The sequence below is a fragment of the Prevotella sp. P6B4 genome (assembly GCF_000619985.1).
Taxonomy (GTDB): domain Bacteria; phylum Bacteroidota; class Bacteroidia; order Bacteroidales; family Bacteroidaceae; genus Prevotella.
This window is the reverse complement of the sequence record NZ_JHVE01000003.1, coordinates 57,672-173,014: the sequence shown is the minus strand read 5'-3', so window position 1 is coordinate 173,014 and position 115,343 is coordinate 57,672. Positions and strand designations below refer to the sequence as shown.

Below are 115,343 nucleotides of genomic sequence, written 5' to 3'. Positions count from 1 at the left end.
TTCGAGCTCCAGTCGCACTGGAAGAGGGTGAGTTCCTTGCCATAGATGCCACGCAGACAGTCGCGTATCTCGCTCACATAGGGTTTGTCCTCGCCATACGAGCCGTACTCGTTCTCCACCTGCACCATGATGATCGGGCCACCCTTCTGGATGGTCAGTGGTGCCAGCTGCTCGCCCACCTTCTGCTCGAACAGCTTCACACGCTCCATAAAATAAGGATCGCGCTCGCGCAGGCGGATGTCCTTCTTTTTCAACAGCCACCAGGGCAGTCCGCCCATCTCCCACTCGGCACATACGTAGGGTCCGGGACGCACAATGACGTACATACCGTTCTTCTGCGCCAGGCGACAGAACTCTGCCACATCGTTGTTGCCGCTGAAGTCGAACTGTCCCTCACGCTGCTCGTGGATGTTCCAGAACACGTAGATGCAGAGGGTGTTCATGCCGAGCGCCTTGCACATCTTGATGCGATGCTCCCAGTACGGACGCGGGATGCGGGGATAGTGTACCTCGGCCGCCTTGACCACGAATGGCTCACCGTTCAGGAGGAATGTCTTGTTGCCAACGGTGAAGTCGCCGGCATGCATCAGCATCGGAATCGTCAGTAACAATGCTGTAATTAGTAGTCTCACCTTTTTCATTTTGTATCTTTTACTTTGTTTTTTTGCGCAAAGATACAAAATTTCGGGCACGAATGATGTGAATTCCGCAATTATTTCATAATTTTGCGGAAAATTATCAATATCATATGAAAAGAATTACATTACTGCTATTAGCAATCGTCGTTGCCGGGATGGCAAAGGCTGAAGATGGGCACCAGCTGTGGCTGAGAAACAAAGTGGTAGGCAAGGCCGTGGTGAAGGGTCCGAAGTGCCAGGCAGCCGAGGAGCTGACCCGGTATGCCAATCACGACATGGAACTGTGCCTCGACCCGAAGATGGACGAGGATGCCTATCGCGTCAGCGGTCATACCATCACAGCGAAGAATGCCACAGGACTGCTCTACGGTGCCTATGCCGTGCTGCAGCAGCAGGCTGGCGGCGCTGCCGTTCGTGAAGGCGTCACCGAGAAACCATTCTACCGTCTGCGCATTCTGAACCACTGGGACAATCTGGATGGCAGCATCGAGCGCGGCTATGCCGGACTGAGCATCTTCTGGAAGAATCCTGCGCAGCCCATCGACCGCGAGCTGGTGAAGGAATACGCCCGTGCCAATGCATCGATCGGCATCAACGGCACTGTGCTCAACAATGTGAATGCCTCGCCCAAGATGCTCACAACCACCTATATTAATAAGGTAAAGGAGATAGCCGACATTCTGCGCCCCTACGGCATCAAGGTCTATCTGTCGGTGAACTTCGCCTCGCCCATGAATGTAGCCGTGAAAGGCGTGAACAAGGGCAAGGTACTGAAGACTGCCGACCCGCTGAACCCACAGGTGAAGGCGTGGTGGAAGGCCAAGGCCAAGGAGATATACCAGCTGATTCCCGACTTCGGCGGCTTCTTAGTGAAGGCCAATTCGGAGGGACAGCCCGGTCCGTTCGACTACAAGCGCACCCATGCCGACGGTGCTAATATGCTGGCTACCGCTGTAAAGCCTTTTGGTGGTATCATCATGTGGCGCTCGTTCGTGTATGGCGCTGCCCATAGCGGCGAGGACCGTGTGAAGCAGGCAGTGAGCGAATTCAAGAACCTCGACGGCAAGTTTGCCGACAACGTCATCCTGCAGTCGAAGAACGGTCCGCTCGACTTCCAGCCCCGCGAGCCCTACGCCCCCATCTTCGATAACATCCATCATACCAAGCAGATGGCCGAGCTGCAGATCACACAGGAATACCTGGGTCAGAGCCGCCATCTGGTGTATCTCGCCCCCATGTGGCGCGAGTTCTTCGGCTTCGTGGCTCCCGAGAAGCTGGTGGGTATCGCAGGTGTGGCTAACATAGGTTTGGATCGTAACTGGTGCGGTCACCACTTCTCGCAGGCCAACTGGTATGCCTTCGGCCGACTGGCTTGGAACCCCAACCTGACGAGCGAGCAGATAGCCCGCGAGTGGTTAGGACTGACCTTCGATGCTGCCGACAACCAGGCACTCGAGTCGGTGATGCTGCGCTCGCGCGAGGCGTGCGTGGATTATATGATGCCCATCGGTTTGCACCATATCTTCACATTCGATCACCACTACGGCCCAGGTCCGTCGGAATTCCAGCCCAATGCGCCCATCGAGTGGTGCCCCGTGTACTATCACAAGGCCAATACCGACTCGATAGGTTTCGACCGCACCCATACGGGCTCGAACGCCACGGCACAGTATCGCGAGCCTTACTGCCAGCTGTACGACGACGTGAACACCTGCCCCGAGCGCTACCTGCTGTGGTTCCACCGCGTGCCATGGAGCTTCCGCCTGAAGAGCGGTCGCACGGTGATTGAGGAGATGGACTACCGCTATGCGCGCGGCGTGAGCGAGGTAGAGGACTTTATCCGTGTATGGCAGGCGCAGAAGGGCTGCATCGACCAGCAGCGCTGGCAGGAGGTTGACCTCCGTCTGCAGCACCAACTGGAGAACGCCAAGGAGTGGCAACGCGTGTGCATGAACTACTTCAGCGGATTTACCAAACAAGCGAAATGACGCACTGGTGCACTGACGCACAACGAGAAACAACGATCCCTCGCCATCACGGCGGGGGATCATTGTTTTCAGAGCATCACCGTACCGGTTTTGCGATACACGGCGCGACCCTGACTGTTACTACGCCCGTCGCTCACCTTCTCGATAAGGTGGTCGCTCTGCAGGCGGCTCATGCGACTACGGGCGGCATTCTCATTCTGTAGCTCAAAGCAACGCATCACATCGTCGGCGGTAAACTCGTCGGGCAGGCGGTTGAAGGACTCGATGGTACGCCCACGGCGCTGGATATTGACACTGGCATCGCGCTGTTTGTTATCGAAATAGCTCTCGGCCATGCGTCCGAAATAGTGGCGCTGACAAGCGTACTGGATGTTGACAATAAGCTCGGCCAACCGCCAGTCGATGTCGTCGGTATTGAAGGTGCCGCACCAGAATTCGCCTTCTTGATGGAGCTCGCCCCAGTGACGCATCACGATGAATGGGGCGGCGAAATTCAAGCCGTGGTAAGCGCAGCGCTTCAGTAGCATCTCGTCGGCGCGCGACTGGTTGTCGGCAGCGTCGGCCATGCGGCGGGCCGTCCAGTCGTATAGCTCGTCCACCAGCCGCTGCACAGAGAGTTCGCCCTTGGTGCGGTCCAGTTTCTTCGCCCACTCCTTCAGTCGCTCGTCACTGTCGTAGTCGATGGTCGATTCGCGTGTCAGCATCTGGAAATTGGTGGCTGGCAGGGGGATGCAGGTGAGTCGGGTGGCAAGACCGGAGCCGAAGTTCTGTTCATTCACCTTCTTCTTCAGGGCGATGGGTGTGCCAGTGTAGATGAAGTTCCAGGTGACGAAGAAATCCTGCAGTACGGAGTCGTTGTTAGAGTACGCCTGACCGTCTTCCTCGTTGTGGAAAGCCTTGAGTTCGAGCGACATCTTGTCGATCCACGAGCCGCCGCGCTGCACACTGACGGTGTTGTCGAGCTCGGTGTCGAAAGTGAGCATATGGAGCTGCATGGGACGGCCGTCGACCTCCTCCACCGAGTTGACCATGTCTTGGATAAACTGGGCGTTCGAGGTGCGTGCGGGGTGGATGCGCACAACAACCTTGGGTTTCTTGGGTTTCTCCTTGTTGGCACCCTTGGTGCGCATCTGTTCACGATAGGCGTTGATGGCGTCCTTACCCGTCTGGTCGGCAGCGATGATGGGTGCTGCCAGCAGCTTGTAGAGGCGGGTTGCGAAGGATTTTCCGCTGGCAGGGTCGCCAATGATAAATGTAGAATTGTTCAATCGGCGCAGCTCTTCAGGTCGGTGGTAGAAACGGTAGGTACAGCGGGTCATCAGCGTCATCATCAGTCCACCGGCCACAAACAGGGCGGCGGGATACTGGTTGCGCTTCAGTCCCTTGCACACATCCTTCAGGGCTGGATAGTATACGCTCAGCGCCTCAATCTCCTCGCCCCACGCCCAGAGTTGCCGGGCCATGTTGTCGTCCTCCAGTTGCGAGGTAGCAGCCACTGCCTCGCGGAGTTTCTTGGGCATGTACTCATGATACTTGAAGTCCATCACCGAGCGCACCGTACCAGCCACATCTTCGCCTTCTTTCGCCAGGTCCTGCACCCATGGCAGCGTCATCACCACCTCGGTGATCTTGGTGGGATTCTTACCAATCACATAGCGGAGATGACTGGCCAGGTCGACCAAGGTGTTGTGACGGTTGTTTGCCAGGTTTACGCCTTGCATCCACTTGTCGATAATCTCGCTCACAGGCATGCCGTTGAATTCTTCTTGCAGCGGACTACAGGACTTAAGGACTTTTTCAGTAGCAGAATCAGTCCTGATTTCCGTTGCAGAATGATCTCTCGTAGCCTGGCTATGACCGCCGCGATATAGAGCAGTATATCGCTCAGCAAATGCCTGGTTCTCATAAGTAAACAGTTCTTTGTCGATGTAGAGGATGTCGCACTCCTTGCAGATGAAGCTCATGCGCGAAGCGTCCTTGCAACTCTCATCCACCTCCACGCCCAGTAGCTGTGCCATCTGGTGCTGGTTGTCGATAAGGTTGCCCCAATCGGTACGGGCCTTAAACACAATCTTCACGCCCTTACCACTGGGCGTGATGTAGATAAGCACAATGCCTAATGCCTTCAGGTCGAGACCCTTATCAATCCAGCCCTGATACAAGGTGAGCGGGTGGTCGACGTGATCCACGTCCATCACCACCAGGCCCGTGAGTTGGGTGGCAGCCTGCTTGCGCCATGCCCCTGCCCTGCCCGCCTTCGAGGTGGTTGGGCTGAAGGTGGCCTGGAAGATAAACGCCGGCAACTTACGCTTGAGCGAGGCGTCGCCCGACTGGCGAAAGCGATCGATGATGTCGTGCCACTGCTGCGCCCTGACGAGCGCATAGAACTGCGCTTCGTCAACGGGCAATGTAGGATTACTAAAATTACTCTGATAACAAAACATACGGTTAAACTACTCGAAAAATCTGTTGGCTTCCCATTCGCGGCGGCGCTCCAGCCCCGCCAGCTTTCTGCCGCCGGCATACACCCAGCGCTTGAACTCACGACGGATCTGCGCGCGGCTCCTGCCCTGGCGGATCAGCTTGAGCAGCGTGGAGCTCTGCAAACGACCGATGCCCAGGTTGAAGACAAACGATACAAGCGCATCGAACTGCCCCTGAGTGCGCGCCACGCGCAGGCGGCGCACCTGAGCCTCAACGGCACCGAGGTCCTTACTGAGCAGCTCGGTGGCCCAATATTCACTGATGCGGTCGCCCTCGCTGATATCGGGGCCCGTATGACCGTAGCCAATGGTGAGTACACCCGCGCTGTCGCGGTAGGCCTGCAGCCGCAAGCCCTCAAACGTTTTCAACTGACTGATTAAAATTTCACTCGATTCCATAGTTTTTCTTCTCGTTTCTGAATTTCACTCGTTTCAAAATATTAAAGGTGTCGGCCATCTCGTAGTGAGGGCAGACAAAACGCTGCTCCACCTGCTGATGCGAGAGGCGGCACTGGCGCGTGCCATCGATCAGGATCTCCCTGTGGCGGCATGAGGCACAGATGCGGTTGATAACTGCTTTCATGTGGCGGGATCAGAAGTTTGGATAACCCAGCTTGGCATTGAGGAAGTGCAGGCCGGCAATGGTCCACGTCATATAGTGGCGAATCTTCTTCCGGCCCTTCAGACTGTAGCTCACGTGGGTGCGCATGGCGGTGTAACCGCGGCCCTCCAGGCTCTCGGCCAGATTCCATCGCCCGTGGGCACGGTACTGGATGCCCATGTCGACGAGCACAGCGTTGAAGTCGATTGTGGTCATGTTGAAGGTCTTCGCCACCTGCGTGGCAGTGAGCGTGTCCTCGGCCTCCTCGTTGAGCAATCGTAGTCCGTGGCCTACAATCTCATCCGCCATTGCTATGATCTTCTTCGGCGGCAATGCGGGCAGGTTCGTGTCCTGTACGGCGGGGGAGTTCTGTGCGGCGGCATCCAGTCGCTCGTGCTCCAGCTGTTCCCAGCGCAGCACCAGTCGGGCACGTGCCTCGTCGTTGAACTTGGTGGCAATATAGAGTGTCTCTATCTTGGTGAGCTGGTAGCAAGGGCGAAGCTCGCCCTTCTTGTCGCGATACTCAACCAATCCAAATTTGGTTCCGTTCACTTTCACCCAGGCGGGCTCCATGTTTCGGATGCTACGCATCACGTGCGTGTGCAACTTACCGGTTACTTCAGCTATTTCCAGCGAAGTCATCATGTGTTGGGGATTGTGGCACTGCTCGTTGCCCTGGCAACGGCGGCCGTTATTGTTGATCATACTGATCATGATTGATGTTTGTTCCATATAAATAATAATGTTTAAATGATTAATACTGTTTTTTCTTGTGTAGTCTCACTGGTTGGTGGTCGCCCGGGCCTTCCCGTGCGGTGTGTGGTCGGTTTTCATCATGTCAAAGAGCGCGTGCCAATCAACGATCGACGCTGCAAAAGTACGCACCTTTTCCCCACCCGCCAATCTTTGAAAAAACGTTCTCCCAAATCTTCTCCCAGAATCGTTCATTTTCTCCCATAATTAACATCAAACATTTCAGTCAGACTCCAGAATACTAAACAAAAAAGCCCCCGGATGGAGGCTTTAGAGTGTTTTGGCGGCTTAAGGTTAATCCATGCGCGCGCAAAGATAATGCAGTAGTGCCAGTTCACGGCGCGAGGCACCGTTTTCCTCCCAGCGGTGGATAGGCTTATGCATGTAGGGATGATGGTTGAAAGTACGGTGGATGGTGCCTTGCGGACAGGGATAGTTGAACACGGGTGGCTTGGCCATAGGGGCTATCATGCGTTCAAAATCGCTTACGCTACCCTGATAGTCTGCCATGTCGCGCGCTACCGCATAGACTACCGCCCACGACGTCGACGCCCAGAACAGAGGCGATGCATCAGTTGCTGCCTGCATCAGTTGCTGCAATGGCGAATAGTGTTGCTGCTCTTCCAGCAATTGCCGCAATATCGCCAGGCATTCCTCCTCGCGCTTGCGAGCCCAAAGATTAAATACTCGGTGAATCAGGTTCACCATGTCGGGAGCGATCTCCATTTCTCCGAAGTTCTTCTCTTTCTTTTCCATTTTAATTTTTAATTAATAGTTGAGTGAATTTGTATTGCTACGGCTGCAAAATAAAAAAGAGGCTGTCCCATAAGTCGGGACACCCCCTCATTTCTTAACAACTTTTAAATCCTCTGGTGCATATTTTACATATTTTTACACCAGTTTTGCTACTAACCGCCTTAAAACCCCATGCAGGAGGTGGCTCCCAGTGCAGTCAGGATGGCAGTTGCGATTGATGCAATCAGCTGCACGATAAACTTAATGCTTTCTTTCTTGTTCATAGTTTTAGTCATTAAAAAGTTCAAAGTTAATACTTCGTATTGAGCCCTCTCACACTCGGCATAGCTCAAGCAAGCTTGGCTCTGCTCTCGCTTAATCGAGGCCTTCAAAGTTCAAAGTTCAAAGTTCAAAGTAGTTGGGGCTTTTGCCCCAAGCGCTAATCTTCGGTGCTGCCGTCGGGGTTGGGCTCACTGCCTCCGCCGTTACCGCCGGTGCTACCGCCCGAATTGCCGCCGGTGCTGCCACTGTCACCACCAGTGTTGCCGCCCGAATTGCCGCCGCTCTGGGTAGGCTCGTCGTCGCTCTTGGTCAGCGTCTCCACGTTGATAAACTCGGCCTGCTTCAGGAATTCGCGACTTGAGATGTTCATCTCCTGCTCCTGCTCGGGCATGAAGCGGATGTGCAGCGCCTTCAGGTGGGTAGATACGTTGAACTTGTCCTTGCTCACTGCGCCACCCTTCTGATTCTCGATGGTGCAGTAGAAGGTGCCCAGACCATCGATCTTCACCTTTTTCGAGTCGAGTAGCATCTCGATGAGACATGAGCGGAACTTCTCCAGCACGCCAAACACCACATCCTGAGTGTACACACTGCCATGCTCGCTGATGTGCTTAGCCAGCTTACGGGTGTTCAGGGTCTCCAGGCTCTTCACATAGCCGAACCACTTACCGAAAGCAGCCGAGGTCTCGGCCTTGTTCTGCTTTACTTCGTACAAAATCTTTGCCATACTTTCTTTACTCTGTTCTCGTAGTATTGATAAACTTGATTAACTGTGTGTGTTATTGACAATGCAAAGATACGAAAAATCGCCGAGGCGCACAAGTGTTTTTGCAATTATTATGGCCTTTTTTTCGTTGCCGTAATACACCACCGTGGTGTCCGTAATACATGGAGCCCGTAGCCGTAATCCCCGTCGGGGCACACCGCCCCGTCAGTACGAAGTGCACCAGTGCACCAGTGCAACATGAACAATCACACTGCTGCCTAACCTATATATATTTTTTATATATATTATAATATATATAAAATTAAAATAGCATATTATGATTCACCATCATCATCCAACACACTCAACGGTGCACTGCCGCACTGGTGCACACTCGCAAGCTTTTCCCGCTTGCGCAGTTAGCCAGAATGTGAAGGATGGATTAAAGCAACAAAATTTGAATTGGGCAAGATTTTATAAAACAAGACTTCAAAAAGATACTGTTTTAATGTAACTATCTGTATATTAGAGGGCTAATTCTTTAATTTATTATTTCTGCTTTTTTTTCATTGGAATTATGTAACTTTGCACAAAATAACGTGTAATCGCACAGCAACAAAAGACGTGTAATCACACGCCACAAAAAGACGTGTAACTCCACGGCAACAAATAACGTGTAACAAAACAAATTTCCCTAAAAAACTTATCGAAATCTTGCATATTCAGAAAAAAGCATTATATTTGCACCCGAAATGAAGAAGATTCTCGGATAAGTCGTCCGAAATTAAACGATAACAGAACCCGTCGGCATCCCGTAGATCTGCTGGCGGGTCACCTTTTTATATATCGTGACAAGAAAAAAACGCTCACCAGTAAATTCCTGTGTTTATCCGTATATCATTGACAGCCTATAGAGAAAGAGCACTGAAACGGAAACGGTTCAACCCTGCCTGAGATTTAATTATGTCGAATTCGGCACAATTAAAATTCGGATTCATCAACCGCTCCCATATTCCAAGGAACTCAATGGTATTGCGGTTGCGCAGCCAGTTTGCACTCTATCAAAGCATACGCAAGGAAATCTTGTTTTTTGAGGTATTTCATTCGGTGTTTTTGAGGTTTTTTAATCTGTTTATTTGATACTGCTTGACATCCGCACTGTCGGTCAACACTGCTTCACAGACAAGATGAAGCGGTTTAATCCAGCGGCATTTTTAAAAAGAAACGTCCCACCCTGGTCCGCTGGTCTTGCGACGAGAAGCGTGGTGGGATTATAGTTTCTGGAGCCAGACTATGATGGTGGCGAGGGCCTCCTCGGAGATGGTCTCCTCTATCTGGTAGTACTCGTCGGGGCGACCGGTGGTGCAGCGCTGGAACAGGTGGTTATGCCCTTCGAGCGCCACAATCTGCGTACGCTTGTTCCTGGGCAACAGGCGGCGCAGCACGGGCAGGTTCATTTCGGCAGGCACCTGACAGTCCTTTGTGCCATTCATCGCCAGCACAGGGCACTTGGTGTTGGTGATATTCTCTGTGGGGTCGTAGTCCATAAAGTAAGTCAGCCACGCGTTTGTCTTCACCATGCTGCGCAGCTGCTCCATGGTGATGCCCTTGGCTAAGGGACTGCCGCTGTTCTGGGTCTGATACAGCATGATGCTATCGCCCTTGACGGCAGGACCTGCCAGCGACACGATGAAGTCCAACTTCTTCTGCGCAGCCAACATAAAAGCTATCAGTCCGCCCTCGCTGTGGCCCAGCAGTCCCACTTTCTTGAATCGCTTCTGAGCACGCAGCCACGCGATACCTGCAGCGGCATCCTCAGCCAGATCGGCCGATGTAGCGTTCTTCATATCGCCACCTACCGACTGGCCTACACCACGATCATCGTAGCGCAGCGTGGCAATGCCAGCGCGCGCCAAGCGGTCGGCTATCACTGCAAAGGGTTTGTGGGCAAATATCTCTTCATCGCGATTCTCAGGGCCGCTGCCTGTCACCATCAGCAGCACATACTTTGAACCACCAGCGGGTATGGTTAGCGTACCAGCGAGTGTGGCACCAGCCTTGGCGTTCTGGAACGTCACTTCCTCTGTCTCGTAGGGATATGGTGGTTGTGGGGTTTGTGGGCGCTTCAATTCGACTTTCTCGCTTGGCTTAAGGCTCAATGGCAGCATAAAGCCCCTCTGAGTGAAGGTTCCTTTCAACTCACCATTCTGCAATTTGGCAGCATAAGATGCATTAAGCGAAGCAATGCTTACGTTGACAGAATCAGCAGAAACAAAGTGGGTTGTGGCTGCTATGCCATAAGCACCTTGGTCTGGACTATCGAGTGTGCATTTGCCATCGTCGCTCAAATTCAGCACTACCTTAATCTTCTGAAAACCAGCATTCAGCTCGCCACTCCAAGTGCCATTGATGTTTTGAGCTTGGACGGTTAGGCTCATGCAAGCTAAAGCAATAGTGAATAACAACTTCTTCATACGCCTCTCACAATATAAATCATTATCAAAATGCCAACAGTAACCAAAGCGAAGGTAAGCAGTCTTTTCTTGTTTTCATTTTTAAACATATTGAAATGGTATAACTTATATACCCACGATGGTACCATCATAAATATGCCAATGGCCGACATATAGATAAACACATTTTTGTGCAAGAAATCTAAAAATGGAAAGTGTATTAGCATCTTGCCAACAATGCCTATGCCTAATATTACACAGCCTACGTAATACAGATATGCAACAAACTTTCTAAGTATCATCTTGCTCTTTGAATAAGGTAAATATTTTCTCATAAATTACCTCGCTTTAAAAATAAGTACACAGAACACGATGATCACGGCGAACATCAGCCCCACCACGGCGAGGATGGGCACAGCCGAGGGACTGACAGCCACCAGCGAGGTGTAGGCAATGACGGCAGTGAGGGCCAGCATGACCAGACTGAGCACACGTATCATACGGATGGCCAGTGCGTATTGGCGCGGTGTCTGAATCTTGACGGGGATGTTGATGGTGTGGGGAAAGTAGGCGGTACCCAACAGGATGACACCAGCAACCGACGTGAAGATAGCGGCAAACAGGATGCTGTACTTCGAGTCGTAGCTGGCGGCACGGCCCAGGTCGTCGAAGTGGGTCGGCACCACATCGGGCGCTTTCTGCAGGGCAATGATGATAAACACCCACACAGCTATCAGCAGCACCAGGAACACCAGCTCAAAGATGGTCCCCTCGAGTGTGCGATTTACTTTAATCTTCTCTGGTTTCATTGTTTTCTTTCTTTTTCTTTGGTAGACGCTTGGCTTTGCGCAGGGCCTCTGTGATGATCCACTGCAGCTGGCCATTGGTGCTACGGAACTCGTCCGCAGCCCAGGCCTCTATCGCGTCCATCGTGTCGGCATCAACACGCAGGATAAAACTCTTAGTGGATTTCTTATCAGCCATAAATGTTCAATGATCAATGATTTAAAGTGCCGGTATTTACAACTGGCTGAGCATTATCGTCGCCACAGAGCACTACCAGCAGATTGCTCACCATGGCAGCCTTCTTGTCGTCGTCGAGCTCTACAATCTCCTCGCTTGAGAGTTTATCGAGCGCCATCTTTACCATTGACACGGCACCCTCCACGATCTTCTCGCGGGCAGTGATGATGGCGCTGGCTTGCTGGCGACGCAGCATGACAGCAGCAATCTCAGGAGCGTAGGCCAGATAGTTGATACGCGCCTCAACCACCTCGATACCAGCCAGTGCCAGGCGCTCGTCGAGCTTCTGTTCCAGCTGCTCGTTAATCTCGTCGGCACTCGAGCGCAGGGTGGGCTCACCTGTCTTGGTGTCCTCATCGTCGTAAGCATACTGACCAGCCACCTGGCGAAGGGCTGCATCGCTCTGCACACGTACAAAGTTCTCGAGTGCGTTCATCAGTCCCTTGGTGTCGCTGCCAACGGCGTTGGGGTTCGAAGCCATGGTCTGTGTATCAACCTCGAACAGGGCCTTGTAGGTATCCTTCAGTTTCCACACCAGCACTAGACCAATCATCACTGGGTTACCTGTCTTATCGTTCACCTTGATAGGTTCAGCGTCTAGGTTGCGCGCACGCAGACTCACCTTCTTGGTGCCATAGAATGGGTTGATCCAGAAGAAACCGGTCTGTGCGAAGGTACCAGCATACTTACCAAACCAGGTGGTAACGCGCGCCTCGTTGGGTTCCAACTGCATGTGGCCGCACCACATGATGATATTCACGATGATCATCACGCCGCAATAAGCAAGCAACCAGCCGCCCTGCGAACCACCGGTAGCGTCGAGCATAATGATGCTCTCAACGATACCTACAATCGTCAGAACCAATACAGCAAGGTTTACAAACAACATCAGGAATCCGTTCATGACCGATCCTCTGAACTCAAACTCTTTTGTCTCCATAACATTTATAATTTTCAGTGGTTACTAAATTGATATCATTTTGATATCGCAAAGATATGAACTTTAACCGAACCAACAATGGATTCGTTGAAATAATTAGCAAGATTTAACATTGTAGTGAAAAAAAAATGATTATCTTTGCACCCATGAATATCAAGGAAATAGAGAACAAGCGCATTGCCGTACTGCTTTCGGGCGGCGTGGACAGTAGCGTAGTGGTGCACGAGTTTGCCCAGCTGGGCCTGCATCCCGACTGTTTTTACATCAAGATCGGGCCCGAGGAACAGGAGGAGTGGGACTGCTCATCAGAGGAGGACCTGGAGATGGCTACCGCCGTATCGCACAAGTACGGCTGCAAGCTGGAGGTGATCGACTGCCACAAGGAGTACTGGGATCAGGTGACGAAGTACACCATGGACAAGGTGCGCGCCGGACTGACACCCAACCCCGACGTGATGTGCAACCGACTGATCAAGTTCGGCGCATTCGACGAGAAGCGAGGCCACGACTACGACCTCATTGCCACCGGCCACTACGCCATGACCGAGACCGACGAGAATGGCGACAAATGGCTCTGCACCAGTCCCGACCCGGTGAAGGACCAGACCGACTTCCTGGCTCAGATAGCCGACTGGCAGCTGAAGAAAGCCCTCTTCCCCATCGGCCACTACGTGAAGGACGAGGTGCGCGTCATCGCCGAGCGCGAGCACTTGGTAAATGCCAAGCGCAAGGACTCGCAGGGCATCTGTTTCCTCGGCAAGATCAACTACAACGACTACATACGCCGCTACTTAGGCGAGCAGCCGGGCGACGTGATTGAACTGGAGACAGGCCGCCGCATCGGCGAGCACAAGGGACTGTGGTTCCATACCATCGGCCAGCGCAAAGGCATGGGCTTCGGCGGTGGTCCATGGTTCGTAGTGAAGAAGGACGTGGCTAATAATATATTATATGTATCGCACGGCTACGACCCCGAGACGGCCTACAAGCAGGATTTCCCCGTACACGGATTCCACTTCCTCACCCGCGAGCTGCAGCCCACCGAGGTGACATTCAAGATCCGCCACACACCCGAATACCATCCTGCCACACTCGAAAGGACCGCTGCGGGCGAGTTTATCGTCCACTCACAGCACAAGATCCACGGCGTGGCGCCAGGGCAGTTCTGCGTGGTCTACGACAAGGACCATCACCGCTGCTTAGGTTCCGGCGAAATCACCATCTGAAAACAATAAATCCCTCGCTCTGGTGGAGCGGGGGATTATTTTTTTCGTATTGCACAGTGCATCAGTGCACCAGTGCGTCAAAATGCTTACAGATGCTTCTTCGAATACAGGGCATCCCACCAGGTGGGGTCGTCCTTCAGCCACTTCTGGAACCAGGCCATCTGCGTGGCCAGCCACTTCTCCTTCTTCGCGTAGTCCAGAATGTGGTGGTTCTCACCCGTCACCTCTACCAGCGCCACCTCGCGGCCCAGCAGCTTCAACGCAGTGAACATCTGCAGGCTCTCAATCAGCGGCACATTGGTGTCGGCATTGCCATGGAGCAGCAGCAGCGGCGTGTGGATCTTGTCGGCATTGAACAGCGGACTCTGATCGACATACAACTGGCGGTGGCTCCAGGGATAGCTGTTGGCCATCGACACCTCGCTGTAGTTGTAGCCCCAGTAGCCCTCACCCCAGTAGCTGGTGTGGTTGGCAATACCGGCATGGCTCACGGCAGCGGCAAAGATATCGGTCTGGGTCTGCAGGTACTGGGTCATGAAACCGCCGTACGAGGCACCCATGCAACCAATCTTCTCCTTATTAATAAAGGGATGCGCCTCACAAATCTTCTTCGTACCCTCGATGATGTCCTCGGCAGGACCGCGACCAGCGGTGTTCACGTGACGCGATGCCCACTCCTGACCGAATCCGGTAGCGCCGCTGGGCTGCAGGATATAGGCCACATAGCCCAACGAGTTCCAGTACTGAGGTGCGTAAGGCGACTCGAAATAGCGTGACACTGGCGAGCAGCCGCCGTAGTAGTACACTATCATCGGGTACTTCTTGCTGGCATCGAAATCCTTCGGCAGATACAGACGTCCGTACACCTTATCGCCCCTTGAATTGATGAAGTTCCAGTCCTGACAGGTACCTATCTCGGCATCGCCCAGCGCCTCTTTGCCATCGAACATTGTGCGCTGACCATTGAACGTTGATTTCTTTGAGTTAACGGTTGCTACATAGGCCGAAGCAGGCTCCATGGTCTTGTACGACAGGTAGGCGAGCACGGGTGCCTGCGAAGCCATATCGAAACGGTAGGCATAGTCGCCCTGGATGGGCAGCTGGGTAATCTTTCCGGTTTTGGGATTCAGCGTAAAGATATTGACATAATCCTTATCCTCGGCCGAGAAATAGACCTGTCCGTCGGCCCACGACCAGTCGACGCTCTCAACGCTGGGGTTGAAGTCCTTGGTGAGGGGTGTCACCTGCTTCGAGGCGATATCGAAGAGGAAGAGTTCGTTCTCGGTCATGCTGGGCGTCAGGCTGGCGGGCAGCACACAGCCGATGCGGTTGAACGCCTCGGGATTGCCAGTGAACAGTATCTGCTTGCCATCGGGCGAGAACGAACCGCTGCCCAGGAACTCGGCACCGCTCAGCAGGGTGTCCACCTGTAGCGTGCGGGCGTCCATCACATACACGTCGGAAACCGTGGTGGGGCGCTTGGTCAGGCGCGAGCGGTTGCTGATAATCAGCAGCTTGCTGCCGTCCTGCGAGATATCAGAGAGGTATTCACCCTTGTTGCCGAAGGTGATGCGCTGGCTGATGCCGGTCTTCACGTCGTACTTCACCAGATAGCTACGCTTGCGCCAGCCGGGCTGACGGTCGTCCATCTCGAGCACCTCGAACACATCCTGATCCTCCTTCGGACCCTCGGCCTCCTTGGTAATAATCAGATAGTCCTCGGTGGGCGCTACAGTATAGCCACCCTCGGGCACATCGTAGGCATAACGGCTACGCACACCGGTGCGGGGCTCCACACGATACAGCACACGCTTGTCGCCCTCCTTCTCCTCCTCCAGCCACGCACAGCTCTTGGGCATCCAGCGGGGATTGCGCGAGGGCTGCGAAATCAGCTTGCCCGTCTTGGCATCGCGCAGTTCGTAGTTCCAACGGCTATTGCCGCCGCGGTCGGTAGTCTGATACGACACGCATACCAGCTGACCATCGGCCGACACGTTGATGCCGCGCACACGCTTACCGTCGGTTAGGTCGTGCACCATGTAGGGGTGCTGCTTCTCCAGCGTATAGGCCACAGCCTTGTTGGCATCAATCACCACCTGGATAGAGTCGGTATCCTTGGGCTCGGCCAGATACTGCACAGTAAAGGTGTGGTGCTCGGGCGCCAGTTTCAGCTCGCCACCAGCCTCCACGCCATCGATATACAACTTGGCATGCTTGGGGCCCTTCACTTCGACCTTACCCTTGATAAAGTCGGCATTGTTCACATAGAACGAGAGCACACCCACGCTCTTGCTGTCGGGCAGCGAGGGCAGCACGCCACCCGCAAACTTACCCGTAGGCTGCGAGGTGAGCGCAATGGCACCCAGCTGCGAGTTGGGGTCGAATTTCTTACCCTGCACATCAACCGTATCGATGGCAAACGGCGTGGCAATGGCGTAGGGACCAGCCACATTAAATTCAGAGACAGCGGTCTTAACCTGCGCCATCGACGACAGCGCACAATTAGCCGCGAACAGTACGAATAATACTTTCTTCATAATTAAAGTTTAAAGTTCAAAGTTCAATACGCCTCGCGATACTTACTCTCGTCCTTATCGTTCAGCATAGAGAGGTACGACTGGTAACGGCTCTCGGCAATGTAATGCTCATCGAGCGCCTTGAGCACCGCACAACCGGGCTCGTGGGTATGGGTACAGTTGGAGAACCGGCAGTCCTGCGAGAAATGGAATATCTCCTTGAAATAGCTGGTCAGCTCCTCGGGCTCCATGTCGAACGTACCGAAGCCCTTGATACCCGGAGTATCGATAAGCCACGACTTGACAGCCGCCAGTTCGCACCCATCAGCCGCCCCACCGCCATCGAGCGGCAGCGGTATCATCTCCGAGAAGGTGGTGGTGTGCTGCCCCGTGTTGTGGGCATCGCTGATCTCGGCCGTACGCTGACTGGCCCCCGGCACCAGGCGGTTGATGAGCGTTGATTTTCCAACACCGCTGTTACCGCTCAGCAACGTAATCCTATCCTTCAGCATGGGCAACAACTCCTCTACCCCATCGCCTGTGCCAGCCGATATCTGGCGGCACTCGTAACCGATGGTCTGATACAGATTCACCATCGCCTCCTGATAGCGGCGCATGTCCTCATCGAGCAGGTCGGTCTTGTTGAACACCAGTACCACCGGCACACGGTAAGCCTCGGCCGAAGCAAGGAAACGGTCGATGAACGTGGTGGAGGTCTGCGGGTTGACCACTGTTACCACCAGCATGGCCTGATCTACATTCGCCGCCAGGATATGACTCTGCTTCGAGAGGTTGATGCTCTTACGGATAATATAGTTACGACGGTCTTCAATCTCGGTGATGAAAGCCGTTCCCTCCTGGTTGGGCACTATCTGCACACGGTCGCCCACAGCCACCGGATTAGTGCTGCGGATACCCTTCAACCGGAAGTTACCCTTGATCTTACAATCAATCAGCTGGCCATCGTCGGTTAAGACGGTGTACCAGCTGCCTGTATTCTTTATAACAAGTCCTTTCAATTGTCAATACCAATTGTCAGTTATCAATTAAACGGTCATGATTTCCTTGTTCTTAGCCGTAATCAGCTCGTCGATCTTCTTGATAAACTTGTCGTGCAACTTCTGGAGCTCGTTCTCTGCATCCTTCTCCAAGTCCTCCGACAAACCATCCTTGATGGCCTTCTTCAGCTTATCCTTGACATCGCCACGCACGTTACGCACCTCTACCTTGGCCTTCTCAGCAATCTTGTTGCACTGCTTGGTCAGGTCGCGACGGCGCTCCTCTGTAGGAACTGGAATGTTCAAACGGATAATCTCACCGTTGTTCTCGGGGGTGATACCTACATCGCTATCCATGATAGCCTTCTCAATGTTACGTATCTCCTTGCGATCCCAAGGCTTGATAGCGATGGTACGAGGATCGGGCACACTCACATTGGCCACCTGATTCAGGGGCACCTTGCTGCCATAAACTTCTACACGAACACCGTCGAGAATGGCCACATTGGCACGGCCGGCACGAATACGGTTCAGCTCGTCCTCAAGGTACATAGCCGCCATCTCCATGCGCTCTTCGCTCTTACTTAAAATTTCTTTTACGTCAACCATATTTATGTACTTTTAGTCATTTTCTGATGACAAAAGTAAGGTTTTTCCGCGAAACTTCCAAACAAAAGCGTTTTTTTCGTTTAAAAATTTTGTTATTTACACAAAAACCGCTATCTTTGCGGGTGTTTACTACCATACTTAGAGACAATTTAATGTATTTAGAATTTGAACATACTTATATCTATCTGACTGCGGCATTCCTGATGACCGTCACCGCTATGATAGTGTATAACCGTATCATCTACTATCGCGAAAGAAAAACAATCAGGCAAATGCGACGGCTGAACTCGCAGCTGCTCCTCATCATGGACGCCAACAAAACACAAGCCTGGACCTACAACGCCAAGAAAAACAAATTCAAAGTCATTTCGAAGAAAGACCTCACGGAGACCGTCCTTACCCCCTACGAGTTCTCGCAGAAGTTCGACCGCGAGGACTTCAAGTTGATGACGGATGCCATCAAAGCCATGCTGGGCCGCCAAGAACTGAGCGACGCCATGACCGTGAAGAGTGCACCCGACAGCGACGGCGCCGTGACCGAATATGAGACAACACTCTCCGTGCTGCGGCGCGACAAGCACGACATGCCCGAGGAAATACTGGGCACACAGCGCGACGTGACCGAAGAACGCCGGCGCGCCAAGGAGAACAAGAACCTCATGCTGAGATACCACAACGTGTTCAACTCGTCGCTGGTCGACATGATCTACTACGACGCCAACGGCTATCTGGCCGACCTCAACGAGACTGCCTGCAAGACTTTCGGCGTGAAAGAGCCCAAATCCCTGTTGAAACGCAAGATGAAGATGACCGACATCCCCTCGTACCGCGAGATGGACGTGCGCACATTGGAGCATACCCAACTGTCATCGATCACCGACATTGCCAAGGTGAAATCGATGGACGAGCGCGTGCCGGAAATCACCGTCAGAAGCAAGATGTACTACGAGGTGATGTTAGGCCCCATCCGCAGCCAGAACACCCTGTTGGGCGTCATCGCCGCCGGGCGCGACATCACAGAGATGGTAGAATCAACCCACCGACAGAAGGAGACTGCCCGGCTCATCGAGCAGCGCACCAGGGATATACAGCAGTACATCAGAGACATCAACTACTCGCTGCTCATCAGCGAGTCGCGACTGGTGAACTACTACCCCGACACTCACGAAATGGAGATACTGAGCAACCTCAGCAAAGCCGGGCGACGCATAGCACAGCTGCACGCTGTGGCACTCATACACGAGACTGACCAACAAAAAGCCAAGGATCTGATCAAGCACATGGACAAGCGCCGACTGGGTACCATCTCCGTCACCCTCTGCACCAACCTGCGCGACTATCAGAGGCGCAACATGTATCTGAACTTCAAAATGATGCCCATCACCGACCAGGACGGACGGGTGACCCACTACTTCGGACTGTTGCGCAACGACACCGAGATGGCCTACACCGAGAAAAAACTACAAGAGGAGACCGCCAAGGCTCAGGAGGAGGAACAGCTGAAGAACACCTTCCTGCAGAACATGAGTTACGAGCTGCGCGTACCCCTGCATGCCGTCATCGGATTTGCCGGACTGTTCAAAGCTGAGCACAGCCTGGAAGACGAGCCGGTGTTTGCCGCAGAAATCAAGAAGAACACCGACGTACTGCTGAACCTCATCAACGATATCCTGTTCATATCGCGACTCGACGCACACATGATAGAATACAACAACGAGGTATTTGACATTGCCAGCAAGTTCTCCACTTGGTGCGAAGCAGGCTGGAACAGACTGAAGCAGCCCGTAGACCGGAACATTGAAAGCACCTACAACTCGCTGCTGGTGAAGGTTGACCCGCATCATCTCGGCATCGCCGTCGAGAAACTGTGCGCCTACTCAGCACTCACCACCACCGAGGGACACGTGAAAGCCCGCTACGAATACCTGCACGGCGAACTGCTCATCATCGTAGAGGATACGGGTACGGGCATGGATGTCAACGAGGCAGCACAGATATTCGACCGCTTTGTGAGCGAGAAAAAACGCAAACGCATAGGCACTGGTCTCGACCTGCCTATCGTCAAGGAAATGATAGAGCAGATGGGAGGCGCCATCGATGTGATGTCGGAGCCCAAGAAAGGGAGCACCTACCTGGTGAGCATCCCCTGCGAGTTAGTAAGTTTCGTAAAAAAGTCATAGTATGCAGCTACTCATCGTCATATTAACCCTGATAGTCCTGATCACCGGCATGATCCTGAACCGCATCACGCTCTTCAGCATCCGTAGGAATACCGAGCGAGCCAAGGATATGGCCGTCATCATGCAGCATACACTCAACGAGAATAACTACGTCATCAAACTCAGTATGCAGCAGCGACATGCCATGAACCTCTACGGCAACTTCCTGCCGCCAGAGGGTATGAACTACGACCTGAGCATAGACTTTATCCACCCCGACGACAGGCATCTGTACATGGAGTTCATGAGCCAGCTGGTGAAGGGTGCCAAATCATCGGAATGCATGTTCCGATGGGATAAGAGCCTCGACAAGCACGAACACAACTGGATGTATATCCGTGACATCGGCATCGTGGAGTTCGACGAGGCCGACGGCAAAACACCACGCAACTTCTACTGTACCCTCTACGATGAAACCGACAAGATGCTGCTGGAACAAGAGGAGCACGAGCTGACCGACCGCTATCGCAAGCTGTTCGAACAAAGTATCGTGGGACAGGGATTCTACGACAAGAAAGGCTGTCTGCTCACCGCCAACCAGAAGATGCGCGAGATACTGCACTTCCAGGGCGAACACGACCCCTTCTACTTCGACTACACCCTGTTCGACCTGCCCACCTTCCGGAATATCCTCTACGACAAAGCGCCCGAGGATATCTACATGTGCACCAAGAGTATGATCTACGAGCGCAACGTGAACTGCTACACAGAGCTGCGCGTACACCCCATCTACAACGAAAACAAGGAGCTGGAGATGTACACACTCTATATCAGAGATGTAAGCCAGGAGCGCGAACTCTACCTGCAACAGAAGAAGAACGAGGAGCAGATACAGCGTACCAACAACGAGATAGCGAAGTATGAGAACGAGCTGAAATACCTGCTAGAGAGCGTGGACATGCGATTCTTCCGCACCTCGTTCGCCAAACGCGAGGTGACACTCCACAAGGAGATGAGCGTGCCCGAGAAAACCATGGGATTCGACGAACTGATAGCGCACTTCGTGGCAGGAGGCTTCGCCGAGGCCCTAAAGGATCCATACGAGAGATTGAAAGTGCCACAGTCGAAACTCTGTCAGACACATTCCCTGTTCCACAATAGCGACGAACTGGAGTGGAACTTCATCGACAGCATTCCCTACTACGACCAGGACGGCAACCTGGTGGGCACCTACGGCGTGGTACGCGACGTGACCAAACTGATACAAAAGCAGGAACTGCTGAAACAGGAGACCGAACGCGCCAACCAGGCGGGTATGCGCAAGAGTTCCTTCCTCGCCAGCATGAGCCACGAGATACGCACACCGCTCAACGCCATCGTGGGATTCTCCGACGTGCTCGCCACCATGAGCACACCCGAGGAGCGCGACCATATCATCGAGGTGATTTCCAACAACTGCGACATGCTACTCCGCCTGCTGAACGATATCCTCGCCCTGTCGTCGGTCGACAGCGGCGATCTGCTCATCCGTCCTGCAAAAACCGACTTTGCCAAGGTGTTCGACAACGTGACCGACTCACTGGCCGACAAGGTGGAGAAGAATCCGAAGATAGAATTTATCGTAGACAATCCATACACATCGTTCATCACCACCCTCGACAGCGGGCGCGTGCAGCAGGTCATCACCAACTTCGTGACCAATGCCATCAAGTACACCCACGAGGGACACATCAAGATAGGATATATGAAGCAGACCCGCCACAAGCAGGAGGGCCTGTACATCTACTGTCAGGACACAGGCGACGGCATAGCCAAGGAGCACCAGGCAATGGTGTTCGACCGCTTTGTGAAACTGAACGATTTTATCCAGGGTACTGGTCTGGGACTGAACATCTGCAAGGTCATCGCCGACAACTGCGGCGGAGAGATCGGCGTCAACTCCGAAGGTAAAGGCCAAGGATCAACCTTCTGGTTCTGGATACCATGTCAAGAAGAAACTACCATGTAATTATGAAGAAATACAGCATATTAGCACTGCTTGTGGCTTGCCACCTCACGGCCGGCACCGCCCACGCTCAACAACAAGACAGCATCATCGTCTATAACGACGAACGACCGTTGGTGTACGAGGACGCCTGGGACTTGTGGCCCTACGTATTCCTGAATGAAAACGGCGAACCCGACGGCTATAACGTCGACCTGCTGAAGTTGATATTCAAAGAACTCAACATCCCCTACGTAATCCGTCTGCGCCCTACCCTCGAAGCCCAGCAGGACCTGAAGGAACACAAATCGGACCTGATGCTACGCATGGATGCCGACTTTGCCCGCAACAACTCATCGTACGGTAAGACCATCGTACAGATATTCACCCATAGCATCGTCAAGCCCAAGGACATGCCCATACATATCCAAACAGGAAAAGACCTGGTTGACTACTCCGTGATAGTACACGAGGGCAGTTTCAGCCACCACAAACTGGAAGAAAACGCCTGGAGCAAGGAGATTATCCCCTACGACGACATGAAGGAGGCCATCAAGAAAGTGAGCTCGGACAACAAGGGACTCGTCTTATGGAACTCGATGTCGCTCAAATGGCTCATGACGAAGTACCACACCGACAATCTGGAACTCCTACCTTTCGAGTTCCCCTACGGCGAGTACAAGTTCTTTTCCAACGACCATCACCTGCTTAACCAACTCGACAGCGTATACTCCAGGCTGCGCGCCAACGACCGACTGACAGAGATACAGAACAAGTGGTTCTATCCCGAACGCAAAGAATCGGGAATCCCCGCGTGGATATGGGACCTGATACGTTTTGTAGCCATCATGTCGGTGGGCGTACTCATCTACTACCTGTTCTTCAAATTCCGCGAGCGCCAGATGACCCGCAAAATCAACGATGAGAACGAACGCCTGTCGCTAATCATCCGCACCAGTAATGTACAGTTCTGTACCTATGATGTAGCCAAGCAGATATTCACCATAATGGACTCGGCAGGCTATCCCGAGAGGAGCTACTCGCTCCTGGAATTCTCGCATCGTTTCGACCCTGTCGATTTCAACATGCTGACCGACGGTCTGCAAACGGTGATCGACGAGAAAGAGCCAACGGTAACCCTGCAACTGAAGGAGTACGACAACGACCTGATTAACAGCAGTAGCTATTCCGCTAACTTGTCGGTACTTCGCCGCGACAAGAACAAGAAACCCAGCGTCATCATCTGCTCGAAGAGCGACAACTCGCAGGAACGTCAGCGTCAGGAGCTCATCAAGGAATCGATGCTGCGCTACCAGTCGCTCTTCACATCGGCCATGGTCGACATGGTGTACTACGATGCCGACGGCTATATCGTCGATATCAATGCCAAAGCCATGGCAAGCCTGAACCTCGACATAGAAACCATCAAGAAACAGCGCATCTCACTGAAAGATGTACTGGGATTCGATCATCTCGACCTCGACCACTTCGATTATTTCTACAGCACCCAGCTGTTCACATCACCCGACGACAACCGCGTACTCAACAAACTGCTGAAGCGCGAAAAACTATACTACGAGCTGCAAGTGATGCCCATCCACGATAAAGACGGTAACCGCATCGGCTTCTTCGGCTCCGGACGCAACGTCACCGAGGTGGCCCACTCGTACAACCAACTGCAGGAAAACACGAAGGAACTGCAGGAGGCACAGAACAAGATCACCAGCTACATACATAACATCGACTACGTGCTGTCGGTGGGAGGCGTTAGTCTGGCCAAATACCACCTCGACACCCACACGCTCACCATCTACAGCGAAATCAATAAGGAGAAATACGCGCTGACACAGACCAGAGCACTGGCATTCGTCGATGCCGCAAATGAAAATCAGGCCCTGCGCATACTCAACAAGATGGACAACCGACAGGATGGTAACCTGCTTGCGGAAGTCAAGACCCGCATCAAGCGTAAAGACCATATACCTCTGCACCTGCAGATTAACTTCATCCCCACCTACAAGGATGATGAGATTGTGGAGTACTTCGGACTGATACGTGACATCAGCGATATCAAGGCCGTAGAAGAGGAACTGGCAGAGGAGTCGATTAAAGCACAGGAGGTAGAAACGGTGAAGAACGCCTTCCTCCACAACATGAGCCACGAAATCCGTACGCCACTCAACACCGTAGTAGGATTCTCGGAACTCTTCGAGATGGATCATAGCCCGGAAGACGAGGCTGTGTTCATCGAGGAAATCAAGAGCAACTCGGCCTCGCTGCTCAAGCTCATCAACGATATTCTGTTCCTGTCGCGACTCGATGCCGGCATGATCACCATATCGCCGCACCCCGTCGACTTTGCCAGCGTCTTCGATGGCAGATGCGCATCGGTATGGGACAACAACAAACAGCCTGGTGTGGAATATCACATCCAGAACCCGTACAAACGACTGGTACTCGAAATCGATGAGCCCAACATATCGCTCATCATCAACAAGATACTGACCAACGCCATCCAGTATACCACCTCGGGCAGCGTGTTGGCACGCTACGAGTACATTGCCGACCGCCTGCTCATATCAGTAGAGGATACCGGCTGCGGTATCAAGCAGGAAAATCTGCCAACCATCTTCGACCGATTCGTGACCGGTGCCAACAACGGCGCAGGACTGGGACTCAGTATCTGCCACGAACTGGTAGAACACATGGGCGGTAAGATTGAAATCTCATCGACCGAAGGCAAAGGCACCACCGTATGGTTCTCAGTACCTTGCAAGATGATTGAAACGGAACGTAAATAAAATTGTATGACAGACATGATGAACAATAAGATATTGACACTCGCCATCATTGGCATGATAGCCTTGAGCCACGCACTGCCTGCCAGGGCCGGCTACATCCGTGAATATTCCGAGGAAAAACCTCTCATCATTATGAGCGACTGGGAATTTCCGCCTTATGAGTTCAGAAACGACATGGGCGAACCCGACGGTTACAATGTGGAGGTGCTCACCACGATACTCAACAAGTTAGGCATTCCTCATCAGTTTGTGATGAAGGAATGGTACCTGTGTACCGAAGCATTCGAACGCCACGAGGCCGACCTCATCCACGCCCTGAAGTACAGGTACGACAAGGCACCTTTCGAGTACACGCGCAACATGATTACCTATTATAATGTCAGAGCCGTCAGACTCAGGACCACCCGGCCACTGAAACGACTCAGTCAGCTGACCGACAAAGACACCCTGACACTGAAGAAGAACGACTATGTAGCACTGAAGATTGCAGAACGGAAAAACAATGTTTTCAAGATAGAATACCACTCGCCAAGAGAGGCACTGATAGGTATCCGAAACGGAAAAATCAAGTATTATCTGTGGGGCGAGCGCCCACTACAGATGAAAGTCAAGGAACTGGGCATCGACGCCATCGAGTTCGACGAGACGGATATCCCGGCAGGCGAACTCCGTATCATCGGCTACGACAAAGAACTGATAGAAGCCATTGACGATCAGTTTGCACGCATGGAACAATCGGGCGACATCCAGAAGATACGCGACAAGTGGTTTCACCCGGAGCGCGTACACAACGATGCCTCGCCCATGGCGCTCATCCTACTCATTGCCATCATCGTCATCGTTGTCGTCGCGCTGATGTTCAGCCGCATGATGCGTATCAAGGTTAAGAAAGCCGTCGTCAAATCGCTCGACATGAATCAGATGATGATCGAGGCCTTGAAATCGGGCAACTACTACGTCATCGAGTACGACCTCAAGACACAGATGATGCGCAACAGCTACGGCGACATGCTGCCTCCAGAGGGCATCACCCACGAGGAGTTCATGAAACGTCTGCCCGATGCCGAGAAAAAGAACTTCATAGACGCCATGGACCTCATGGCGAAAGGGCACAAGGACCTGGGCTATCTGAAACGCCGTTACAACAAGGGCACCCTTGAGAATCCTGATTGGCACTTCATCGAGGGCCATGCCGTAGTGCAGTACGAGGACGACAAGCCACGCTATGTGCTCACCTCGTTCAGAGACTACACCCATGAGATCATGGAAGAGCGCATGAACGAAGACATCGCCAGCAAATACATGAACATGTTCAACAACGGACTGATTGCCATGTCGTTCTACGACAAGAACGGCACCCTGATCGACGTGAACCGACGTATGTCTGAACTCTGCGAGTTCGACAAGGAGGGCGAGCAGTTCTTCCGAAAGACGAACCTGTTTGACGTGCCCTTGATCAAAGGCCAGTACCATCGTGGCGACAAAGAGCACTTCCATGTGTGCCAGCGGATGTTCTACCCGGAGATAGGGGTCTATAAATTCATCGAGCTAAGGGTGCGCCCCGCCTTCGACGAGAATGGCGAGATGCAGTTCTATATCGTGACCGCCCGCGACCTGACGGCCGAACGCCACCTGTGGCTCGAACAGCACAAGCACGACGTGGAGATCCGCAAAGCCACTAACAACATTAAATTCTACGAGCATCAACTTGGTTACCTGCTTGATACCTGTAAGATGTTTGTATGGACATTCGACATCAAAGAGGGGCTCATCCACTTCAGCTATAGTGGTCGCAAGACCGACTACACCAAGACATTAGAAGAATTCTATGGAGGCGTTACTGAGGAATTCAGTGAAAAAGCACTCAAGGACGCTATGGAGACTATTGCTCAGGCAAAACCATACAATCAGATTATCCACTTCAAGTACACGGTAATCAACCCCAATCCAGTATGGTATGCCATCAGCGGTGTTCCCAGTTTTGATGAGAACGGACGTGTGTATCAATATTTTGGCGTGGCTCGTAACATCGACACCTTGATGGAGGCTCAGCAGAAACTGAAGGACGAGACCCGGCGTGCAGAAGAGTCGGGTAAGATGAAAGCAGCCTTCCTGGCCAACATGACACACGAGATACGTACTCCACTGAATGCCATCGTAGGTTTCAGCGATCTGCTGCCCGTGGTAGAGGAGCGTAACGAGCGCATGGAGTTCATCCGCATTATCCGCAATAACTGCGACATGCTGATGCGACTCATCAATGATATCCTTGAGGCATCAAACGTCGGACAGGCATTAGCCATCAAACCCGAGGCTGTCGACTTCGCCAAGGTGTTCGACGACATCTGTCAGACACTGGCGCAGCGCGTGGACGAGGCTGGCGTGGAGTTTATCAAAGACAATCCTTACGACACCTTCCCGGCTACCCTCGACAAGGGACGTATCCAACAGGTGCTCACCAACTTCACCACCAATGCCATCAAGTACACCCATCAGGGACATATCAAGGTGGGCTATCGCGAACAGGATGGCGGTATCTACTTCTACTGCGAAGACACTGGTGCCGGTATCCCCAAGGATAAGCAGGACGCCGTATTCGAGCGTTTCGTCAAGCTGAACGACTTTGTGCAGGGAACAGGACTTGGCCTCAGTATCTGTAAGGCCATCGCTGAGCGCAGTAATGGAAAGATCGGTGTCAGCTCTGAAGGCGAAGGCCACGGCTCAACCTTCTGGATGTGGACGCCCAGGAACATTACCCCTCCCACCGATTAAAAACAAAAAACCCTCGCAACTGCGAGGGCTTTTTATTTGAATGATACGGGTTAGAAGAACAACAGGCGCTCCAGCCAGTAAACCACAATACCTGCCAGATAGCCCGCAAAAGCCACCCAGGTAATCTTCTTCATATACCAGCCAAAGGTAATCTTCTCCAAGCCCATCACTACCACGCCAGCAGCCGAGCCGATAATCAGCATCGAACCACCCACACCAGCACAGTAGGCCAGCAACTGCCAGAAGATACCATCGACAGCCATATCGCCGGCAGCAGCCACGGGATACATACCCATGCAACCGGCAACCAGAGGCACATTGTCGACAATCGATGACAGCACACCGATAATACCCGTTACAAGGAAATGGTTACCTTCGAAAGTTGTATCGAGCCAACCGCCCAACAGAGCCAACACTCCAATCTCCTGCAGCACAGCTACAGCCATCAGGATGCCCAAGAAGAACATAATGGTAGAGAGGTCAATCCTCGACAGCAGGTCGCTCACACGCTTTGCCATAGTGTCGTCCTCCGATGTATTGTAGTGGAATATCTCTGTTACCGTCCAGAGTAAACCCAGCACGAGGAGGATACCCATAAACGGAGGCAGATGAGTAATAGTCTTGAAAATGGGCACGAAGCACAAGCCGCCAACACCCAACCAGAAGATAATGTCGCGCTGCGACTGGGTGAACATACTGACATCGGCTTTAGGCAGATTCTGCTCCTTATCGAACTTGCCCTTGAGCTGATACTGCAGAATAAAGGCAGGCACCAGCATTGAAACAAGTGAAGGGATGAAGATTTCGGTCAGCACACCCTGCGTAGTGATCACACCCTTGATCCAAAGCATGATGGTAGTCACATCACCTATTGGCGAGAATGCGCCACCAGAGTTGGCCGAAATAACTACCAGTGCAGCATAAATCAGACGGTCGCCACGACTCTGTACTAACTTGCGCAGCACCATGATCATCACAATCGAGGTAGTCAGATTGTCGAGAATAGCCGACAGGAAGAAGGTCATAAAGGCCATTCGCCACATCAGTTTACGCTTAGAACGCGTCTTCAGCGTATCTCTCACAAAGTTGAAACCGCCGTTGCTATCCACAATCTCTACGATGGTCATGGCACCCATCAGGAAGAACAACGTGCCAGCGGCATCGCCCAAATGATGCTCAATAACCTCTGGGATATGATGAAACACATCACCACCCAAAATAGAGGGATAATACTGCATGGGATCAAGCATGAGCAGCGTCCAGCACAGCACACACATCAGCAGCGCGATAGCCGCCTTATTCACTTTTGTCAAGCCCTCGAGTGCTATACAAAGATAGCCGATACAGAACACTGTGACAATCAGAATTGTTAATGTAGACATTTGATTTTGATACTTTTGTTATTAATTGTTGAATTTTGCCTGCAAAGGTACGAATAAGAAAGTAGAAAACCAAATAAAAGTAGAAAAGTTTGCTGCTTAGCAAAAAAGTTTGTATATTTGCAGTCCATATGAACAACGAACTAAATAAAGAAGTTAAATGGAGTGAAAACGTGGTACTGGCAGATGCTGACTACGTTGACTCCGTGGCGTTTAATCTCATTGTAAACTTCGAGCGCATGATTGGCCGACGCATTCCGCAGGCCGATATCGCCAAATGGCTGGACTGCATTGCTCTCGATGGAGGCATCAGAGATGGCGAAAACGAAATACAGGTCATTCTGATTCACCAGAAGGACAAACAGCAGATGGACAATTTTGTGCCAGGCAACTACCAGAACGACCTGAGTTCCAAGGCCTTCAAGGACCATCTGGGCGAGTTCACCATCAATGCCTATCACACGGAAGGATTTGCCAAGACTGGCGATTTCTTCAATGAGGTGCTGGAACTTGTGTGTGCTCAAAAGGACATCAAGCGTCTGATGGTGATTCCCAATGCCGAAGATACTCCTATATATAATAAGGTACGCGAGACACTTCGCAAGGCCGACAACGATGATAAGCGCATCACCGTCTTCACCATGCAACCAACTGTCGGAGGCAATTTCCGACAGGAAATACTGGGCTACTCGCTAATGGCAGCATTAGGCATCAAGGCCGATGAGATAAAGGATTAAGGATTAAAATTTAAATAATATAGACTATGGCAAAAGTATTAATGATTGGCGCAGGTGGCGTGGCCACCGTTGCAGCGTTTAAGATCGCTCAGAATGCTGACGTGTTTACAGAGTTTATGATTGCTAGTCGCCGTAAGGCTAAGTGTGATAAGATTGTGGCCGACATCCACAAGGCAGGATATAATATGGACATCAAAACCGCTCAGGTGGATGCCGACGATGTAGAGCAGCTCAAGGCACTCTTCAACGACTTCAAGCCAGAGCTGGTCATCAACCTGGCCCTGCCCTATCAGGACCTGACCATCATGGATGCCTGCTTGGCATGCGGTTGCAACTATCTGGACACAGCCAACTACGAGCCCAAGGACGAGGCTCATTTTGAGTACTCATGGCAGTGGGCTTATCGCGAGCGCTTTGAGAAGGCTGGACTGACAGCCATTTTGGGTTGTGGTTTCGACCCAGGTGTAACTTCTATCTACACCGCTTATGCTGCCAAGCACCACTTCAAGGAGATTCAGTATCTGGATATTGTTGACTGTAACGCTGGCGACCATCACAAGGCTTTCGCTACCAACTTCAACCCAGAGATCAACATCCGCGAGATCACCCAGAAGGGACTGTATTGGGAAGACGGCAAGTGGGTTGAGACCGAGCCTCTGGAGATTCACAAGGACCTTACTTATCCAGAGATTGGCCCTCGCGACAGCTATCTGCTGCACCACGAGGAAATCGAGAGTCTGGTTATCAACTACCCCACCATCAAGCGTGCCCGTTTCTGGATGACCTTTGGTCAGCAGTACCTGAAGCACCTCGAAGTGATTCAGAACATCGGCATGAGCCGTATCGACGAGGTAGAGTACGAAGCACCATTGGCCGATGGTACTGGTACTGCCAAGGTAAAGATTGTACCTCTGCAGTTCCTCAAGGCTGTGCTGCCTAACCCACAAGATCTGGGCGAGAACTACGAGGGTCAGACTTCTATTGGCTGCCGCATCCGTGGTATCGGCAACGATGGCAAGGAGCACACCTACTATGTTTACAACAACTGCTCACACCGTGCTGCCTACGAGGAGACTGGCATGCAGGGCGTATCATATACCACTGGTGTACCGGCCATGATAGGTGCCATGATGTTCTGCAAGGGACTCTGGAACACTCCTGGCGTTCACAACGTCGAGGAGTTCGATCCCGATCCATTTATGGAGCAGCTCAACAAGCAAGGCCTGCCTTGGCACGAGATTCACGACGGAGATCTTGAACTCTAATCAATAAACCTACAATTACGATTAAAAACTATGGCAAAAGAAAAAGAAGAGGCCTTGACGCCTCAGCAGGAAAAAATGAAGGCGCTTCAGGCTGCTATGTCGAAAATTGAGAAAGACTATGGCAAAGGCTCGATTATGCGCATGGGTGATGAACAGGTAGAGAATGTGGAAGTGATTCCCACCGGTTCTATCAGTCTTAACGCAGCACTTGGCGTAGGCGGCTATCCTAAAGGGCGCATCATCGAGATTTATGGTCCAGAATCGTCAGGTAAGACAACACTGGCCATTCACGCTATCGCTGAAGCTCAGAAAGCTGGCGGCATTGCGGCATTCATCGATGCCGAGCATGCATTCGACCGTTTCTATGCAGCCAACTTGGGTGTAGACATAGATAACCTCTACATCTCACAACCCGACAATGGTGAGCAGGCACTCGAGATTGCTGATCAGCTGATTCGCTCAAGCGCTATCGACATCATCGTCATCGACTCTGTGGCAGCCTTGACTCCAAAGAAAGAAATCGAGGGTGACATGGGTGACTCTGCTGTAGGACTGCAGGCCCGCCTGATGAGTCAGGCGCTCCGTAAGCTCACCGCTACCATCTCGAAGACCAACACCACTTGTATCTTCATCAACCAGTTGCGTGAGAAGATTGGCGTAATGTTCGGCAACCCAGAGACCACTACTGGTGGTAATGCCCTGAAGTTCTATGCTTCAGTACGTATCGACATCCGCAAGTCACAAACCTTGAAGGATGGCGACACCCCTATTGGCAATCAGGTCAAAGTGAAGATTGTCAAGAACAAGGTAGCTCCTCCATTCCGCAAGGCCGAATTCGAAATCATGTTCGGAGAGGGAATCTCAAAGATTGGTGAGATTGTCGACTTGGGTGTTGAGTACGACATCATCAAGAAGAGCGGCTCATGGTTCAGCTATGGCGAATCGAAACTGGCTCAGGGGCGCGATGCCGTCAAAGCCGTACTCAAGGACAACCCAGAACTCTGCGACGAACTCGAAGCAAAAATCATGGAAGCAATCTCTGACAAGTAATGAATCCATATCCCTGCCACCTGGTAAGGTATCAGCAATAAGAAATCCCAGCCAATTCGGCTGGGATTCTTATTTGGTCTTATCAATACTCTTTATAGTGGAGTACCCTTTCCGTTCATCCAACTATTATTCGATTTCTTAACAGCAGGCTTTTTCACTGGCGTCTTCTTTGCAGCTGCAGTCTTCTTATTCAACGCAGGATTAACCTTGGGACCATAAGGGCCATCGGCTACCAACGTACGTTTAACAATGCCCGAACCATCAAACTCCACATATAAAAGCTTGTTGTTTGAACGCCCGTAAACCCAATAGTAAACACCTGATTTGGCATACTCTACATAGTCGGCTTCGCCTGCAGCCATCTCCACCTCATCTCCAGTCATACCAATACCTACGTGACCTTGACGGATCATAGCACGTGTAGCTTCACTGGTAACAACCTTCTTACCAGGACCAGGAGCGAAGATAGTACCAAAGAATGTGTTTTCTTCTGTGGCTTTATACTGATCCAGAACAGCTTCTGCGTAGAAGAAATTACCCGTCGTGGTATTTCTAAGCTTAACGGTAGAGAAGTCATCGTTCTTATGGGGAGAGATGGAAACGATATTATACTCAGCCAAACGAGGAATCTTTTGCTGCTTGCTCGACACCTCATTCAGCATGTGCATGGATATCTTGGTATGAACCACCTTACCGATAAACTGTTTATAGTTCTTGCTGCTGATAGACATGATATCATCCTGCAACTCAAACGAATTCTTGAACAGATAACGGGCCTCGTCAGCCACAAACTCATCGTCACGCATACCGCAGTTCGTCTTCGACATCGCAACATTCTGATAGAACTGATTGCCATTCTTGTCCTCTACGATAATCTTCACGGGATACTTACGCGAGCCTACACCAACAGCCACTACTTTCACCTCCATATCCTGATCGACTTGAACCTCCTGGAAGCCTTCACCATCGTACTCGGTATCAATACGATAGAACTTGGTTTTGGTATATAGGGTTTTGTCCATCAGCTTTTCCCTGGCAATATCCACATCACCCAGATAAGCCAATGTGGGAACCCCCATCTTCTGGAAGCAATAGTCCTCAAAAGAACCATATCCTATCTCAAAATAGTAGGCCTTGTTATCATCTTGGCAGAGGAAGTTCACGTGGGCGTGACCATCCTGACTCTCCGTATGACCTTTATAAATCATAACCTTATACTTCAGTGTCATACTGCTCACTTCTCTGCCAGAAGCGGCGTCGGTAAAAGTCTTCACCACCAGGTCGTATTTCTCAGGCATCACCATAAACTTCATACCCTCAACCCAATCACATAGGCTGTGGTACTTAAAGTTCTGACTAATAAAGTCTCTTGATGATTCCTCATCCTCCTCCTGAGCTTCAGCTATCACATCTGCCATATGGGTCTCTGCACTCTTCTTTGCACCCTTTGTCTTCACAATATAAGGGTTAGTCTGAGCCGAGGCTGCCAGAAAGGCAACTGATAGGCAGGCCGTAAAAATCGTTCTTTTCATCACTACCGATAGTTTTATAACGTTATTCTGCCTGCAAAGATAGGTTATTTCGGATGAATATCCAAATATTTTATGCCAAAATGACGTAATAAAAACCTTTTTTTACTGAAAAAGACAATTTGGCACATGCTTTGCAATCCGATTTGTGTCAAATTGAGTATAAATTAAAAAAAGATAAGAATTATGGGAAAGATTATTGGAATTGACTTAGGAACTACCAACAGCTGTGTTGCCGTATTCGAAGGTAACGAGCCAGTAGTAATCGCCAACAGCGAGGGTAAGCGTACAACACCTTCTGTAGTTGGTTTTGTTGACAACGGTGAGCGTAAGATTGGTGATCCTGCTAAGCGTCAGGCCATCACAAATCCAAAGAACACTGTTTACTCTATCAAACGTTTCATGGGTGAGAACTGGCAGCAGACTGAGAAAGAGATTTCTCGCGTACCATATACTGTTGTTAACGAGGGTGGCTATCCACGTGTAGACATCAACGGTCGCAAGTACACTCCTCAGGAGATTTCTGCTATGGTTCTGCAGAAGATGAAGAAGACTGCCGAGGACTATCTCGGTCAGGAGGTTACAGAAGCCGTCATCACCGTTCCTGCTTACTTCTCTGACTCTCAGCGTCAGGCCACTAAGGAGGCTGGCCAAATTGCTGGTCTCGAGGTTAAGCGTATCGTTAACGAGCCTACAGCTGCTGCCTTGGCATATGGCGTTGACAAGGCTAACAAGGATATGAAGATTGCCGTATTCGACCTGGGTGGTGGTACATTCGATATCTCTATTCTGGAGTTCGGTGGCGGTGTGTTTGAGGTACTCTCTACCAATGGTGATACTCACCTGGGTGGTGACGACTTCGACCAGGTAATCATCGACTGGCTGGTACAGGAGTTCAAGAACGACGAGGGCGCCGACCTGACTGCCGATCCTATGGCTATGCAGCGCTTGAAGGAGGCTGCTGAGAAGGCAAAGATTGAGCTGTCTTCTTCTACCTCTACAGAGATTAACCTGCCATACATCATGCCTGTAGGCGGTGTACCTAAGCACTTGGTAAAGACCCTGACTCGTGCTAAGTTCGAGCAGTTGGCTCACGACCTGATCCAGGCTTGTCTGGCACCATGTCAGAAGGCTATGGCCGATGCTAAACTGAATACAGCTGATATCGACGAGGTTATCCTCGTAGGTGGTTCAAGCCGTATCCCAGCCGTTCAGACTCTGGTTAAGAACTACTTCGGTAAGGAGCCTTCAAAGGGTGTTAACCCCGACGAGGTTGTAGCCGTAGGTGCTTCAATCCAGGGTGCTATCCTGAACAAGGAAGGTGGCGTAGGCGACATCGTACTGCTCGACGTTACTCCTCTTACACTGGGTATCGAGACCATGGGTGGTGTAATGACCAAGCTGATCGAGGCTAACACCACTATCCCATGCAAGAAGAGCGAGACATTCTCTACTGCAGCTGATAACCAGACCGAGGTAACTATCCACGTTCTGCAGGGTGAGCGTCCAATGGCTTCACAGAACAAGTCAATCGGTCAGTTCAACCTCACAGGTATCGCTCCTGCACGTCGTGGTATTCCTCAGATCGAGGTAACCTTCGATATCGATGCCAACGGTATCCTCAAGGTATCTGCCAAGGATAAGGCTACAGGTAAGGAGCAGGCCATCCGCATCGAGGCTTCATCTGGTCTGTCACAGGACGAGATCAACCGCATGAAGGCCGAGGCTGAGCAGAATGCAGAGAACGATAAGAAGGAGCGCGAGCGCATTGACAAGCTGAACCAGGCCGACTCTATGATCTTCCAGACAGAGAACCAGCTGAAGGAGCTTGGCGATAAGATCCCAGCACAGCACAAGCCAGCTATCGAGCAGGCTCTGCAGCAGCTTAAGGATGCCCACAAGGCAGGCGACGTAGCTGCTATCGACACAGCTATCGCAGCCCTGAACACTGCTTGGCAGACTGCTTCGCAGCAGATGTACCAGCAGAGCGGTGCAGCCGGTCAGCCTGGTGGCGATCAGTTCCAGGGCGGTCAGCAGCAGGCTCAGCAGGAGGGTCCAAAGGCAGAGGACATCCAGGATGCCGACTTTGAGGAGGTGAAGTAAGTCATCGATTTACTTACAATATAACTAAGAGGTGCAGACGTAGAATCTGTACCTCTTTTTATTTTACAAATTTAACATTCTCCGTCCGCGAATTTATGTTCGCCGAATTTTATACTAAAAAAGGCTGAATTAATTCAAATCATAAAACGAGCCAATTCAAACGATGATTTGAATTAATTCAGCTTTTTTCTATACCTTTTATAAAGAAAAACGAGTTTCATCTACAACATTATGAAAAAATGTGTAACTTTGCAAACAAAATATGCATATGAAAAAGAAAACGATTCTTTATTATTTATTATGAATAGAACCATCACAAAAGCCAACCCTCAGCAGGTTGAAGATATCATGAAGGTCATTGCTGCAGCCAAGCAGATTATGCGCCAATCGGGCAACATGCACCAATGGGCCGACAGCTACCCGTCTGCCGACGTGATCCTACACGACATAGAGGCAGGTGGCGGTTATGTAGTAGAAGACGATGGCACCATTGTGGCCTATTTTGCCTTTCTACCCAGTCCAGAGCCAACTTATGCCAAAATCTACGAGGGTAACTGGACTGACGATACGCCACCTTATCACGTAGTGCATCGCATTGCCAGCTATCCCGAGGCGCATGGCATCTTCAAGAGCATCATGGACTTCTGTTTTGACCACGACAGCAACATCCGTATCGACACCCATCGCGACAATAAGATCATGCAGCACGTCATCCTCAAGCAAGGGTTTACCTACTGCGGCATCATCTACCTGCTCTCTGGCGACGAACGTCTGGCATATCAGAAAATCATTTTATAAGAGAGAGACAGTCCGACTGATGTTAGCCTTGGCGACATCGGGCTTCAACGCTTCTGAAAGGGGAAGCGTTGGGGGATTGATGCAGGCTACTTGCGAGAATCCTGCATCGAGCAGCACGTCGGCATTGGCAATACGCCCCGCTATCAAAGCGACGGGCACATGATGGCGTCGAGCTGCCTGAAGAATACCAAACGGCAGTTTGCCCATCAGCGTCTGATGGTCGGCAGAGCCCTCGCCTGTGATAACGAGAGAGGCATCCGTCAGGATATCATCAAAGCCTACATGCTCTAAAAGCAGGTCAATACCAGAACGACAGTCGGCATTCAGATACTGTAGGAAGGCATAACCAAGTCCGCCAGCAGCACCTGCACCAGGCGCATTCTGACGATCATAGCCGAAATGACGGGCAGAGGCTTCGGCAAAGCGTTTGGCACGGGCATCAAGCTCAAGAACCATCTGGGAAGAAGCCCCCTTTTGTGGTGCAAAAACGTGGGCTGCCCCATGCTCACCACAGAGAGGATTGGTAACATCGGTAGCAATCGTGAAACGGACAGCATCGAGCTCACGGACATCATCCCAGGACTTGCCTTTGGCAAAACTATCAATGATGGCACGAATCATGCCGATGCCACAATCGCTGGTGGCACTTCCACCAAGTCCGACGATGATGTGCCGACAGCCATGTCGTACGGCATCTACCACCAACTGGCCAGTGCCATAGGTAGTTGCAACCATAGGATTGCGCTCTTCGGCAGATACAAGCGTGAGTCCGCTGGCCTGCGCCATCTCGATAACGGCAGTCGAACCATGAATCAGATAGCGGCTCATGACACGTCGCATCATCGGATCGCGGACAGGCACTTCGACCATCTCACCCCCCAGCGCACTCTGAAAGGCAGCCAAAAAGCCTTCGCCCCCATCGCTCACAGGTATCTGAATCACCTCAGCATCAGCCATTTTCATGAGGATGCCATCTGTAGCAGCCTGATTAGCCTCGACTGAGGTCAGACAGCCTTTGAACGAATCTATCGCCACAACAAACTTCTTCATACGTCTGCAAAGATACAAATTTCCATAAAACAAATAGGTTTTTTGAGATATAATTTGTATCTTTGCCAACAAAAAAAAAGAAAGAAGTATGGACGCAAAACGAATTTTAGATTATCTGAAGCAGTTGATGGTAAATAACAACCGCGAATGGTATTGGAAGCATAAGGCGGAGTACGATGCAGTAAGAGCGGATTTTGAGGCAGGCATCGCACAAGCAATTGGTCGTATTGCAGAGTTCGACCCATCGATAGCGCATCTCACAGTAAAAGATTGCACTTACCGCTTTAATCGCGATACACGTTTCTCACCAGACAAGTCGCCCTACAAGAACCACTTTGGCGGCTATATTGCAGCCCATGGCAAAAAGGCACTACACGGAGGCTACTACCTACACCTAGAGCCTGGTCATTGCATGGTGGCGTGCGGTAACTACTGGTTGCCTACCAATATACTGACATCATGTCGCAACGAGATGATGGGCAACACAGCCGAATGGCTGAAGTGTGTAGAGAGCAAGGAGTTTAAGAAATACTTTGGCAGCCCTGTAGCCAGTAGTTTCTCGGCCCCGACGGATGTATCAAGTTGGGACCAGCCCCAAGGATTCGGGTTGGAAAAACTGAAGAAATGCCCAGTAGGATTTCCCAAGGATTGGCCTCATGTAGAGTACCTACGCATGAAGGACTACTGCTGCTGGCATCAGGTATCGGAGGATTTCTATGAAGGCGAAAAATGGCTCGACGAGATTGAACGCATGTTCAAAGCCGCCAAGCCAATGATGGATTTTATGAACTCAGTAATCGACGACTACGAGTAGTCTTTACTCGTAATGACGGATACGGACATCGATGCCGGTCCCCTCAAGCTGGGTAACGATGGTGCTGACGTCAGTCTGCCCATAGTGATAAGGGAACAGAACCTTGGGCTTGATGATTTTAGCAGCACGCACCAGTTGGTCGGGTGTCATCGTGTACGGCTGGTTGCAAGGCAGGAATGCGATATCAATATCCTTTATCTGCGACATCTCGGGGATATCCTCGGTATCGCCAGCAATATAAATACGCAATCCATCGATGGTGAGGATATAACCATTGTCGCGCCCCTTAGGGTGGAACTGTTCGCGACCTGCTGTGGTGTTATAGGCTGGTACAGCCTCTACGCTGATATCGGGCAACTGTAGTTTATCGCCATTTACCATCACCTTACCAGAACCATACATATCGGCACAGCGCTTATTCATCACCAGCTGCGTTTTGGAAGCTGAAAGCATTTTGAGTGCATTGGCATCGTAATGATCGCCATGCTCGTGAGTCACGAAGATATAATCGGCCTTAGGCATAGGCGAATAATCAATCTGACGGTTACCCAACTTAGATACAGGATCAATCTGTATCTCAAAACCATCATACTGGATACGGATGCACGAATGCATCAGTGCATGGAACTTAACCGTTTTGCCACTCTTGGTGGTAAACACATCGACCTCATAGGTCTGCTGGCCACAGGCTGTGTTGAGACCCAATATGGCCAGCATGCTCAAAAAGAGTTTCTTCATACCTTATTATATATATAGACAGGGACAAAAATACGATAATTATACGAAAGTGCCAAACCATTTATATAAAATCTCTATTTTTGGAGCGAGTTTCTTGGTCGATTCAAAAAAATGACTTAACTTTGTGCCCGTAAAGTACATAAACAACAACAATGAATAGACAATGATTTGGAATGAAACAATGGAGTGCATGGATCGCGAACAGCTTCGCGAAATCCAGAGCCAACGCTTAGTAAAGATGGCAGAGTATGTGTATTACAACACCCCCTTCTACCGCAAGAAGTTTCAGGAGATGGGGTTGGAACCCGGTGACATCAAAAGCATCGACGACATCACCAAGCTGCCCTTTACCAACAAGCTCGACCTCCGCGACAATTATCCTTTCGGACTGGCCGCCGTGCCCATGAGTCAGATTGTCAGAATCCACGCCTCATCGGGAACCACCGGCAAACCAGTAGTAGTACTTTACACCCGCAAAGACCTCGCCATGTGGAGCGAAGCCATCAGCCGTGCCTTTACCGCCTACGGTGCTGGTAAGGACGACATTTTCCAAGTGGCTTACGGCTACGGTCTGTTTACAGGAGGTCTTGGCGCTCACGATGGAGCCACCAACATCGGCGCATCTGTTATCCCCATCTCTTCTGGAAACACCCAGAAGCAGATGACACTAATGCACGACTTTGGCACCACCATCCTATGCTGCACCCCCAGCTACGCCATGTTCTTAGGCGAGGCCATGAAAGAATGCCAGTGGAGCCGCGACGAGTTCAAACTGAAGGTTGGCGTTTTCGGCGCTGAGCCCTGGACTGAGAAGATGCGCAAGAAGCTGGAAGAGAGCCTGGGCATCAAGGCCTACGATATCTACGGACTGAGCGAAATAGCTGGTCCTGGTGTGGGCTACGAGTGCGAACACCAATGCGGTACGCACCTGAACGAAGACTTGTTCTATCCAGAGATCCTGGATCCCAAAACTGGTGAACCACTGCCAGAGGGACAGTTTGGCGAATTGACCTTTACCCATCTGACTAAAGAAGGTATGCCCCTGTTGCGCTACCGCACCCACGATCTGACAGCTCTGCATTACGACAAATGTAAGTGCGGACGAACCTTGGTACGCATGGATCGTATCCTGGGCCGTTGCGACGATATGCTCATCATCCGTGGTGTGAACGTATTCCCATCTCAGATTGAGGATGTCATCCTGAAGTTGCCTGAGTACGAGCCTCACTTCCTGCTGACCGTAGACCGTGTGAACAACACTGACACCTCGGAACTGAAAGTAGAGGTAAAGGAGGAGTACTTTACCGACGATATGGCCACAATGGTCGGCCTGCAGAAGAAGCTGGAAAGCGAACTGCGTAGTGTAATAGGACTGGGCTTCAAGGTGAAGCTGGTTGAACCTAAGGGTATTGAGCGCTCGGAAGGCAAGGCTAAACGTGTGATCGACAAACGTAACATCTAAAAATACAATCGTAATTATGAAGACTAAGCAACTTTCCATTTTCCTTGAGAACAAGTCAGGCCGCCTGACTGAAGTGACCGAAGTTCTTGGTGCTGCAGGCATCAACCTCTCGGCCATGAGTATTGCCGATAATAGTGACTTTGGCATCCTGCGCTGCATCGTTTCTGATCCTGACAAGGCCTATCAGGTACTGAAAGAAGCGCACTTTGCCGTGAAGATTACTGATGTGATTGGATTTGTATGCCCCAACACCAGCGGCTCGCTCGCCATTGTGCTGAAGCACTTGTCTGAGAACGATATATTTATCGAATACATGTACTCGTTTGCCAATGGCGATGTGGCCACAGTGGTTATCCGTCCCACCGATTTGGATGCCTGCGAGAAGATACTTTCAGACAAAAAAGTGGAATTAATGGCTGCAAATGACCTCTATCAACTATAAAATCACAAGAAACTGCAAGATTTTCGCCTGAAAATTTTGCAGTTTCAATTTTTATTCGTACCTTTGCACCCGCAAATAAGACATGAGGGCGTTTAGCTCAGCTGGTTTAGAGCATCTGCCTTACAAGCAGAGGGTCGGCGGTTCGAATCCGTCAACGCCCACAACACAAAAAGTCCGCTTCCGCAGCCGATGAGGTTGCGGTTTTGGGTTAGAAGGGATAGAGAAAGAAAGATAATTATCGATAATTTACAGGAATATTTAAAACAATGGATTTAAGTTTATTGACAGCCATCTCGCCTATTGATGGCCGTTACAGAAGTAAGACCGAACCTCTGGCAGAATACTTTTCAGAGTATGCGCTGATTCGTTACAGGGTACGCGTAGAAATAGAGTATTTCATTGCCTTATGTGAATTACCATTGCCTCAACTTCAGGGTATCAACCATTCACTATTCGATCAGCTTCGCGACATCTACAAGAAGTTCTCACCCGCTGACGCACAGCGTGTGAAGGACATTGAGTCAATCACCAATCATGATGTGAAAGCTGTTGAGTACTTCATCAAGGAGCAGCTCGACGCTATGGGTGGATTCGAGAACTACAAGGAGTTCATCCACTTCGGACTCACATCTCAGGACATCAACAACACCAGTGTACCTCTTTCTATTAAGGAGGCGTTGGAGCAGGTTTACTATCCTATGGTAGAGGAGCTCATTGAGCAGTTGCACGATTATGCTGAACAGTGGAAGAACATCCCCATGTTGGCCAAGACTCACGGACAGCCCGCATCGCCTACCCGTCTGGGTAAGGAGGTGATGGTTTACGTATACCGCTTGGAAGAGCAGCTTCGCGGACTGAAGGAGACACCTATCACCGCTAAGTTCGGAGGTGCTACTGGTAACTACAATGCTCACCACGTGGCTTATCCACAGTACGACTGGCGCGAGTTTGGCAACAGCTTTGTCAGCGAGAAGTTAGGCTTGGAGCGCGAGCAGTACACTACCCAGATCTCAAACTATGACTGGTTGGGCGCCATCTTCGATGCCATGCGCCGTATCAACACCATCGTTATCGACCTGGATCGCGACTTCTGGATGTATATCTCTATGGACTACTTCAAGCAGAAGATTAAGAAAGGTGAGGTTGGTTCGAGTGCTATGCCTCACAAGGTAAACCCCATCGACTACGAAAACTCTGAGGGTAACTTAGGTATTGCCAACGCTATCCTGCAGTTCCTGGCAGCAAAACTGCCCGTAAGCCGTTTGCAGCGCGACCTGACTGACTCTACCGTTCTGCGTAACGTAGGGGTACCCATGGGGCACGCCGTTATTGCATTCCAAAGTACACTGAAGGGACTGCGCAAGCTGATTCTTAACGAGGAGAAGCTGCAGGAGGATCTCGACAACACTTGGGCTGTAGTAGCCGAGGCTATCCAGACCATTCTGCGTCGTGAAGCCTACCCTAACCCATACGAAACACTGAAGGCCCTGACCCGCACCAACGAGAAGTTGACTGGCGAGAAGATCAAGGACTTCATCGAAACACTCGAGGTGAGTGAGGAAGTTAAGGAAGAACTACGTGTTATTACCCCATCAACCTACACAGGCATTTAATTTACACATATTATATTTATTAAGTAATCACAATTATAAAAAATACAACTTATGGATTTCGAAAACAACGAGAAGAAGCAGGAAGAGACCAAGCAGGATGGCGCTCAGAGAGAGTATCGTCCTGGTCGTTCACCACGTCCACGCATTCACGCAACAGCTGTGCGCCCAGGAAGCTATGAGCGCCCCAGCTATCGCAATAACAACGATGAAGGCGAGTTCCGTCCAGAGGGATTCGGCGCTGGTTTGCAGAGCAATGCTCCTCAGCGTCCTCAGGGGGGCTATCGTCCACGTAACAACTACAACAACGAGGGTGGCTACGGCCAGCAGCGTCAGGGAGGTTATGGTCAGCGTCAGCAAGGTGGTTATGGTCGTCCTCAGCAGGGTGGCTACGGTCGTCCTCAGCAGGGTGGCTACGGTCAGCGTCAGCAGGGTGGCTACGGTCGTCCTCAGCAGGGTAGCTACGGTCGTCCTCAGCAAGGTGGCTATGGTCAGCAGGGCGGTTATGGTCAGCAGCGCCAGCAGGGTGGTTACGGTCGTCCTCAGCAGGGTGGCTACGGTCGTCCTCAACAGGGTGGCTATGGCAAGCCCTACGGAGCAGCTCCTTATAAGAAGGCTCCCCGCCAGCGCACAGCCGACTACGATCCAAATGCAAAGTATTCAATGAAGAAGCGCATTGAGTACAAGGAGATTAACTACGATCCCAACGAGCCACTGCGCTTGAACAAGTTCTTGGCCAATGCAGGTGTTTGCAGCCGTCGCGAGGCCGATGAGTTCATCCAGGCTGGTGTAGTAACCGTTAATGGCGAGGTAGTAACCGAGCTGGGTACCAAGATCCTGCGTACCGATATGGTGAAGTTCCACGATCAGCCTGTAACCATCGAGAAGAAGGTTTACGTGCTGCTCAACAAGCCAAAGGACTACGTAACAACCAGCGACGATCCACAGCAGCGTAAGACTGTGATGGATCTGGTGAAGAACGCTTGCTCAGAGCGTATCTACCCCGTAGGCCGTCTGGACCGCAACACCACCGGTGTGCTGTTGCTCACCAACGATGGCGACTTGGCTTCGAAGCTCACACATCCTAAGTACCTCAAGAAGAAGATTTATCACGTTTACCTCGATAAGAACGTTACCGCTCACGATCTGCAGCAGATTGCCGAAGGCATCCAGCTGGAGGATGGCGAGATCAAGGCCGACGACGTTCAGTATGCACATCCTACCGACAAGAAGCAAGTTGGCATCGAGATTCACTCAGGTAAGAACCGTATCGTTCGCCGTATCTTCGAGAGTCTGGGCTACCGCGTTCAGAAACTCGACCGCGTACAGTTCGCTGGTCTGACCAAGAAGAACCTGAAGCGTGGCGACTGGCGCTACTTGACCGAGGAGGAAGTTGACCGCCTGCGCATGGGTGCTTACGAGTAATTGATAGTTGAAAATTGACAATTCATAATGAAACGTACTAAGATTATCGATGTGCTGAAGAGCACAGAATATGGCAAGGAGGTTTGCGTAAAGGGTTGGGTGCGCACGCATCGTAGCTCTAAGGCAGTCGACTTCATTGCCCTCAACGACGGTTCAACCATCAAGAATGTGCAGATCGTTGTTGATCCTACTAAGTTCGACGAGCAGGTATTGAAGGATATCACCACAGGTGCCTGCATCAGTGCCGAGGGTTTACTGGTTGAGAGTCAGGGTGCTGGTCAGAGCAGTGAAATTCAGGCTACCAAGCTTGAGGTTTATGGTCTGTGCGGCAACGACTACCCCATGCAGAAGAAGGGCCAGAGTTTCGAAGTGATGCGTAAGAACGCTCACATGCGTCTGCGTACCAACACATTCGGAGCTGTGATGCGCATTCGCCACAACATGGCGATGGCCATCCACACTTACTTCCACGAGCATGGATTCTTCTACTTCCACACCCCACTGATCACCGCATCAGACTGTGAGGGAGCCGGTAATATGTTCCAGGTAACCACCAAGAACCTGTATGACCTGAAGAAAGACGAGAACGGCAAGATTATCTATGATGATGACTTCTTCGGCGAGCAGACATCGCTCACCGTATCTGGTCAGCTAGAAGGTGAGCTGGGTGCCACAGCCCTGGGTTCTATCTACACCTTCGGTCCTACCTTCCGTGCCGAGAACAGTAACACCCCCCGCCACCTGGCTGAGTTCTGGATGGTGGAGCCCGAGGTGGCCTTCCTGGATCAGGAAGAGCTGATGGATCTGGAAGAGGACTTCATCAAGTACTGCGTACGTTGGGCTCTCGACAACTGTAAGGATGATCTGGAGTTCCTCAACAAGATGATCGACAAGACCTTGATCGAGCGTCTGGAGGGTGTTCTCAAGGAGACCTTCGTTCGTCTGCCTTACACCGAGGGTATCAATATCCTGCAGGAGGCTATCAAGAATGGTAAGAACTTCGAGTTCCCCTGCAACTGGGGCGACGACCTGGCCAGCGAGCACGAGCGCTACCTCGTTGAGGAGCATTTCAAGAAGCCAGTTATCATGACCGACTACCCACGTGCATTCAAGTCGTTCTATATGAAGCAGAACCAGGACACTGCCGATGGCGGTTCAGTAGGTTACAAGGGCGCTGTTGCCCCAGGTCCTACCATGCAGGGTACCGATGTACTCTTCCCACAGATCGGTGAGATTATCGGCGGATCTGTTCGTGAGGAAAGCTACGATAAATTAATGGGCGAGATTAATCGCCGCGAGATGGACCAGACCCACCTCTGGTGGTATATCGACACCCGCAAGTGGGGCTCATGCCCACACGCAGGCTTCGGTCTTGGTTTCGAGCGTCTCATCCTGTTCGTAACAGGTATGCAGAACATTCGCGACGTGATTCCGTTCCCACGTACTCCGAAATCAGCAGAGTTCTAAATCATACGAACCGCCATCACTCCACTCCGAGTGATGGCGGTTTTCTTTCTCCTATACACAAATTGAAACAAAAAAAGTAGTGAGGAACTTCTATGAGTCCCTCACCAACTTCTAATTAAACAAACTATCAATGTGTTATTCGATGGTAATCTTCTTTAAACGATAGCCATAGCCCACAACAAGCATACCTCCACGCTCATCTACCAGCGCCTTGACAGCATCTGTATAGGTGAAATCATAAGGATTGGGAGTATCAGCAGTCAGATCGAACTGAGCTACAATCTGATCCTCAGCATTATCGCCCCACCATGGTGTGGTGATACGCATAGCGTGATAGCCCTCAGGCATATCAATCATTTCGTAGTACACGTGAACCGTAGAACCAACAGCCACATCTGCCAGAGCGTCGGCAGTGACTGTAGCATTGCTATCACCCCAGTTGACGTCTACACTTCCCTCCCAAACTGTAGTCTCAGCAGGTGCAACGGCCTCAACTGCAACTACCTTAGTGAGCTTATAACCATATCCTACAATGAGCATACCGCCACGCTCGTCAACGATAGCCTTGTTAGCCTCGCTGTAGGTGAACTCAAATGGATTAGGAGTTTCGGTAGTCAGATCGAACTGAGCTACAATCTGGTCCTCAGCATTATCGCCCCACCATGGTGTGGTGATACGCATAGAATGGTATAATTCTGGCATATCAATCAACTCATAGTAAACACGGATGGTGGTACCAACAGGTACATCAGCCAGAGCATCGGCAGAAACCGTAGCATTGCTGTCACCCCAGTTTACTTCAGTAGCACCTTCCCAGAGCACGGTTTCTTTCACACCTGGATCAACATACTCGTCGTTGCTGACAGTGAACACGCCACAACCGTAGCGCATGCCATCTGCCTCAATGCTTACCATATACTGACCTTCGGCCATCGTAGGCACATCGAATGTAACCATACCATTAGCAAACGATACATTACTTGCCTCCTGCTTACCCACGAACACCTTGGTAACATTGGTAACATTGGTACACTGAATAGTCTTGGTGCTACCAACCGTCAACCAGCGCGACTTACCATCGGTAGCCAACTCGGGATCGCCTTCAGCAGGACGAACCACCAACATGCAGGTACGAGAGGTAGAGAGCCCCTTAGTGGTGGTAGCCACAATCTTCACAACGTGGTCGCCAGCCACCACTGGCATGTCTATATTCAGACCCTCAGCCACCTGCTCATCATCGATGAACCAGGTAACGGTGGTGTACTTAACAGGCGTTACAATAACCTCATACGTGAAGTTGGTTGTACGTTCTATGTTCATCAGGGTAGCGGGCTCGCCGTTCTTACCCTCTGGGATATCGGTGTTCAGGATGCGTGGTGCATCGTCCTCGCCAGCTGTGAAGAAAGGCTCCTCAGTCGAAGAGCAGGCAGTAGTTGCTGCCAAGCCGCAACTTACAAAGAACAGTGCGATATATTTTGATATATTCTTGGTACTCATAATTCTTTTTACTTAAAATTGATTCTTTACTGACTTACTTCACATTGATGTCTGACACATCCCACCAGAGACGCTTGTGCCAGTCGTCGCTACCACCTAAGCGATCTATAGCAGCCTTATAGTTGGCACTGTTGTACTGGTTCTCCAAAATAGGATAGCGCAAGCGTGTAGGTGTCTGCAGATTATTGTCATCATAGGTAAAATCGCTCTCAAACTTAGCCAGCTTCGTACGATCCTGCAGTACTGGATAATCAGAACGACGCAGGTTAGCCCAAGCCTCAGATGGATTCATCATGTGCAGAATCCAAGCCTGAGTATTGATGGCCTCCTTCGCATTGTTTTCGAGAACGCCAGCATTGATAAGACCATCAACAAATGTAGTGATCTCTGCATCCGAAATCTTATCGGCAGCCTGCAGATAGTGATCGTTCATCCACTTGATAGAGGCCTTGACACCAGCCATGAAATGCTCCTCAATCGAACCACTGACGTTCCATCCCTTGAGCTTAGCCTCAGCCAGCAGGAATTCCACCTCTGCATAATTGATGAGTGCACCTGGACGATCGGGCATCTCGAAATCGATGCTCAAGAAGGGACGCATCATACGTGCAGGGAAGTTACTGCCATCGAAGCCAGCTTCAGGGTAGAGACTAATCATGCGATCTAAAGTAGGAATCTCGGTAACAGCAGGTGCATTAACCCAGTTGTTCCACCAGGCAGCACCTGGGTCACAAGGATGTTCTACATCGCCAGCACGATTCAGATAATCAATTACTTCATCAGTGACGTCGATATTCCACTCACGGTCGGGTTTAATCTCACTACGCTTAGTGTTAATGTAATGACGACAAATGCGGTAAAGACGCGGGTCGTTGTTATCCTGTAAAATATTGAAGAATGTGGAGCTTACAAATGTAGGTGATGTAGGGTCCTGGCCGTAAAGGATCTCACCCAGTGCATTCACACGGAAGTCGAGATCGCGTGAGCCATCGTACAGGGTGAACTTACCATCGGTATAGATTACGTAGGCATCGTCGGCAGAACTGGCGATATAACCACCTGCTGCGTTAAGAGCCTTCTCGAACTCCTCCTGAGCCTTGGTAGGATTAACCTCACTGATACGCATGGCATAGCGCATACGCAGGGTATTGGCATATTTGCGCCAAGCAGCAGCATCGCCAGACATACTGGTCACATCGCCGCCAATATGGTCAGAACCTGTACCCAACTGGTCAACACACTCAGCCAGCTCTTTGAAGAAGAAATCATAAATCTCCTCCTGTTTATCGTACTTAGGATATGCGATACCTGAAATGAAACCAAGTCCAGCCTCAGAGCAAGGCAGATCGCCATAGATATCGGTCAGCATAGCCATCAGATAAACACGGTGAATGCGCAGGGCGGCATTGGTGTTGGGTTTATCCTCTGAATTGGCAATAGCATCAACGATATTCTTGATAGATACACCATACAACTGATCCCATACAAGGCGCATCTGATCGTCCTGAGCATGAACACTACCACCATAGTTTGACACGTTCCAACCACCAGCAAAGTGCTGGGTGAAACCTGTGATATAACTACGATAAGTATCCATCATGCCAAAGTCGCCATAGGTCTGCAACAGAGCTGTAGTCAGCTGGGCGCTTGGCTCTATCGACGAACCTTTCGAGTCGTCGGTATTCAGCTTTTCCATATAACTATCACTACAAGCAGCTGTTGACAAAAGGCCACAGCCTACAATACATGCAGCGAGCGTTTTCTTAAATAATCTTGTAATCATAATGACTTCCTCCAAATTAGAATTTGACGTTAACATTGAAACCGTAGCTGCGGCGTGAGGGCAGCGAACCATACTCCAGACCAAGACCAGAGGTGTTGTAACCAGAGTCAGGATCGATATTAGGAATATTCTTCCAGACAATAAATGGGTTACGAGCTACAAACGATACGCTGAGTCCCTTAACCGACTTGCCCAACCACTTCTCTGGGAAGGTATAGCCGAAGGTAATCTCACGGCACTTCACATACGAGTTGTCATAGATAAACATTGAAGGCGCATTGTCAGCAGCACTCTTCCAGTACGACTCGGGGTTAACGGCAATGTCGTTCTGACGATAGGTTCCATCACCATTATCGATAACGCCAGGCACAATCAGGCCTTCGCACAAACCAGCGTCACGCCAGTCTTCGATGGTCATGTTAGCAGCCTTGCGGTTCTCCTCAGAACGATACCACTCTTCACGTCCTGCCAAGGTCTCACTGGCTTTACCTGTAGCATAAGCCGAACGCATAGACATTGAGAAGAGATCGGCACCAACCTTCACGTCGAAGCCAGCCGACAGGCGGAAGTTCTTATAAGTAAAGGTAGAGTAGAAACCACCAGTCCAATCCCATGAAGCATTACCAAGAGTATGAGTTTTGTCATCAACATATGGCAGACCACTCTCAGGGTTGATAATCAGCTGACCGTCGGAAGTACGCTTAAAGTCCTTACCGATAATGCTACCGTAGTTCTTATTTACCTCAGCACCTACGCTGACACCACACCAAGTTGCCTTCTCGAGCTCGAAGTAGTCCATACCGTCAACCAGCGACTTCACCTTGTTTGTATTCTTAGAGAAGTTAACACCAGCATCCCATGCAAACTGGCCCAGCTGCAACACGCGACCGTTCAATGCAACCTCGATACCCTTATTCTGGATTTCACCCGCATTAACCAGACTGTAGTTATAACCAGAGGTTGATGAAGAAGCCAGAGCAATGATCTGATCCTTTGACAACTGGTTGTAATAAGTTACATCCAGACCAAGACGACCATGGAAGAACTTCATCTCCAGACCAAGTTCGAACGAATTAGTACGAGTTGGCTTCAGGTCCTTGTTAGGCTGAGTAGTGTTGTTGATCATACCAATCACGAAACCACCATAAGAGTACTTAGCTGTAGAGTAGTTAAGTGACAACTGATAGGGATCGGTATCACTACCCACCTGGGCCCATGAAGCACGGATCTTACCATAGTTTATCAGGTTCTTGTTCTTGATAAACTCAGAGAACACGATACTACCCGAGAACGATGGATATACATATATATTATGATCAATAGGCAGTGTTGACGACTTGTCGCCGCGAACAGTAGCCTCCAGATAGTATGTATGCTGATAACCAACACTGGCAGAACCGAATAAAGAGTTGATCTGCTTCTTATATGTATTCTGCTGAATACTCTGCTCAGCGTAGTTCATAATGGCAACAATATCCTTCATCTGCTGGTCCATACCAGTAAAGATGTCGGTCTTGTTGTCAACCTTGAAGATGTTACCACCCAAGGTAGCATTGATATCAAAGTTGCCGAATGAGTTATTATAGAGTGCCAACAACTCAGCATTCAGTGTACGATTGGTGTACTTCTGGTTCTGGAGCTGTCCTGCCATCTTACCAGGTGTTGTCATAGAAATAAAGTCCTCGAACGCCATAAAGTTCATATCGGTACCGATTGTACCCTGCAACTTCAGGTGATCGGAAATGTTCCAGATAGCCTTACCTGTCAGACGGAACACGTCCTTAGCGGTGGTATTCTCATTCTTGTAAAGATCCCAGTAAGGGTTCTTGTTGTACTGGTCGTTACCATTCCAGTTAGCATATTCGCCTTCAGATGTCTGATAGTTCTTCAGCCAAGCCTGATTATATGTACTTGCCAGTGTCATGAGGTTCTTACCAACATTGCTCTGCGAGTCGCCCAGAGCAGGACGGTTCTTCACATTCTCACGTGTATAGTTAGCAGTGAAGTCCAAATCAACAGGACCTGCCGATGTATTGACACGGAGGTTGAAGTTGTCACGGTTCATGTGCGTATTGGGCAGGATATCCTTGTTACGCATATCAGTAACAGAGAAACGAACGCCAGTCTTACCAGAGTTAACCGACAGAATGGCAGTATTCTGAGTGGTGAGACCTGTGCGGAAGAAATCACTGGTATTATTAGGATACATGAGGAACGGACGCTTCTCGTGATCGAAATATTCTACCAGGAAGTCATCGGCCTTGGCACCCCAGCTTGAGTTAGTACCTGTTGTGGCAGTGCGACTGTAAGCGCCACCGTAACCCATACCATAAACCTGCTGGATATTATCCCACTTAGCCAACTGCTTATCGATAGTGAGTGAACCGTTGTACTCAACGCTTATCTTATCCTTCTCAGCCTTCTTAGTGGTAATCAGAATAACACCATGTGAGGCACGGCTACCATAGAGAGCTGAGGCGGCAGGACCTTTGAGCACGGTCATGTTTTCAATATCATCAGGATTGATAGCCGAGATACCATCACCCAGATCGTATCCACCCTCAGTGCCTGCGCTGCCGAAGTTGGTATTGTCCAAGGGTACACCATCAATCACGTAAAGAGGCTGGTTGTTACCACTGATCTCGGTGTTACCACGCAACAGAACGCGTGTAGAACCCGAAGCGCCACCAGCTGTATTCTGAACGACAAGACCAGCAACCTTACCAGAGAGCGAGTTGATGACATTGGTTTCCTTAGCCTTGGTCAGCTCTTCGCCCTTAACCTCGGCAACACCATAACCCAGCGCTTTGCGCTCGCGCTTGATGCCAAGAGCTGTCACAACAACCTCGTTAAGCACAGTCTTGTCCTCTTCCATCACAATTCTCATGCCCGGCTGGGCTTTTACCTTCAGAGTAGTGTAACCCACGTAACTAACCTCCAAGAGGTCGCCGCGCTTACACTTCAGAGAGAAATGACCATCGATGTCGGTCACTGTCGCATTGTTTGTTCCAGCCACTTTGACGGTTGCTCCAATCATTGGGCCCTCGGCATCCACAACAGTACCAGTAATTACCTGGTCGTTGGGAGCAGCTGCCAGTTCTGCACGATTAGCCGTATCAGCCAGAGCCGAAACAGGCGACATCATCATGCTAGCACCAAGCAGACAAAGAAACATTCTTCTTTTGTTCATTTTGATTTTTGTTTTGAGTTAATATGATATTATTTCTTACCTTCCATGATACCTTTCAGTGTCCAATCGGCCTTAACCTTCATACCCTTATGACGGTCGAAAATACCGAAATGCTCTGCACCGCTACCAAAGCTATTATTATCCCAAACGAAAGTTGAGAAACCACGTTTACGAGCTTCACTCACAAAGAATCGGCAGTAATAGGTCATATTCTCGTGAATCAAGTCTGTCTGTCCACTCTTCTGACGATCGGTAACACCCCACTCGCCTACAACGATGCCAAGTCCCTTGTTACCCCATGTCTCAACCACACGGTCAAAAAAGTCGCTCATGGTCTTTTCATCATTTGGCGAAATCTCACCTTTTTCTTTATAGGATGTACCCCAGAAGTTATACTTGCACTCGCCTGCATAATCCCATGGCGTATAGTAATGGAACTCTACACTCATATAGTCTAGACCATTGCCTTCGGCATCGGTTGGAATGATAAAGTCGCCATTATTAATACCAAAATCGGGATTGCACACGTAAGTCTGCACAATGAGATGACGCTTGGCGTTATTACCACCGGTAGCACGCACCACATCGATGAACGTCTGGTTGTAGGAATTCTGCACAGCCAGGTTCTCGGCTTCGGGCTTCCCCCAATTATCCTTAATATGTACCTCGTTGGTACCAGCAAATGCCACACGATAATCGTACTTAGCAAACTCGCTGGCAATGTTCAACCACAGTAATGCCAGTTTCTGATTATTCTCTTCTTTATATTGGTTGGTAGGACGTCCCTCTAACCACTTCTCATGATGAGTATTGATAATAACCTTCAAATCGTTAGCCAGGCACCAGTCTACCACTTCCTTGACACGTGTCAACCAAGCCTTGTCGATACTCATGGCAGCAGCATTCGTAATGTGACACTGCCAACGAATGGGGATACGTACTGCATCAAATCCGGCTTCCTTTACAGCTTTGATGGTTTTCTTGGTGACAACGGGATTGCCCCATGACGTTTCGGCTTTGATACTGTTATCGGCCATACCAATAAACATCGACTCGGCATCTTGTCCAGAAGCAGAACATTCCAATTGGTTGCCCAGATTCCATCCAACAACGCCCTCATTCCATTCCTTGGCCGTAGGTTGAGCTCCAACGGCAACAGGAATCAGCATACCTGCAACAAACAGGCCACGCCATGCGTTCATACCTTTTCTCTTCATTCTATTGATTGTATTATGGTTTTAATCGGCAGCAAAGGTACTACTTATATAAATATGTGTGGTTTGACAACATACAGAAAAGGTTTGAATACTCGCAATTGTCAGTATTCAAACCTTTTCTGATAATGTAAGGTAGGCGCTTATTTACTGATATTTCGAAGGCGAAACCCCAAAATATTTCTTGAATACGGTACTGAAATACTTTGGATTTTCAAAGCCAGCCAGTCCTGACACCTCAGTAACACTACGCCCACTGCGCAGCAATGCAGCAGCACGTTCCAAGCGGATAATACGGATGAAGTCCTGCGGTGATTTACCTGTATACGACTTCAGTTTCACATAAAATAATGTACGGCTCATGGCCATCTCACGGCAAAGGCAATCGATAGAGAACGTCGAATCGCTCAGATTTTCCACAATCAAACGGGTAGCCTTATCAACAAACTCTCTACCGCTATCACTCCCTTCTGCCGCCGTCTCAGGTTGCTCTGCAGATTGTTCCGGCACAGAAGAAGTAGTAGTAGCCGAAGTAGGCATCTGATGCATCAGCTGCAGATAATCAATCGACAGGCGCATATATTTCTCCTGCAGGTGGTACACACTCCACGCGCCATAGAAAACCAACAACAGCAAAGCGATGTAGATACACCACATCCACCAGCTGTTCCACCATGGCTGTCCTATAACAATAGTGAGGTCCTGGGAATCAATAACGGCACCACAAGTACTACTGATACATTGTATGGTAAGCCTATGCTTACCTGGCTCCATGCTCACAAAACGAATGTACTGCTGATCAGTGGGCTGGCTCCACTCGCCATTGTCGATTCTGTAGCGATAGCTAATATCGTAATGGTAGCGCATATTCACACTCTCGAACAGGAGATCGAAAGTACGTTCATTATACGATAACTCTAATCGGTCTTTCCCATGCACCACAGCCAGATCAATGTGACTCAGATCATTTCCCTCATCCCTGTAATTAACACCAAGAATGATAAGGTTTGCTGTGTAATTGAGAGGTTGTACACTCTCAGGATGCACAATCACAGCACCTGTCGTAGTACCAAATATAATATCACCATCCGGCAGATTCTGTGCAGCCCCTCGAGAATACTCACGGTTCAAGCCATAGCAATAATTGACATTGACAACGTGAAGAGGATCATCAGCCTTGGCATAAGCAAGACCTTCGTCGGTAGCTATCCATATACGTCCATCCTTGCCCTTAACCAGACTCCTGACATAGTTTGAAGGCAACCCATTATCAACAGTCAACTGTCTACTTTGGCGTTTGGTCATATGGTACACATAGACGCCACCACCATCAGTAGCAATCCATAGCTCTGAACCCGAAGCCAGAAGATGCGCCACAAAGGGATTCACATCAGTTACGCCAGCGGGTGCATAATCCAGTTCTTTGACCTCATCGCTACCCGGCGTTACGAGTTTAAGACCAAAGGCTGTACCCACAGCTATCTGACCTGACGCCAACTGCGTAATGGCTTGCACGTCATGAATCGGATAATATTGGATATGACCATCACTCGATTTCCGGAAAAGATCACCATTCAGGCTACCCATCCATACGCCACCACTTTTATCATAATATACGGCATACACATGGTTATCCTCGAGCTCACTATTATCAACCGTGTAGATATGGCGCAACCGGCTCTGTTCATCTATCTCATAAATGCCCTTACCATAGGTTGACACAAAAACCGATCCATCGGGACACTTGAAGGCACTGGTGACAACCGTTCCCTGATAACTATGCTGCCACTGCCCAGTCATAGCATTATATATACTGATTCCATTATCAGTACCCAGCATAACCATATTTCCTGATAGCGGCATCACAGCATTTACATGATCGTTCGCCAATGACTGAAGATTGTTTACCGTATGACGGAAAATAGCTGTCGTACTGCCGATGGGGCGTGCAATATCGATTCCGCCAGAATAGGTACCTATCACAATGTTTTTCCATGAGTCGACAACCATGCTGTAAACACCATTGCCATGGAGCACACCGTGTTCTGTCTCATTGGCGTCAAACAGCAGGGAACAAGTACCACGACCATCGCGCGGCACCTGCCACACACCTTCGCCATCAGAACCAACAAGCATCGTATCATCATCGTACGGACAGATACTGCGAATAGGATTACCATGCGGTGTACTTCCTTTCAGACCAAAGAACTGGTCGGTTGCTATACTGCCATGATGTCCGAATGTCACAATATGCAGACCATTCTCATAGCCACCCAACCAGAGTTTACCTGAGAGTTCATCATAATAAGCGCTCTCGGTATTATAGGAGAGTAGCCGTTGGCCTTTTCCATTGTAGACGCCTTCGCGAGCACAAAACAGGAATCCACTCTTTACCCTGACAATCTGGTTAACATAGGCGCCTTTCACTATCTGCCTCAAGGAATTGTTAGTCCAAATATAGACACCATCGTGCAAAGCCAGATAAATAGAGGTTCCAGATACATAGATGTCGTTGAGAGCCACCTCGTAACCTAAATGCTTTGAAACCTGAGCTATCTGCTCAAACCTATCATAATCGGCATTGAACCTGAATAAAGAGCCTCGATTATCAAATGCGTAAACGCCTGTCGAGTCAGACTTAACATGTATAACCCTACCTCCCAAGTGATTGAAGGGAACACGATCATCAAGTCTGTAGATCCTGACCTTAGAACCATTGAATCTGCCGACACCTTTAAGCGATGACCACCAGATAGCTCCTGACGTTGACTGACAAACAGAGAAGATACGCTGATTATCAAGACCTTCTGCCTTTCCTAAATGCGAAAAAGTAAAATCAGCAGTATGCAACGCCATACTGGCAGTAGAATCTACCACCATCAAACACACCAAAAATACAATCTTCAGAAGGTATATTGGTAATCTGTCAAATGCGTCAACCTTTCTCAAATTCATTTGTTCAGGTAAATGCCATCATCTTTAATGATTATCAACCTCCTCTTATACAGATCGCCGATAGCTTTCTTATAGGCCTTCTTCGACACCTGGAAGCGATCATAGATTAGTTCTGCAGGTGATTTATCGCCCAAATTACAGAATCCATCGTTCTCGTAGAGGTAACGAAGTAATGTCTCAGCGAAATCAAGCGTCTGTTGACGACCTGTTTGCTGGAGTACAATATCGATCTTACCATCCTGGCGCACATGGTCAACGTATGCTTTAAGTTTCATGCCGCTATGCAATGGTTGGAAAATCTGATTCTCAAAAACCAAGCCTTGGAACTTATTATTCACAATAACCTTGAACCCCAGGTCGGTCTTCTGCCAAACAAGGATATCCACCTCAGCACCATGCTGCAGCGAAGGCAAATCGGTAACAACAGGTGTAGTGAGATATTTTTCAACCTTAGCAGTAGCCATCAGTCGATAGCTGTCCTCGTCAAGTTTAATATAGACAATATGTCGCTGACCTTGCTCCATACGTTTTTTCTGTTCACGGAAGGGACAGAAAATGTCCTTCATCAGCCCCCAGTTCAAAAAAGCGCCGAACTGGTTGACCCACGCCACCTCAAGACTCACGAATTCGCCAACCTTGGCATAGGGCTTCTCCGTAGTAGCCACAGGACGTTCTTCCTGATCGAGATAAATAAATACAGTAATCTCGTCACCAATCTTCATATCTTTTGTGACATAACGCTGAGGCAGAAGAATTTCGCCTTCTTCGCCGCCATCAAGATAAAGTCCGAAGTCAACCGACTTCACTATTTTCAAAGTGTTGTAGTCTCCGAGGGTAAGCATATTTGTCCGTCTTTTAAATGAATGGTACGATCGGTAATAGAAGCCAGTTGCTCATCGTGAGTCACAATGACGAAGGTCTGTCCGAACTGATTACGAAGGTCGAAGAACAACTGGTGGAGTTCCGCCTTGTTCTTAGTGTCGAGAGAGCCAGAAGGTTCATCAGCCAGAATCACAGCGGGATTATTGACTAAGGCACGTGCTACAGCCACACGCTGTTTCTCACCTCCAGAAAGTTCATTAGGCTTATGAGTGGCACGATCGGCCAACCCCATAAACTCGAGCAACTCCTTGGCACGCTGACGCGCTTTGCTCTGTGAAGTGCCTGCAATATAAGCAGGAATCATGATATTCTCTATAGCGGTAAACTCAGGCAACAGCTGGTGGAACTGAAATACAAAGCCCAGATGGCGGTTACGAAAATCAGACAGCTGTTTAGATGAGAGTTGAGTGGTTTCAATGCCGTCAACAATCACACGGCCGGTATCAGGCCGATCAAGGGTGCCTATAATCTGCAATAAGGTGGTCTTACCAGCGCCACTGGGCCCCACGATACTCACTACCTCACCCTTATCTATATGGAGGTCGATACCTTTCAGTACCTGTAATGAGCCAAAACTCTTGGTTATATTACTTATTTCTATCATTTTCTTGATGATTTCTTCTTATTTATTAGCAAAGCGTTTCTTTTCAATCCAACGCAAGATGGTATCATAGATACTCTTCTCCTCATGGTGCTGAGCCTCAGTGAAGCTCATACGCTCTTCCTTCGTATTACCATACTGGTCAGGGAAGATAATCATGAGATTCTTTCCTGAGAAATATTTCTGTAACTCGTCAGGCAGTCGCTCCAATGCCGTCTTATACGATATGGTACCCTTTCGGGCTGTAACAACCACAAACAGGTGGTCGTCAGCGATGTCGGCAGCCAACTGAGGCAGCTCATTCCAATGGGCCATATAAGTATATTCGGTACGCACGTTGGGGTGACGGTTATTGATATACTCACGGATGAGTGACAGCGACTCATGGCGACCATGAAACTGGATGCGACAATCCAACTGACCAGCCAGACGACTCAATCGTTCCAACCAACGCAGGAATCCAGGTTCGAACTCGGCACGCGACGGCACTGCCACACGAATACGGCGCAACGTGGTCATTGGCTGTACGAAACGTGTCAGGATAATCTGACGGTTCAAGCCATTATACAGACTCTGGATGAAATTACCCCAGAAACGTGGACTGATGTCAGTATGTATGTGCATACCCATGACAATCTCTGAGCAGGCAAACTCGCGAAAAGCATGCTTGATACCATTAGCGATGTTGGTAGCCAAACGCACCTGCGTCTGCACTCTCACCTCGCTGGCACTAGCTGTTTGCTGTAGTTTCTCCAGAAGTCTGAGTCCCTGCTCACGAGCAACATTACTTTTCTCATCATCATAAACCACATTGAGTGCAACCAGATCGCGGTTCAAACGCTGATTGCGCATGAACATCGATAGATACAACAGATGTGGCGCAATCTCTGGATACTTCACACAAAGCAGAATCTTCTCATCATCATCCTTAGGCATATCGCCCTGCAGATGAGCTTTTTCCTGAATGATAATCTTTTTCGCAGCATGCTCAGTCATCATGGTACTGATAATACATGTAAACAGAATCATCATGATAATACCATTCAGCATATCGTCACTCACTAAGTATTCACCAGGAGCCACCTCCAGTCTAATACCCACCATCACCATAGCGATGGCACCTGCCGCATGCGCAGAGGTCAATCCGAACATCATATGACCATCAGCTTTCGACAGACGGAACAGCAGACTGGAAACATAAGCAGCTACAGCCTTTCCAAAGGTACCAAAGAACACGATAAGCAACACTATCCATACCATCTGTACGCTGGAGAAGAGTGTGCCTAAATTAATCAACATGCCAACACCTATCAGGAAATAAGGGATGAATAGAGCGTTACCAATAAACTCAATACGGTTCATGAGTGGCGACACACGCGGTATATACCTATTCAATATAAGTCCCGAATAGAACGCGCCAAAAACGCCCTCGATGCCTATCAAGGAAGATAAGGCTGCACTCAAGAACATCACAGCCATGACAAAGGTGTACTGCATCACGGCATCGCTGTATCGACGGAGGAAATAACGTGTCAACTTGGGTATCAGTATCACACTGCCCACACAGAAGGCAGCAAACTTAATCACAAAAAGCACCCAGAACAGCCAGTTGCTATCCTTGGAGAATGAGCCCGAGATGGCAGCCAACATCACCAGTGCCAGGAACAAGGCAATCATCGAAGAGCCTACGCTAAGTGCCACGCTCTGGTGCTTATGTAGACCATAACGGCCTACTATCGGATAGGCTATCAGCGTGTTCGATGCCATGATACAGCCCAGCAGGAATGAAGCTGCCGATGAATAGCCGAGAATGGCAACCGACATGACATAGGTGAGTATCAGCGGCACCAGACAGGTGAGAAGGCCGAAAAGCAGGAACCGGCGCGAGTGTTTCTTCACGCCTTCCATATCCATCTCCAGTCCGGCCAGGAACATGATGTAGTAAAGTCCTACCCTGCCAAAGAGTTCAAAAGAGTTGTCACGTTCCAGGACATTAAACCCATATTGTCCGATGGCGATGCCCGCCAATACCATACCGATGATATGCGGAATACGCAGTTTACTCATCACGATAGGAGCAAACAGGATAATCATCAGCACCACAAAAAAGACTAAAGTCGGGTCTGTAATCGGCAAATATGATAATAATAATGTCATTTTGGCTACAAAGGTAGGCATTTTTTTGGTAAAATGAAAAAAAAAACATAATTTTGCGGCCAAATTGTAACCATTTAAAGGATTAAGCAAGATGAAAGTAGCAATTGTAGGTGCGAGTGGAGCCGTAGGACAAGAGTTTCTGCGCATCCTCGCTGAGAGAAATTTCCCAATGGACGAACTGGTACTGTTTGGCTCAGAGCGCAGTGCTGGAACGAAGTACAATTTTAAAGGTAAGGAGATTGAGGTCAAACTGCTTCAACACAACGACGACTTTAAGGATGTCGACATCGCCTTCACTTCAGCAGGTGCAGGCACATCGAAGGAGTTTGCCGAGACTATCACAAAGTATGGTGCAGTAATGATTGACAACTCGAGTGCATTCCGTATGGACGACGATGTACCCTTGGTAGTGCCCGAGTGCAACGCCGAGGATGCCCTGAACCGTCCTCGTGGTATCATTGCTAACCCAAACTGCACTACCATCATGATGGTAGTTGTTCTCCAGCCTCTGGAAAAGCTCTCTCATATAAAACGCATCCATGTTGCTTCATATCAGAGTGCTTCAGGTGCCGGTGCCGCAGCCATGGCAGAACTGCAACAGCAGTATAAGGAGATGGTAGAGGATGGTGAGGTAAAAACCGTAAAGAAGTTTGCCCACCAGTTGGCTTATAACGTTATCCCTCAGATTGACGTATTCCAGCCCAACGGCTACACCAAGGAGGAGATGAAGATGTTTAACGAGACACGTAAGATTATGCATACCGATGCCAAGTGCTCGGCCATGTGCGTACGTGTTAGCTCACTGCGCTCTCACTCAGAAAGTGTTTGGATTGAAACCGAGCGTCCCATCAGCGTAGAGGAGGCTCAGAAGGCTATCGCCGCTGCTCCTGGCTGTACACTGAAGGACGATCCCGCCACACTCACCTACCCCATGCCTTTGGAGACTGCAGGCAAGGACGATGTTTACGTAGGTCGTGTACGTAAGGATATCAGCGACGAAAACGGTCTGACCTTCTGGCTCAGTGGTGACCAGATTCGCAAGGGCGCTGCCCTGAACGCCGTTCAGATTGCTGAGTACTTAGTAAAAGTAGGTAATGTTAAGTAAGACAATATTCAGGGTAGCCATTTGGGCTGCCCTGATATTTTCATTAACCGCATGCGGTGCTGGTGACGACGATGGTCGCCGCTTGGGTGAAACGATTGTCGGTACTTGGCAACGAGGTTGGAACCAAGGCGACGTTGTAATTGAAGGTGATACCGATCTTAAGCCAGAAAACTTCTTGTACGATCTGTTCGTATTCCGTAGTGACGGCACATATAACGGCATGGTGCGTAAAGGCACTTTTTCATCCTACGACACCGATGGCGATATCATCTACGAAGGCGACTATCAATGCGACAATCATAATCTGAAACTACAATACACCGACGAAGGTGGCACGCATCGCACCATTCTTGCCCAGGTGATAACATTCAATGAAACAACAATGCAGATTCGTTACGAGGAAGAACAACATCACATCACCGTTACTTTCATCATCCGAAAACAAAGCAATGAAAGTACTGGCTATTCATCGTCTTCAACCACATCCGAGTAGTAGAAGTCCTGATAGTATTCTATTTCACCATAGGCAGAAAAATAGCCCAAACAGCCTCCTGTGAAGTTATCAACGGGATTGGTATTGGTGTTTGTCATCTGTTGCATGGAATACAAGTAGTCATAGGCACGCTGGTCTATGGCGCGAATTACCACTCGCAGTTTATCTCCATCCTGTAACACATCACTATCGTGATCACCATCCCGGAAAAAGGTAAACAACTGTTGAAGTTCCTTATTCGGATTTTTCTCATCCTTCATCACAGCCCAACGATAGCCTATCCCGTTACGATAGATATGCATAAAGTACCAGTTACTCTCATTGGGTAAATCTTGCAACCGCAGGTCACCAAACAGATAGCGTTCTGTCAACATCTTCTTCCAAACCAGTCTGAACGCATTCATCTTGGGAGTACGCTGCATGGTCGAGGTCGAAATATAGTGTTGTCCATCCACTTCCACATCCAATTGGTACTGAGTACCAACGATTCCCTTCAGTTTTGATCTATAGTAACCATCACGCGAAAATGGGATAATGGCCATCGTACCATCACTACCCGTCAACTTCACCACAGCGTTATTCACCTCGCTACTGATAGCGTTATTGCTCATGGCATTAGTCTTGCTTACACGAATTTCGGTACCTGAGGCGCTAAGATGTCCTTCTATCACAAGGCGCGATTCTGCTTCGTGATAATCAATCACTATCTCCTTCTCACAGGACAAGAAAACACCGCAGCATATGATGATAAATAGTAAACGACGCATATCTTAGAATTTGATATTAAACGAAACAGACGGCATGATACCGAACAACGAATACTGCTTAGCTTTGGTGCCTGCACCATACTCGCCATCCTCGAAATTAATCAAGAAGGGGTTATAGCGGTTATACAGATTGTAAATACCAAACACCAGCTGGTGGGTACGATTACGATAGTGCTTGCTCCACACTGCACTCACGTCAAGATGGTGTGAGGCAGGTGCCCGATAGCCATTGCGCTCGGTATAGTAGTAAACCCAGTTATCCTCAATCATATACTTACCACTGGGAGCCGTAAAAGCCTGTCCGCTGTTGAATACCCACGAAGCGCTGAACAACCAGCGTTTGTTAAGTCGGTACATAGCCACCACATTGATATCATGACGACGATCGTTATTTGCATCGTACCAACGTCCCTGATTGATACCATCAATTTTAGTTTTCGACCATGATAGTGTGTAGCCAATCCATCCCGTCAATTTGCCGTTATTCTTACGGGCACTGAATTCCAGACCATAACCTTTGCCCTTGCCAGCCAGCATCAGGCGCTCAATTTCTATCTCACTGGCAAATGATTTTCCATCACGATAATCCAATACATGATTAATCTGACGATAGTAACCTTCTATCGAAAAGTCAAAATCCTGATTGGGAGTCATCATAAAGAAACCACCACTCAACTGATCTGCCACCTCTGGTTCTACAATATTACTGCTCATGGCATAGCGATCGAACGGCGTCGATGTACTCTGATTGCGCAGGGCATGCACATTCTGCGAGGTACGGGTATATCCCAGTTTCACAGAGGTTATGGGTGAAAGGTGATAGTTCAGGGATAGGCGTGGCTCAAGTGTTGTGTGAGTCTTAACTATCTGGTTCTTACCATAGTTATAATACCAGCCTATGGTACCATCTTGTTCTATGTCGTAATACAGTGAACCGCCAAGTGACGAGAACATACTGAGTCTGAGGCCAGCCGAGACATCGAGTTTTTTTGTGATGGGGGCAGCTATATTTAGCCAGACAGCATTATCCCAGGCCCGACGCTGCTCTTTCTCATGCAACGACACTTGCTTCCATTCGGCCGATTTTACATTCAACAAAGCTGTCTGAAATCCCAAATCCAGTGCATATTTATCAAAATCCACATGAAAATCCTGTCGAAAACCTGCCTGACGGATATGACCGGAGAACCAGATGTTTACACCTATAAAATCTATACCATTATCTGTTTGATATCCACTATAATAAACAGTAGACTGTGCATAGGAATTCCCAGCAAAATGATGTAACCATTTTAAACTGGTCGACAAGTTCCTCCAACGGATATCTACCATATCCTCCAGAGCAGTACGGTCATTACCTGTAAAGAAACTAAGAAACAGTTGGTTTTTGTCGTTAATCGTCCAATCAGCCTTGGCATTAATATCATAGAAATACAAGGTATTATCTTTGAAATCAGGAGATAGTTTCAGAAACATATCCAAATACGAACGTCGTGCCGTCACTAAAAACGAGGCCTTATTCTTCACGATAGGACCTTCCAGCGTCCCCTTTGCCGATAACAGACCTATGCTGGCACCGCCATGCAATTCATTTTTGTTTCCTGTCTTCCCGATAATATCAAGCACAGCCGACGAGGCACCTCCATAGGACGCTGGTAACAGTCCCTTATAAAGCGTAGCTGATACCAAAGCATCACTATTAAAGGCAGAAAACAGACCAGCCAGATGTCCCACATTATAGACAGGAGCCATATCAACCAATATCTGGTTCTGAGCAGAAGTACCACCACGCACCTGAAAACTACTCGAAGCATCGCTTTCACTCTTCACGCCTGTCAGCAACTGCATGGATCGTATAATATCCTGTTCACCAAAAATCTGTGGTGAGGCGGTCAGATCTTTTAGTTGCACTTGTTCTGTGCCCGTTTGTATCTGGTTCAGGCGTTGACGTGCAGAATTAGATTTCACCACCACCTCCTCCAACTGTTCCTGTCGCAAGGTGTCTACAGGTTCAGTCGTGCATGAAATAAGCGCCGATAGTAGTAATGTTGATAAAAACATGATGCAAAAATAATAGTTTTTTTTGGAAACTCCAAAAAAATACCTATCTTTGCCCCCGATAATGACAAAAAACTCAAGATTATGAAAAAATTACTTGTTGCCGCAATGGCAATCGTAGCACTTTGTGCTTGTGGAAACGGAGAGAAACAATCTCTCAACTATCGTGGCCTGTCGATGGGTATGCCATTCAAAACATTCTGCGATTCTCTGACTGCCCGTGGTTTTGCAATTGACTCAGCCCATTCCGACTCCGACTTCACCAGAGTGTCGATGTATAATCCCAACCTTAACTATCGCCTGATGTTGGCTCAGAAGAACGACACACTGAAAGCACTTCAGGAGAACTACTACATCTCGACCAATGACAGTACCCGCAAGATGTGGCAACAGTTGCATGACGAATTCGAGAAACAGATTGGCGCCTGGCCTAACATGCTAAAAGACGGAAAGGATCACCGCATAGCAAAATTCGAGGATAAAGGCGGTTTCATCACCCTTACCCTCGAAAATACATATAAACCTACACTCAGTGTACTTTATCAGTTAAAATAGCATGATGGTATAGAGGTAAACAACTGCTGCTGGGATTGCCAGCAACGAGGAATCGAAACGATCCAACATACCACCATGTCCTGGCAGGATATTACCACTATCCTTGATGCCTAAGGTGCGTTTGAAGAGGCTCTCTACCAGATCGCCCCAGGTACCGAACACCACAACCGTCAGTCCAAGACCAGCCCACTCGATGGCTGTCAATCCCAACTGATTCAACTGATACTTATCAGTGAGATAACCTACCAGTACGGCAACGGCCATCACCAAGATACCACCGCCGATACTGCCTTCCCAACTCTTTCCCGGCGAAATGCGGGGGAAGAGTTTATGTTTGCCTAATAGCGAACCACACAGATACGCTCCTGTATCATTCAACCACAGAAACACGAACACCGATAACGGCAGTATAGCATCATAAGCCACAAAACCCTGCAGGGTAGAATGGAATGCCAATGTATTGAGCAAGGAGAATGGCAAAGCAATATAGAGCTGTGCCATCATCGTATAGGCCCAGTTGTGAATAGGATCCTCGTTCTTTAGATACAACTCAGCCACCATCAGATAGATGATTGATACGAGATACGGAATAAATACTGCCGACGGCGTGAGTTCGCTGGTAAAACCCGCCATAGCAAAAAAGAAATACACGCCTGCTACAGTTGAGATCAAGCGGTTCACCATAACCTTCTCGCGATCATTCACCAGTCCAGTAAACTCCCAAATTGTCAGACCTGTAATCAGCGCGAATAGTAGTACCATAGCCTGAGGCCGCAGGAAACTGCACACCAGCACCGCAACGAACAGCACTCCAGTGATGGTTCTTACAACAAAATTACGCATCCTTATCCTCCTTTTCTTCGGTTTTGTTCTCTAATGCTTTCTGCTCAGCAGCCTTAGCTTCCGCCTCCAGCTCCTTAGCTCGCTCTTCGGCCATACGCTCAGCATCAGCCTTCATCTGAGCCTCAAGCAGTTCCTCAGCACGACTTGTCCATGGGCGCTTGCCAAATATCTTCTCAACATCTTCAGCAAAAATTACCTCACGGTCAATCAGCAACTGTGCTAACTGGGCGTGGCCCTCCTTATGCTCAGTCAATATCTGCTTAGCACGCGTGTACTGCTCATTAATCATACGCAGCACCTCATCGTCCATAATCTTAGCGGTTGTCTCCGAATAAGGTTTCTGGAACTGGTACTCAGCATTATTATAGTAGCAAACATTGGGCAACTTGTCACTCATACCGGCATAAGCAATCATGCCATAAGCCTGTTTGGTGGTACGCTCCAGATCGTTCATGGCACCTGTAGAGATATGTCCCACAAACAGTTCTTCGGCTGCACGACCACCTAACAGCGAGCACATCTCATCAAGCATAGCCTCCTTAGTCTGCAGCACACGTTCCTCTGGCAGATACCAAGCAGCACCTAAGGCCTGTCCACGTGGTACGATAGATACCTTCACCAATGGGTTGGCAAATTCGGTAAACCAAGAGATTGTGGCATGACCTGCCTCATGGATAGCAATCGATCGTTTCTCGGCCTGCGTCATTACTTTCGTTTTCTTCTCCAGTCCACCAATAATACGGTCAACGGCATCCAGGAAGTCCTGCTTCGTTACCGTCTGACTATTGTGACGGGCAGCAATCAGAGCCGCCTCATTACATACGTTAGCGATATCAGCACCCGAGAAGCCAGGAGTCTGACGAGCCAGGAAGTCGATATCCACACTCTCATCAATCTTCACGGGTTTCAGATGCACCTTGAATACTTCCTTACGCTCGTTCAGGTCGGGCAGGTCCACATGAATCTGACGGTCAAAACGACCAGCACGCAGCAAAGCCGAGTCGAGCATGTCAGCACGGTTGGTAGCAGCCAATATAATCACACCGCTGTTGGTACCAAAACCATCCATCTCAGTCAGCAGAGCATTCAATGTATTCTCGCGCTCATCATTGCCACCCATGGATGGGTTTTTAGAACGGGCACGACCTACGGCGTCAATCTCATCAATAAAAATGATACATGGACTCTTCTGCTTGGCCTGCTGGAAAAGGTCACGCACACGTGATGCACCTACACCCACAAACATCTCAACGAAGTCCGAACCACTCATCGAGAAGAAGGGAACACCAGCCTCACCGGCAACCGCCTTAGCCAACAGGGTCTTACCGGTTCCTGGAGGACCTACCAGCAGAGCTCCCTTGGGTATCTTACCACCCAAGTCGGTATATTTCTGAGGATTCTTCAAGAAATCAACAATCTCCTGTATCTCCTGCTTAGCGCCAGCCTGTCCGGCTACATCTTTAAACGTAATGCCCAACTCGCCACCCTTTTCATACATTTTGGCTTTGCTCTTGCCAACGTTAAAGATGCCGCCTCCAACACCGCCGCCTCCGCCGCCCATGCGGCGCATCAGGAATATCCACACAACCACGATAAACAGGATGGACAGCAGATTCGGGAAGATAAGCGAGAAGAAGTCGTTATCGTGTTTATTGTCAAAAGCCAAGTCGCCACTAAACACCTTGTCCTCCTTGGCCTTAGCAATAAACTGCTCCACTTGGTCAACACTACCGAATTCAACTTCCAGATAGGGATCCACCCCAGTCTGCTTGGTACTCTGTTTAAACACATCGCGAATGTGCTCAGGCTTCACATACATACGCAAAATGCTTTGTGGTTTATTCACCACAATCTTCTTGGCATAGCCACGTTCTACCATCATCTTGAATTCGCTGTATGTGGCCGTTTTGGCTACGCTACTGTTTTCTGCACCACCATTAGTAAAGTAAAGCAGTGCCAAGGCCGCAATTGCAATGAGGTATATCCAGCTCATATTGAACTTGGGCATATTCATCTTTGGGCCACGATCCTTATTGGGTTTCTGATTATTATCCATATACCTTATTATATATAGTTAGTCAAGATCAGGGATTCTAGTCAGCGGGGCATCCTCCCACAAATGCTCCAGATCATAATAGTCACGCACATCAGGCAAGAATATATGTACCAATACGTCCGTATAGTCCATAGCAACCCACTGAGCATTCTCTAATCCTACCACATGAGCAGGTTTCTCACCCAATTTCTCACGTACCATATCGCCTATCGATTCAGCGATGGCCTCTACCTGTGTTGGCGAATTACCAGTGCAGATAACGAAGTACTGGCAGATAGTTCCCTCTATTTTTGTCAGGTCGGCTACAACAATGTTGCAACCTTTTTTTTCCTGAATTGATTCTTTAATTGTTTCTACAAGTTGTATCATTAATAAAATATCTGTTATTTTGTTCGCAAAGGTAGTGCAAATTGGGCAAAAAACAAAGAAAAAGTGAAAAATTTGCGGTTTTTTATAATTTTTCCCCAAAAAATTTTGGTAGTTCAAGAAAAAGTAGTACCTTTGCACCCGCAAAACAGAGCAAGAGAGTTCTCAAGCAAAAACATTTTGGGGTATGGTGTAATGGTAACACTGCAGATTCTGGTCCTGCCTTTCCTGGTTCGAGTCCGGGTACCCCAACTAAAAAACGCTAAGCATTAAGCTTAGCGTTTTTTGTTAATACTCTATTTTATCCGTTTTCGAAGTCCATAGACGGAAAGTGTGCAGGGCCTCATCACGCAAGAGAGGTGTGATGGGAACAGTACGTTTATCCATCGGACGCTCCAGTTCTTCGTAGATGAAGTCGTCGGCGAACTGGATATCACGGGCATCCTTACGGGTATTACCATAGAAGATGCGACCGATACGAGCCCAGTAGATTGCGCCCAAACACATGGGGCATGGCTCGCACGAGGTATAGATGGTACATCCCGACAAGTCGAACGTACGAAGTTTACGACAAGCCTCACGGATGGTATTCACCTCTGCGTGAGCCGTAGGATCATTATCAATGGTGACACTGTTGCTACTACCGGCTACAATCTCGCCATCCCGCACGATGACGGCACCAAAGGGACCACCGCCTCGCTCAACACTTTCGTTGGCGAGGCGGATGGCTTCTCTCATAAACTTTTTATCTTGTTCTGTTATCATCCGCACTATTGTTTATTTTCCGCATCAATAGCCTTGATTTTCTCACGAATCAGGTTCATATCATCTTTCAACTTCTGGACCTTGCGGTTCATCTCGTCAATAAGACTGTTACCCTTCTTTGAGCTGGCATTCAGGAAGCCAAGGTTATTTTCATAGGTTTGAATCTCCGACTTCAGGTTCTCATACTGGCGGAACAGACGTGTGCGCTCATTATCGAGGGCATTCTCACCACGTTCAGCCACCTGCTTCAGATTCTGCTTAAAGTTGCTCAGTTTTCGCTTAGCCACACTGATGTTCAGATCCTTATAGAGCTTATCAAGCACAGCATGGAACTCCTTATAGAGCTTATCCTTTTCTTTATAAGGTACGTGACCAACGGCGTTGTATTCCTCAACAAGTTTCTGTACTTTCTCAGCAACGTCCTCACCAGCCTCAGCAGCAAGTGCCTTCAACTGCTCTATGATGCTCTGCTTCTTCTCCAAGTTCTCGCGCTCCTCGCCGCGCTGACCAGCACCTGCGGCATTACGTGCTTCGAAGAAAGTATTGCAGACTCCCAGAAACTCCTCCCACAGCTGGTCACCCAACTTCTTGGGCACCATACCAATGGTTTTCCACTCTTTCTGCAGGGCAATAAACTTATCGCTGGTAGATTTCCAGTCAGTAGAATCCTGCAGCGACTTTGCTTTCTCGATCAGTGCACGTTTCTTATCGGCATTCTCCTTGAAAGTATCCTTCAGTCCTTTGAAATAAGCAGCCTTACGACCGAAGAAATCATCGCAAGCAGCACGGAAACGCTCAAAGATCTTGACATTCATCTTCTGAGGAGCAAAACCAATGGTCTTCCACTCTGTCTGGATATCAATAATCTGCTTCGTATGCTTTTCCCAGTCACCGCTACCCTTGTTTTCCTCTGCTGCAATGGCCTCAACCTTCTCGCAGAGCACAGTCTTACGGGCCAGATTGTCTTCTTCCTTGGCACGAACACTCTCAAAATGCTGCTGATGGCGCTTATTGATGACACTTGAAGCTGCCTTGAAACGATTCCAGATCTCCTCACGCTGCTCTTTGGCAACAGGACCAATCTCACGATATTCCTGATGCAACTTCTGCAACTGATGGAATGCACTGATTACATCTTCCTCGTCAGCCAGTTTCTCGGCGGCCTCACAGAGAGCGGTCTTCAGTCCAAGATTCTTCTTAAAATCATATTCACGAGCTTCGCTGTTCAAACGAAGCATATCATAGAACTGTTCTACGTAAAGCTGATAATTGCGCCACAGTTCGTTGGCCTTATCAGCAGGTACATTCTTTATTTCGCGCCACTGATCCTGTAGCGTTTTGAACTCCTTGTAGTTCTTGTTAGCCTCATCGGGAGTAGTCACCATAGCCTTGATGCGATCGATGATAGCCAACTTCTTGGCGAGATTATCCTGCTTCTCTGCCTCCAGCTCCTTAAACACCTTTGCGCGACGCTCCTTGATGATGCCCATCTCAGCCTTGAACGACTCTTCATCAGGATCAGGCGTGTACTGATACTGCTCAGGATCGCCACCTGCATCGAGATACTCCTTCAACTTGGCTTCACGCTCAGCTACATGCAGCTTATAGAACGAAGTCTTCAGATATTCCACTTCATCCTTTTGTGGTGTTTCCTCACCATGAGCAATGTCCTGCAGACGATGCAATACATCAGCCTTTGTCTCATAGACGGGACGCACAGGCTCTTCGGCAACAGATTCAGAGCTTTCGATTGTTTCTACTTGAGAGGTAACCTCCTCGTTAACTACTTCTTCGTTTTTACCCAGTTCGAGGGCATTCTCTTGAGAGTCCATCATTTAATACTTTTTAGTTACTGAATAAATGATGCTTAGCATCATCACACATTTGGTGCCAAAATTAAGCATTATTATTTAAATAACCTAATTTTTTGGCGTTTTTTTGCTGTTTTAGGGCTTAAACCAGTCGTTTATGCCTGAAAACGCCCCATGCAACGGCCGAAACGGCCACTGAAATGATGACTGCCAAGATAAATCCCCAAGGCTTCGACTCCATGCCATTTACAAGGTTCATGCCAAACATGGAGGTGACAAGCGTAGGAATCATCATAAGGATAGTAACCGTGGTAAGCGTACGCATCACTGTATTCATATTGTTATTGATGATACTCTGATAGGTATCCATGGTCGACTCAAGAATGTTTGAGTAGATCATCGTGGTTTCGCGCGCCTGTGTCATCTCAATGTTTACGTCCTCTATCAAATCAGCATCGAGTTCGTCGATCTGTAACTTGAACTTCAGTTTCGACAACAAAGTCTCGTTACCACGGATGGAGGTTTGGAAATACGTCAGCGAATCCTGGAGACGGCTCAGTCCAATCAGACTTTCGTTGTTCACCTCCTTGTCGAGGTTACGCTTTGCCTTGTCGACCAGCATAGAGATTTGCTTAAGTCGCTTCAGATACCATACGGCACTCGACAGGAACAGACGGAATATCATATCTACATGGTCAGTGAAGCCCTCACCACGCTTCTGCTGGAAGCTCACAAAATCAATCATCACATTGGTTTCGTAGAAACACACGGTGATGGTAACATCGCGTTTGTGAATGATTCCAAGGGGCACAGTGGTATATGGTGTCCTTGAGCGAACCTCCTTCACATAAGGAATACGGAGGATGATAAGCATCCAGCCATCATCGTATTCGTAACGGGCACGCTCATCGGTATCGCTGATATCCGACATGAAGTAGTCGGGGATATTAAATTTCTCTTCTAGTTCGCGCTGGTCATCTTCGGTGGGACATGTCACCTGTATCCAGCAATTGGGCTGCCACTCCTGGAGCTGGCTCAGCCCGCCTTGGGTATTCCAGAATGTCTTCATCTTGCTAATCCTTAAAGAGTTTAGCGGCAAGAGGATTAGCGGTCTTGCCTGCCATCCTCCAGCCTAACAGTTGTTACTATTCGCCGGGTAATCGTCCATAATTTGTATATATTTGATTTATCGGTTGCAAAGTTAATTAAAAAACACGGACCTGCCAAGCAAAATCCGTGTTTTTTAATTATTTTTTATTTCTCAGGAATCACTTCGAGGGTGCGCTTCAGGAGTGTCCAGAAAGGCTCAACGGTAGCAATGAGTGCACGCTCTGTTGTAGTATGAGGTGATTTCATTGTAGGACCGAAGCTAACCACATCCAGGTGTGGATACTTTCCAAGGATGATTGAACACTCCAGTCCGGCATGATCCACCTGGATGATACCCTCCTGACCGAACAGAGCCTTATACTCCTTACAGAGCAGATTCAGGATCTCACTCTCCGGGTTGGGATCCCAGCCGCCATAGCTGCCAGCAGTCTCCACCTTCATGCCAGCCATATTGAAGCAGCTCTCCAGTGTCTTCACGATGTAATCCTTCATATCCTCGCGACTTGAACGAGCCAGAATCTTCAGCGAAGCCTTACCCTCGCCGATGTTGATGATAGCAAGGTTCGACGATGTTTCAACGACTGTAGGATAGCTTGGAATCATACGAATGACACCGTCGTGACAGCCATAGATTGCATTAATCAGATTGTCCTGAATCTCAACGGGTACCTCCATCTTCGGTGTTTCCACCTCCTCGCAGAGTACCTCGATGCCACTCTCAATACCTTTGTATTCATCCTGGAAATCGTCCTGCCAGTCAGCGGCAAGTTCCTTCAGTGCTGCAACGTTCTCTTTAGGCAAGGTGAGTACAGCCTCAGCCTTGAAAGGAATGGCATTACGCATGTTTCCACCCTGCCAACCAGCCAGACGAGCCTCGCACTCCTCGATGGCCTCGCGAACCAGGCGAACCAACAGTTTGTTGGCATTGCCACGTCCCTCATGAATCTCCAGTCCAGAGTGTCCACCGCGCAGTCCTTTCACCGTTACCTTGACAGCCGCATCATCAGCATCGGTCTCCACTTCTTTATAATCGAGTGTAGCAGTTACGTCGATACCACCGGCACTACCAATCACAAATTTACCCCAACATTCTGAGTCGAGGTTCAGCAGAATATCACCGTTCAACTCACCAGCGGGCAAAGCATTGGCACCAAACATACCCGTTTCCTCGTCGGCCGTAATCAGAGCTTCAATCGGTCCATGTTTCAGAGTTTTATCCTCCATCACGGCCATGATGGCAGCTACACCAAGACCATTATCAGCACCTAAGGTAGTACCCTTAGCTTTCACCCACTCGCCATCAATCCATGGCTGGATGGGGTCGGTCTCAAAATTATGGGTACTCTCGGGTGTTTTCTGAGGCACCATATCCATGTGGGCCTGCAGGATGACACCTTTCTTATGCTCCATGCCAGGAGTAGCGGGTTTACGCATCACAATATTGTCGGCAGGGTCCTTAAAGGCCTCTACCCCCGCCTGCTTAGCGAAATCAAGCAGGAACTGCTGTACTTTCTCCAGATGTCCAGAAGGACGGGGAACCTGAGTCAGTGCATAGAAATTCTTCCAGATGCACGTTGGGTTGAGATTTTTAATTTCACTCATAGTTATATCTTTTTAGGGTTTAAACGTTTTGTAAACAACAAGGCAGCCCAAGCGTAAATGCCCAAGACGATGACCAGCATGGTCTGGACGGTATGTACAATCAGGACGAACCACAAGGCCTGTTCGTCAGCTACACCATAAAGGATAAGCATGGTCTTGATGGCGAAATGCCAAGGTCCCGCCCCATTAGGGGTAGGCACGATTACAGCGAAATTAGCCACCACAAAGGATACCAGAGCACACCCCAGTCCTAAGTTCTCAGTAAAGTCGAAACAGAAGAACGTGAGATAATAGTGCAGGAAGTACATCACCCAGATGCCGATAGAAAAAAACAGATAGAGTGGCAGGTTCTTCACCCTTTTCAAGGAGAGTACACCCTCCCAGATACCACCTAACGTCATTTTCACCTTATTATATATAGAGAAATTCTTCAGCAGCAGATGTAGCAATATCAGCACAGCCACACCACAAATAGCCGTTACCAGCCAACCTGTCAGTGAGAAACCATTCAGGATACGATCCATCGAAGTACCTGTTTTACGGAAGAACGTACCAAACACGCTCATCTCAAGCAATAGGATGATACCTGAATAGAGCATTACAATCAGTGTATCGACAGCGCGCTCGGTGACCACAGTGCCTAAGGCTTTCGAGAACGAAACGCCATCATAACGCTTTAATATCGCACAACGCGAGAACTCTCCGATGCGCGGAATCACCAGACTGGCAGCATACGATATGAATACCGCATAGATACAAGTGGTATGGCGCGCCTTGACCTTCTGCCCATCAGCAGCCTTTTCTGTGGTACTGGGACTCAAGTCATCGATAGGATCCAAGGTCTGTTTCCAACGCCAGCCTCGGAACATCTGGGCCAGGATACCAAAGGGAAACGAAAGAAGCATCCACGTCCAATTCATCTCCTCTGTCAGCACACGGCTAATCGATGAAAAATCCTCGCCCCGATACATCCACCACAGGATAGCGCCACCCAATACAAAAGGCAGCACCACCTTAGCTATGCTACTGATGATGTTTTTTAATTCCATGACTGCAAAAGTACAAATTAAAATTGATACGTGTCAACGAAACCCCATTTTTTTGGTCTTTTTCCCATAAAAACTTGGCTGTGTGCGCAAACAGCCGTACCTTTGCAGCGGTTTTAAGGATAACATATAAAGAATTAGAGAAAGGAAATTAATTATGGTAACATTAGAGACAAGTTTTTTACTGATGACCATGGCTGCCTTTGCATTAGCAGTATCACTGGTAGTAACCGTTGCTGTTAACATCGACAACAATAAGTAATCAAACACACGTAAAAGGTAGTCGCAGATTTAATCAATCTGCGATTTTTTTGTGTCAGATTTAGAAAAATCACGATTTATTTTGTTTTTCTCTCGTTTATTCGTATCTTTGTCGCCATGAAGCAAGTAAGACCCAAGAAAAACCTCGGTCAGCATTTCCTGACCGACTTGAATATCGCCAAGCGCATTGCCGACACCGTTGATGCCTGTCCCGACATCCCTGTTCTCGAAGTCGGCCCTGGCATGGGTGTGATGACGCAGTATCTGGTTGAAAAGCCTCGTCCCTTCAAGGTGGTCGAGATTGACCGTGAGAGTGTTGCCTATCTACAGGAACATTTCCCACGCCTCAACGACAACATCATTGGTGGCGACTTTCTACGCATGGACCTGCACGAGGTGTTCGACGGGCAGCAGTTTGTGCTCACCGGCAACTACCCTTACGACATTTCTTCACAGATATTCTTCAAGATGCTCGACAACAAGGACCTCATACCCTGCTGTACAGGTATGATTCAGCACGAGGTAGCTGTCCGTATGGCATCGCAACCCGGCAACAAGCAGTACGGCATTCTGTCGGTACTCATTCAGGCATGGTATAACGTAGAATACCTGTTCACCGTAGAGCCAGGCGTGTTCAATCCACCGCCCAAGGTACAAAGTGCCGTGATCCGCATGACGCGTAACGAGGTGACCGACCTGGGGTGCGACGAGCAGTTATTCCGTCGCGTGGTCAAAGCCACCTTCAACCAGCGTCGTAAGATGCTACGCGTATCACTACGCCAGATTTTCGACGCCAACCACCCAGCCCCTGCAGGTTTCTTCGACGACGAGATGATGACGCGCCGCCCTGAGCAGCTCTCCATCCCCGAGTTTATCGAACTCACTAACAAGGTTGCCACTGCTATTACACAGTAGCAACCTTGTATCTTAATAACGTTTCAATTAGCGTATAGATGCACAAAGGATTAGAACCTATAGCGCAAACCGGCACAGAGTATGCCTTTCTCGCCCGCACCAGCCTCAACAAATCCGCGGACATTGCCGCCAAACTCGATACCCAGGGCTGTAGCCTGAAACATGAATGTGGTGAGTGTCTCATCCTTGGCATTCGGATCTTGAGCCTTAGCTTCGCCCTCGACAGAGACTGAAGCAAACATCACACCGGCAGAGAGAGCCGAATACATGCCAAACGCCTTTTTACGCAACCAGTTGAACTTTACCGAAGGCATCACTGTGATGAACGTCTCATTCAAATCCTTCGTTTTGGTTTCATTGTCCACAGCATCACAACCTGCAAATACTGCCACACCACCTACAGCCACAACCGGCGAGATATGGTAATAGTACTCGACACCGACAGGACCCCACCATGAACTCTGGTCGCCAGCAGCGGCAGCGAACCCACTTGTAACGTACGAGACAACATTTGAGGCCGACTCAATACCGTGAAACACACCGATTTCATTTTTCTTGTCCTGAGCATCAGCGCTCATCGTAGCCATCATGACAGCTACCACCATTAAAAAGAACTTTTTCATGACTGTATCTGTTTAATAAACATATTTTTCTTCATAGACCATTGCGAATATGACAGTTCGCCATGCTAAGTACTCATATCGTGCACTAACATTCCCACAACAATAACAAACAACACTATTGCTATGGCTAACAGCATTATCAGAACTATTTCCATACTCTCAACATTTATTGTATCACTTGTTATACCTTCTATTACTACGGGGTTCGTCGAGTGTCATCAACTGTATAGCCATGACAAGTACCACTAAGGTGAAGAACACCAATATCATCAGAGTTGTTTCCATATCTTAGAAATATATTATTACTAACAGAGTTTTTTTCATCGTTTATATTGTTTATAAGTTATTACCATTGTGGTTCATATCGAGGACCCACAATCTTACAATCATTGCTAACACCACAATGGCAAAGCCCATCAGAATCAACAGATTTGTTTCCATATGCAATTACGAGTTTCACATTTCCGGGTGCAAAGATAAAACAAAAAGTCTGTGCCCACAAGAGCACAGACAAATGGTCGGACGCTTTCAGACAAATCGTCGGATAAAACGACGAATTATCGGACCAAACGACATGACGTCGGATGGTTCTACGGGTTGTAATTCGTTTGTTTATAGGTTGTTGGCGTCATGCCATACTTAGCGCGGAAGTTGCGGGTGAAGGTGTCGGCACTGGTAAATCCGCTGGCCTGACTCACTTGTTCAACGTTCAGTTCGGGCTGACTGTTCATCAAACTTACAGCATAATCAAGACGCAGTTCACGGACGTATGCCGGCAACGACACACTATCGCTCCCCTGCGAGAAGGCAGCTCCGATACGTTCCTTCGACAACCCGGTACGATCGATGAGCGACTGGCGTCCGAACTCTGGCTGCAGGAACAGCTTTTCATTCTCAATCAGATCGCGCAGACACAGAAACAGTTGTTCATCGGTAAGTGTGGTAAAATCAGAGATGCAGAGTCCCGCTCCAATAGTGGTTGTATCAGCCTGTTCTGCCGGATCAGCAATTCGACTGTTTTGAGCAGGAGGATCAGACACCTCAGCTTCCTGCTCCTTCCTCTCCTGCTGAGCCTGTTTCAAAGCCCTGTACTTCTCCTTATACTCTACTGCCTCAGTAATCTGACGGGCCAGAATACGGTTGCGACGCTTGGTGATGCGCCACTGCAGAAAGGCATAAAGCCCTAAGGCCAGAATAAGCAACGACGCAGTAGTGACAGCCATACTGATAGTTGTGACGAAACGGTTCTGGGCACGCTGCTCTGCTATCTGGCGCTCCTTTCCCTGGGTGTCATAGATGGTAGCGAGCTCAGCCGATTCACTACGCTTCTGATGTACGAGGGCAGAATCGTAAACCTCGGATATCTGCATAGCCACTCGGAGGGCAGAGTCACGACGTCCGGCGTGGTAGTTAGCACGTAACTTGGGCAAGAGGTTATTACCGATAGTTTCCAGATCGTACTCATAGCCCCAATCCCTGATAAACTGATCTAAATGCATATAGTTATCAGCTGCCTCGGAATAGCGACGGGCTGCCACCAGATAATCGCAACCATTAATGCGACCTTCGATACTCTGTCCGAAGTCGGTACTAGAATAGGCGGCATAATTGTGGTAGGCATCGGCTATCTGACCACGCATCTGGCACACCTCTGCACGATGGAGTAATACCAAGGCACGCAGCGTCTTCACCTCTTTTTCAATCGGCTTAGGCTGCTTCTCATAGAGAGTAACCAGCGAGTCCATACGGTCGACCCACACACCAGCCTCATCAAGTTTATGATGGAGATGTGTAACAGCAATATTCTCAAGGGTTTGTATGCTGGCAGCTATTCCACGGTTCGTTGAGTCGTTAGGCGTTTGCAATACCCACTTGTACGCCTCGGCATAGCTTTTAGCAGCCTCATCATGACGCTCAAGCATCATCTGCGTGTCGCCAAGACTCAGGTAGAGTGTCTGTAATTCGGATGGACGATTAGAACCGTCCACACTCTTCAACTTGTCGATAAGGCGGAGAGCTGTACGCATGGCGTTGTCGTAATCGCGATCGGTAGTCAGCATGATGACGAGGTTAGTTCCGGCGTGGATATACTCCCAGAAGTCCTCGGCAGGAGGATTCTCGATCGCAACGACGCGACGGAAACACTCGATGCACTTATCCATCTGTCCCATCTGGAAATAGGCTACGCCACGATAGCCTTCGGCGCGTATCGGCGAGAGTTCACCAATAGCTGCCAGACTATCTGTAACAGCAAGGAAATGCTTAAAGTCGCCGGAAAACCTGGCAGCCAGTGCAATACTATCGCCATGTGTGCGAATCATCTTTTCTGGAATGCGGCCCTGTTTCTCACTGCGCTTACTGCCACAAGCTGCGAGCATAGTAAGAAGAGTAACTACACCTATTATATATATATACTTAATATTTCTCATCATCTATAGTTTTACGGGTGCAAAGGTACACAATATTTTAAAAACCTTAAAATAAATCCAAGTTTTATTGCACTTTTTACCCATGTTTTCTTGACGTAGACGACAAAAATGCCTACGAATCGTCCGACAACCTGTCGTTTTATCCGACCGATTGTCTGCTTTATCCGACGATTTGTCTGAAACCGCCCGACCATTTGTCTAAGCTCTTGTGGGAACGGATTTTTTGCTATACCTTTGCACTCGGAAAGTTGAAACGTCCTTTCTTTATCAATAAAATATAACCTAATAATCAATTATCCTTTTGACAATGTCGCAGTTGTTATATGGAACGAAAAAACGCCAACTGCAGACGCGAGCCCCAGACCAACGTCAGACGCCATTTGCTGACAAAGGCCTGGGGCTAATCGTTACATTAAATATAGAACTCCGATGGATCAACAAGACCAGCACGGATGGCATACTTAATAACCTCGTGAGCCGTATTAACCCCTAACTTTCGGAAGATATTCTTACGATGGGTGGTAATGGTATGGATGCTTGAGAATCGTTCCTCGGCAATCTCTTTGGTTGTTTTACCCTGGGCGATGGCTTTTACAATCTCGGATTCGGTTGCTGTCAGAATATCGGGTTTCTCTTCTTCATTCTGCTGAGTGATGATAACTTCGAGTGCGCGCTGACTGATAAAACGCTCATGACGACTAATGGCATGCAAGGCATCACGCAGATCCTTCATCGGACCATCCTTGAACACTATGCTGAACTGATGCGAGGAATAGATGACGCGACGCAGGAACTGTGGCGTCAGCTCATCACTGATCAGGAGCCACTGTGAGAGAGCGAACCTCTCGCTGACAATCAGCAACTGGTCCTCATCGGCAAAATCAAACAACGTGTAGTCAAGTATCACCACGGCATGCTCATGCTCCTTTAACTGAGCTATCAGACTAGTTTTGTCTGACGCCCGAAATATCTGGTTCGCCTCATCCTTACGCAGCAGGCTGTCGATAGCGAACCTTGTTATCTCTTGATTATCTGCTATAATATACTTTGCCATAACTGTTCTGATTTTGAGTGCAAAGGTACAAAGAATAGATAATACATCCAAATATCTATCGATATTTAGAGAATATATCTTTGATCGGAGAAATATTAGATTGTTTTTTTAATTTCAGAGCATAATAATCGGGGTAGTAGAATAATATTCTATATGCACACAAAAGGCACCACTTTGCAACCGAGTTGCATTCTTATTGTAATACCTTTGCAGCCGAAATTAAACTAAAAGTATGATTAATAAGATAATATACTATTCCATCAGTCACAAGTTTATTGTGCTACTACTATTGGTGATTATTATTGGTGGCGGCCTTTACAGTATGAACACGATCAATGTTGACTCGACACCTGATATCACAGATAATCAGGTACAAGTGATTACGTCGTCACCAAATCTTTCAACGCTCGATATCGAGCAGTTTATTACTTATCCCGTAGAACTGGCTATGTCGAATCTACCAGGTGTTGAAGATATCCGTTCTGTATCACGTTTCGGTCTGTCGGTTGTTACAGTGGTGTTCAAGGAGGATATGGGAACTTACCTGCCTCGGCAGTTGGTAAAGGAAAAACTGGACGAGGTGGAGGAACAGATTCCGGAAGGCTTTGGTAAGCCGGAAATGGGTCCTATCACTACGGGGCTTGGCGAAATTTACCAGTACACGTTACAACCTAAGAATCCTTCGAAATACACACCTCAGGAGCTACGCACCATGCAGGATTGGGTAGTAAAGCGTCAGCTATCGATGATTCCTGGTGTAGTAGATGTCAACTCATTTGGCGGCAGTATCAAACAATATGAAATTGCACTCAGTTCGGAGCAGCTATTCTCGCGACATGTGACCATGCAGGAGGTCTTCAATGCCCTTTGCAAAAACAATGTGAATACAGGTGGTGCCTATATCGAGAAGAACCACATGGCAAGCTTTATCCGAGGCGAGGGATTAGTCAAGTCTGTTGATGACATCAAGGCTATTGTAGTGAAGAACGAGGGCGGCGTACCCGTACTCATCAGTGATGTAGCAGAGGATGTGCGCTTTGGTCATCAGGTACGTTACGGAGCCTTTACCCAGAACGGCCACGAAGCAGTGGGTGGTATGATACTGATGTTAAAGGGAGCAAACGCCGACAAGGTGGTAACCGCCGTCAAAGAGCGTATACAGGAAGTACAGAAAAGCATCCCTGCCGATATCGAAATCAAGCCATTCCTCGACCGCAGCAATCTCATAGAACGTACCACCAGCACCATTGCCCGCAACCTGATTGAGGGAGCTTTGATAGTCATCTTCGTACTGGTGCTACTCCTGGGAAGTGTACGTGGCGGCATTATCGCAGCATCGGTCATCCCGTTGGCTTTGCTCTTTGCCTTCATCATGATGAGATTATTCAATGTATCAGCAAATCTGATGAGCCTTGGTGCTATCGACTTTGGAATCATTGTAGATGGTGCAGTCATCATAGTCGAAGGCATCGTACACAAGGTGGAGCGCCTGATTTACGACAAGCGTACAGGACAAACGGCAACAGATATGGATCGTATCAGTTACGAGAGTGCTTCAACGATGATGGATTCAGCCTTCTTCGGACAGCTAATTATCCTGATAGTGTTCACACCCATTCTCTTTCTCTCTGGTGTCAGCGGGAAAATGTTCCAACCCATGGCCTATACCTTTGCCTTTGCGGTATTGGGCGCTCTCATTCTCTGTCTGGTTTACGTTCCCGTAGTTTCTGATTTATTACTGCGTCCAATAAAGAATCCCCATAGTAGGATAGCAAAATATGAATCAGCATTAGAAAGATGGAGTGGAAAAATGATGCAGGCTATACAGTCAGGCTACCAACCGCTACTGACCTACTCACTAACACATAAACGTTGGATTGTTGCGATGGCAGTTGTTTTGTTCATCATTACAGGCATCATCTTCAGCCGGATGGGTGGCGAGTTTATACCCGAACTTGATGAAGGCGATATTGCTATGCAGACATTCCTACGTCCAGGCAGTTCGCTGGATGAGACCATCAAACGCGAGGAGGAAGTTGAACGTCTGCTACTGAAAAACTTTCCTGAAATCAAGACTGTTTGTGCTCGCATCGGTGTAGCCGATATACCAACCGACCCGATGGGTTTTGACTATACTGACTCATTTATCATCCTTGAGAAGGACAAAAGCAAATGGAAGAATGCCCAGACAAAGGAAGAACTTATCGAAAGGATGCTCGAAAAACTGAACACTCTGCCAGGTTTGAATTTCTCTTTCTCACAACCTGTAGCTCTGCGTTTCAATGAGCTCCTGACAGGTGTTCGTGAGGATATTGCCGTGAAAGTGTATGGTGAAGACCTTGACACACTGAACGCTATCGGTGAAAAGATGGTGAATATCATCAGCAGGATAAACGGTGCAGAGGATGTGGCCTTGGAACGCACAGCAGGACTGCCCCTTATTACCGCAAAGTATGATCGCGAACGGGTAGCCCGATATGGTCTTGACATTGACAAACTCAACAATCACATATCGGCCGCTTTTGCAGGTGCCAAGGCTGGCGTCATCTTCGAAGGCGAAAAGCGTTTCGACATGGTTATCCGACTTGATCAAAAAGAACGTCAGAGCATTAAGGATATACAGAATCTCTATGTTGACCTGCCCGATGGCTCATTAATACCCCTGAAGGAGGTGGCCGAAATCGACTATGAGTACGGTCCCATGCAGATTAGTCGTGACCGGGCTTCACGCCGCATCTATGTAGGAGTGAATGTACGTGGCAGGGATGTACAATCACTGGTTGATGAGATACAACAGCGACTTGACCAGCAGTTGAAGATGCCTACAGGCTATCATATCACTTATGGCGGTGAATTCCAAAACCTGCAGGATGCACGAAACCGCATGACCATCGTGATGCCCATTGCCCTGTTACTGATATTTGTGCTACTGTACTTAGCTCTCAAGTCCGTACGCCAAGCACTCATGATTTATATGGCAGTACCATTGGCCAGCATTGGCGGTGTATTAGCTTTAGCCCTGAGAGGTATGCCATTCAGCATATCAGCAGGTATTGGATTTATCGTACTCTTCGGCGTGGCAGTACTCAACGGATTGGTGCTGATCAACCGTTTCAACTCGTTACGGGAAATAGGAATTAGTGATGTCCGCGAGTGCATTATCAAAGGCACACGTGAGCGCTTACGTCCTATTTTACTCACTGCAACTGCCGCCATGCTTGGATTTCTGCCCATGGCCGTTTCGGGGTCAGCAGGTGCCGAAGTGCAACGCCCATTGGCCACAGTGGTCATCGGCGGCCTCTTTTCCGCCACCATTCTGACATTGATTGTTGTACCCATATTATATGCATTTGAAGAAAGAACAAACCCCAAAAAGATGACAAAGAAAGCTATAACAGCCATTCTGTTAGCATGTATGCTGATAATGCCTTCAACAGCAGGCGCACAAACCATCAGTCTGCAAGAGGCTCAACAGAAGGCCATCCAGAACTATCCCACCATGCGAGCAGCACGTCTCAACGCCGAAAGTCAACAAGCACTTAATCAGTCAGCTTTTGATATAGGCGAAACAGAGATATCTACTGGTGGCGAGGAAATCGGTAATGGTAACGAGGCAACATACACACTCATTGCCGTCCGTCAGAACTTCGACATCCTGAGTATTGGCGCCAAGAAAGGATTTCTGAGTCAACAGACAAAAACAGCTGAGGCAGAAACCAAAGTGGCAGAGCGCGAGCTGATGCATGAAGTCGGGATCGATTATGCCAATGCCATCGTAGCTCATCAGCGTACAGAGGTCTATGAACATTTAGACTCTATCTATCGTGATTTTGAGAAGGCAGCCAAGTTAAGATATGAAACAGAGGCAGCATCCAAACTTGAATATCTCAGTGCGCAGCAGCAGTGGCATCGTGCTATATTATCACTCCAGCAGGCACGACAGGATGAGGCAATAGCCTTGCAGAACCTTAACCGATGGCTGGGCGATAACACCCAATATGTACCAGAATACCAATTAATCATAGATGACGAACCAATTACTATTGAGAATCATCCTGCACTACTGTTGGCCAACGAGAAAGTGAAGTTGACTGAGCGACAGAATAAAGCAGAAAAAGCAGATTATCTACCTAAGTTCTACCTACAGGGAGGCTCACAGAAGATTGGTAACAAATCGGGGTTCTGGACCTATGAAGTGGGAATGAGTATGCCATTATTCAGCATGGCCCGTGGTGCCAAAGCAAAATCAGGTAAGCTACAACTGGCTGCTGAGCAGGCTCGCCAAGACCATACCCGATCACAATTGTACCACAAACTAAAACGTCTCAGTGCGACAGACAGAAAATGGAGCGAGCAACTGAAGTACTATCGCGAAGTTGAACTGCCATTAGCAGCTGAACAAGAACGTGTAACCATCCAATCGTATTATCAGGGTGCTACCGATTACATAGAATTCATAAACAACATGAAAGAGGCTACCCAAGTGCAACTTAACTTTTGGGACGTCTATAGCGAATATCTTAACAACAGAATGAACTTAATTTATTTTTAGGATGAAAAAGATCGTAATAATATGTTTTGCAGCCTTTACGTTTACGGCATGCAATCACACTGATAAAGAGCCAGAATATACAACAGAAGTTGAGGCAGAAGTAACAGACGTTACCCTAACCGATGAACAAGTAAAGAAACTGGGCATCAGCTTCGGTGAAATGCCTAACCATGAGTTCTCGGGGGAGATTGAAGCCAATGGAAAGTTAGCAGTAGCTCCTCAGAGTCAGGCATCCGTATCACCTTGCATAGGTGGAAACGTTAAACAGATTCTGGTTCACGAAGGTCAGAAGGTAAACAAGGGGCAGCTACTGGCATGGATCTCGCATCCGGATCTGCTTGATGTTCAAAGTCGATATCTCGAAGCCCACAATCGTCTGATATACGTGGCTTCCGAATACGAACGACAAAAGAAGCTCTATCAGGAGCATGTGGGCTCAGGCAAAGATTACCAGCAGATATTATCAGAATACCGTCTGCTGCAGGGTCAACTTCGCACTACAAGTGCTCAACTCCAGATGATGGGCATCAACCCCACAAGCATCGCTAACGGGAAAACCTTCACATCGGTAGCTTTGCGTGCACCTATTACAGGTACAATAGAGCAGATTAATGCTGTAACAGGACAGTATGTTGACAGTCAAACGACGTTGTTTCATATCGTAAATTTCAATGATATATATGCCGACTTGCTGGTATTCGAAAAGGATCTGCCAAAAATTAAAGTTGGTCAGCAAGTAGTATTTGAGTTAAAATCGGCTTGCGGCGACAAGTTTACAGGTAGAATAACCTCTATCGGCAAGATTTTCAATGACACCCCAAAAGCCACACATGTTCGCGCTACCATCGAAGGGGGGGAACACGAATTTGCCGAGGGTTTCTATCTGTGCGGCAAGATTGCATCTGATTCGCAGCTGACGAAAGCACTCAGTACGGAGGGATTAGTTGACAATGCAGGCAAGACCTATGCCTTTACCGCTACACACGAAAAAGGCATCTGGACATTCCATCCTGTTGAGGTGACCAAGGGACGCGAAGAAAAGGGCTTTGTAGAGATTGTACGTCTTAACGAGTCTGTCACTAATACTCAGTTCGCTCTTAATGGAAGCTACTACATCCTTTCGGAGATGAAGAAAGCAGAGACTGGCGAAGAAGACTAATCAGCGGTTATTGATATCCTCAACAACCAATCCAGCCAACATGAAACCGAAGATAGCAGTGATGTGAGCCAGTGTACCATTTATTTGCGCTTTCGACGAACACCACTCATGGTTCAGGAGACTCTGGTCACCTGGACCATTTTTTGCTTTGGGGCACATACACTGCTCTGTACCACAAGTAGCATTCTGCCCACGATTCTCAAGGAGTTCATCGCTATAAACACACTGGAACTTGCACTTAGGGAACTGTTTCTGACTCTTGAATTTTTTCCTTAGTGCACGCGCCAGTGGGTCGCCCTGCACCTTCCAGAACTCTGTAACCTTGATACGTGTAGGATCAAGTTTCAGTGCAGCCCCCATTGATGAGAACAGTTTGGCATTGGTACGACAGGCTAAGAGGATAAGCGCAGCCTTGTCTTTCAACGAGTCGATGGCGTCGATGATATAGTCGTAAGTATCAAGTGCAAACTCATCAGCGGTCTCTGCTGTAAAGATCTTCTGCAGGGCTGTTATCTCTGCCGATGGATTAATGCTGAGCAAGCGTTCCTTCAGTGCATCAACCTTCACCTGCCCGACGGTCTTAGTTGTTGCCATCAGCTGTCGGTTGATGTTTGTGATACATACGCGGTCACTATCCACAATCGTCAACTGACGGATACCACTGCGTACCAGACTCTCGGCACACCACGAGCCTACCCCTCCAACACCAAAGATGATCACGCGCTTCTGCGAGATACAGTCCATCGTCTCATTACCGAGCAACAGCTCACTTCTACGGAAAATTGCTTGTTCTATAGCCATCGTCTGAATTTTTGGCTGCAAAGGTACGAAATTCTTACCTAATCTATGGTATTTTATGCAAGAAATTTGCCAATCAACGTACCAATTTAAGATTTTTCCATTAACTTTGCAACCGAAATATAGAACAAAACAGACAAAAGACTCATGAACAAAATGAAAACAGTATTGGCAGTCCTGCTATTAGCAGGTTTCGCCATACACACAAAAGCCCAGACGGCCGACGATGATCTGGATGCCAAGTACGCCACCAACCTGGTACAGCCAGGCATTGTGGCACCCGACTTTACGATGAATACGCCCGATGGCAAACCCCTCAGCCTCAGTTCGCTGAAAGGCAAGACCGTAGTGCTGGATTTCTGGGCCTCGTGGTGCCCCGACTGTCGCAAGGATGCTCCTGAGGTGGTACGCCTATACAATGAGTACCACTCTGATAAGGTTGAGTTTGTTGGCGTATCGATGGATACCAACGTTGAAGCATGGCAGAAGGCCATCAAACAGTATGGCATCAGCTATCCTCAGGTGAGCGAACTGAAGAAGTTTAAGGAAACAGATATCTCCAAAGCCTACGGTGTACAATGGATTCCTTCTATGGTAGTGGTATCACCCGAAGGCAAGATTCTGCTCTCAACCGTACAGTATCAGAAGGTTGAGAAGCTGCTGAAAGAATTAAAATAACACGGAGCATCAATACCAAATTCAGTGTATTTGTGCATCAAATTCACTGAATTTGTTCATCAAATACACTGAATTTGGTTTCTAAGAGCTACTGAGCTGCTATCACTTCAATTTCTACTAAGGCACCTTTCGGCAGTGTTTTCACCGCTACAGCTGAACGGGCAGGATAAGGCTCAGCAAAGAATTCGGCATAAACTGCGTTTACATCGGAAAAGTCGTTCATATCGGCCAGGAACACCGTGGTCTTCACAACGTTATCCAATGTCAGTCCAGCCTCTTCCAGGATGGCTTTTACATTGATAAGCGACTGTCGGGCCTGTTCCTTAACGCCCCCCTCTACAAAACTACCTGTAGCAGGGTCGATAGGAATCTGACCTGATGCATAAACAAGGTTACCTACTTGAATGGCCTGACTATACGGTCCGATAGCAGCAGGTGCTTCCGATGTACTGATAACTTTCTTCATATGTCAAATCATTAATTTATTCTATTTTATAAATGTACCTCTTTATCAACTACCTCTCCATTCAGTATCTTAAAGGAGTTCAGATGAATACCTTCGTGTAGCGATAGGATGGCATAACGGATAGTAGGGTCGTTGGCTAAACGAAGATCCTCCTGCGAAGGGCGCGAGGGCGAAGCTGGATGACTATGCCAGTTGGCAAGAATCTTCAGTCCCTTGCCTCGGGCATACTTTAATGCTGCGAACTGATCTTTCGGTGCGAAAGCAAAATGTTCTGGCGAGTGATCAATATTCTCCATCCAGTAGTTCTCTGTCACCACATCGCCATCCTCAGAGCTAATGCCCAGCAGATAGCCGCACGTTTCGTTGGGTGCATCCTGCTGGGCTTGGGTAATCAAATCATCAACAATCTTTTTCTCTATTTTCATTATTTAGTGTTTTTTTAAGTCGCATGCCGCCTGTTCGTAATCTATCAGGTGGTCGATTGTAGGGTTGGTGCCGCATATTTCGCACGAATCACGATGTTTGACATTGATGGTGCGGAACTGCATGGTTTTAGCGTCGAAGGTGAGCAGGCGATTGGTAAGCAACTCACCTATCCCTGTAAAGTACTTCAGAGTTTCAGCTGCCTGAATAGTGCCAAGCATTCCTGCAATAGCACCCAGGACGCCAGCCTGACTACATGTAGGAACAGCTCCTGCTGGAGGTGGTTCCTTAAAGATACAACGATAGCAAGCCGTACCAGGCAGATGGGTAAATGTCTGACCATTAAAGCGTAGGATGCCACCATGCGAGAATGGTTTTCCAGCCATCACACACGCATCGTTGATAAGGAATTTCACAGGGAAATTATCAGTGCCGTCAACCACGAAGTCGTACTCCTTTATGATGTCGAGCGCATTCGATGAATCAAGGAACTCGTAATAGGTATCCACCTTTACATCGGGATTAATAGCCTGTATCTTCTCCTTGGCACTCTGCACCTTTGGCACGTTGACATCCTTGGTAAAGTGAATAACCTGACGCTGCAGATTACTCAGATCTACCACGTCGGCATCCACAATACCGATGGTGCCTATGCCCGCAGCAGCCAAATAGAGCGACACAGGCGCTCCAAGGCCACCTGCTCCCACAACCAGCACACGGGCATTCATAATTTTCTCCTGCCCCTCTACGCCAACATCCTGCAACAAGATATGACGAGAGTAACGCTGGATTTGTTCTTCGGTAAAGTCAATCATAACGTGCCTCCTCCCATAAAGTAAAGGAAATCAACCACATCGCCTTCCTTGATCTGCAGGCCATCCCATTCGGTACGGTCCACAAAATCATCGTTTACTTGTACACTCACCATTTCGGGCTGTTGCACATTATTCTGCTTGATCAGCTCTGTCAAGTTGAGTGGCAGCTGCACGTCCTGTGTCTCTCCATTAACTGTTATCTTTGCCATATTTATCTACCAATTATCTTTTTAACTGCAATTACTAACTTGTCCACATCCTCGCGGGTGTTATAAAGCGCAAAGGTGGGGCGGACACTCATCTCATAGCCTAAAGCGCGCAAGGCAGGTTGAGCACAATGATGACCAGCACGCACTGCTATTCCCTCTTTATCGAGTAGCGTACCCACCTCTGGAACGGGAATACCATCGAGTACAAAGCTCACTACCGACACACGGTTCTTAGGATTGCCGAGAAGCGTAAGTCCAGAAATCTGACTAAGCTGTTCACGGGCATACTCAGTAAGCTGATGCTCGTGGTGCTCGATATTACGGATACCAAGGTGACTCACATAATCGAGTGCAGCCCCCAATCCAATGGCATCGGCCACATTAGGCGTGCCAGCCTCAAAGCGAGCAGGTGGCTCATTATATTCCGTACGCTCAATGGTTACATCCTTAATCATATTGCCACCACCTTGCCAGGGCTGCATCTTATCGAGCAGTTCCTTGCGTCCATACACTACGCCGATACCATTTGGACCATAGATCTTATGTCCGCTGAACACGAAGAAGTCAGTGCCAAGCGCCTGCACATCCACAGGTGTATGGGCAATGGACTGCGCGCCATCTATCAGTACAGGTATCTGATGGGCATGGGCTATCTCAATGATACGCTTCACGTCGTTGATGGTGCCGAAGGTATTGTTTACATGTCCAACTGAGACAAAACGTGTGCGAGGCGTGATCAGTCGTTCGAACTCCGATAAGATCAAATCACCATTCTGGTCTGTAGGGATGGCACGTAGTGTGGCTCCCTTCTCCTGACATACACGTTGCCAAGGCACAATGTTCGCATGATGGTCCAACTCCGATACAATAACCTCATCACCAGGCGTCAGGAACTGGCGTCCATAAGTCTGTGCCACCAGGTTAATACCCTCGGTGGTTCCACGTACAAAGATAATCTCTTCGCTTGTGGCAGCATTGATAAAACGCTGTACCTTCTCGCGCGCCTCTTCATAGGCATCCGTAGCACGAGCCGCCAAGGTGTGCGCTCCACGATGGATGTTTGAATTGTACGTACGGTAGTAGTCAGAGATCTTATCGATGACCTGATTAGGTTTCTGTGTAGTAGCACCATTGTCGAGCCATACCAGATCGTGACCGTTCACTTTCTGGTGCAGTACAGGAAAGTCGCTCTTGATCTGGTCGGAGTTCAGCGTATCAACCTCCTCATAGTGCAGGTCGCGTAGCTTCTGTGTCTCAGGTATACCGATACCAAAGCCATTGTCCTTCGGCAATGACGAAGTCTGCACGTCAGTATCTCCGATGTAAGGCAATTCGCCATAGCCATTACCCCCAGCCAGAAGCTGTTTGAAACCAGCTTCCAGCTCTGAGAGATTGAGACTTTCGTCAGGCAGAATAGCCTGTCGCTCAGCCTGCAATTCCTCTGGGCAATACTTTTGTGCGACTTCCTTCAGTAGAGCCAGCGTAGCACCATCTTCTGTTGGAAAATTATTAAGTTCTGATATATTTATCATTTACTTTTCTACTTTATTTCTATGCTGATAGTCGTGATAATAACCCACCTCTACATTCTCGAGTACGGCAATAGCATCGCCGGTAAGAGCGGCCAGCGAGAAGTACTTGGTAAGCAGATATGATGCCACACCAAACTTGTCGAGTCCCATCAGTCGTGCACTCAGCGAAGGAGCAATCTCACCAGGAATACCACTCTGGTGCAATCCTACAACACCCTGATTCTTCTCGCCTACACGTACCAGAATAATCTTTGTGGTACCAACGCCACGACCAGTCAGATACTGACCTTCTACCTCTACCTTATCCGATGGAATGATGGGAACGCCACGCCACAGGATAACTCTTGTGCCAAACAAGTCGGTGGTTACAGGTGGTACACCGCGCCATGTACATTCACGCTCAAAGGCTGCAATAGCACGAGGATGAGCAATAAAGAATGTGGGCTCTTTCCAGACTAACGACAGCAGTTCGTCGAGGTCGTCGGGGGTGGGTGAACCATAGCGCGTGGTGATGCGATAGGCTGGGTTTACAGCAGAAAGCAGTCCGAACTGCTTGTTATTAATAAGTTCCCACTCCTGACGTTCTTTGATGCTCTCGATTGACAGGCGCAGCTGTTCCTCCAACTGGTTATAGGGGTTATTGTAGAGGTCGCTCACGCGGGTATGTACACGAACCACGGTCTGCAGTGTGTTCAGGGGGTACTCCGTTGGATTCTCCTCGTAATCAATATAGGTCTCAGGGATGATATTGTCCTCCTCATGGCCACTGACGAGATCGATGTGCTTCTCGCCATTATCGTTGACTGATGCCTTCAGGCGCAACTGCTTGTCAACAGCCTTATCGAAAGTCTCGCGGAAATCGGGCACATCTTTGATAAACCGGATCAGTTCCTTCAGTTTCAAGCCAAGGAAGATGGTTGGTGTGATGGCGCGAACAGATACCGTTGACTCCTGTTCGTCAAGCAGATCGGCCTCGCCGAAGTACTCACCATCGCCCAGCAGTGCAATCCGAAGATCCTCACCGTGAGGGCCCTTACTGATAACTTCGGCCTGACCAGAAGCAACGATAAAGAAACGCTGCTTGTCCTTACCCTCTTCAACAAAGAACTTATCTACATCAACCTCTTTAGCCTCGAACGAACTTACCAAACGGTGCAGGATCTCATCGTCGAACTCAGAGAACAGAGGGATGACCTTCAAATCCTTAGCAGTGAACGAAGGGACGCCATTCTGGAATATAATGGGCAGACGATCGTTCTTACGGAGTTCGACCTTTGTACGGTTCACACGGAATGTACCACCCGATACCTGCACCCAAGGCAGCAGTTTGAGGAGTAGTCTTGGAGTGATGGAGCCCATCTGCGGGGCAGTCTTGGTGGTGGTTGCCAGTCGTCTGGCGGTAGCAGTGGTCACACTGCGCTGTAAATTAGAATCTGCCATAATCTTTTTCTTACTTTTTAATTATTACTTTATGTGTTGTTCCTTCTACGTGTTCTACAGCGAGAACATTGTAGCCCTGCTCCTTGGCGTTGCGGGGCACATTGTCGAGAGGTTCGCCCTCCGCAAGCAGCACTTCCAGGATGTCGCCCTCGTTGAGCTTTGACAGCTCAATCTTTGTCTTGACGAAGGTCATGGGGCAATGTTCCTTCGTGATGTCTAATACCTTTGTTGCCATATCCTTACCTTTAAATAAACAATGTTTGTCCGCCATCAGAGAGCTTCAAGAACGAAGCTACCCCAAGCACATCCTTCACCTCGGGGATGAAGTCCTCCTTCTTCAGACCGAGCACGTGCATTGCCATCTCGCAGGCATAGAGGTTGATGCCGAGCACCTTAGCTGCCTCAACCAGTTCCTCAAGCGTTGCCACGTTGTTCTTACGCATCAGGTAACGGAATATCTTCGGACCAGCGCCGAGGAAGTTGAAACGACTGGTGGGCGTCACTTTCAAGCCCCCCATCATAAAGCCGAACAGCTTGGTAAGCCAGTTGCCACCCGTAAACGAGCGCCCCTGTTTCTGTTTGATGGCATCGAGCCCCCAGAAGGTGAAGAAGATGTTCACTTCGTAACCCACTGCCGCTGCGCCTGTACCTAATGTGAATACTGCCGTCAGCTTATCGAAATCGCCACTGAAGGCGATGATGCTTAGTTTTCTTTGTTCTGCCATATTTCTTACTGATTGATTGCTTGTTGAATGTCTGTTAAGATATCTTCAGGCGCTTCAAGCCCTACTGAAAGACGGATGGTGGTCTGGCGCACATCCATCTGCTCTAACTGTCGGTCGGGGAACAAGCCGAAAATAGTAGATGCAGGATGGATGGCCAGCGTACGACTGTCGAAGAGGTTAGTAGCACGATGTACGAGTTTCAGATGATTGAGGAACTCAAAGCATGCCTCCTTCGATGCCAGATCGATGGTAAGCATAGCACCAGCCGTAGAACCGAATTGTAGTTGCGCCAGTTCGTGATAGGGATTATCCTCGAGTCCGACGTAGTTCACACGGGTAATTTCGGGAACATCTCTTAACGCCTCAGCCAGCCATTGTGCATTGGCAGCCTGACGCTGATAACGCACGTCGAGAGTCTCAAGTCCGAGCGTCTGTATATAGGCCGTCTGCGGCGTCATATACACACCAAGATTTATCAGCAAGTCGTACTTCACACGTTTATTGATATCCGGGAACGTACCATAGTCGATAATCAATCCGCCCAGCGACGTGCCCCCCCCAGAGATATACTTCGTACTCGATACCACCTCCACGTCAACACCTAATGCCTTGAGGTTCGTCTCTGTAAAGGGAATCACAGTCGAGTCGGCAATAACGGGCACCCCTTTTCTGTGCGCAATCTCTGCAATCGCTTTCAGGTCGGCTACCTCCAACTGTGGATTCGTGACGATTTCCAAGAACACACAAGCCGTCTGATCGTCGATAGCCTTCTCAACAGCCTCCAGATCAGTAAGGTCGCGCAAACGGGGTTTGATACCTAAACGGAGCAATGAACCACTGATAAATGCTAATGTATTGCCAAACAAGTGGCGCGAGGTAACAACGTTTTTGCCCTGCGCTACAACTGCCAGCAATGCGGTGCTGATAGCTGCCATACCTGAATTGAACGCCGTTACGTGGGCGGCCTCAGTCAGCGCCTTCACACGCTGCTCAAACTGCGTCACCGTAGGGTTTGCAATTCTCGCATAGTCGGGAGCCTTGATACGATTGCAGAAGGCATCCGACATCTCCTGTGCATTATTAAACTCGAACGACACATTATTATATATGGGTACTGCCAATGCACCGTAGGCGTCGGGTCGCACATAGGGGGTATGGATAGCAATTGTCTGTTTCTTCATTTTTTATTATCCTTTTGTTGGGTGCAAAGGTACGATGATTAGAATTATCCTCCAAAACTTACACAAAATGCGGAAGATATCCCTAATAATCGGACAATAACTTTACAATTATTCTAAAAACCCCTTGAAAAGGCAGGTGTTTTAGAATGATATTCTTTGTTTAGTGGTCTATGCCTGATTTAAAGACTGATGGAAATGGGATTCGTCCTCACCCTTCATGGGGTGAGGACGACAAGTTAGTGATACCATTAAGGTTTGTTTCTGCTACTTTCGGGGAGTGGCTCCTGTTTCAGCATCAACCTTCTTGGGAGCAGACTTTACTTCAGTGGCATCGTACTTGATTTTCTTGAATCCCTCGATGATATCGGCTACAGATGTCTTATCGGCATCGTATTCGATGGTAACGGTCTTGTTGTCAAGATCAGTCTTGATGCTCTTAATTCCCTTTTCAAAGCGGATGTTGTCCTTAATCTTCTTCTCACAACTGATGCAGTGCATCTGCGGATTGGTAGTCAGCACAACGGTCTTGATGTCCTTTGCCAGGCAAATGCTTGCGAATGCCATTGCGATGAATAATGCTTTTGTTCTCATAACGTTTTATATTTTAATCCAGTTCAATCTTATACCTATATAATATATAGCGCCATGCATAGGGCCCCATACCATCGTGGCATCGAAATCCTGCCCCCAGGGATTGCTGGCAGCAATGATAGGGTTCTGCTGTCGGCGACCGGTAATATTCTCGCCTCCCGCATAGATACTCCAGTGACGGAAGAAACGGGTAATCTGGGCGTTCAGTTGCTCATAGCCCTTATAACTGCTCTCCCAGGCAGGCTGGCCACCAGTAGTTGTGTAGGCATCAGGCATTCGTCCGCCGCCATTCAGCTGCAGAGTGGCATCAAACTGCCATTTGCCCAAGCCGGGCTTGTACTGGGCAGTGAAGAGGGCCTTGTAGCGATTGGTAAGCGGTTTTTCGCGAAGCACGCCACCATAGGTCGATTTCACATTGGTACGACGATAGGTAGCTGTCATTGTCAGGCTCTCGAGCAATGGGTAGGTAGCCTCCATCTGCCAGGTATGCGAGTAGCTATCGCCCACAAGATTGGTGAAGTGGATGGCATGAGGATTACTGTCCATATCCACTAACAGCTGATGTTGGAAGGTGGTATAATAATACTCAGCATTTATTTCCAGCTTCCGCTCGCCTATAGGAATGTTGAGATTAGCGCTGAGACCATAGTTCCATGCCTCCTCCTGATCAAGATTGTCGTCGATAATAATCTGACGACTGCTGGCCAGCAGATTGTTATACTCCGCCATCACGTGATTGGTGCGATATCCCTTACCAATAGAGCCACGAAAGGTCAGAACATCATTAGGTGAATACTTCAGGTGCATGCGAGGTGTCAGGAAGCCACCATAGATGTTACTATGGTCCCATCGCAGGCCGCCCATCAGGGTAAAACGCTCGCCTACCTTATAGGTGTATTGAGCGTAAACTCCAGGGGTAGTCTCGTCAACATCGAAACGATCGTGGTTCAAGCTAACACCTGTAGAAAGACTATGATGTTCATCAAAATCCGTTTCAAACATCAGCGAGGCATATCCATTGCGCTGGTCTGTATGATATGTTTTTTGTCCATAGATGGCATTCTGATGGTGCAACGAACCAGATAGAATCAAGGCAATGTTCGAGCCGTGTTCCGGATCGAAGATAAAGGCATTTTTAGCGAAAGCCTCGTAACGCTCGTTAGTGATGTCGATAAGATAGGGATGCATAGCAGCCACATGATGCCCGATCTGCCCGCCCTCACGATGTTCCTTCAGCCCCTTTATAGCCGCTTGGAAAATATAGCCGTCGCTCAGATAAGCCCAGCGACTCATGAGCGAACCTTGTCGTACCTTTGGCATGTCCACAAAACCATCACCGTTTTCGTCGTGTGCCTTGTCGAGTATCTCGTAGTGCCCCAACAACGCCGTACTCCAGCGTTCTGACAGTTTGAGATTAGCCCCAAGGTTGGCTTCCAGTTTTCCCTTTGTATTATAAAACAGGTTTGCATCGGCAAAGGGCGAGGCCTGCGGTTTCTTGAACTCCACGTTAATCTGACCCGTTATCGACTCATAGCCGTTCTTTACCGATGAAGCCCCTTTCGACACCTGAATGCTCTGCATCCAAGGACCAGGGATATAGCCCAACGAATAAGGAGCCGCAGCGCCACGATAGTTGGGGATATTCTCCGTCAGCATCTGCACATAAGTGCCACTCAGTCCCAGCAACCTGATTTGCTGAGCGCCCGTTGCAGCATCGGAATAGTTCACATCCACCGATGGATTAGTAGTAAAACTCTCACCAAGGTTACAGCAAGCTGCCCGTAGCAAATCGCCACTACTGATAAAGTCGGTATTACTTAGCCCTTTGGTTTTGGCACGATGGCTATGAGCCGTCACACGCACTTCTTTCAGATGCTCACCTTCAAGCATCTGCAAGGAATCTGTATCCATGGGAGTCTGTGCGTAAACTCCCGAAATCGCCATTTGAATGACTATCAGTCCAGTATAGTATCGTCTTTTCTTCATTTCGGGCGCAAAGTTATGCATAAAAAATGAATTAATCGCGCATTATATCTTTATTAACTATTGATATACCACGTCTATGGTATATCGAATGCCGCATGGTAGGGATTGTGGGAACAAGGAAATCGCCGTACCTTTGCACCCAGAAATATTTATCAATTAAAAAGGAGAAAAGTTATGAAGACAATGAATCGAATGCGTAGCCGTTCTATGAACACCTGCATGACAAGCATGCGCGATTGCGACATGATGGCAATGACAATGAAAGGGAGTGAATATATAATAGGTATAAATCAAACAAAACATAAAGGATATGAAAAGATTGGTATTAGCATTAACATTGGTATTCAGCCTGGCATTGAACGCAGCCTGGGCTAAGGGTAACAGTTCCGAGTATTATTTCGGCAGTAACAACAACTTCGACAAATCGATACCCACACCTGAGGACTTCTTCGGTTTCCCCATTGGTTCGGAACTCGTAAGATACGATAAGGTAGTTGAGTATTTCCGCCTGCTTGACAAGCTATCAGACCGCGCACAGCTGAAGGTCATCGGGCAATCACATGAAAAACGCGAATACGTCATTTTACACATTTCAACACCAGAGAACATCAAGAATCTGGAGAACATCCGTCAGAACCACGTTAAACTGGTAGACCCTAACTATGGCTATCCTGCCACATACGACGACCAGAAGGTCATTATCCAGTTGGGCTATAACGTGCATGGCGGCGAGTTGGCAGGCACCGATGCATCGGTACTGGCAGCCTACTACTTCGTAGCAACCCAGGATGCCGACATCGTGAAACGTCTGGGCGATGCCGTTATCCTGATTGAGCCGGCACTGAATCCCGACGGACGTGAGCGCGCGGCACAATACTTTAACTCATTCCACTCTATTCCTCCCGTCGACGACGCATTGGACATTGAGCACACCCAGAGTTTCACCCCACTTCGTGGTAACCATTTCTATGCCGACCTGAACCGCGACTGGTTCGCACTGGTACATCCTGAGAGCAGAGCACGTGCGGCCTACTACCATCAGTGGTATCCCAACATCTATGCCGATTATCACGAGATGGGCAAGAACAGCAGCTACTATTTCGAGCCATCGCCCGTACGCAGCACATGGAACTATACGATTCCTGAAAGCACCTATACAGAGCTGAACGTGATTCTGGCCGACTATTTCGGAGCCGAACTCGACAAGATCGGTTCACTTTATTTCACCAAGGAGAATTACGACAACATCTCGCCCATCTATGGTTCAACCTATCCTGACTTCCAAGGCGGTGTGGGCACCACACTCGAGGTAGGCAGCTCGCAAGGCGTACAGGTAGAGTCGGCACTCGGTCTGCACCGCTTTGCCAAGAATATCCGCGACAACGTACGCACCAGCATTGGTGCCCTGAAAGCAGGTACAGATAAGAAGAACGTATTCCTGCGCCACCAGCAGGAGTTCTTCAAGAGCGCCGTACAGAAAGGCGGAAAGGGCTTCATCGTATTTGGCGACCAGGAGAACAAAGGAGCCACCAACCTCTTCCTCGACAATCTGCTGCGCCACAAGATTGAGGTACACAAACTGGCAAAGGACTATACGCAGGGCAACAAGCAGTTCAAGGCTGGTAACGCCTATGTAATTCCTCTGGCACAGGCCCAATACCGATTGGTGAATGCTGCCTTCGAGGAGCACACAGAGTTTGTAGATAGTATCTTCATGGACATCACAGCCTGGAGTACAGCCCACGGCTATGGTTTCCCATTCGTTAAGAACGCTACCGGCGTGAGCCTCGGCGAGGTGGTAAAGGAAGTGCCAGCTCCTGCAACAAACAGCTTCAGCAAATCACAGTTCGCCTACGTGATTGATTACGCTGACTTCTATGCGCCACGTGTGCTCTACGAACTGCTCAACAATGGTGTTTATGTCAAGGCCGCCTTTAAGGCATTCACTGCCTCGACAGCAGAAGCCGGCGCCCAGCATTTCGCTACAGGAAGTCTGGTTATCCCCCTGGTGTATCAGACAATCCCTGCCGATAGTGTATATCACGTCATCCAGAAAGCAGTTGCCCAGACTGACGTGAAGGTCTATAGTGTATCAACCAGCGCCAGCAGCGAGGGTATCGATCTGGGTAGCGACAATATTCTGGAAGTGAAGAAGCCTGTAGTAGCCACATTTGTGAGCACTGGCGGCTACGGCGGCATCAACTGGACAGCCATCGGTGAGACATGGCAGCTCTTAGGCAATCATCACCATATTCCTCTGACAAAGATCTTTGCCGACAATGCCGACAGAGCACCGCTCGACCGTTACACAGCCATTATCCTGGTAGATGGTTCCTATCAGCAGTTCTCCAACAAGTTTGTTGAGCGTCTGAAGAACTGGGTGGCCAACGGTGGTGTACTCATCACATCGCAGCGTGCCTCACAGTGGGCCATCGAGAAAGGCATCACCACCCATTTCGCCTCTCAGGACAAGAAGCAGGAGGAAGGCAAGAAGGACGAAAAACAAGACTACAAGCGCCTGGATTATGCTTCACAGCGCGAGCAGAACGGTCCGAACCGAATCGGCGGCGTGCTCTATGCTGCCGACCTGGACATCACCAATCCGTTGGCATTCGGTATTCACAACCGTCAGCTTTACACCATGAAGTCGGGCAATTACATCCTGCCCCGTCCGCAGAGTCCCTATGCCTCACTGTTACAGCTGAAGGGTGACAAGCAGTTAGGCGGCTATCTGACAAAGCAGAACCAGAAACTGCTGAAAGATGCCACAGTGATTGCCTTCGACAATGTAGGAGCAGGAACCGTAGTACTGTTCAGCGAGTCGCCCACTTATCGCGGCTACTGGCTCAGCACCGGTCGTATACTGACCAATGCACTCTTCTTCGGCAAGAACGTGTCGGGTGCATCGCGCTTTCGTCCATAATCAAAACCAGAAACAGTAAGTAGAAACAGAAAAAAACATCATCATATGAAAAGACTGATAATATATATTTGTTTTCTGATTGCAGCCCTCGATGTGGCAGCTCAGGAGGTGCTTCAGGGACGGGTACTCGATGCCCGTACCCAGGAGCCCATCATCGGAGCAGCCGTTCAGATCAGAGGAACACGCAACAACACCGTGAGCGACATCGATGGTCAGTTCTCACTCCAGATAGCAGGCAAGGAACCCTATACGCTCGACATTTCATACGTTGGCTATCTGTCGCAGGAGATTGAGGTTTACGACACCAGCGAGCCTGTTGACATCTTCCTGAGAGAGAATTCCAGACTGCTGAACGAAGTTGTCGTAGTAGGTTATGGTACAGCCAAGCTTCGCGACCTGACCGCCTCGATTACCTCTATCAACAAAGAATCGCTGAAAGGCGTAACTGGTAATAGTATCGACCAGATTCTGGAAGGACATGCCGCTGGTGTGATGATTTCCACCTCAGGCTCACAGGTAGGTTCTGCCCCAGTCATCAATATCCGAGGCGTAGCCTCCATCACCTCGAGCGTCACACCGCTCTACGTAGTTGACGGTGTGCCCATCAACTCGAGCAACATTGCCTCGAACACCGACTACAACCCTATCTCAGATATCAACCCAGCCGACATCAAATCGATTGATATCCTGAAGGATGCCGCCGCCAGCGCCATGTACGGTTCGAGAGCCGCAGCAGGTGTCGTACTGATCACCACAAACTCTGGAAGCGCTGGCAAATCAAAACTGACCTACGACTATAATATCGGCTTCAACTCGGCCACCAAACTGTTCAAGCCCATGGATGCCGTCCAGTACACTGACATCAAAAACCGAGGCTGGCTGAACAACGGCGGCGATCCCAACAACCTGCCCTATGCAACGATGACCGACAAGAACGGTAATATCGTCAGCACCAACTGGGTAGATCTGATATTCCGCACAGGTGTATCACAGAACCACAACCTGAACTTGCAGGGCGGAAACGACAAGGCCACCTACTATCTTTCGGGTAGCTACACCACACAGGAAGGTATCACCATTGATTCGAAATACGACCGTTTCTCGTTCAAAGGCAATGGTACCTATAAACTCAACAAATATGTAAAGGTAGGTTTCAACACCGGCTATACCTATAGTAAGATTCACACAGCCGATGACTCTCGCGGCGGTTCACTTAGCGCCATGGGTGGTCTCACACGTTTGGCTTATGTCGACCTGCCTAACGTACCTGCTCACAATGAGGACGGTTCGTTCTACGCCTCAGAACTGGCACCACGCAATCTTGGTAAGGGTAACAATGCCATCGAGGTATTCTACTATAATGCATTAGGACTGATTGAAGGTGGACAATATGGCGAGTCGAAGACTAACCGTATCCTTGCCAATGGCTATGTAGACATACAGCCTATTAAGGGACTCACCTTGAAATCGCTTTATGGTATCGACTGGACACTGATCCAGAACGAGTCGTTCGGAACCCCACTGCATGGCGGCAGCTATCCTAACGGCAGTAGCCGTACCGGCACCTCAAGCCTGAGAAGCTGGACCTGGACCAATACGGCCAACTATCAGTTCGACGTCAAGAAGCATCATTTCGACATCCTGCTTGGTATAGAGGCTTCTGAAAGTAATCGTCACGTCGTCACCCGCACAGGCACTACACTGAGTAATCCTGACCAGATGTACGTCGAGGCAGCCTACCTCACTTATGGCGGTTCAGGCAGTATTCTGGAGAGCAGTCTGTTCAGCTATATCAGCCGTTTCACCTACGACTGGAAGAATCGCTATTACCTGACAGCCAACTGGCGCCGCGATGGTCTTTCGAAACTGGGACGCAAATGGGGTAACTTCTACGGTGTCAGCGGTGCTTGGCGCATCTCCGACGAGTATTTCTTCCGTCCGTTGCGCCGTGTCATCGACGACCTGAAAGTGAAAGCCAGCTATGGTGTGGTAGGAAACGCCAATGTAGGCTGGTATGCCTCGAAGAGTGTCTACTCTGCATCGACCTATAATGGCGATGTATCCTATATCTCATCAGGCATCAACGACCCAAACTTAGGCTGGGAACAGACAGGAACCACCGATATCGGTATCAGTGCATCACTGCTGAAGGGAAGATTTAATGTGGATATCGACTATTTCTATGCCAAATCGAAGGACCTGATTCTGGATGCTTCACAGGCCTACTCCACTGGTATCGTGGGCGCCTCTGTATCTACCAACCTCGGCAAGACCCTCAACCAGGGAATAGAAATCAGCGTAAGTGGCGACCTGATCAGAAAGAAGGACTTTATCTGGACCAGCAGTTTCAACATCTCATTTGTTAAGAACAAGGTACTGGAGCTGGCCGACGATATCATCTCTGGTTCGAATATCACCACCGAAGGCTACTCAATGGCTCAGCTTTACACCTATCCTTCAGATGGCGTTGACCCACAAACCGGTCGCCGCATCGTGAAGATCAAGAAAGAAGATGGTACATACGATCGTGCCCTACTCATCTATAAATACGGTAAAGGCGGCGCTCAGCTCTATGAGTTTGATGGCGAGACTCCCTCGAAGTACACCATGAGCGACTGGAAGCCCGAAATCTCAGGCAACACCAAACCTACCTACTATGGTGGATGGAGCAATACATTCCGCTACAAGAACTGGGATGCCAAAGTAAACTTCCACTTCTCGGGTGGTAACAAGATTCTTAACTCTATGCGTGCCACACTTTCCGATGGACGCATGTGGAGCGGTACAGATGAGTACTATAACAATATCTGGCAGCAGCCTGGCGACAATGCCAAGTATGCCAAGGCTTCATACAACGACAACTACTCGAACGGTACAGCCAACCCAATCAGCGACCTGATTGAGAAAGGCGACTTTATCCGTCTGCAAAGCTTGTCTATCGGCTATCAGTTCGATACCAAGAAGTGGAGCAAAGAACTGGGCATCACCTCGGTCAGACTGTATGCCCAGGCACATAACCTCTTCTGCCTCACAGGCTATTCAGGTTTCGACCCAGAGATCAACTCGTATTACAATGATACGAACCTTCGCTCAGGAATCGATTCAAACACAACACCGTTGACTCGTACAATTACCTTCGGTGCTAATGTCACATTCTAAACCCAAAGAAGAACGATTATGAACAAAATATCCATCAAATCTATTTCCATAGCCCTTCTGTCAGCCTTTGTGCTGACAGCTTGCGGCGATGAATTCCTTGACAAGAATCCAAAACTCGATGTAACAGAGGCCGACATCTTTGCCTCAGAAAAGCTCATCGATGCCACCATGGCTGGCGTCTATACCCGATTCAAGACCAGCAACTTCGCTGGTGGAAACATTGCAGTGATATTCGATAACCGTGGCGATGACTTTGTGAATACAGGCAACAACACGTATGCCCATTCCGACACCTATAACATGACGGTAGGGCAAACCAGTATCATGAACCCGGGCTTCTTTCAGGCTGGCTATCTGGCCATCAATGCCGCCAACACTCTGAAAGAGAATCTCGAAAACAGAGATAACCTGCCAATATCTGAAGCCAAGCGCCAGCAATATATAGCCAGCTGCTTATTCATACGCGACATCAGCTGGTACTATCTGGCACAGGTCTATTCGCTTCCCTATGCCTACGATCCCAATTCGAAGGCCATCCCTATCCATACCGAAGCCGTCACAGGGCCTGGTCATAACGAAGCGCCACTATGGACGATCTCAGAAGTATACGAGCAGATTATCAATGACCTGAATGCAAGTGCCATTGCAGCCTTACCAGCAGGAGGCGGTTCTTCGATTGATCCTACCATTCCCTCACAGGCTGCCGCCCACATGCTTCTACAGCGTATCTACATGGCCAAGGAAGAATGGCAGAAAGCCATTGACGAAGGTGAGAAGGTGACGGGCTTTACCTTGAGTAACAGCGTACGCGATATGTTTGATGCTCCTTATCATACTTCAGAGAACATCTACTCGCTGCCTTTCACCAACACCGAGCGTGGCGGCGGCAACCCAGCCAGCTATATCTCGAGCGGTGCCGGTTATATTGATACCCTCAACGTACGCACAGGTATCGTCACCATCCCTGCTTATCGTCTGGCTGCCGACAGTCGCACATCGTTCATCAAGGTAGATCCTGCTAACGGACGCGAGACATGGTACGAAAAGTATGATGAGTACTCTACCCCATTGGAGTGGATTCATATCTTCCGCTATGCCGAAACCCTGCTCAACCTCTCTGAGAGCTATTTCAATATCGGCAACGAAGCGAAAGCCGCCGAGCTGCTTCATCAGGTGCGCAGCCGTTCCATCCCGACAGGCGATATCCTTGATGTCCAGTCACTCACAGGCGAAGAACTGCGACAGGCCATCTATCTCGAGCGCCGTGCAGAGTTTATCGGTGAAGGTATACGTGGCCTTGACATCAGCCGTCGCGCAGAAGACTTCATCCATCCTGCCGCCACCCGTACCAACGGCAAATGGGATACCGTTGTAGTAGCAACGCCCAGCAACCGCACAGCCTACTGCTGGTCACTTCCATCCTACGAAATACTGGTCAATACAGCTGCAAAATAAGCACTTTTAGTGGGGCATTTGGCGAAATACCATACTTATGGTATGCCAAATGCCCCATCGTTGGGATTGCAGGGGTACTAAAATCGCCGTACCTTTGCACCCAGAAACAATTAGTAATTATAAAAATGAATAAACGTATGAAAACAATGAATCGAATGCAAATGCAAGAAACCTGTTGTTGCTGTTGTATGATGGCAATGACAATGAAAGGGAGTGTATATATAATAGGTATAAATCAAACAAAACGTAAAGATTATGAAAAGAATAGTATTAGTTATAGCAGCAGTATTAAGCCTTGGTCTGAACAATATCTGGGCAGAAGGTAACGCCATCAACGAGACCAACGCAAAAAATAACATACGCACCATCAAGAGTCCGCGCTTTGCACGACCACTGGTAGAGAAATGGATAGAAGAGTACGCCAAAACTGAGCCAGGCGTAACCTTCCAACTTGCAAAAGGCTCAGGCAGTCTGAACAGTATAGACCTGCTTGTCACGTTTGGCAATCAGGACAACAATACACAAAATATTAGCCACGTTGTTTATTTCGGAGAGACAGCCGTGCTGCCTATCACTGCACGTAGCTCTGAGGCAGCTCGACTGCTCGAAGGAAAACATCTGAATAATAAGAAACTGAAACAGCTCTTCTTCTTGAACGACGATTTCGAAGAGGATGTCAAGAAGAACAAGACCTTTGAGAGTCTCACCATCTATAGCGGAAGCAATGCCACATCGGTAGCCTCATCGTTCGCCCACAATTTCGGCGAAGAAAGCAGTAATTTCCGTGGCAAACGCATCTCTGGCGACGATTTATTCTTAAACAGCGCACTTGCCAAGGATCCTCTTGGCGTGTCGTTCAACGCATTACCCAACATCTTCGACCTGGAAAGCCGTCAGCTCAAGAGCGAACTTTCATTGATAGGATTGGACATCAAGAAGGATCTGGCCGACAACTTTAACGATAACAGTACACTCGACAAGTTACTGACTGCTCTTGAAAGCAGTAAGATTGCCGAAGTGGCTATTGAGAAAGTCGGCATCAGCGTGAACCATGCCGACGATGAAGTAAACAAATTCCTGGAATGGGTACTGGCCAATGGCACAAAATACAACCACGAATTTGGATTGTTGAATCTTAAGTAAAACACAGCACATACTTATGGTAAAAAGATTGTTTATTGCAACACTCGTTGCAATAGGGCCCTTAGCGGCCCTCGCACAGGGCCTGGTTACTGGTCATATCACCGATGTCCGAACAGGTGAACCGTTGATAGGCGCCTCGGTGATTGTCAAGAGTGAAAAGGGAAAAGGTGTAGTAACCGATATAGACGGAAACTTCAGTCTACAGACAAAGGTTGAAGCCCCCCTGACCCTAAGAGTGGAATATGTAGGCTATCGTGCCCTCGATGTAGATGTATATGACTTCGACGAGCCTGTTCAGATACAACTCATTGAGAACTCTAACAGCTTGGAAGGTATCGTTGTAACAGGTGTAGCACAAGGCACCTCCAGAAAAGGGCTTTCCTTTGCCTTGACAAAGGTGAGCGACGAGTTAATCAGCGCTGTTCCTCAAACCGATGCCTCAACCACCCTACGTGGAAAAGTGGCCGGTATCAGAATAGAACAATCCGATGGTAATTCTGGCGCAAAGGTATATCTTCGTGGAGCAAAATCCATCAACGGCAATATTGAGCCACTGATTGTGATTGACGGTTTTGTAACCTCACTGTCATTATCTGACATAAACCCAACAGACATCGAGACTATCGAGATTGTCAAAGGTGCCGCAGCATCAGCACTTTATGGTACCCGTGGTGAAGGTGGTGTCATTCAGATCATCACCAAAAAAGGAAGAGGTAACAAACTGAGCGTTACACTCGACAACGAGTTAGGATTCAGCCATGCCATCAATATTCCTAAAACTTCACAATATCATCACTACAAGGTGAATAGCGATGGATCGTTTGCACTGAATCAGGGTGGTCGCGTTATCGATTACCAGGAGAATGGATATTCTGTTAACCTTCATCCCTACATCAATCCTGTCGATAACATCAGCAACCTGCTGAGCGACCAGCCCTTTTACAACAATACCGTTTCACTCGGTGCCTCAGGCGAGCAGTACAATATCTATGCATCTTTCCAGAACCAGTCGAAAGGTGGTGTTACCAGTGCCATCGATGCTGATAAGAAGCAGAGTTTCCTGTTTAACTTAGGATATAAGCCCGTCAAAGGACTGACAACCGAGTTCACCGCCCAATACAGTGTGAGCAATAATCCCTCGTATGTTGCCAACAACTCAAGTGCCAACGGACTGGTGTATTCAGCCCTGTTGCTGGAGCCGTTCATTAACCTGGCACAGAAAGATGAATCAGGCAAATATCTGGTTGCCCCCGATGGTCTGAATCTGGTATCGAGCCAATTCAGTAACCCACTCTATGAGTTTACCAATCGACAGTACGATTACACGACTAAGAACCTGTTGCTTGGTTGGAAAGCCAGATACCAGATATCCAAAGCATTCAGTGCCGAGGCAGCCTACTCTATCCAGCGTACAGACTATCTGACAGAGAACTATTACCCTATTGGTTATGAGACACTGTCAGTAGACGCGACCAAAAACAATGGTTATTATGAGAAGACAACCAGACAGACCAATACAAGAAACGCCCAGTTCCAGCTGAACTATAACCAAAAGGTTGGTGACTTTGATCTGAGCGCAGCTTTCAAAAGTGTCTACGAATATGAGCAGATAGACGGGTTCAGTGCTAATGGTTACAATCTGACTGCACCTGTAAAATCACTAAACATCACAGATGCTTCAACCCGTAGCATTTCTTCTACATGGCAGAAAACGGTCAACTACGGTTATTTCCTGAATTTCAAAGGCAGCTGGAAAGACAAGTGGTTCTTGGATGTATTAGGACGTCTTGACAAAAGCTCACGTTTTGGCAGCAACGTCAGCTGGGCATTCTTCCCTCGTGCGTCAGTGGCTTATCGACTCACTCAAGACTTTAAGTTAGGTCCTGTCAATGAATTGAAACTGCGTGTTGCCTATGGTGAGGCTGGTAGTCTGCCACCTTATGGTGCAAAGGACAGCCGTGTAACACTGACGAATTCGGGTGGTGTCAGCTTTACCCAAAACGCCAATACAGATCTGAAACGTGCCATCACAGCAGAGACAGAGTTCGGATTCGATGCCGTTATCTGGAACTGGTTGAACGTACAGTTCAACTATGCCTTCGCAAGAAGTAAGAACGACTTTATCTCAGTTCCCTCATTTACGCCTTCACAGGGTTCTGCCACCATCTATGATAATCTAGGTAAGGTTAAGTCAAACTCTTTGGAGTTAGAGTTCTCTGGTCGTATCATCAATACCAAGAATTTCTCTTGGGATGCAGGCTTGACGTTCAGCCGTGTCCGCAGTGAAATCACCGACATGGGAGATATCCCTGCCTTTACAGACGGTGACTATCGTCGCGACAAGGGTTTAAGCACCTCTACCATCTGGGGATATGGTATCTTTACGGATTTGAGGCAGTTAAAGACTAACGAGGCTGGCTATGTAACAAATGCCGGCGACGGAACAAAGACATTGAACGATTACACAGTTAACTCATTAGGCTTTGTAGTAGAGAAAGCTGCATTAGGCACCAAGAACGAAGCACCAGTCTTCTATGTAGATGAGAAAACAGGAAACACCAAAGTGATTGGTGATGCACAGCCCGACTTCACTGTAGGTTTCAGCAATACTTTCACTTATGGTCCGTTCTCTCTCTACGCTTCGCTCGACTGGAAGAAGGGTGGTCAGAAGTATAACGAAACGGTACAGTATCTGGCTTATGTGTCACGCTCGGAATTCGACGATAAAGCTGCACAAGCCGGTCTTCCACTCACTTTTGCAACACAGGTATTCAATGCTGAGTTGCCCACCGACTATTGGGTTGAGGATGCAGGCTATGTGTCACTACGCGAGCTATCACTCTCGTACAATATCCCAGTAGCACGCCTTGGTCTTGGACAGTGGATAAAGAAAGCGCGCTTTGCCTTACTCGGACGTAACCTCTTCATCCTGACTAAGTTCACTGGTGTCAATGTTGATGGTGACAACTATGATGGCAGTGCCGGTACATCCGATTTCTTTAACTATCCATCATACCGTACACTCTCAGCTAAGTTAACGATTGATTTTTAAATGCAGATTACAATGAAAAAGAATATCCTACCATATATCGCAGCTGTTGTCTTGTTCACAGCATGCGAGAAAACAGATTTCGACGATCCAAGCACTCTTACCAACGAGGAAGCTGTTAGCATCATCAAGAGTTTTAGCTATTCGCTCGTAACCAGTAGTGTGCAAACGGTATTCAATACAACTACCAGCACAGCAGGCGTCCATTTCAGTTTGCTGGCCGACCAGACCACCAATACCAATGGTAACTCCAACTGGTGGTATTACGCCCAGGAGCCGCGCATGAGGATTATCAATAGCAGTTCTGAGCGTTCCTATAGTGCCTCGCTCAACGCACTCTACAGCAGTTTTTATCAGGCTAACCTGGATGCGACGAAAGTTATCGACATCATTGAGAATCAAGGAGGTAAAGCTTATGATGATGCCGGTAAGGACCGAACAAGCGACTGTCTTGTAGGAGCCTACTATGCTAAAGGTGTTGCTCAGGGCTATCTTGGCAATCTTTATGATCGTGGCATCATAGTAGATAACATTTCACTGACAGAAAAAGGCTATCCCGATTCTTACAAGGACTTGACCCTGAATGGTGTCAAGCACCTCGAGAAAGCGATTGAACTCGCCCAAGGCTCAAATGCTTTGCAGTTCGATTTTCTCAGAGGCATCACCATCAGCAAGGACGATTTTCTGAAACTTGCCAATTCCATCGCAGCCCGTATCTTGTCGTCTATAGCACGTGATAAATCTGAGGCAGAATCCTTGGGTGCAGCTTATTGGCAGAAGGTCTTGGCGTTTGCAGAAAAGGGATTCACCAATGATTTCCTGATTACTACAACCTCGGGCGGCTACTACAATGCATTGCTTAACAACCTGAATTTCAAGGGTAATAGCAATCGCCCTGTCGATGTCAAAGTGCCTTATCTGGCAGACAATACACATACCTACCCTAATTACTATCCCACAGACGATACCATCTTAGGTCCTATCACAACAGATGACGACCGCTTTTACCAGTATTTCTCATATACGCCCAACTTTGGCATCCTGATGGAATCACGCGGTCGAGGACTCTTCTCAAACTATATCCGCGAACGTTGGACTAATAGCAGTAATAGTCTGGCTGAAGTAGGCTCCATCAACCCTTATTTCCTGGCAGAAGAAATCAGGTTATTAAAAGCAGAGGCCAAGCTCTGGCTTCAGGATTATGAGGGAGCTGCCGCCTTGCTGAATGCTGCTGATGCAGCCCGTAAGTCACAAGGGCATCTGGGCAATATCGCAGCCAATGAGGATGCCATCCGTCAGGCTATCCACTATGAGTACGCCATAGAGATTGATGCCGCAGGTGGCGTCACTGTACCATTCACCTTCATGCGCCGCAACAACCTGTTGATAGGAGGTACGCCTACAGAGTATCCGATCCCTCAGAAACAACTCGAACTTATCGGCGAGGAGCTGTATAGCTTCGGTGGAAAAGAGTACATCGGCGAAAAAGGCATCTTCGGCGAGTTGGCTACTGCTTACGACACTGGTTGGAAAGCTTCAGAATAATGGAATCATAACAACATAGAGAATAAATCATATGAATATCAGATACAAGTTTTTGAGCCTCATATGCCTGCTCACATGGGGATACGGCGCTTACGCCCAAACCGGCACATTAGAGGAGAAAGCCGATTCCAATGGTTATATAGTCTTTGATGGCGATAAGGCTCCCGATTTTGTTGCCACCCTGACCGACGGCCAACAGGTAAGACTGTCCGACCTGCGAGGCAAGTTAGTGATGATACAGTTCACCGCCAGCTGGTGTGGGGTATGCCGTAAGGAGATGCCATTCATCGAGAGTGATATCTGGCAGAAACACAAAGACGATCCTAATTTTGTATTGATTGGCATCGATCGCGACGAGCCCATAGATAAGGTCAAAGCCTTCGCCCAGAAAACCGGCATCACCTATCCCCTGGCACTTGATCCCGGTGCTGACATCTACGCTAAATACGCATTGCGTCAATCAGGAATCACTCGTAACATCCTGATTGACCGCGATGGAAAAATCATCAAGCGCACACGTCTTTTCAATCAGGAAGAGTTCCAGTCGCTGGTTAACACAATAGACAAGTATTTATCAAAATAAAAAATAGCATAAGATGATGAAACGAAATATATCACTTTCGATTATTGCACTCTTGCTGGGGGGCACTCATCTGGAAACGACAGCTCAGACCAATACACAGAAGCAGCCGATAGGCATCGACTTCTTCTCGAAAGTCCAGGCCATATCCGATGTCAAGACCATTGGCAACGATATCTTCTTTGTTATCCGCAAAGCCAATATTAAGGACGACAAGTACACAAGCGATTTATACCAATTAGTAGATGGCCGTGCCAAAGCGCTAACCACCTCAGGTACCGTCGGAGGATATGATGTGCTTGCCGACGCCATCATCCTGAAAAAACGGGATAAGGGACAGACGGTGTTCCTTGAACTTACAAAAGGTTATGGTGAAGCCACAGAATGGTTGCGTCTGCCATACTCAGTAGGACAGGTGAAATATATCAGTCGTCAGCATTTCTTCTTCACGGCATCCTATAAGCTACATCAAACAAACGACAGATTGCCCGATTCCCTGAAAGCCAAGGACGCCAACAAACGCTACCGAATCTTCGACGAGCTACCATTTTGGTCGAACGGACGTGGCGACATCAATGGCTCACGTCAGGTACTGTATGAGTATAAGAACGGACAGGTTAAGGCGCTGACCGACTCCCTACAGAATGCCGGAGGTCTTGCATTAAGTCCTGATCACCGCTATTTGGCATATACGATTTCTGACAAGAAGAGTTTCCGTATCCACAGCAATCAACTTCACATCTACTCGATTGCTGAGCAGACATCCAAACAACTGGGTATAAAAGATAGCACCAGCTATGGTTCCCTGCAGTTTATCGATGGACAGCGTCTTTTCCTAACCGCCAAGACGCATCGTGCAGATAACCCTCAGGCCAACAGTCAGTTCTACCACTTATCCATTCATAGCGGTCAGTTCAAGCAGGTCTACAATGGCGAACCATACGAGCTGGGCGGTGGACTCGCCACAGATACCAAAGGCGGCAATCACTCAGAGCCACTTATTGATAAGGATGGCATCATCTTCAACACCACCGCCATTGACAGACTTCCCCTTGTCAGACTATCTTGGAAAGACGAGACTGTTACCCCGCTAACTCCTCTGAATTATGATGTCGACGCCTATCTGCGTTATCAGAAGGGATTTCTCCTGTTGGCTTCAGAAGGACAAAACGGTCAGGAATTCTATTTGTTCGACGGCAAAAATGAACCCAAACGAATCAGCGATATCAATACGTCAACGTTCGCATCCCATCAAGTTGTCACCCCACAGGAAATCAAATATATCAATGGGGCTGGACAAGAGCAACGTGGATATATCCTACCGCCAACCAATTTCGAGTCAGGAAAGAAGTATCCCACGATTCTCGACATCCATGGTGGCCCTCGTGCAGCCTATGGTGCAGGATTCTTTCACGAGATGCAGTATTGGGCCAATCAGGGATATGCAGTCATCTTTGCTAATCCTCGGGGAGGAAGTGGTCAAGGCTCTGACTATGCCCAACTGAAAGGCGACTTCGGTGGTCGCGACTACGATGATATCATGGCATTTGTTGATGCTGCCATTGCACAGTTCGACTATATAGACAAAGATCGTCTTGGCGTAACAGGCGGATCATATGGTGGTGTGATGACCAATTGGATTATCGGCCATACAGACCGTTTCCGTGCGGCAGCCTCCCAACGCAGTATCAGCAACTGGGTATCACTCGAAGCCCTCAGCGATATCGGCTACAATTTTGGTTGGGGATATATAGGTGCAGATCCTTGGACAAACAATCAAGAACTATGGAAAAAGTCTCCCCTTGCTTATGCAAACAAGGTCAAGACACCAACTCTTTTCATCCATAGCGATGAGGACTACCGTTGTCCTCTGCCCGAAGGATTACAGATGTACAGTGCATTGCAATATTTTGGTGTAGCTTCACGCATCGTCATCTTCAAAGGTGAGAACCACGAGTTATCTCGTAGCGGCCGACCGCTCAATCGAATCAAACGACTTCAAGAAATTACAAACTGGTTTAATAAATACTTGAAATAATGAAAAGAACTATTGGATTATTACTGTTGGCCACACTGGTAGTTGGCAGCAGCTCAGCAGCAAAAAAGAATACAAAGGGAAATCAGAAAGCAAAGGTTGCCCTGGACTATATAAACAACAATTTCGCCACCTACGACAAATTGCAAAAGACCATTTGGGCCAATCCTGAGTTAGGGTTTCTCGAGACTAATAGTAGTGGGCTGCTAAAGCAGCATCTCCGTGAGAACGGTTTTAGCATTGAGGAAGGTGTGGCTGGTATGCCAACGGCTTTTGTAGCAACTTATGGCAGCGGCGAACCTGTAATCGGTTTTCTGGCTGAGTTTGATGCTCTACCTGGTCTCTCCCAAGACACTGTCCCCTATCGCAAGCCTATCAAAGAGAATGCTCCTGGTCAGGGGTGTGGTCATAACACATTTGGTGTCGCTTCAAGCGCTGCTGCTGTATCACTGAGTAAATGGCTGGCATCCAACAATCAGAAAGGAACGATCAAGGTGTATGGTTCGCCAGCCGAGGAGGGTGGTGCAGGTAAGGTATATCTTGTTCGAGAAGGCTTGTTTAAGGGCGTTGACGTCGTACTCGATTGGCACCCCTCATCAGTCAATGCCGTAAGTACTAATGGAGGAACAGCCATGGTAATGGTCGACTATAAGTTCTATGGTAAGCCAGCCCATGCTGCAGGAAATCCATGGAAAGGGCGTTCGGCGTTGGATGCCGTTGAGGCATTCGACTACATGGTCAACCTGCTTCGAGAACATGTCCCCACTTCATCACGTATCCATTATGTCATTCCCGATGGTGGCTTTGCACCCAATGTAGTACCAGAATACGCCCGTGTAAGCTACTATATCCGCAGCCCCAAGAGAGACATCTTGAATACGCTGACAGAGTGGATTGATTCGGCTGCCGTAGGTGCAGCCAAGGGCACCCAAACCAGAGTAGAAAAGGAGATTGTAGCCGGAACTTATGAGCGATTGCACAACAAAACATTATCGCGTGTGATTCAGAAAAATCTGGAAACAGTAGGTGGCGTCATCTACGACGAACGAGAGCGTAAGTTTGCCGAAGCCCTCAACAAAGCCAGCGGCAATCCAGATTCACTTGTCAATATGGCAGCAAAGGTTCTGCCCTTGGCTGAATTTCCCAAAGAAGGGAGTGGCGGTTCAAGCGATGTCGGCGATGTATCTTGGGTTGTACCTTTAGCCAGTTTCGGAGCGGCCACCTTTGTTCCTGGCAGTCCGGGACATAGTTGGCAGAATGTAGCGACCGATGGAACCACAATCGGCACAAAAGGACTATTAAATGCCAGCCGTGTGTTTGCATTAACCGCTGTCGACTTGTTTACCGATTCCAAATTGCTAAACGCTGTCAAAGAGGAATTTAAGAAAGAAGTAGGACCTGATTTTAAATATGTTCCGTTGTTAGGTAATCGTAAACCAGCCCTCGATTATCGTGTTTCAAAGTAAGAATAATCGAAAATGGTACGGGATTCTCACTGGAATTCCGTACCTTTGCATATGAATATGAAAACATCATTTATTTGGATTGGTGCCCTCGTCGTGGGTGCAGTATTAGGATGGCTCGGGCTGGAATGGCTCGATGCTTCGATGAATTTTGTAGCTACCGTATATACACGCTTGTTTCAATTATTGGCGGTGCCAACCATTGTATTGGCTGTCATTACCACATTTTCCACGTTCGGTTCTAAGGGGTCTGGACGCATCTTTGGTCATACGCTTACCTACACCCTACTCACAACTTTAGCAGCCGCAAGTATAGGGGCCGTCCTCTATGTACTCATTGCCCCGGGCAAACTGCCCCTTGATTCGTTGGTCAATGCTACTCTGACTTCCGATCTCGCCCCTCAGACCTCATATATAGATCATGTCGTGAGCATCATTCCTAACAATATCGTACGTCCATTTATTGATGGTAACGTACTGTCATTGCTTTTATTAGCTTTTGCCATCGGTTTCGGTCTGTCTAAACTACCCGAATCTGAAAACAAGACGACAGTCGTTAGGGGGCTGATTGGTTTGCAAGAATTATTGTTTTTATTGATTCGCGGCCTTATCCGGACTCTTCCCTTGGGTATCGTGGCATTCTCTGCCCAACTGTCGGCACAGGTGTCAACAGGTGTGGTGGCCGACTCTATTGGCAAATATGTATTAGTGGTATTAGGGGGGAATGTCATCCAGTTCTTCGTAGTGCTACCACTATTCCTATTAGCTCGCGGGCTGAACCCCATCCATGTGCTTAGCAAAATGATGCCTGCTGTGCTCATGGCACTCTTCACCAAGAGCAGCGCCGCAACCCTACCTGTAACCATGGATACCGCAGAAAAGCGTCTGGGTGTCCGTCAGAACATCAGCCGCTTTGTACTCCCCATATGTACCACCATCAACATGAATGGTTGCGCAGCCTTTATCCTTGTCACTTCGCTGTTTGTCATGCAGCAAGGCGGCACGCCACTCACCCTAAGCACTATACTGATGTGGATAATCATCTCGGTAGTCTCGGCTATCGGTAATGCAGGTGTACCCATGGGGTGCTTTTTCCTCACGTTATCATTAATGTCTGGCATCGGCGCACCAGTAGCCGTTTTAGGCATCATCCTGCCCATTTACACCATTATCGACATGATTGAAACAGCAGAAAACGTATGGAGCGACTCATGTGTAGCAGCAATGGTCGACCATGATATATAAATAGTTCACTTCTTACTCATAGCCCTTTCTTCCATCGCCAGACTATGAGTTCTTTATGGTTTGGATGTATTCCTCATAGGAGATAAAGCGTCCACCCATCGACTTCAAGTGGGGTGTTTCGAACTGGCAATCGATAAGTTTACCACCCAATGAACCGAATGTGCGCGCCAAATGAATCAAAGCGAGCTTCGAGGCATTGGGAACAAGCGAGAACATGCTCTCACCAAAGAAAGCCGTACCAAGATTGATGCCGTACAGTCCGCCCACCAACTGCGAATCGTTCCATACCTCCACACTGGCAGCAAACCCCTGCCGATACATCTCGGTATAGGCCTCAATCATCTCAGCACCCAACCAGGCACCTTCGTCCTGGTTGCGGTTCTGGGCGGTAGCACAACCGCGTATCACACTCTCAAAATCCTGATTAATCGTTAAACGATAGTCGCCTTTGTTTATCAACTGACGCATAGAGTGGCTGACGTGCACCTCGTTGGGGAAGATCACGAAGCGTTGCAAC

General features: G+C 48.8%; 87 protein-coding genes, 2 tRNA genes and 3 pseudogenes (2 of these 92 cut by a window edge). 37 read left to right on the top strand and 55 right to left on the bottom strand.

Annotation, left to right across the window (positions count from 1 at the left end):
- A protein-coding gene (locus tag T491_RS0103065) for a beta-galactosidase (RefSeq protein ID WP_028902570.1) crosses the window boundary here: on the bottom strand, window positions 1-641 show its 5' portion. Its footprint begins 1,678 nt before the window's first position; only the first 641 of its 2,319 coding nucleotides appear in the window; it begins with the start codon at window positions 639-641; its stop codon lies beyond the left edge, outside the window.
- A 107-nt stretch (window positions 642-748) separates the two neighbouring features.
- On the opposite strand from T491_RS0103065, the gene T491_RS0103060 reads away from it, so the two are divergent.
- Complete coding sequence (locus T491_RS0103060) at window positions 749-2,626, top strand: alpha-glucuronidase (protein WP_028902569.1); 1,878 nt, start codon at window positions 749-751, stop codon at window positions 2,624-2,626.
- 68 nt (window positions 2,627-2,694) lie between these two features.
- Here T491_RS0103060 and T491_RS0103055 read toward each other — a convergent pair whose 3' ends face one another.
- From T491_RS0103055 to T491_RS0102995, 12 genes and pseudogenes are all read right to left on the bottom strand, one after another.
- A complete protein-coding gene (locus T491_RS0103055) occupies window positions 2,695-5,070 on the bottom strand; it encodes a BT4734/BF3469 family protein (protein ID WP_081773216.1) in 2,376 nt (791 codons plus the stop codon).
- A gap of 9 nt (window positions 5,071-5,079) precedes the next feature.
- Complete coding sequence (locus T491_RS0103050) at window positions 5,080-5,508, bottom strand: lysozyme (protein ID WP_028902567.1); 429 nt, start codon at window positions 5,506-5,508, stop codon at window positions 5,080-5,082.
- Window positions 5,495-5,692, bottom strand: coding sequence for a hypothetical protein (locus T491_RS0103045; RefSeq protein WP_028902566.1), 198 nt, complete (start codon window positions 5,690-5,692; stop codon window positions 5,495-5,497). The genes T491_RS0103050 and T491_RS0103045 overlap by 14 nt, the downstream gene beginning before the upstream one ends.
- A 9-nt stretch (window positions 5,693-5,701) precedes the next feature.
- Window positions 5,702-6,442, bottom strand: coding sequence for a Rha family transcriptional regulator (locus T491_RS16895; RefSeq protein ID WP_231480167.1), 741 nt, complete (start codon window positions 6,440-6,442; stop codon window positions 5,702-5,704).
- A 315-nt stretch (window positions 6,443-6,757) separates the two neighbouring features.
- The gene (locus T491_RS0103030) at window positions 6,758-7,219 is read right to left on the bottom strand and encodes a hypothetical protein (RefSeq protein ID WP_028902565.1); all 462 of its coding nucleotides are present in this window, start codon (window positions 7,217-7,219) and stop codon (window positions 6,758-6,760) included.
- Window positions 7,220-7,380: 161 nt separating this feature from the next.
- Entirely contained in the window at window positions 7,381-7,482 is a 102-nt protein-coding gene (locus tag T491_RS17580; protein ID WP_155950003.1) for a smalltalk protein, read from the bottom strand.
- Window positions 7,483-7,637: 155 nt separating this feature from the next.
- Window positions 7,638-8,207, bottom strand: a complete 570-nt coding sequence (locus tag T491_RS0103020; protein WP_028902563.1) for a hypothetical protein — start codon at window positions 8,205-8,207, stop codon at window positions 7,638-7,640.
- Between the two features lie 902 nt (window positions 8,208-9,109).
- Window positions 9,110-9,235, bottom strand: a pseudogene (locus T491_RS18000) (KilA-N domain-containing protein); the annotation flags it as partial.
- A gap of 222 nt (window positions 9,236-9,457) precedes the next feature.
- Complete coding sequence (locus T491_RS0103015) at window positions 9,458-10,660, bottom strand: S9 family peptidase (RefSeq protein WP_028902562.1); 1,203 nt, start codon at window positions 10,658-10,660, stop codon at window positions 9,458-9,460.
- A 317-nt stretch (window positions 10,661-10,977) separates the two neighbouring features.
- Window positions 10,978-11,448, bottom strand: a complete 471-nt coding sequence (locus T491_RS0103005) for a DUF1648 domain-containing protein (protein WP_028902560.1) — start codon at window positions 11,446-11,448, stop codon at window positions 10,978-10,980.
- Complete coding sequence (locus T491_RS0103000) at window positions 11,429-11,623, bottom strand: hypothetical protein (RefSeq protein WP_028902559.1); 195 nt, start codon at window positions 11,621-11,623, stop codon at window positions 11,429-11,431. Before T491_RS0103000 ends, T491_RS0103005 begins: the two co-directional genes overlap by 20 nt.
- A gap of 13 nt (window positions 11,624-11,636) precedes the next feature.
- On the bottom strand, window positions 11,637-12,602 hold the full coding sequence (locus tag T491_RS0102995; protein WP_028902558.1) for an SPFH domain-containing protein: 966 nt from the start codon (window positions 12,600-12,602) through the stop codon (window positions 11,637-11,639).
- Between the two features lie 146 nt (window positions 12,603-12,748).
- Here T491_RS0102995 and mnmA point away from each other — a divergent pair, with 146 nt between their 5' ends.
- On the top strand, window positions 12,749-13,828 hold the full coding sequence (mnmA, locus tag T491_RS0102990; RefSeq protein ID WP_028902557.1) for a tRNA 2-thiouridine(34) synthase MnmA: 1,080 nt from the start codon (window positions 12,749-12,751) through the stop codon (window positions 13,826-13,828).
- 86 nt (window positions 13,829-13,914) lie between these two features.
- Here the strand turns inward: mnmA and T491_RS0102985 are convergent, their stop codons facing one another.
- From T491_RS0102985 to frr, 3 genes are read right to left on the bottom strand one after another with little or no spacing between them, the layout of a single operon-like run.
- A complete protein-coding gene (locus T491_RS0102985; protein WP_028902556.1) occupies window positions 13,915-16,365 on the bottom strand; it encodes a prolyl oligopeptidase family serine peptidase in 2,451 nt (816 codons plus the stop codon).
- A 23-nt stretch (window positions 16,366-16,388) separates the two neighbouring features.
- On the bottom strand, window positions 16,389-17,363 hold the full coding sequence (gene rsgA / locus T491_RS0102980) for a ribosome small subunit-dependent GTPase A (RefSeq protein WP_028902555.1): 975 nt from the start codon (window positions 17,361-17,363) through the stop codon (window positions 16,389-16,391).
- A 27-nt stretch (window positions 17,364-17,390) separates the two neighbouring features.
- Window positions 17,391-17,951, bottom strand: a complete 561-nt coding sequence (gene frr / locus T491_RS0102975) for a ribosome recycling factor (RefSeq protein WP_028902554.1) — start codon at window positions 17,949-17,951, stop codon at window positions 17,391-17,393.
- A 152-nt stretch (window positions 17,952-18,103) separates the two neighbouring features.
- On the opposite strand from frr, the gene T491_RS0102970 reads away from it, so the two are divergent.
- Genes T491_RS0102970 through T491_RS16885 form a run of 4 tightly spaced genes read left to right on the top strand, consistent with a single transcriptional unit; the run spans window position 18,104 to window position 27,667 of the window.
- Complete coding sequence (locus T491_RS0102970; protein ID WP_028902553.1) at window positions 18,104-20,131, top strand: PAS domain-containing sensor histidine kinase; 2,028 nt, start codon at window positions 18,104-18,106, stop codon at window positions 20,129-20,131.
- A gap of 1 nt (window position 20,132) precedes the next feature.
- Window positions 20,133-22,118: a PAS domain-containing sensor histidine kinase gene (locus T491_RS16890; RefSeq protein ID WP_051522936.1), complete on the top strand. Its 1,986-nt coding sequence runs from the start codon at window positions 20,133-20,135 to the stop codon at window positions 22,116-22,118.
- Window positions 22,119-22,120: 2 nt separating this feature from the next.
- A complete protein-coding gene (locus T491_RS0102960) occupies window positions 22,121-24,895 on the top strand; it encodes an ATP-binding protein (RefSeq protein WP_028902552.1) in 2,775 nt (924 codons plus the stop codon).
- 6 nt (window positions 24,896-24,901) lie between these two features.
- On the top strand, window positions 24,902-27,667 hold the full coding sequence (locus T491_RS16885) for an ATP-binding protein (protein ID WP_051522935.1): 2,766 nt from the start codon (window positions 24,902-24,904) through the stop codon (window positions 27,665-27,667).
- A gap of 50 nt (window positions 27,668-27,717) precedes the next feature.
- On the opposite strand, the gene nhaD is transcribed toward T491_RS16885, so the two are convergent.
- The gene (gene nhaD / locus T491_RS0102950; RefSeq protein WP_028902551.1) at window positions 27,718-29,049 is read right to left on the bottom strand and encodes a sodium:proton antiporter NhaD; all 1,332 of its coding nucleotides are present in this window, start codon (window positions 29,047-29,049) and stop codon (window positions 27,718-27,720) included.
- A 128-nt stretch (window positions 29,050-29,177) separates the two neighbouring features.
- Here nhaD and T491_RS0102945 point away from each other — a divergent pair, with 128 nt between their 5' ends.
- The 3 genes from T491_RS0102945 to recA are packed head-to-tail and all read left to right on the top strand — an operon-like array spanning window position 29,178 to window position 32,098.
- Window positions 29,178-29,783 carry a DUF6621 family protein gene (locus T491_RS0102945; protein WP_028902550.1) on the top strand — a complete coding sequence of 202 codons (606 nt, stop codon included), beginning with the start codon at window positions 29,178-29,180 and terminating at the stop codon, window positions 29,781-29,783.
- 26 nt (window positions 29,784-29,809) lie between these two features.
- Window positions 29,810-31,048: a saccharopine dehydrogenase family protein gene (locus T491_RS0102940; RefSeq protein ID WP_028902549.1), complete on the top strand. Its 1,239-nt coding sequence runs from the start codon at window positions 29,810-29,812 to the stop codon at window positions 31,046-31,048.
- Window positions 31,049-31,078: 30 nt separating this feature from the next.
- Window positions 31,079-32,098 carry a recombinase RecA gene (recA, locus tag T491_RS0102935; RefSeq protein ID WP_028902548.1) on the top strand — a complete coding sequence of 340 codons (1,020 nt, stop codon included), beginning with the start codon at window positions 31,079-31,081 and terminating at the stop codon, window positions 32,096-32,098.
- A 92-nt stretch (window positions 32,099-32,190) separates the two neighbouring features.
- Here the strand turns inward: recA and T491_RS0102930 are convergent, their stop codons facing one another.
- Window positions 32,191-33,630 (bottom strand): hypothetical protein, encoded by a 1,440-nt coding sequence (locus T491_RS0102930; protein WP_028902547.1) that lies wholly within the window; start codon window positions 33,628-33,630, stop codon window positions 32,191-32,193.
- Between the two features lie 183 nt (window positions 33,631-33,813).
- Between T491_RS0102930 and dnaK the strand changes: the two genes are divergently transcribed.
- Window positions 33,814-35,730 (top strand): molecular chaperone DnaK, encoded by a 1,917-nt coding sequence (gene dnaK / locus T491_RS0102925; protein ID WP_028902546.1) that lies wholly within the window; start codon window positions 33,814-33,816, stop codon window positions 35,728-35,730.
- Window positions 35,731-36,030: 300 nt separating this feature from the next.
- Window positions 36,031-36,528: a GNAT family acetyltransferase gene (locus T491_RS0102920; RefSeq protein ID WP_033149068.1), complete on the top strand. Its 498-nt coding sequence runs from the start codon at window positions 36,031-36,033 to the stop codon at window positions 36,526-36,528.
- Here T491_RS0102920 and T491_RS0102915 read toward each other — a convergent pair.
- A complete protein-coding gene (locus T491_RS0102915; RefSeq protein ID WP_028902544.1) occupies window positions 36,523-37,578 on the bottom strand; it encodes a glycerate kinase in 1,056 nt (351 codons plus the stop codon). The two genes, T491_RS0102920 and T491_RS0102915, sit on opposite strands and share 6 nt — an antisense overlap.
- An 88-nt stretch (window positions 37,579-37,666) precedes the next feature.
- Here T491_RS0102915 and T491_RS0102910 point away from each other — a divergent pair, with 88 nt between their 5' ends.
- Window positions 37,667-38,392, top strand: coding sequence for a DUF2461 domain-containing protein (locus tag T491_RS0102910; protein ID WP_028902543.1), 726 nt, complete (start codon window positions 37,667-37,669; stop codon window positions 38,390-38,392).
- 3 nt (window positions 38,393-38,395) lie between these two features.
- Here the strand turns inward: T491_RS0102910 and T491_RS0102905 are convergent, their stop codons facing one another.
- A complete protein-coding gene (locus tag T491_RS0102905; protein WP_028902542.1) occupies window positions 38,396-39,130 on the bottom strand; it encodes an MBL fold metallo-hydrolase in 735 nt (244 codons plus the stop codon).
- Window positions 39,131-39,293: 163 nt separating this feature from the next.
- Between T491_RS0102905 and T491_RS0102900 the strand changes: the two genes are divergently transcribed.
- From T491_RS0102900 to asnS, 6 genes are all read left to right on the top strand, one after another.
- Window positions 39,294-40,592: a phenylacetate--CoA ligase family protein gene (locus T491_RS0102900; RefSeq protein ID WP_028902541.1), complete on the top strand. Its 1,299-nt coding sequence runs from the start codon at window positions 39,294-39,296 to the stop codon at window positions 40,590-40,592.
- Window positions 40,593-40,608: 16 nt separating this feature from the next.
- Window positions 40,609-41,034: an ACT domain-containing protein gene (locus tag T491_RS0102895; protein ID WP_028902540.1), complete on the top strand. Its 426-nt coding sequence runs from the start codon at window positions 40,609-40,611 to the stop codon at window positions 41,032-41,034.
- A gap of 86 nt (window positions 41,035-41,120) precedes the next feature.
- Window positions 41,121-41,195: transfer RNA gene (locus T491_RS0102890), tRNA-Val, on the top strand.
- A gap of 105 nt (window positions 41,196-41,300) precedes the next feature.
- Window positions 41,301-42,647 carry an adenylosuccinate lyase gene (gene purB, locus T491_RS0102885; RefSeq protein WP_028902539.1) on the top strand — a complete coding sequence of 449 codons (1,347 nt, stop codon included), beginning with the start codon at window positions 41,301-41,303 and terminating at the stop codon, window positions 42,645-42,647.
- Window positions 42,648-42,698: 51 nt separating this feature from the next.
- A complete protein-coding gene (locus T491_RS0102880) occupies window positions 42,699-44,069 on the top strand; it encodes a pseudouridine synthase (protein ID WP_028902538.1) in 1,371 nt (456 codons plus the stop codon).
- 27 nt (window positions 44,070-44,096) lie between these two features.
- Window positions 44,097-45,536 (top strand): asparagine--tRNA ligase, encoded by a 1,440-nt coding sequence (asnS, locus tag T491_RS0102875; protein ID WP_028902537.1) that lies wholly within the window; start codon window positions 44,097-44,099, stop codon window positions 45,534-45,536.
- Between the two features lie 135 nt (window positions 45,537-45,671).
- Here the strand turns inward: asnS and T491_RS15540 are convergent, their stop codons facing one another.
- From T491_RS15540 to T491_RS0102835, 9 genes and pseudogenes are all read right to left on the bottom strand, one after another.
- Complete coding sequence (locus T491_RS15540; RefSeq protein ID WP_197018784.1) at window positions 45,672-47,033, bottom strand: hypothetical protein; 1,362 nt, start codon at window positions 47,031-47,033, stop codon at window positions 45,672-45,674.
- A 34-nt stretch (window positions 47,034-47,067) separates the two neighbouring features.
- Window positions 47,068-48,816 (bottom strand): SusD/RagB family nutrient-binding outer membrane lipoprotein, encoded by a 1,749-nt coding sequence (locus T491_RS0102865; protein WP_028902536.1) that lies wholly within the window; start codon window positions 48,814-48,816, stop codon window positions 47,068-47,070.
- A gap of 16 nt (window positions 48,817-48,832) precedes the next feature.
- Entirely contained in the window at window positions 48,833-52,006 is a 3,174-nt protein-coding gene (locus tag T491_RS0102860) for a SusC/RagA family TonB-linked outer membrane protein (RefSeq protein ID WP_028902535.1), read from the bottom strand.
- Window positions 52,007-52,035: 29 nt separating this feature from the next.
- Complete coding sequence (locus T491_RS0102855; RefSeq protein WP_028902534.1) at window positions 52,036-53,175, bottom strand: glycoside hydrolase family 5 protein; 1,140 nt, start codon at window positions 53,173-53,175, stop codon at window positions 52,036-52,038.
- 192 nt (window positions 53,176-53,367) lie between these two features.
- Window positions 53,368-53,703 (bottom strand): annotated as a pseudogene (locus T491_RS18230) (helix-turn-helix domain-containing protein); the annotation flags it as partial.
- A gap of 720 nt (window positions 53,704-54,423) precedes the next feature.
- Window positions 54,424-55,020: pseudogene (locus tag T491_RS18225) on the bottom strand (two-component regulator propeller domain-containing protein); the annotation flags it as partial.
- A gap of 1,151 nt (window positions 55,021-56,171) precedes the next feature.
- Window positions 56,172-57,017, bottom strand: coding sequence for a S1 RNA-binding domain-containing protein (locus T491_RS0102845; protein ID WP_028902533.1), 846 nt, complete (start codon window positions 57,015-57,017; stop codon window positions 56,172-56,174).
- On the bottom strand, window positions 56,987-57,661 hold the full coding sequence (locus tag T491_RS0102840) for an ABC transporter ATP-binding protein (RefSeq protein WP_028902532.1): 675 nt from the start codon (window positions 57,659-57,661) through the stop codon (window positions 56,987-56,989). The genes T491_RS0102845 and T491_RS0102840 overlap by 31 nt, the downstream gene beginning before the upstream one ends.
- 18 nt (window positions 57,662-57,679) lie before the next feature.
- Window positions 57,680-59,815, bottom strand: a complete 2,136-nt coding sequence (locus T491_RS0102835; protein WP_028902531.1) for a cation:proton antiporter — start codon at window positions 59,813-59,815, stop codon at window positions 57,680-57,682.
- A gap of 91 nt (window positions 59,816-59,906) precedes the next feature.
- On the opposite strand from T491_RS0102835, the gene T491_RS0102830 reads away from it, so the two are divergent.
- Together T491_RS0102830 and T491_RS0102825 are read left to right on the top strand one after the other, a co-directional pair.
- Window positions 59,907-60,920, top strand: a complete 1,014-nt coding sequence (locus tag T491_RS0102830) for an aspartate-semialdehyde dehydrogenase (protein WP_028902530.1) — start codon at window positions 59,907-59,909, stop codon at window positions 60,918-60,920.
- Complete coding sequence (locus tag T491_RS0102825) at window positions 60,910-61,413, top strand: lipocalin family protein (RefSeq protein WP_028902529.1); 504 nt, start codon at window positions 60,910-60,912, stop codon at window positions 61,411-61,413. Before T491_RS0102830 ends, T491_RS0102825 begins: the two co-directional genes overlap by 11 nt.
- Here T491_RS0102825 and T491_RS0102820 read toward each other — a convergent pair.
- Together T491_RS0102820 and T491_RS0102815 are read right to left on the bottom strand one after the other, a co-directional pair.
- On the bottom strand, window positions 61,383-62,180 hold the full coding sequence (locus tag T491_RS0102820; RefSeq protein ID WP_028902528.1) for a DUF4249 domain-containing protein: 798 nt from the start codon (window positions 62,178-62,180) through the stop codon (window positions 61,383-61,385). The two genes, T491_RS0102825 and T491_RS0102820, sit on opposite strands and share 31 nt — an antisense overlap.
- A 3-nt stretch (window positions 62,181-62,183) precedes the next feature.
- A complete protein-coding gene (locus tag T491_RS0102815) occupies window positions 62,184-64,241 on the bottom strand; it encodes a TonB-dependent siderophore receptor (RefSeq protein ID WP_028902527.1) in 2,058 nt (685 codons plus the stop codon).
- An 81-nt stretch (window positions 64,242-64,322) separates the two neighbouring features.
- On the opposite strand from T491_RS0102815, the gene T491_RS0102810 reads away from it, so the two are divergent.
- Window positions 64,323-64,793 (top strand): hypothetical protein, encoded by a 471-nt coding sequence (locus T491_RS0102810; protein WP_028902526.1) that lies wholly within the window; start codon window positions 64,323-64,325, stop codon window positions 64,791-64,793.
- Here T491_RS0102810 and T491_RS0102805 read toward each other — a convergent pair.
- The 3 genes from T491_RS0102805 to rsfS are packed head-to-tail and all read right to left on the bottom strand — an operon-like array spanning window position 64,785 to window position 68,061.
- Window positions 64,785-65,636 (bottom strand): phosphatidate cytidylyltransferase, encoded by an 852-nt coding sequence (locus T491_RS0102805; protein WP_028902525.1) that lies wholly within the window; start codon window positions 65,634-65,636, stop codon window positions 64,785-64,787. The genes T491_RS0102810 and T491_RS0102805 overlap by 9 nt on opposite strands.
- Window positions 65,629-67,692 (bottom strand): ATP-dependent zinc metalloprotease FtsH, encoded by a 2,064-nt coding sequence (gene ftsH, locus T491_RS0102800; protein ID WP_028902524.1) that lies wholly within the window; start codon window positions 67,690-67,692, stop codon window positions 65,629-65,631. The genes T491_RS0102805 and ftsH overlap by 8 nt, the downstream gene beginning before the upstream one ends.
- Before the next feature lie 18 nt (window positions 67,693-67,710).
- Window positions 67,711-68,061, bottom strand: coding sequence for a ribosome silencing factor (gene rsfS / locus T491_RS0102795; RefSeq protein WP_028902523.1), 351 nt, complete (start codon window positions 68,059-68,061; stop codon window positions 67,711-67,713).
- 178 nt (window positions 68,062-68,239) lie between these two features.
- Here rsfS and T491_RS0102790 point away from each other — a divergent pair.
- Window positions 68,240-68,310: transfer RNA gene (locus T491_RS0102790), tRNA-Gln, on the top strand.
- Window positions 68,311-68,346: 36 nt separating this feature from the next.
- Here the strand turns inward: T491_RS0102790 and T491_RS0102785 are convergent.
- From T491_RS0102785 to T491_RS0102765, 5 genes are all read right to left on the bottom strand, one after another.
- Window positions 68,347-68,823, bottom strand: a complete 477-nt coding sequence (locus T491_RS0102785; RefSeq protein ID WP_197018783.1) for a nucleoside deaminase — start codon at window positions 68,821-68,823, stop codon at window positions 68,347-68,349.
- A 5-nt stretch (window positions 68,824-68,828) separates the two neighbouring features.
- A complete protein-coding gene (locus tag T491_RS0102780; protein ID WP_028902521.1) occupies window positions 68,829-70,655 on the bottom strand; it encodes a DUF349 domain-containing protein in 1,827 nt (608 codons plus the stop codon).
- A 121-nt stretch (window positions 70,656-70,776) separates the two neighbouring features.
- A complete protein-coding gene (locus T491_RS0102775; RefSeq protein ID WP_028902520.1) occupies window positions 70,777-71,703 on the bottom strand; it encodes a magnesium transporter CorA family protein in 927 nt (308 codons plus the stop codon).
- Between the two features lie 185 nt (window positions 71,704-71,888).
- A complete protein-coding gene (locus tag T491_RS0102770; RefSeq protein ID WP_028902519.1) occupies window positions 71,889-73,346 on the bottom strand; it encodes an aminoacyl-histidine dipeptidase in 1,458 nt (485 codons plus the stop codon).
- 2 nt (window positions 73,347-73,348) lie between these two features.
- Window positions 73,349-74,395 (bottom strand): lysylphosphatidylglycerol synthase transmembrane domain-containing protein, encoded by a 1,047-nt coding sequence (locus T491_RS0102765; protein WP_028902518.1) that lies wholly within the window; start codon window positions 74,393-74,395, stop codon window positions 73,349-73,351.
- 375 nt (window positions 74,396-74,770) lie between these two features.
- On the opposite strand from T491_RS0102765, the gene rsmA reads away from it, so the two are divergent.
- On the top strand, window positions 74,771-75,568 hold the full coding sequence (rsmA, locus tag T491_RS0102755) for a 16S rRNA (adenine(1518)-N(6)/adenine(1519)-N(6))-dimethyltransferase RsmA (RefSeq protein WP_028902516.1): 798 nt from the start codon (window positions 74,771-74,773) through the stop codon (window positions 75,566-75,568).
- 50 nt (window positions 75,569-75,618) lie between these two features.
- On the opposite strand, the gene T491_RS0102750 is transcribed toward rsmA, so the two are convergent.
- The 3 genes from T491_RS0102750 to T491_RS0102735 form a co-directional block, all read right to left on the bottom strand.
- Window positions 75,619-76,191, bottom strand: coding sequence for a hypothetical protein (locus tag T491_RS0102750; RefSeq protein WP_155950002.1), 573 nt, complete (start codon window positions 76,189-76,191; stop codon window positions 75,619-75,621).
- A gap of 590 nt (window positions 76,192-76,781) precedes the next feature.
- Window positions 76,782-78,623, bottom strand: a complete 1,842-nt coding sequence (locus tag T491_RS0102740) for a helix-turn-helix domain-containing protein (protein ID WP_028902514.1) — start codon at window positions 78,621-78,623, stop codon at window positions 76,782-76,784.
- A gap of 409 nt (window positions 78,624-79,032) precedes the next feature.
- The gene (locus T491_RS0102735) at window positions 79,033-79,674 is read right to left on the bottom strand and encodes a response regulator transcription factor (protein WP_028902513.1); all 642 of its coding nucleotides are present in this window, start codon (window positions 79,672-79,674) and stop codon (window positions 79,033-79,035) included.
- A gap of 232 nt (window positions 79,675-79,906) precedes the next feature.
- Here T491_RS0102735 and T491_RS0102730 point away from each other — a divergent pair, with 232 nt between their 5' ends.
- Window positions 79,907-84,226 carry a CusA/CzcA family heavy metal efflux RND transporter gene (locus T491_RS0102730; RefSeq protein WP_028902512.1) on the top strand — a complete coding sequence of 1,440 codons (4,320 nt, stop codon included), beginning with the start codon at window positions 79,907-79,909 and terminating at the stop codon, window positions 84,224-84,226.
- 1 nt (window position 84,227) lies between these two features.
- Window positions 84,228-85,385, top strand: a complete 1,158-nt coding sequence (locus T491_RS15530) for an efflux RND transporter periplasmic adaptor subunit (RefSeq protein WP_051522932.1) — start codon at window positions 84,228-84,230, stop codon at window positions 85,383-85,385.
- Here the strand turns inward: T491_RS15530 and T491_RS0102720 are convergent, their stop codons facing one another.
- Window positions 85,386-86,186 carry a ThiF family adenylyltransferase gene (locus T491_RS0102720; protein ID WP_028902511.1) on the bottom strand — a complete coding sequence of 267 codons (801 nt, stop codon included), beginning with the start codon at window positions 86,184-86,186 and terminating at the stop codon, window positions 85,386-85,388.
- Window positions 86,187-86,339: 153 nt separating this feature from the next.
- Here T491_RS0102720 and T491_RS0102715 point away from each other — a divergent pair, with 153 nt between their 5' ends.
- Complete coding sequence (locus tag T491_RS0102715) at window positions 86,340-86,861, top strand: peroxiredoxin (protein ID WP_231480166.1); 522 nt, start codon at window positions 86,340-86,342, stop codon at window positions 86,859-86,861.
- An 88-nt stretch (window positions 86,862-86,949) separates the two neighbouring features.
- Here the strand turns inward: T491_RS0102715 and T491_RS0102710 are convergent, their stop codons facing one another.
- From T491_RS0102710 to T491_RS15525, 11 genes are all read right to left on the bottom strand, one after another.
- On the bottom strand, window positions 86,950-87,327 hold the full coding sequence (locus T491_RS0102710) for a RidA family protein (protein WP_028902509.1): 378 nt from the start codon (window positions 87,325-87,327) through the stop codon (window positions 86,950-86,952).
- A gap of 26 nt (window positions 87,328-87,353) precedes the next feature.
- Window positions 87,354-87,752, bottom strand: a complete 399-nt coding sequence (locus T491_RS0102705; RefSeq protein WP_036915171.1) for a M67 family metallopeptidase — start codon at window positions 87,750-87,752, stop codon at window positions 87,354-87,356.
- 3 nt (window positions 87,753-87,755) lie between these two features.
- Window positions 87,756-88,562 carry a molybdopterin-synthase adenylyltransferase MoeB gene (locus T491_RS0102700; RefSeq protein ID WP_028902507.1) on the bottom strand — a complete coding sequence of 269 codons (807 nt, stop codon included), beginning with the start codon at window positions 88,560-88,562 and terminating at the stop codon, window positions 87,756-87,758.
- On the bottom strand, window positions 88,562-88,774 hold the full coding sequence (gene thiS / locus T491_RS0102695) for a sulfur carrier protein ThiS (protein ID WP_028902506.1): 213 nt from the start codon (window positions 88,772-88,774) through the stop codon (window positions 88,562-88,564). The genes T491_RS0102700 and thiS overlap by 1 nt, the downstream gene beginning before the upstream one ends.
- A gap of 2 nt (window positions 88,775-88,776) precedes the next feature.
- Window positions 88,777-90,306: a cysteine desulfurase gene (locus tag T491_RS0102690; RefSeq protein WP_028902505.1), complete on the bottom strand. Its 1,530-nt coding sequence runs from the start codon at window positions 90,304-90,306 to the stop codon at window positions 88,777-88,779.
- Window positions 90,307-91,746 (bottom strand): family 2B encapsulin nanocompartment shell protein, encoded by a 1,440-nt coding sequence (locus T491_RS0102685; RefSeq protein WP_028902504.1) that lies wholly within the window; start codon window positions 91,744-91,746, stop codon window positions 90,307-90,309.
- Between the two features lie 10 nt (window positions 91,747-91,756).
- Window positions 91,757-91,981 carry a sulfurtransferase TusA family protein gene (locus T491_RS0102680; protein ID WP_028902503.1) on the bottom strand — a complete coding sequence of 75 codons (225 nt, stop codon included), beginning with the start codon at window positions 91,979-91,981 and terminating at the stop codon, window positions 91,757-91,759.
- 10 nt (window positions 91,982-91,991) lie between these two features.
- Complete coding sequence (locus tag T491_RS0102675; RefSeq protein WP_028902502.1) at window positions 91,992-92,471, bottom strand: DsrE/DsrF/DrsH-like family protein; 480 nt, start codon at window positions 92,469-92,471, stop codon at window positions 91,992-91,994.
- Between the two features lie 5 nt (window positions 92,472-92,476).
- Window positions 92,477-93,652 (bottom strand): PLP-dependent aspartate aminotransferase family protein, encoded by a 1,176-nt coding sequence (locus T491_RS0102670; RefSeq protein ID WP_028902501.1) that lies wholly within the window; start codon window positions 93,650-93,652, stop codon window positions 92,477-92,479.
- A 264-nt stretch (window positions 93,653-93,916) separates the two neighbouring features.
- Window positions 93,917-94,243, bottom strand: a complete 327-nt coding sequence (locus T491_RS0102665) for a heavy-metal-associated domain-containing protein (protein ID WP_028902500.1) — start codon at window positions 94,241-94,243, stop codon at window positions 93,917-93,919.
- Between the two features lie 6 nt (window positions 94,244-94,249).
- Window positions 94,250-96,187, bottom strand: coding sequence for a TonB-dependent siderophore receptor (locus T491_RS15525; RefSeq protein WP_231480172.1), 1,938 nt, complete (start codon window positions 96,185-96,187; stop codon window positions 94,250-94,252).
- Window positions 96,188-96,403: 216 nt separating this feature from the next.
- Between T491_RS15525 and T491_RS17820 the strand changes: the two genes are divergently transcribed.
- The 11 genes from T491_RS17820 to T491_RS0102610 all read left to right on the top strand — a co-directional run bounded on the left by T491_RS17820 (window position 96,404) and on the right by T491_RS0102610 (window position 114,826).
- Window positions 96,404-96,604, top strand: coding sequence for a hypothetical protein (locus T491_RS17820; protein WP_197018781.1), 201 nt, complete (start codon window positions 96,404-96,406; stop codon window positions 96,602-96,604).
- Window positions 96,540-99,152 (top strand): M14 family zinc carboxypeptidase, encoded by a 2,613-nt coding sequence (locus T491_RS15520; protein WP_081773210.1) that lies wholly within the window; start codon window positions 96,540-96,542, stop codon window positions 99,150-99,152. The genes T491_RS17820 and T491_RS15520 overlap by 65 nt, the downstream gene beginning before the upstream one ends.
- Window positions 99,153-99,197: 45 nt before the next feature.
- A complete protein-coding gene (locus tag T491_RS0102650) occupies window positions 99,198-102,311 on the top strand; it encodes a TonB-dependent receptor (protein ID WP_081773209.1) in 3,114 nt (1,037 codons plus the stop codon).
- 18 nt (window positions 102,312-102,329) lie between these two features.
- Entirely contained in the window at window positions 102,330-103,766 is a 1,437-nt protein-coding gene (locus T491_RS0102645; RefSeq protein ID WP_081773208.1) for a RagB/SusD family nutrient uptake outer membrane protein, read from the top strand.
- 255 nt (window positions 103,767-104,021) lie between these two features.
- A complete protein-coding gene (locus tag T491_RS0102640) occupies window positions 104,022-104,909 on the top strand; it encodes a hypothetical protein (protein WP_028902497.1) in 888 nt (295 codons plus the stop codon).
- Between the two features lie 16 nt (window positions 104,910-104,925).
- Complete coding sequence (locus T491_RS0102635) at window positions 104,926-107,961, top strand: SusC/RagA family TonB-linked outer membrane protein (protein ID WP_028902496.1); 3,036 nt, start codon at window positions 104,926-104,928, stop codon at window positions 107,959-107,961.
- Between the two features lie 12 nt (window positions 107,962-107,973).
- On the top strand, window positions 107,974-109,503 hold the full coding sequence (locus T491_RS0102630) for a hypothetical protein (protein ID WP_155950000.1): 1,530 nt from the start codon (window positions 107,974-107,976) through the stop codon (window positions 109,501-109,503).
- A 31-nt stretch (window positions 109,504-109,534) separates the two neighbouring features.
- Complete coding sequence (locus T491_RS15515) at window positions 109,535-110,086, top strand: TlpA disulfide reductase family protein (protein WP_081773207.1); 552 nt, start codon at window positions 109,535-109,537, stop codon at window positions 110,084-110,086.
- Window positions 110,087-110,099: 13 nt separating this feature from the next.
- Window positions 110,100-112,121: a S9 family peptidase gene (locus T491_RS0102620; protein WP_081773206.1), complete on the top strand. Its 2,022-nt coding sequence runs from the start codon at window positions 110,100-110,102 to the stop codon at window positions 112,119-112,121.
- On the top strand, window positions 112,121-113,584 hold the full coding sequence (locus tag T491_RS0102615) for an amidohydrolase (protein WP_028902493.1): 1,464 nt from the start codon (window positions 112,121-112,123) through the stop codon (window positions 113,582-113,584). The genes T491_RS0102620 and T491_RS0102615 overlap by 1 nt, the downstream gene beginning before the upstream one ends.
- 57 nt (window positions 113,585-113,641) lie before the next feature.
- A complete protein-coding gene (locus T491_RS0102610; RefSeq protein WP_231480165.1) occupies window positions 113,642-114,826 on the top strand; it encodes a dicarboxylate/amino acid:cation symporter in 1,185 nt (394 codons plus the stop codon).
- 42 nt (window positions 114,827-114,868) lie between these two features.
- Here the strand turns inward: T491_RS0102610 and aat are convergent, their stop codons facing one another.
- Window positions 114,869-115,343: the 3' portion of a leucyl/phenylalanyl-tRNA--protein transferase gene (gene aat / locus T491_RS0102605; protein WP_028902491.1), read on the bottom strand. The gene runs 179 nt beyond the window's last position; the window shows 475 of its 654 coding nt (coding positions 180-654); its start codon lies off the right edge, out of view; its stop codon occupies window positions 114,869-114,871.

What these genes read in the sequence shown, in the direction of transcription:
- T491_RS0103060 (WP_028902569.1), top strand. Translation starts at nt 749, where the DNA reads ATGAAAAGAATTACATTACTGCTATTAGCAATCGTCGTTGCCGGGATG.
- T491_RS0103055 (WP_081773216.1), bottom strand. Translation starts at nt 5,070, where the DNA reads ATGTTTTGTTATCAGAGTAATTTTAGTAATCCTACATTGCCCGTTGAC.
- T491_RS0103050 (WP_028902567.1), bottom strand. Translation starts at nt 5,508, where the DNA reads ATGGAATCGAGTGAAATTTTAATCAGTCAGTTGAAAACGTTTGAGGGC.
- T491_RS0103045 (WP_028902566.1), bottom strand. Translation starts at nt 5,692, where the DNA reads ATGAAAGCAGTTATCAACCGCATCTGTGCCTCATGCCGCCACAGGGAG.
- T491_RS16895 (WP_231480167.1), bottom strand. Translation starts at nt 6,442, where the DNA reads ATGGAACAAACATCAATCATGATCAGTATGATCAACAATAACGGCCGC.
- T491_RS0103030 (WP_028902565.1), bottom strand. Translation starts at nt 7,219, where the DNA reads ATGGAAAAGAAAGAGAAGAACTTCGGAGAAATGGAGATCGCTCCCGAC.
- T491_RS17580 (WP_155950003.1), bottom strand. Translation starts at nt 7,482, where the DNA reads ATGAACAAGAAAGAAAGCATTAAGTTTATCGTGCAGCTGATTGCATCA.
- T491_RS0103020 (WP_028902563.1), bottom strand. Translation starts at nt 8,207, where the DNA reads ATGGCAAAGATTTTGTACGAAGTAAAGCAGAACAAGGCCGAGACCTCG.
- T491_RS0103015 (WP_028902562.1), bottom strand. Translation starts at nt 10,660, where the DNA reads ATGAAGAAGTTGTTATTCACTATTGCTTTAGCTTGCATGAGCCTAACC.
- T491_RS0103005 (WP_028902560.1), bottom strand. Translation starts at nt 11,448, where the DNA reads ATGAAACCAGAGAAGATTAAAGTAAATCGCACACTCGAGGGGACCATC.
- T491_RS0103000 (WP_028902559.1), bottom strand. Translation starts at nt 11,623, where the DNA reads ATGGCTGATAAGAAATCCACTAAGAGTTTTATCCTGCGTGTTGATGCC.
- T491_RS0102995 (WP_028902558.1), bottom strand. Translation starts at nt 12,602, where the DNA reads ATGGAGACAAAAGAGTTTGAGTTCAGAGGATCGGTCATGAACGGATTC.
- mnmA (WP_028902557.1), top strand. Translation starts at nt 12,749, where the DNA reads ATGAATATCAAGGAAATAGAGAACAAGCGCATTGCCGTACTGCTTTCG.
- T491_RS0102985 (WP_028902556.1), bottom strand. Translation starts at nt 16,365, where the DNA reads ATGAAGAAAGTATTATTCGTACTGTTCGCGGCTAATTGTGCGCTGTCG.
- frr (WP_028902554.1), bottom strand. Translation starts at nt 17,951, where the DNA reads ATGGTTGACGTAAAAGAAATTTTAAGTAAGAGCGAAGAGCGCATGGAG.
- T491_RS0102970 (WP_028902553.1), top strand. Translation starts at nt 18,104, where the DNA reads ATGTATTTAGAATTTGAACATACTTATATCTATCTGACTGCGGCATTC.
- T491_RS16890 (WP_051522936.1), top strand. Translation starts at nt 20,133, where the DNA reads ATGCAGCTACTCATCGTCATATTAACCCTGATAGTCCTGATCACCGGC.
- T491_RS0102960 (WP_028902552.1), top strand. Translation starts at nt 22,121, where the DNA reads ATGAAGAAATACAGCATATTAGCACTGCTTGTGGCTTGCCACCTCACG.
- T491_RS16885 (WP_051522935.1), top strand. Translation starts at nt 24,902, where the DNA reads ATGACAGACATGATGAACAATAAGATATTGACACTCGCCATCATTGGC.
- nhaD (WP_028902551.1), bottom strand. Translation starts at nt 29,049, where the DNA reads ATGTCTACATTAACAATTCTGATTGTCACAGTGTTCTGTATCGGCTAT.
- T491_RS0102945 (WP_028902550.1), top strand. Translation starts at nt 29,178, where the DNA reads ATGAACAACGAACTAAATAAAGAAGTTAAATGGAGTGAAAACGTGGTA.
- T491_RS0102940 (WP_028902549.1), top strand. Translation starts at nt 29,810, where the DNA reads ATGGCAAAAGTATTAATGATTGGCGCAGGTGGCGTGGCCACCGTTGCA.
- recA (WP_028902548.1), top strand. Translation starts at nt 31,079, where the DNA reads ATGGCAAAAGAAAAAGAAGAGGCCTTGACGCCTCAGCAGGAAAAAATG.
- T491_RS0102930 (WP_028902547.1), bottom strand. Translation starts at nt 33,630, where the DNA reads ATGAAAAGAACGATTTTTACGGCCTGCCTATCAGTTGCCTTTCTGGCA.
- dnaK (WP_028902546.1), top strand. Translation starts at nt 33,814, where the DNA reads ATGGGAAAGATTATTGGAATTGACTTAGGAACTACCAACAGCTGTGTT.
- T491_RS0102920 (WP_033149068.1), top strand. Translation starts at nt 36,031, where the DNA reads ATGAATAGAACCATCACAAAAGCCAACCCTCAGCAGGTTGAAGATATC.
- T491_RS0102915 (WP_028902544.1), bottom strand. Translation starts at nt 37,578, where the DNA reads ATGAAGAAGTTTGTTGTGGCGATAGATTCGTTCAAAGGCTGTCTGACC.
- T491_RS0102910 (WP_028902543.1), top strand. Translation starts at nt 37,667, where the DNA reads ATGGACGCAAAACGAATTTTAGATTATCTGAAGCAGTTGATGGTAAAT.
- T491_RS0102905 (WP_028902542.1), bottom strand. Translation starts at nt 39,130, where the DNA reads ATGAAGAAACTCTTTTTGAGCATGCTGGCCATATTGGGTCTCAACACA.
- T491_RS0102900 (WP_028902541.1), top strand. Translation starts at nt 39,294, where the DNA reads ATGATTTGGAATGAAACAATGGAGTGCATGGATCGCGAACAGCTTCGC.
- T491_RS0102895 (WP_028902540.1), top strand. Translation starts at nt 40,609, where the DNA reads ATGAAGACTAAGCAACTTTCCATTTTCCTTGAGAACAAGTCAGGCCGC.
- purB (WP_028902539.1), top strand. Translation starts at nt 41,301, where the DNA reads ATGGATTTAAGTTTATTGACAGCCATCTCGCCTATTGATGGCCGTTAC.
- T491_RS0102880 (WP_028902538.1), top strand. Translation starts at nt 42,699, where the DNA reads ATGGATTTCGAAAACAACGAGAAGAAGCAGGAAGAGACCAAGCAGGAT.
- asnS (WP_028902537.1), top strand. Translation starts at nt 44,097, where the DNA reads ATGAAACGTACTAAGATTATCGATGTGCTGAAGAGCACAGAATATGGC.
- T491_RS15540 (WP_197018784.1), bottom strand. Translation starts at nt 47,033, where the DNA reads ATGAGTACCAAGAATATATCAAAATATATCGCACTGTTCTTTGTAAGT.
- T491_RS0102865 (WP_028902536.1), bottom strand. Translation starts at nt 48,816, where the DNA reads ATGATTACAAGATTATTTAAGAAAACGCTCGCTGCATGTATTGTAGGC.
- T491_RS0102860 (WP_028902535.1), bottom strand. Translation starts at nt 52,006, where the DNA reads ATGAACAAAAGAAGAATGTTTCTTTGTCTGCTTGGTGCTAGCATGATG.
- T491_RS0102855 (WP_028902534.1), bottom strand. Translation starts at nt 53,175, where the DNA reads ATGCTGATTCCTGTTGCCGTTGGAGCTCAACCTACGGCCAAGGAATGG.
- T491_RS0102845 (WP_028902533.1), bottom strand. Translation starts at nt 57,017, where the DNA reads ATGCTTACCCTCGGAGACTACAACACTTTGAAAATAGTGAAGTCGGTT.
- T491_RS0102840 (WP_028902532.1), bottom strand. Translation starts at nt 57,661, where the DNA reads ATGATAGAAATAAGTAATATAACCAAGAGTTTTGGCTCATTACAGGTA.
- T491_RS0102835 (WP_028902531.1), bottom strand. Translation starts at nt 59,815, where the DNA reads ATGACATTATTATTATCATATTTGCCGATTACAGACCCGACTTTAGTC.
- T491_RS0102830 (WP_028902530.1), top strand. Translation starts at nt 59,907, where the DNA reads ATGAAAGTAGCAATTGTAGGTGCGAGTGGAGCCGTAGGACAAGAGTTT.
- T491_RS0102825 (WP_028902529.1), top strand. Translation starts at nt 60,910, where the DNA reads ATGTTAAGTAAGACAATATTCAGGGTAGCCATTTGGGCTGCCCTGATA.
- T491_RS0102820 (WP_028902528.1), bottom strand. Translation starts at nt 62,180, where the DNA reads ATGCGTCGTTTACTATTTATCATCATATGCTGCGGTGTTTTCTTGTCC.
- T491_RS0102815 (WP_028902527.1), bottom strand. Translation starts at nt 64,241, where the DNA reads ATGTTTTTATCAACATTACTACTATCGGCGCTTATTTCATGCACGACT.
- T491_RS0102810 (WP_028902526.1), top strand. Translation starts at nt 64,323, where the DNA reads ATGAAAAAATTACTTGTTGCCGCAATGGCAATCGTAGCACTTTGTGCT.
- T491_RS0102805 (WP_028902525.1), bottom strand. Translation starts at nt 65,636, where the DNA reads ATGCGTAATTTTGTTGTAAGAACCATCACTGGAGTGCTGTTCGTTGCG.
- ftsH (WP_028902524.1), bottom strand. Translation starts at nt 67,692, where the DNA reads ATGGATAATAATCAGAAACCCAATAAGGATCGTGGCCCAAAGATGAAT.
- rsfS (WP_028902523.1), bottom strand. Translation starts at nt 68,061, where the DNA reads ATGATACAACTTGTAGAAACAATTAAAGAATCAATTCAGGAAAAAAAA.
- T491_RS0102785 (WP_197018783.1), bottom strand. Translation starts at nt 68,823, where the DNA reads ATGATAACAGAACAAGATAAAAAGTTTATGAGAGAAGCCATCCGCCTC.
- T491_RS0102780 (WP_028902521.1), bottom strand. Translation starts at nt 70,655, where the DNA reads ATGGACTCTCAAGAGAATGCCCTCGAACTGGGTAAAAACGAAGAAGTA.
- T491_RS0102775 (WP_028902520.1), bottom strand. Translation starts at nt 71,703, where the DNA reads ATGAAGACATTCTGGAATACCCAAGGCGGGCTGAGCCAGCTCCAGGAG.
- T491_RS0102770 (WP_028902519.1), bottom strand. Translation starts at nt 73,346, where the DNA reads ATGAGTGAAATTAAAAATCTCAACCCAACGTGCATCTGGAAGAATTTC.
- T491_RS0102765 (WP_028902518.1), bottom strand. Translation starts at nt 74,395, where the DNA reads ATGGAATTAAAAAACATCATCAGTAGCATAGCTAAGGTGGTGCTGCCT.
- rsmA (WP_028902516.1), top strand. Translation starts at nt 74,771, where the DNA reads ATGAAGCAAGTAAGACCCAAGAAAAACCTCGGTCAGCATTTCCTGACC.
- T491_RS0102750 (WP_155950002.1), bottom strand. Translation starts at nt 76,191, where the DNA reads ATGAAAAAGTTCTTTTTAATGGTGGTAGCTGTCATGATGGCTACGATG.
- T491_RS0102740 (WP_028902514.1), bottom strand. Translation starts at nt 78,623, where the DNA reads ATGATGAGAAATATTAAGTATATATATATAATAGGTGTAGTTACTCTT.
- T491_RS0102735 (WP_028902513.1), bottom strand. Translation starts at nt 79,674, where the DNA reads ATGGCAAAGTATATTATAGCAGATAATCAAGAGATAACAAGGTTCGCT.
- T491_RS0102730 (WP_028902512.1), top strand. Translation starts at nt 79,907, where the DNA reads ATGATTAATAAGATAATATACTATTCCATCAGTCACAAGTTTATTGTG.
- T491_RS15530 (WP_051522932.1), top strand. Translation starts at nt 84,228, where the DNA reads ATGAAAAAGATCGTAATAATATGTTTTGCAGCCTTTACGTTTACGGCA.
- T491_RS0102720 (WP_028902511.1), bottom strand. Translation starts at nt 86,186, where the DNA reads ATGGCTATAGAACAAGCAATTTTCCGTAGAAGTGAGCTGTTGCTCGGT.
- T491_RS0102715 (WP_231480166.1), top strand. Translation starts at nt 86,340, where the DNA reads ATGAAAACAGTATTGGCAGTCCTGCTATTAGCAGGTTTCGCCATACAC.
- T491_RS0102710 (WP_028902509.1), bottom strand. Translation starts at nt 87,327, where the DNA reads ATGAAGAAAGTTATCAGTACATCGGAAGCACCTGCTGCTATCGGACCG.
- T491_RS0102705 (WP_036915171.1), bottom strand. Translation starts at nt 87,752, where the DNA reads ATGAAAATAGAGAAAAAGATTGTTGATGATTTGATTACCCAAGCCCAG.
- thiS (WP_028902506.1), bottom strand. Translation starts at nt 88,774, where the DNA reads ATGGCAAAGATAACAGTTAATGGAGAGACACAGGACGTGCAGCTGCCA.
- T491_RS0102690 (WP_028902505.1), bottom strand. Translation starts at nt 90,306, where the DNA reads ATGATAAATATATCAGAACTTAATAATTTTCCAACAGAAGATGGTGCT.
- T491_RS0102685 (WP_028902504.1), bottom strand. Translation starts at nt 91,746, where the DNA reads ATGGCAGATTCTAATTTACAGCGCAGTGTGACCACTGCTACCGCCAGA.
- T491_RS0102680 (WP_028902503.1), bottom strand. Translation starts at nt 91,981, where the DNA reads ATGGCAACAAAGGTATTAGACATCACGAAGGAACATTGCCCCATGACC.
- T491_RS0102675 (WP_028902502.1), bottom strand. Translation starts at nt 92,471, where the DNA reads ATGGCAGAACAAAGAAAACTAAGCATCATCGCCTTCAGTGGCGATTTC.
- T491_RS0102670 (WP_028902501.1), bottom strand. Translation starts at nt 93,652, where the DNA reads ATGAAGAAACAGACAATTGCTATCCATACCCCCTATGTGCGACCCGAC.
- T491_RS0102665 (WP_028902500.1), bottom strand. Translation starts at nt 94,243, where the DNA reads ATGAGAACAAAAGCATTATTCATCGCAATGGCATTCGCAAGCATTTGC.
- T491_RS15525 (WP_231480172.1), bottom strand. Translation starts at nt 96,187, where the DNA reads ATGGCGATTTCGGGAGTTTACGCACAGACTCCCATGGATACAGATTCC.
- T491_RS17820 (WP_197018781.1), top strand. Translation starts at nt 96,404, where the DNA reads ATGAAGACAATGAATCGAATGCGTAGCCGTTCTATGAACACCTGCATG.
- T491_RS15520 (WP_081773210.1), top strand. Translation starts at nt 96,540, where the DNA reads ATGAAAAGATTGGTATTAGCATTAACATTGGTATTCAGCCTGGCATTG.
- T491_RS0102650 (WP_081773209.1), top strand. Translation starts at nt 99,198, where the DNA reads ATGAAAAGACTGATAATATATATTTGTTTTCTGATTGCAGCCCTCGAT.
- T491_RS0102645 (WP_081773208.1), top strand. Translation starts at nt 102,330, where the DNA reads ATGAACAAAATATCCATCAAATCTATTTCCATAGCCCTTCTGTCAGCC.
- T491_RS0102640 (WP_028902497.1), top strand. Translation starts at nt 104,022, where the DNA reads ATGAAAAGAATAGTATTAGTTATAGCAGCAGTATTAAGCCTTGGTCTG.
- T491_RS0102635 (WP_028902496.1), top strand. Translation starts at nt 104,926, where the DNA reads ATGGTAAAAAGATTGTTTATTGCAACACTCGTTGCAATAGGGCCCTTA.
- T491_RS0102630 (WP_155950000.1), top strand. Translation starts at nt 107,974, where the DNA reads ATGAAAAAGAATATCCTACCATATATCGCAGCTGTTGTCTTGTTCACA.
- T491_RS15515 (WP_081773207.1), top strand. Translation starts at nt 109,535, where the DNA reads ATGAATATCAGATACAAGTTTTTGAGCCTCATATGCCTGCTCACATGG.
- T491_RS0102620 (WP_081773206.1), top strand. Translation starts at nt 110,100, where the DNA reads ATGATGAAACGAAATATATCACTTTCGATTATTGCACTCTTGCTGGGG.
- T491_RS0102615 (WP_028902493.1), top strand. Translation starts at nt 112,121, where the DNA reads ATGAAAAGAACTATTGGATTATTACTGTTGGCCACACTGGTAGTTGGC.
- T491_RS0102610 (WP_231480165.1), top strand. Translation starts at nt 113,642, where the DNA reads ATGAAAACATCATTTATTTGGATTGGTGCCCTCGTCGTGGGTGCAGTA.